Raw genomic sequence first — 91199 nt, forward strand, 5'->3', positions numbered from 1 at the left:
GCTGCGCGACCGCACCTGCCGCCACCCCGGCTGCACCACCCCCGCCGGCTGGGCCGACCTGGACCACGTCATCGCCCACGCCGCCGGCGGGGCCACCGCGTGCGAGAACCTGTGCTGCCTGTGCCGGCGGCACCACCGGCTCAAGACCTTCGCCCCCGGCTGGACCCACACTCTCGACGCAGACGGGGTGCTGACCGTCACCACCCCCACCGGGGTCACCCGCACCACCCGACCACCGGGCTACCGCGTCCTCACCACACCACCGCAACCACCACCGCAACCCGCAGACCCGGCGGAGCCCGACGACGACCCGCCACCGTTCTGACGGCGCGGCCGGTCAGCCGGTGATGGCCTCCGTGAGCCACGAGGCCGCGGCCGCGCCGACGAGGTCGGGGTTCTTCTTCAGCGCGTGGTCACCCGGCACGGCGTACACCGACGCGTGCGCGCGGCCGGCGAGGACGGCGGCCACGTCGGCGGGGGCGCCGAACGCGTCCGTCTCGCCCTGGACGACGACCACGGGCACGGTGACCCCGGTGAGCTCGCCCGCACGGCTCTTCTCGGGCCGGCCGGGCGGGTGCAGCGGGAACGCCAGCGCCAGCACGCCGTCGGCACCGACCTGCCCGGAGGTGCGGCAGGCGACCCGCGCCCCGGCGCTGCGCCCGCCGACGACCAGCGCCCCCGTCAGGTGGCCGGTGCCCGACAGGTGCGCCACGACCGCCCGCCAGCCCTCGTCCAGCCGCGGCGGCGCCGGGGCGATCCGCTTCCCCGCCACCCGCCACGGCTGCTCCACCCGCAGCACGCGCCAGCCGCCCTCGGCGGCGTCCCGGGCCACCGCCAGCAGATCGGCGGACTCCACCCCGCCGCCGGCCCCGTGCCCGAGCAGCAGCGTCCCGCGGGAGCCGCCGTCGGTGAGGTGGGCCCGGGCCGGGCCGTGCGGCGTCTCGACGTCGAGCGCGGTCACCGGGGCGGGAGGGCCAGCAGGCCGTCGACCGCGCCGGCGAGGTCGGCCCCGGCCACGTCGGGCTCGACGTACACCGCGGGGAACACCCGCTCGCTCCGCGGGAACCACGCGCCGGTGAGGCCCGCCCGCCGCGCACCCAGCACGTCCCAGCCGTGCGCCGCGACCAGCGCCATCCGCTCCGGCGCCACGTCGCACCGACCGGCCGCCCACAGGTACACCTCGCGCGCGGGCTTCCAGGCGCGGATCGTCTCGCTGGTCATCGTGCGCTCCACCAGCGGTGTGATCCCGCCCCGCTCCAGGCCCGCCTCGGCCACGCCGGGCGAGCCGTGGGACAGGGTGACGACCCGGATGCCGGCCTCGGTCAGCCGGCGCAGCGCGGGCTCCACGTCGGGGTGCGGCGCCAGCTCGCCGAAGGCATCCGCCACGCTCGCGCGCTGACCGGCCGAGAGCCCGGTCTCCTGCGCGAGCGCGTCGTCGAAGGCGTCGCGGAACCGGCACCACGAGCCGACGGCGGCCGCCGCGAAGCCGGTGAGCAGCGTCCGGGCGAAGACGGTGCCCAGCAGCGGGGCCGGCTCGCCGAGCTCGACCAGGGTGGCGCGGACCGGCGCGAGGTCCAGCAGGGTCTCGTTGACGTCGAACGCCACGACCTCGGGCCGGTGCCGGGTCACGACGTCGGGTCCCAGTTCTCGTCGAGGTGCTTGCCCGCGCCCGGCGGCCGGCGGAGCTTGCCGGTGGCCTTCTTGTAGACGAACCACCCGACGGCCAGCACGACGGCGACGACGAGGGCGTAGTCGAGGTACTGCAGGTTGTCCTGGACGAAGTCGCCGGCCACCACGCCCAGGGTGATGAGGACGGCGTTCCAGATGAGGCTTCCGGCGGCGGTGAACAGCAGGAACTGCCAGAAAGGCATCCGCACCACCCCGGCGGGCACCGAGATGAAGCTGCGCACGATCGGCACCATCCGGCCGAAGAACACCGCCGCGCGCCCGTGCCGCTCGAACCAGGCGAAGGTCTTGTCGACGTCCTCGGTCTCCACCAGCGGCAGGTGGTCGAGGAAGGCGTGCGAGCGGCGCGGGCCCAGCGCCATCCCGACGTAGTAGAAGAAGATCGCCCCCAGCAGCGAGCCGAGCGTGGCGAAGACGATGACCGGGACGATCGACATCCGGCCGTCGTTGATCAGCACGCCGGCGAGCCCGAGGACCGCCTCGCTGGGGATGGGCGGGACGACCGTCTCGAGCAGGATCGCCAGCCCCACGCCCACGGGGCCGAGCGTCTCGACCAGGTCGAGCAGGAAACCGGTGATGCCGCCCTCGTCGGAGGAAGCAGCGGCGAGCAGCGACATGGCCTCCACGGTAGAGGCGCCCCCGCCGGCCGCCGCGCCCCCGGCCCGGGGCGCAGCTAGGTTCGCCACCATGCGGCAGCGCTTCACCGCCCGGTTCCTCGTCGTCGGCGACCGCGCGGGGACGGTGGTCCGCGACGGCGTCCTCGACGTCGTCGACGGCGCGATCGCGTGGGTGGGCCCGGCCGCGGAGGCGCCGCCGCAGGGCGACGCGGAGGTCGTCGCGCTGCCCGGCGTCCTCACCCCGGGCCTGGTCAACGCCCACTCGCACGCGCCGATGGTGCTGTTCCGCGGCCAGGGGGAGGGGCTGCCGCTGGACCGCTGGCTGCAGGAGGTCATGTGGCCGCGCGAGGCCCGCCTCACGCCCGAGGACGTCGAGGTCGCCATGACCGCGGCGTCGGCGGAGATGCTCGGCAACGGCATCACCACCAGCGTCGAGATGTACTTCCACCCCGAGCGGATCGCCGCCGCCGTCACCACCACCGGCGCCCGTGCGCTGATCGCCACCCCGCTGCTGCCCCTGCCCGGCATGCCGCCGGTGGCCGAGCAGCTCGACGCCGCCGTCGCCCTCGCGGGGACCGCGCCCGACGACGGCAGCGTCGAGTACGGCATCGGGCCGCACGCGGCCTACACCGTGCCGCTCCCGGTGCTCGCCGACGCCGCCCGCGCCGCGCGCGAGCACGACCTGCTGCTCCACCTGCACGTCGCCGAGACCGCGACCGAGGGCGACGACCTGCTGGCGGCGCACGGCCTCTCGGTGCCGGCGCTGCTCGCCTCCCACGACGTCCTCGGCGGCCGCGTGCTGGCCGCGCACTGCGTGCACCTCGACGAGGCCGACCAGGAGCTGTGGCAGGAGTACGACGTCGCCGTCGCGCTCTGCCCGGCGAGCAACGCGAAGCTGGCCAGCGGGGTCGCGCCGCTGCGCCCGATGCTCGACCGGGGCATCCGGGTCGGGCTGGGCACGGACGGGCCGGCGTCCAACGACTCGCTGGACCTGCTCGCCGACCTGCGCCTGGCCGCGGGCCTGGCGCGGCTGCGGGAGCGGTCGGCGACCGCGCTGACCGCCGCGGAGGCGTTCTGGCTGGCCACCGGCGGCGCTGCCGACGCACTGGGACGCCCGGACCTGGGCCGGCTCGAGGCCGGGCGGCGTGCCGACCTGGTGCACGTGGACACCCGCGACCTGGTCTTCGAGCCGGTGGGTGACGCCGCCGACGTGCTGGCACACCTGGTCTGGTCCGGTGCCGGGCGGCACGTGCGCGACGTCTGGGTGGGCGGCCGCCCCGTCGTCCGGGACGGCGCCTCCACGACCGTCGACGCCGCGGCCCTGCGCACCGACGTCGCCGAGCGGGCCGCCCGGCTCGCCGCCGGCTGAGCTCAGCCGGCCGCGGCCTGCAGCTCGTCGCCGGTCCAGGTGTAGAGCCGGTCGCCGAGCACGACGGTCACCCAGCCCTCGCAGAGCCGGGCGCTGTCGCCGAGGTCCGGCCAGTTCCCCCCGCCGTCGAACGGCATGCCGACCTGGGGCAGGGGCGTGCAGTCCGCCGGCGGGTGCGCTCCCTCGTCGAGCGCCATCTCGGCCCGCACGCTGCCCGAGTCGTCACCGGAGGCCTCGCCGGGCCGGACGACGGTCACGTCGTGCCCCACCGCGCGCGTCCACGGCGGGACGTCGCCGCGCGGGGCGTCGTCGGCGTCCGAGTGGTCGGAGGTCCGCGTGTGCCCCTGCAGCTCCGCCAGCACCGCCCCCGGCCCGTCCACGCCCGCGGGCATCGCCACCGCGACCCCGGCGGCGGCGACCGCGCCGACCACCACCAGCCCGGCGAGCGTCCCCAGCAGCACCTTCGTCGTCGTCATGGGGGAAGCGTCGGGCACGGCGGCGTCGGCGCGCGTCGGCCGCCGGGCTGATCCGCTGGTCATCCCGCGGCATGATCGTGTTCAACCGGACGGTTGACCACCAGCATCCGCGGGGCTACCGTCCTTCCTCAACCGAAAGGTTGAAGAAGGAGTGATGAGGTGGCGGATCCGCTCTCCCGGGTGTTCTCGGCATTGGCCGACCCCACCCGGCGGGACATCGTGGCGCGGCTCGCGGTCGCCGACGCCACGGTCAACGAGCTCGCCGCACCGTACGACGTGACCGTCCAGGCCGTCTCCAAGCACCTCAAGGTGCTGGAGGACGCCGGCCTGGTGAGTCGGAGCCGGGAGGCCCAGCGCCGCCCGGTGCACCTCGAGGCAGAGGTCTTCGACCTCATGACGACGTGGATCGAGCGCTACCGGCGCCAGGCCGAGGAGCGCTACCGCCGGCTGGACGACGTCCTGCGTGCGATGCCGGACGCCGATCCCCCACCCCAGGAAGGAAGACCGTCATGACCAGCACCGCGCACCACGAGACCACCATCACCGCCGACCCCGACGTCCCGCTCATCCGCATCACCCGGGAGTTCGACGCACCGCGCGAGAAGGTGTTCCGGGCCCACGTCGACCCGGACCTGGTCGCCCGGTGGCTCGGGCCGCGGGGGCTCGAGATGCGGATCGACCACTACGACTGCCGGACCGGCGGCTCCTACCGCTACCTCCACATCCAGGGTGGCGAGGAGTACGCCTTCCACGGCAGCTTCCACGAGGTGCGGCCCGAGGAGCTCATCGTGCAGACCTTCACGTTCGAGGGCTGGCCCGATGGCGTCGCACTGGAGAAGCTCCGCCTGGAGGACCTCGGTGGCGACAGGACCCGGCTCGTCGCCACCTCGTTGTGCGACTCCTTCGCCGACCGCGACGCCATGCTCGCCAGCGGCATGGAGGTCGGTGTGGTGGAGGGCTACGCGAAGCTCGACGAGCTGCTCGCCGCCGGGTGAGCCCTCAGGCCCGGAGGCTGATCGTCTCGCCGCGGTAGGCCGGGCGGACCGTGCCGGGCAGTTCCCGGCGGGCCACCTCGACGACGAAGTCGCCCAGCGGGGAGGCGAACAGCGAGTAGTCGTCGTAGTGCACCGGCACGGTGACCGGTGGCTTCAGCAGCTCGACCAGGTCCGCACCCTGCCGCCCGTCCATCGTGACGGTGAGCCCCAGCACCTTGGTGCCGCCCAGGTGGGGGATGACGACGTCGAGCGGGCCGCAGCGCTCCAGCACCTCGCCGAGGAACGGCCGGTAGAGGGTGTCGCCGCTGATGTAGCCGCGCCAGGTCACCGCGCCGTCGCGCACCAGCTCCAGCACGCTGCCCATCACCTGCGGCAGCACCCGGGCCAGCGGGCCGGGGCCGTGCACCCCCGGCACCGAGGTCACCCGCAGCTCGACGTCGTCGCGGGAGAAGGTGTGCGTCTGCCACGGGCGCAGGTCCGCGGTGCCGGTGAAGCCGCGGTCGGCCAGGCACCCCGCGGCCTCCGGCGTGGTGACGACGGGCGTCTCCTTCGGCAGCGACCGCGTGGCGATCCGGTCCCAGTGGTCGCCGTGCATGTGGGAGAGCAGGATGCCGTCGAGCTCGGGCAGCTGGGTGGGCAGCAGCGCCGGGTCGGTGAGCCGCTTGCTGCGCAGCCCGTAGCCCAGGTGCGCGCGCTGGCCGCGGTGCAGGAAGTTCGGGTCGGTGAGCAGGGTGAACCCGCCGATGCGCAGCAGCATCGTCGCGTTGCCGCCGAAGGTCATGGTCACGTCGTCCGCCGCCGGATCCATGCGCAGGCGCTTACCCCGGGCTTCCCGGCTCACCCGTGGGCGCGGGCGCTGGTAGACAACAGGCGTGCCAGGAACCCGCACGATCGACGAGGCCTTCCTCGCGCTCCCGCTCGCCGCGCTGACCGACGCCGCGCTGACCCGCGCGCTCGACCTGGGCTGCTCGCACGCCGACCTGCGGGTCGAGCGCATCCGCACCCAGACGATCAGCCTGCGCGACGCCCGGCCCGAGGCGTTCACCGACGGCGAGGACCTCGGCCTGGCCGTCCGCGTGGTGTTCGAGGGCACCTGGGGGTTCGCCGCGGGCGTCGTCCTCACGGCGGCCGAGGCCGTCCGGCTCGCCGAGGAGGCCGTGGCCGTGGCCCGCGTGGCGGCCGCGCTCAACTCCGACCGCGTGGAGCTGGCGCCCGAGCCGGTGTACCCCCACGCCGAGTACGTCTCCGCCTACGACGTCGACCCGTTCACCGTGCCCGACGCCGAGAAGACGGCGCTGCTCACCGAGCTGTCCGAGCAGTTGCTGGCCGGCGACGGCGTCGAGCACGTGCAGGCCGGCTGCATGCTGGTCAAGGAGCAGAAGTACTACGCCGACACCGCCGGCACCCGGACCCGGCAGCAGCGGGTGCGCGTCAACCCCGAGCTGACCGCGCTCGCCGTCGACCGGGTCACCGGCTCCTTCGAGAGCATGCGCACCCTGGCGCCGCCGGCCGGCCGCGGCTGGGAGTACCTCACCGGCACCGGCTGGGACTGGCGCGCCGAGCTCGCGGAGATCCCCGAGCTGCTGCGCGAGAAGACCAGGGCGCCCTCGGTGCAGGCCGGCCGCTACGACCTCGTCGTCGACCCCTCGAACCTGTGGCTGACCATCCACGAGTCGATCGGCCACGCCACCGAGCTGGACCGGGCGCTGGGCTACGAGGCGGCCTACGCCGGGACGTCGTTCGCCACGCCCGATGGGCTGGGCTCGCTGCGGTACGGCTCGCCCATCATGGACGTCACCGGCGACCGCACCGCCCTGCACGGGCTCGCCACGGTCGGCTGGGACGACGAGGGCGTCGCCGGCCAGCAGTGGGACATCGTGCGGGACGGCGTCCTGGTCGGCTACCAGGTGGACCGCAACACGGCGCGGCTGGGGGGCATGGCGCGCTCGAACGGCTGCGCCTACGCCGACTCGCCGGGACACGTGCCGGTGCAGCGGATGGCCAACGTCTCGCTGCAGCCCGCCCCGGACGGGCCGTCGACCGAGGAGATCATCGGCGGGGTCGAGCGCGGCATCTACGTCGTCGGCGACAAGAGCTGGTCGATCGACATGCAGCGCTACAACTTCCAGTTCACCGGCCAGCGGTTCTACCGGATCGAGGGCGGCCGGCTCGCCGGGCAGGTCCGTGACGTCGCCTACCAGGCGACGACGACGGACTTCTGGGGCTCGATGCGCGCGGTCGGCGGCCCGCAGACCTACGTGCTGGGCGGCGCCTTCAACTGCGGCAAGGCCCAGCCCGGCCAGACGGCGGCGGTCAGCCACGGCTGCCCCACCGCCCTGTTCGAGGGCGTGACCATCCTCAACACCGTCGAGGAGGCCGGGCGATGAGCCGGTTCCACCGCCCGCAGGACGTCGTCGAGCAGGCGCTGGCCGCCTCCACCGCCGACGGGCAGGTCGCCATCGTGGTCGAGGGGGCCGAGGCGAACCTGCGGTGGGCCGCCAACAGCCTGACCACCAACGGGTCGATGCGGTCGCGCTCGGTCGTGGTGATCTCCTTCGTCGACGGCGGCGCCGGGATGGCGGCGGGCACGGTGAGCCGCTCGGGCGCCCCGGACGTCGCCGCGCTGGTGGCCGCGAGCGAGCAGGCCGCGCGGGACGCCGGCCCGGCCGAGGACGCGGTACCGCTGGTCACCGACACCCCGCCCGGCGCGGGCGACTGGGACGCCGACCCCGCCGGGACCTCCATCGGGGTGTTCGCCGACTTCGCGCCGGCGCTGGGCCAGGCCTTCGGAGAGGCCCGCGACCGGGGCGAGCTGCTGTTCGGCTTCGCCGAGCACTCGATGCGCACGACCTACCTGGGCAGCTCCACCGGCCTGCGGCTGCGGCACGACCAGCCCTCCGGCCGGGTGGAGCTCAACGGCAAGACCCCCGACTTCGGCCGCTCGGTGTGGGCGGGCACGGGTACCCGCGACTTCCGCGACGTCTCGGTCGCCGACCTGGCCGCCGACGTCCGGCAGAAGCTGGCCTGGTCGCAGCGGCAGGTGGAGCTGCCCGCCGGGCGCTACGAGACGCTCCTGCCGCCGTCGGCGGTCGCCGACCTGATGATCTACCTCTACTGGACGATGGAGGCGCGCGACGCCGACGAGGGCCGCAACGTCTTCGCCCGCCCCGGCGGGGGCAACCGCACGGGGGAGCGGCTGGCCACCCTGCCGCTGACCCTGCGCAGCGACCCGCACGCGCCCGGGCTGGAGGCCTCGCCGTTCCAGGTGGTGGGCGCCTCCTCGGGTGCCGCGTCGGTCTTCGACAACGGCATGGCGACGCCGGCGGTGGACTGGATCTCCGGCGGCGTCCTCGCCAACCTGGTCCGGCCGCGGGCGTGGGCGCTGAAGAGCACGGCCCCGGCCACCGCGGCCGTGGACAACCTGCTGCTCGAGCTGCCCGGCGCCACGACGACGCAGGCCGAGATGGTGGCCGCGACCGACCGCGGTCTGCTGCTCACCACGCTCTGGTACATCCGCGAGGTCGACCCGCAGACGCTGCTGCTGACCGGGCTGACCCGGGACGGGGTGTTCCTCGTGGAGGGCGGGGAGGTGACCGGGGCGGTGAACAACTTCCGCTTCAACGAGTCGCCCGTCGACCTGCTCGGCCGGGCGGTGCAGGCCGGGGTCACCGAACGCACGCTCCCGCGGGAGTGGAACGACTGGTTCACGCGGACGGCGATGCCGGCCCTGCGGGTGCCGGACTTCAACATGAGCAGCGTCAGCCCGGCGAGCTGAGGCCTCCCCGGCGGGTCGGGGTCGTTCCGTCACACTTCCGCCAAGTCGATCTCCGGCACCCTGGCGGAAAGTGACGGCGACGACCTGTATCCGTCAAACTACGCTCGGTGGTGGTACGAGAGCTGGCGGACGGCTTTACCCACACCGGGCGGATGCCGAAACATCTCCTGGCTCGATCAACCGGGTACCGCACGCGAGCCCCGCTTCCCACGGGGCTGTCGAGGGGAGGACTCCGTGAGCAGGAGTCGCAAGCCGTCCGTCTTCCAGGTGGGCAAGGTCCGCGACGACGGGCACACCGTCGTCATCTCCGGCTGGGGCCTGGGCCTCTGCGCCGCCGGCTGCACCTGCCACCGCCACCCCTCCGCCGGTCACCTCGCCATCGCCGAGGACCAGGCCGGCGGCTCCATCGGCCTGGTCAGCTTCCGCGAGGACGGCTGCGACTGCTGCGAGCCGTGGACCTCCGAGGAGCTCACCGGCATCCTGCGCGACTTCCAGGCGCTCGCCGCCCTCGAGGTGCAGGAGCCCCTCGCCGGCTGATTTCGGGCGAGCCCGTCCACGGGGTGGGCCGTTCCAGCACCTCGCCTGCGGGGTAGGGCCCGGCCCATGTTGGGACGTGCTGCCCTGCGGGGTGCTGTTGCCGGGGTCGCCGGGGTCGCGGTGATGACCCTCGGGGAGAAGCTCGAGCAGTAGAAACACCCCGTCCTCCCCGCCCCTCGCAAGCTCGCGGCGGTGCCCTGGACGGGGCCGGCCGGCGGCTGCCCGGATCCGCCCGCCCGCCGGTGCGCAACCACCTCATGCACTGGGGCACCGGCGCCGCCGTCGGCGCCCTGCGCGGCATCTGGGCCGCCAGCGGGCTGCGCGGTGTCCGTGCGTCGGCCTGGCACGCCTCGATCCGGTTGGTCACCGACCAGACGCTCGAGAACGCCACCGGCGTCGGGTCACCGCCCTGGACCTGGTGCCGCCGCGACCAGGTCGTCGACGTCACCCACAAGGTCGTCTACGCCCTCGTCACCGGCGCCGTCGCCGATCTGCTCGTCCCTCTCGCGCCGGACCGCCGGCCCGACGGCACCGCGACCGGTCCGCGCCGGCGCTGATCCCCGGGACGGCGGCGCGCTCCTGGGACCCGTGTGACGGACGGGGTCAACCGGGGGCGTCCCACCCGCGTGCCCCCGCTACCTGACGGCAGCGCATCCCTACGTTCCGTGCTGACGCGCATGGTCGTGGCCCCTTCCCCGGGCCCGGGCGCAGGTGATCGGAGGCCAGGGTGCACGCGCAGCGCACGACTCCCCGACGCCGCACGCGCGCCGTCCTGACGGTCGGTGTCGCGGTGGTGGCGGCGGCGACGGCGGTCCTGCCGCCGACCGCGGCCTCCGCCGCCCCCGGGACGGTGGCAGAGGCGGCCGAGCTCATGGCGGAGGCCGCGCAGCAGCTGACCGCCGTCGAGGCGCAGGTGCACGAGGCCGAGGAGATCGTCGCGGGCCACCAGCAGGCCGCCGCGGCCGCCGCCGAGCAGGCCCGGGCCGCCCGCGAGGCGCTCGCCGTCCACGAGCCGCAGATCCGGGCGATCGTGCAGAGCAGCTTCACCGGTCAGGCGCAGTCGCGGGTCGCCGCCTTCCTCACCAGCGACTCGGCGGGCGAGCTCGTCCAGCAGATGACGACGCTGGACATGATCGCCACGCACACCAACTCGGTCATCACGCAGGTCGCCGCGGCCCGTGCCGCCGCCGACCAGGCGCAGGCCGCCGCCGACCAGGCCGCCGCCACCGCGCAGGCCGGCCTCACCGAGCTGCAGGCCCAGCAGGCAGAGGTCGAGCGGCGCGCCGCCGAGTACCAGTCCGACTACGCCCGGCTCTCCGCGGCCGAGCAGGACCGGGTCTCCACCATGGTCGCCGGCCCCCGGATGGCGGCGCCGTCGGTCGCTGAGCTGCCCGTCGCGCCGGGCAGCGCGGCGGCGACGGCGATCCAGGTGGCGCTGGCCCAGGTCGGCGCCCCCTACCGGCGCGGCGCCACCGGCCCGGACGCCTTCGACTGCTCGGGGCTGACCTCCTACGCCTACGCCGCCGCCGGCATCACCCTGCCGCGCACCAGCGGCGGCCAGTCGAAGATCGGCCCGGCGCTCTCCCGCGGGGAGCTCCAGCCCGGCGACCTGGTCTTCTACTACTCGCCGATCAGCCACGTCGCGCTCTACATCGGCAACGGGATGATCGTGCACGCCCGCACCTACGGGACCCCGCTGGCGGTGACCTCGGTCGACCAGGGCGGCTTCCGGTTCGGCGTCCGCCCCACCGGCTGAGCCCGCCGACCGACCCCGTTCCGCTCCCACCCCGCGGGCGACGTAGCTTTCCGGTGGTGAGCGGACGGCGCGAGAGGGGCACGTGGTGAGCGGCGAGGTACCGGAGACCGTCCAGGCGATCTACGACGAGGTGCTGCGCCGGAACCCCGGCGAGACGGAGTTCCACCAGGCCGTCCGCGAGGTGCTGGAGTCGCTGGCCGTCGTCCTGGGCCGGCACCGCGAGTACACCGAGATGAAGACGGTGGAGCGCATCTGCGAGCCGGAGCGGCAGATCATCTTCCGCGTGCCGTGGCAGGACGACCGCGGTGAGGTCTGGATCAACCGGGGCTTCCGGGTCGAGTTCAACTCAGCGCTGGGCCCCTACAAGGGCGGCCTGCGCTTCCACCCCTCGGTGAACCTGGGCATCGTCAAGTTCCTCGGCTTCGAGCAGATCTTCAAGAACGCCCTCACCGGCATGCCCATCGGCGGCGGCAAGGGCGGCTCGGACTTCGACCCCAAGGGGCGGTCGGACGCCGAGGTCATGCGGTTCTGCCAGTCGTTCATGACCGAGCTCTACCGGCACCTGGGGGAGTACACCGACGTGCCCGCCGGGGACATCGGCGTCGGGGCGCGCGAGATCGGCTACCTGTTCGGCCAGTACAAGCGCATCACGAACCGCTACGAGTCCGGCGTCCTCACCGGCAAGGGCCTGGGCTGGGGCGGCGCGCTGGTCCGCACCGAGGCCACCGGGTACGGCGCCGCCTTCTTCGCCGACGCCATGATGCAGGCGCGTGGGGAGTCCTTCGACGGCCGCCGGGTCGTGGTCAGCGGGTCGGGCAACGTCGCCGTCTACGGCATCGAGAAGGTGCACCAGCTCGGCGGCACCGTCGTCGCCTGCTCGGACTCCGGCGGCTACGTCGTCGATGAGGCGGGCATCGACCTGGACCTGCTCAAGCAGGTCAAGGAGGTCGAGCGGGGCCGGATCTCCGACTACGCCGAGCGCCGCGGCTCTGCGAGCTTCGTGGCCGGCGGGAGCATCTGGGACGTCCCCTGCGAGGTGGCGATCCCCAGCGCGACCCAGAACGAGCTCGACGGCGACGCCGCGGCGACCCTGGCCCGCAACGGCTGCCGCTACGTCGTGGAGGGCGCGAACATGCCTGCGACGCCGTCGGCGGTGAAGGCCTTCCGCGACGCCGGCATCGCCTTCGCCCCGGGCAAGGCGGCCAACGCCGGCGGGGTGGCGACCTCCGCGCTGGAGATGCAGCAGAACGCGTCCCGCGACCGGTGGAGCTTCGAGCACAGCGAGGCCCGGCTCGAGGAGATCATGCGCGACATCCACGCCCGCTGCCACGAGACCGCCGAGGAGTACGGCTCACCGGGTGACCTGGTGCTGGGTGCGAACGTCGCGGGCTTCCTGCAGGTGGCCGAGGCCGTGCACGCCCACGGCCTCATCTAGAGCTCAGCGCGGAGCATCTCGGCTGCGAGCGTCAGAGAGCGCATCTTGCCCGCCGCGGAGCCGCGGGGCAGGTACTTCAGCCCGCAGTCGCTGGTGAGCACGAGCCGGTCGACGTCGACGTCGTCCAGCGCCCGGCGGACGCGGTCGGCGACGACCTCCGGCCGCTCCACCTCCGGGGTGGAGAGGTCGAGCACGCCGAGCGCGACGCCCTTGCCCCGCAGCGGCCGCAGCGTGGCCGGGTCGAGGTGGGACTGCGCCGTCTCCACCGCGACCGTGTCCACGGGGGTGTCGGCGAGCTCCGGGAGGAACGAGTAGCCCTCGGGCCGCTCGGAGACCATCGCCGCGTAACCGAAGCACAGGTGCAGGTGCACCGGGCCGGGAGCGCCCTCGACGGCGCGGGTCACCGCCTCCGCGCCGTACTCCCGGGCCACCTCGGGGCGGGCCTGCAGCCAGGGCTCGTCGATCTGCACGATGTCGGCGCCGGCGGCGAACAGGTCGGCGATCTCGGCCCGGACGACGTCGGCGTAGGCCAGGGCCAGCGAGCGGCCGTCGCCGTAGTGCTCGTCCTGGGCCTGCTGCGCCATCGTGAACGGCCCCGGCACGGTGATCTTGACGGTGCGGTCGGTGTGCGCCCGGAGGAAGCGGGCGTCGTCGGCCTGCACCGGGGCCGGCCGGCGGATGTCGCCGACCACCCGCGGCACCGGGATCGGCTTGCCGGAGCGGTTGAGGATGGTCCCGGGGTGGTCCACGTCGACCCCGCCGAGCGCCGTCGCGAAGTGGTTGGAGTAGGACTCCCGCCGGATCTCGCCGTCGGTGACGATGTCGAGCCCCGCCTCCTCCTGCGACCGGATCGCCAGCAGGGTCGCGTCGTCCTGCGCGCCGGCGAGCAGCTCCGGCGGGATCCGCCACAGCTCCGCGGCGCGCACCCGGGGCGGGAACTGGTGGGCGAGACGGTCGCGGTCGATGAGCCAGTCCGGCTGGGGCAGGCTGCCGACGATCGACGTGGGCAGCGGCGGCAGGGGTGCGGGCATGCCCGAAGTCTGCCGAGCATCCGGCTCGTGCGCTGCGCGCGGGGCTGTGCTGTGCTGGAGGCGTGGCGGACAACTACATCGCGGAGCTGCCCTTCGGCGCCCCGCAGATCGACGACGAGGCCTTCGTGGCGCCGACCGCCGTGGTGGTGGGCGCGGTCACCATGGGCCCCCGGGCCAGCATCTGGTACGGCGCCGTGGCCCGGGCCGACCAGGAGACGATCGAGATCGGGGCGGGGTCCAACGTCCAGGACGGGTGCACCCTGCACTCGGACCCCGGGTTCCCGCTGGTGGTGGGCCGCGACGTGACGGTCGGGCACCGCGTCGTCCTGCACGGCGCCCGGATCGACGACGAGGTGCTCGTCGGCATGGGCAGCGTCGTGATGAACGGGGCGCACATCGGCACCGGCTCGATCGTGGCCGCCGGAGCCGTGGTCACCCAGGGCAAGCAGTTCCCCCCGCGGTCGGTGATCGCCGGCGTCCCCGCCAAGGTGGTGCGGGAGGCGACCGACGACGACCTGCTGCACATCCGCGGCAACGCGGCCGCCTACTCCGAGCGGCTCCCCGAGGCGCGCAAGGTCCGGCCGGTCGTGCGCCGGCCCCTGCCGCCGGCCGGCATGGTGCCCGGGGACGCGCTCTCCTAGCCGGCGAGCCACTCCCGCAGCCCGGCGAGCAGCCGGTCGACGTCGTCGGCGTCGCTGTAGGGGGCCAGGCCCACCCGGAGCCCGCCGGTGTCGCCGAGGCCGAGCCACCGGCTGGCCTCGATGGCGTAGAACGAGCCCGCCGGCGCGTTGACGCCCCGCTCGGCGAGGAAGCGGTGCGCGTCGGCGGCGTCGCGCCCCTCGAAGGTGAGCAGCAGCGTCGGCGTGCGGTGCGCCGCCCGCGACCACAGCCGCACCCCGGGCAGCCCGGCGAGCCCCGCCTCCAGCCGCTCGCGCAACGCGTCCTCGTGGGCCTCGAGCGCGGTCATCGCCGTGACCAGCCGCTCCCGGCGGCTGCCGCCGTCGCCCAGCGCGGCGAGGAAGTCCACCGCGGCCGTGGTCCCGGCCAGCAGCTCGTAGGGCAGGGTGCCGAGCTCGTAGCGCTCGGGCACGGCGTCCGAGCTCGGCAGCAGCTTCACCGGGTGCAGCGTCCCCAGCAGCGCGGGGTCGGCCGCCATGACGCCGCAGTGCGGGCCGAGGAACTTGTACGGGGAGCAGAAGTAGACGTCGGCGCCGAGCGCGGGAATGTCGACCGGCGCGTGCGCGGTCAGGTGCACGCCGTCCACGGCGAGCAGCGCGCCCGCCGCGTGCACCCGCCCGGCGATCTCCTCGACGGGCGGCCGGGTGCCGATCAGGTTCGAGGCGCCGGTGACCGCCACCAGGCGCGTGCGGTCGGAGAGCACGGCGGCGACGTCGTCGGCGGTCAGCTCGCCCGTCGCGGGGTCGAACGCCACCCACCGCACGGTCGCGCCGGCGGCCTCCGCGGCCACCACCCACGGCCGGATGTTGGCGTCGTGGTCCAGCCGCGTCACCACCACCTCGTCACCCGGGCCCCAGCCGGCGGCGAGCGTGCGGGCCAGGTCGAAGGTGAGCGCGGTGGCGCTCCGCCCGAACACGACCCCGGCGGGGTCCACGCCGAGCAGGTCGGCCACCGCCGACCGGGCACCCAGCACCGTCTCGTCGGCCAGCCGCTCGGCGGCGGTGACCGAGCCGCGGTTGCTGATCGGCGCCGTCAGCGTCGCGGCGACCGCCCGGCCCACCGCCTCGGGCACCTGGGTGCCGCCCGGGCCGTCGAAGTGCGCGGTGCCGCTCGCCAGGGAGGGGAAGCAGGAACGGAGCGCGGCGACGTCGAAACCCATGGTCGCCGACGCTAGCCGCCGGCCGTCACGCCCCTCCCGCCAGGGCGGCGACCGCCGCCCGCGCCTCCTCGACGGGCAGGGCCAGCGTCGCGTCGCCCACCGGCAGCTCCACCCGCACGGCACCGGGGTCGCCGGTGACCGCCGCCTGCGGCCAGGTCCACAGCCCCTCGTCGACGGCGAGCCGGCGCGCGGCCGCGGTGAACGCCTCCGGGGTGGTGCGCAGCAGCAGGTGCAGCATCGGGGTCTGCGGCGGGTCCGGGACGACGGTGACGCCCGGCAGGTCGCGCATCGCCCCGGCGATCTCCCGGGCGCGGGCCAGGTAGGCGGGCATCAGGGGCAGCCGCCGGCGGAGGCAGGCCAGCGCCGAGGCCGCCCCCGGCCAGAGGCCGAACAGCGTGCCGCCCAGGCGGCGGCGCCACTCGCGCACCTCCGCGACGACGTCGTCCGGGCCGGCCAGGCAGCAACCGGCGAGCGCCCCGATGCCCTTGTAGAAGCTGACGTAGGCGGTGTCGAACAGCCCGGCGATCTCGGCCGGCGGGCGGTCGTAGCCGGCCGCGGCCTCCCACAGCCTGGCGCCGTCCAGGTGCGCGGCCGCCCCGCGCTCGCGGGCCCAGGCCACCTGCCCCACCAGGTCGTCCCACCCCGGCAGCGGGCCGCCGAGGTCGCGCTGCGGCAGCTCGACCAGCAGCGCGGCGGGGTGCTCGGCGACGGCGTCGAGGTCGGCGCGCAGGAGCATGCGGTACCGGTTGCCGGCCGGGCGCAGCACCATGCCGTGCAGCCGCTCGAACGCCTGGTCCTCGTGCCGCAGCAGGTGGCTCTCCGGATGGCAGACCACGGTGCGCCGGCCGCTCCGGTCCGCGTGCACCCGCAGCGCCGCCTGCTGGGCCATGACGCCGCTGGGCAGGTGCACCGCTGCGGGCAGCCCCAGCAGCTCCGCGACCTCCGCCTCCAGGTCGGCCACCACCCCGCCCGCGCCGTACCGGTCCGGCGCGGTGCCGACCGGGACGGAGGCCAGCAGGTCGGCCGGCCGCCACGCGCCGTGCCCCGTCAGCGAGCGGCTGCAGCCCTCGCGCAGCGCCAGGAGGTCGTCGTCCACCCGGCCAGTCTCGCCCGCGGCCCGTTCAGCTCTGCCCGCGACCCTCGGTGAGCGACCGCACCGCGGCGGCGATCCGCTTGGCCCGGCCGGCCGGGGTGGCGGCGGTGTGCACCCGGAAGAGGATCGCGAAGCGGTCCTGCCCGCCCAAGGCGTCGAAGGCGGCCCGCGCGCCCGGCTCGGCGTCCAGCGCCGCCGCGAGGTCGTCGGGCACGGTGGCGGTGGCCGGGCCGGGGTAGGCGCGGGCCCAGCGGCCGTCGGCCTGCGCCGCCGCCACCGCCGCGAGCCCGGCCGGGCGCATCCGCCCCTCGGCGGTCAGCCGCTCCACGGTGGCGACGTTCTTCTGCGACCAGACGCTGCGGGGGCGGCGCGGCGTGAGCCGCAGCAGGTGGTACGAGTCGTCCAGCCGCAGGCCGCGCCCGTCGATCCAGCCGAAGCACAGCGCCGCCTCGACCACCTCCGGGCCGGTCACCGACGGGATGCCGGAGCCCTTGCGGGCGATCTGCACGTACAGCCCCGGGGCGGTGGCGTGCTCGGCCTCCAGCCAGGCCTCCAGGGCGGCCTGGTCGGCGAAGGGCAGCATCGGCAGGTCCGTCGGCGCGGGCACGGGCACATCCTGGCCCGGGGGTGCGACGGAACGGGTGCGCGTCAGCCCGCGAGCAGCTCGCGCAGCAGCGCGTCGACCTCCGCCGTCTCGACGAGGAAGCCGTCGTGGCCGTAGGGCGAGCGGATCAGCCGCAGCGGCACCCCGAGGGCGTCGGCCACCCGCTGCTGCTGCTCCACCGGGTACAGCCGGTCGCTGTCGACGCCCGCGACCAGCGCGCGGGCGGTCACCCCGGCCAGCGCCGCCTCGACCCCGCCGCGGCCCCGGCCGACGTCCCAGGTGTTCATCGCCTGGGTGAGCAGCACGTAGCTGCCGGCGTCGAAGCGCGCGGCGAGCTTGGCCCCGTGGTGCTGCAGGTAGGAGGCGACGGCGAAGCGGCCGTCCTCCTGCAGCCGGGTGCCGAAGCGCGACTCGAGCTCGCCCGCGCTGCGGTAGGTGAGGTGGGCGATCCGGCGGGCGACGTCCAGCCCGGCGACCGGCGGGTCGTCCAGCGGGTAGCCGCCGTCCCGCCAGCGGGGGTCGGCCCGCACGGCGGCCTGCTGCGTGGTCTGCGTGCCGATCTGGTCGGCGGAGGCGACGGCGGCCGAGGCGAGGAAGAACAGCGCCCCCACCCGGCCGGGGAACCGCACCGCCCACTCCAGCGCGCGCATGCCGCCCATCGAGCCCCCGGCCACGGCGGCGAACCGCTGGACGCCCAGGGCGTCCGCGAGCGCCGCCTCGACGCGCACCTGGTCGCCGACGGTCACTTCGGGGAAGCGCCCACCCCACGGCCGGCCGTCCGGTGCCGCCGACGACGGCCCGGTCGTCCCCTGGCAGCCGCCGAGGACGTTGGCGCAGACCACGAAGAACCGGTCGGTGTCCAGCGCGGCCCCGGGGCCGACGACGCCGCCCCACCAGCCGGGCGTCGGGTGACCGGGGCCGGCCGGGCCGACGACGTGGCTGTCACCGGTGAGCGCGTGCTCGACCAGCACGGCGTTCCCGCCGTCCGGGGCGAGCGTGCCCCACGTCTCGTAGGCGACCCGGATCCCGGGCAGGCTCCCGCCGCGCTCGAGCTCGAAGGGGGCGGGCAGGTCGAGGAACCGCCGGTCGCCCGCCGGATCCCCCTCGACCCACCCGCCCACGTCAGGCGGACTTGGCGGCGCGGAACCCGGCCTCCAGGTCGGCGAGGATGTCCTCGATCCCCTCCAGGCCGACGGCGAGGCGCACCAGGCCCGGCGTGACGCCGGTGGTCAGCTGCTCCTCGGGCGTCAGCTGCGAGTGCGTCGTCGAGGCCGGGTGGATCACCAGGCTGCGCACGTCGCCGATGTTGGCGACGTGGCTGTGCAGCTCCAGGGCCTCCACGAACCGCTTGCCGGCCTCCACGCCGCCGTGCAGCTCGAAGGTGAGCACCGCGCCGGCGCCCTTCGGGGCGTACTTCTGCTGCGCCGCGTGCCACGGCGAGGACGGCAGGCCCGGGTAGTTGACCCGCTCGACGGCGTCGTGCGCCTCGAGGAACTCCGCCACCCGCTGGGCGTTCTGCACGTGCCGCTCCATGCGCAGCGACAGCGTCTCGATGCCCTGCACGACCAGGAACGCGTTGAAGGGCGAGACCGCCGGCCCCAGGTCGCGCAGCAGCTGCACCCGCGCCTTGAGGGCGAACGCCGGCGCGCCCAGGTCGGCGTAGACGACGCCGTGGTAGGTCGGGTCGGCCGTGGTGAACATCGGGTGCCGGCCGCCGGTCCAGTCGAACGAGCCGCCGTCGACGATCAGCCCGGCGATCACCGTGCCGTGCCCGCCCAGGTACTTGGTCGCCGAGTGGACGACGACGTCGGCGCCGTGCTCCAGCGGCCGCACCAGGTACGGGGTGGCGATGGTGTTGTCGACGATCAGCGGGACGCCGTTGCGGTGGGCGACCTCGGCGACGGTCTCGATGTCGAGGACGTCGCCCTTGGGGTTGCCGATCGACTCGGCGAAGAAGGCCCGGGTGTTCTCCTGCACCAGCGACTGCCAGTTCTCCGGGTCGTCGGGGTCCTCGACGAAGGAGACGGTGATGCCCATCTTCGGCAGCGAGTGGTGCAGCAGGTTGTACGTGCCGCCGTACAGCGAGGCGGAGGCGACGACGTGGTCGCCGGCCTCGGCGAGGTTGAGGATCGCGAGGGTCTCCGCGGCCTGCCCGGAGGCGACCGCGAGCGCGGCGACGCCGCCCTCCAGCGACGCGACGCGCTGCTCCAGCGCGTCCTGCGTCGGGTTCATGATCCGCGTGTAGATGTTGCCCATCTCCGCGAGCGCGAACAGGTCCGCGGCGTGCTGGGTGTCGCGGAACTGGTAGGCGGTGGTCGCGTAGATCGGCAGCGCGCGGGCGCCGGTGGCCGGGTCGGGGCTGGTGCCGGCGTGGATCTGCCGGGTCTCGAAGCTCCAGCTCTGCGGGTCGGTCATGCGCCGTCTCCTTCGCTCGCGGGAGATCCCGCGGCGCACGGGAGCTCCGTCCTTGCCGGGGGCGGGTCGCCGTCCGGCCGGCTCTTCCCCTGGAGCACCTCGGACGGAGTCGAGGTTGCCGGGCAGCCAGCCAGGTGCTTCGCGCTGCCTCTCATGAGCCAGCCGCGATCGTAGGACGCCCGCCCGGCCGCCGTACACCCGCCCCGGGCAGCCGGGCGGTGTCCCACGTGAAACATGCGCCCCATGGCAGCCGGCCTACGAGCCGGGTGCGGTCTCCTCGCCCGTCCCGCCGGTCGGGGCGGGGGCGGTGGTCTCCGGCGCGGTGGTCGTGGTGCCGGTCCCGTCCTCGTCCGGGGTCGAGGGCGCGGTGGTGGTCGGCGAGGTCGGCCGGGAGGTCGACCCGGGCGGCTGCGTCGTCGGCGCCGGCTCCTCGGTCGGCTCCTCCTCGCCCGTGCCCGTCGGCTCCGCCGGCTCCGTCTGCGTCGGCTCCGTGGGCTCGGTGACGGCGGTCTCCTCGGCCGGCGGGGCGGCGCCGGTCGCGGGCGGCTTGACGTTCAGCCACAGCGCGAACACCGCGACGAAGAGCACGGCCAGCACGACGGTGGAGGTGCGGGCGCGGCCGAGCCGCCGGGGGATCGCCGCCCACCGGCCGTGCCGCGGCGCCGGCGACGCGCCGTCGGCCGGCGATCCGGGCGCGGCGGGGGGCGCGGTGCTGACGGTGGGCTCCTCGGAGGCGCGGGTGGTCGCGTCGGGGCGCTGGTCGGGCGCGGTCACCGGACCCCCTCCTGGACGGCGGTCGCGCCGTCCTGCGCCATGACCGCGGTCGTCGGTGCGGGCACCTGCATGCCCTGGCTGCGGAACGCCTGGACGATGCGGGCGCGCAGGTCGCGGCCCACCTCGAACTGCCTGCCCGGCAGCGTGCGGGCGACCACCCGCACGTTCACCTCGTCCAGGCCGAGCGTCTCCACGCCCATCACCGTGGGCGGGTCGAGCAGCAGCGGCCGCATGGCCGGGTCGCGGAACGCGTCCCGGCCCACCCCGCGCAGGATCTCGTTGGCCCGGGTCACGTCCACGCTGGTCGGCACGGGGACGTCGACGACGGCGCGCGCCCAGTCGCGGGAGAGGTTGACGACCTTGACGATCTGCCCGTTGGGCACGGTCACGACCTCGCCGTCGGGCGAGCGCACCCGGGTCACCCGCAGCGTGACGTCCTCGACCGTGCCGCTGGCCGGGTCGCCGCCGCCGACGACCTGGATCGAGACGACGTCACCGAACCCGTACTGGCGCTCGGTGATGATGAAGAAGCCGGCCAGCACGTCACCGACGATGCGCTGGGCGCCGAAGCCCAGGCCCACGCCGAGCACCGTCGCCGGCGCAACGAGGCCGGTCACCGGGATGCCGAGCCGGTCGAGGATGAAGAAGACCGAGATCGAGTAGATCAGCACGACCAGGGACCAGGTGAGCACCTGGGTCAGCGAGTGGCGGTGCTTGGCCGCCTCCGACCGGACCAGCGCGTCGCCCCCGGTGGAGTTCCGGTCGATGCGGGTGGTGATCTTGTCACCGACCCAGCCGACGAACCGGGCCAGCAGGACCGAGCCCAGGATGATCAGCACGACCTCGAGACCCCGCCCGGACAGCCAGTCCAGCACGTCTCTCAGCGCGTCCACGGGTCTGCACTCCGATCGTCGGGGGAAGCGACCCTCCCACCTTGCGCACCGCGGGGCGGCGATGCCAACCGGTCCCGGAGGGTACCGCCGCCGGGAGCGGCTACCACGCCGCTGACCTGCGGCGGAGCGTCGCGGAGAGATCGATCACGGGCCGGCTCACCGGGGCTCGACGAAGAGCGACTGGCTGGACCGGCCGACCGGCCCGTCGGCGTCGAAGAGGACGGCGAAGCACTGCGCGGCCCCCGCGCCGCCGTGCACGGTGGTGGCGTCCATCCCCAGCCACTCGCCGCGCGGCGGCCGCTGCAGGGCGACGGTGAGGTCGACGTTGGCGAAGGTCGCCGTCCGCCAGTCGAGCGTGGCCGAGATGCCGCTGGCGGCGTCGGTCATGACCAGCAGGTGCTCCAGCGGCGTCATCGGCTCCCCGGCGACGAGGGCGCACTCCGGCCGGGTCCACGCCGTCGCCGGACCCGGACCGTTGAACGTGCCCGCGGCGAACCGCCAGTCCAGCGCCCGGTGGTAGGCCACCTCGCTGGTGAAGAACGCCGCGCGCTCGGGGCGGCCCGCCCCCGGGCCGGCCGGTTCCGGGTGCGGCAGGGGGGTCGCGGGCGGGGCGTCGTCGCGGGTGCGCATCCGCCAGGCCGAGAGCCGCATCAGCGGCGGGCCACCGGCGTCCAGGACCGCCTCGACCAGCTCGATCCGCCGGCCGGGACGGACCACCGCGGTGCGCACCCGCACCGGGCCGACCGGTACCGGCGCGAGGATGTCGTAGGCCATCCGGACGGTCTGCCCGCCCTCGATCGCCCCGGCCCGCTCGACGGCGCGCAGCAGCAGCGCGGCGGGTGGCCCGGCGTGCTGGAACCCGTTGTCCCACGGGCCGATGGTCAGGGCGGTGGCGGTGAAGCCGTCGCCGTCGGGCAGGTAGAGGGCCTCGGGAACGTCCACGGGAGGAGTCTGCCGCCCCGGGTCGCGGGCGGATCGGCCCGGTAGGTGTCTCGACGGCCGATGCCCGCTACCGTGCGCGCGTGCCCCGCACCGTCCGCCCCGGCCTCGGCTACGCCTTCACACTGGGCGCGGCGGCCCTCTTCGCCGTCAACGGCACGGTCTCCACGCTCGCCCTCCAGGCCGGCATCCCGCCGACCCGGCTGACCGCGCTGCGCTGCACCGGCGCCGCGCTGGTGCTGCTCGCGGTGCTCGCGCTCGCCGCCCCGGGCCGGCTGCGGGTGCGGCCCCGCGAGCTCCCGCTGCTGGCCGTCTTCGGCGTCGTGGGCGTCGCGCTCACCCAGTTCCTCTACTACGTCGCCATCGGGCGGCTGCCGGTCGGCATCGCGCTGGTCTTCGAGATGACCGCGCCGGTCTTCATCGCGCTCTACGTCTGGCTGGTGCGCCGCGAGCGGGTGCGCAGCCGGCTTTGGGCGGCGCTGCTGCTGTCGCTCTCCGGCCTGGTGCTGGTCGCGCAGGTGTGGGAGGGCGGCGGCTCGCTGGACCCGCTCGGGGTGGCGGCGGCGCTGGCCGCGGCGCTGTGCCTGGCCACGTACTACCTGGTGGGTGAGCGGGGCACGGTGAGCCGCGACCCGGTCACGCTGACCTGCTGGAGCTTCGTGGCCGCGGCGCTGTTCTGGGCGCTGGCCGCGCCGTGGTGGGCGTTCGACGCCGGGGTGCTGGGGGAGCCGGTGCCGGTCTCGCTGGGCGGCCTGCAGCTCCCGCTGTGGCTGCTGGTCGGGTGGATCGTCGTGCTCGGCGCGGCGGTCCCGTTCTGGCTGTCGGTCGCGGCGCTGCCGCACCTGGCCCCGACCACCGCCGGCCTGGTGGCGACGGTCGAGCCGGTGTTCGCCTCCGTCGTCGCCTGGCTGTGGGTGGAGCAGGTGCTCACCGGCTGGCAGGTGGCGGGAGGCCTCGTCGTCCTGACCGGGATCGCGCTGGCCCAGACCGCGCGCACCGGGCGGACGCCGTCGGCGCCCCCCGTGCCGGAGACGCCGGCCCCGCTGTCGACCTGACGCGGGGACCGGGGCCTCAGCGCAGCCGGCGCACCGGGACGACCATCGGCGTCCCCGTCACCGGGTCGGCCATCACCCGTGCCTCGAGGTCAAAGACGCCGGCGAGGAGCTCCTCGGTGAGCACCTCGGCGGGCGTGCCCGAGGCCACCAGCGCGCCGCCCTTCATCGCCACCAGCCGCTGGGCGTACCGGGCGGCCAGGTTCAGGTCGTGCAGCACCACGACGACGGTGCGGCCGCGCTCGGCGTGCAGCCGGGCCACCAGGTCCAGCACGTCGATCTGGTGCGAGAGGTCCAGGTAGGTCGTCGGCTCGTCGAGCAGCAGCAGGTCGGTGCCCTGGGCCAGCGCCATCGAGATCCAGGCCCGCTGCCGCTGGCCGCCGGAGAGCGCGTCCACGGGCCGGCCCGCGAGGTCGGACATGTCCGTCCAGGCCAGCGCCTCGGCCACCACGGCCTCGTCGTCGCGCGACCACTGCCGCAGCCAGCTCTGGTGCGGGTGCCGGCCCCGGGCCACGAGGTCGCCGACGGTGAGCCCCTCGGGCGCGACCGGCGTCTGCGGCAGCAGGCCCAGCACCTTGGCCACCTCCCGCGTGGGCGTGCGCGCGATGGCCCGCCCGTCGAGCAGCACCTGGCCGCTCGTCGGCCGCAGCAGCCGGCCCAGCGCCCGCAGCAGCGTCGACTTCCCGCAGCCGTTCGGCCCGACGATGGCGGTGAACGAGCCCTCGGTCAGCTCGAGGTCGAGGTCGTCGACGACGACCTGCTCGTCGTAGGCCAGCCGGACGTGCTCGGCGGCCAGCCGCACCCGCGGCGGCTCACCGGGGAGGGCGGCGCGGTGCAGCAGTTCGGTGCCGGTGTCGAGGGTCACAGCGTCGCTCGCCGCCTTCCACGGACCAGGAGCCAGAGCAGGTAGGGGGCGCCGATGGCGGCGGTCAGGATGCCCACGGGCAGCGCCTGGGGGAGCACGGTGCGGGTGACCAGGTCGGCGGCCACCACGAGCAGCGCGCCGAGCACGCCCGACGCCACCAGCGGCGGCCGCGAGCCGCCGGTGAGCCGCACGGCGATCTGCGGGACCACGAGGGCGACGAAGGTGATCGGCCCGGCGGCCGAGACGGCGAACGCCACGAGGAAGACGGCGAGCAGCACGACGGCGGCCTGCGCCGCGGACACCCGCACGCCCAGGCCCCGGGCGGTGTCGTCGCCGAACTGGAGGACGCCGAGCACTCGCCCGGCCGCCAGCGCGAGCGGCAGCAGCACCGCGACGGCGACGCCGAGCGGCAGGACGTCGTCCCAGGTGCGGGCGTTCAGCGAGCCGGTGATCCACACGTAGGCCGACGCGGCGTCGTAGATCTCGGCGTTGGTGAGCAGCCAGTCGGTGAGCGCGGTGCCCGCCGACCACAGCGCGATGCCGATGAGCACCAGTCGGTACCCGTCGACCCCCGCCCGCCAGGTCAGCGCGAACAGCAGCGCACCGGTGACGAGCGCGCCCAGCAGGGCGGCCAGCGGCACGCCCAGCCCGCCCAGGACCGCCCCGGCGGAGGAGCCGCCGCTCAGCACGATCGCGGCCACCGCCCCCACGGAGGCGCCCATGGTGATGCCGAGGGTGTCGGGGGAGGCCAGCGGGTTGCGGGCGAAGGTCTGGAAGAGCGCGCCGGCGACGCCGAGGGCCAGCCCGACGAGGGCGCCGACCACCACCCGCGGGGCCCGGAGCCCCAGGACGATGAACTGCTGCGGCCCCTCGCCCAGGCCGACGAGGGTGCGCAGCACGTCGCCGACGCCGATCGGGAAGTCGCCGCGGCCCATGCTGAGCGCGGCGGCCAGCACCAGCACGGCGAACCCGGCCACCGGCACGACGACCTGCTGCCAGCGCAGCAGCCCCGAGACGGGGCCCGCGCGCAGCACGCGCCCGGGCCGCAGCCGGGGCGGCGCCGGGGCCTCGACGCTCACAGCCGCACCGTCCGGCTGCGGCGCACGAGCGCGATGAAGAACGGGGCGCCGACCAGGGCGAGCACGATGCCGACCTGCAGCTCGCCGGGGCGGGCCAGGACGCGGCCGAGCACGTCGGCGACCAGCAGCAGCGCGGCGCCGGCGAGCGCGGAGCAGGGCAGCAGCCAGCGGTGGTCGGGGCCGGTGAGCGCGCGGACGGCGTGCGGCACGACCAGCCCCACGAACGCGATCGGCCCGCAGGCGGCGGTGGCGGCCCCGCAGAGCAGGGTGATCGCGGCCAGGCCGACCGAGCGGGCCAGCCAGATGCGCTGGCCCAGCCCGCGGGCGACGTCCTCGCCGAGGCCGAGCAGGTTCAGCGCGGGGGCGTTGACCAGGGCCAGCACGAGGCCGACGGCGAGGAAGGGGGCGACCTGGGTGGCGACGGAGGCGTCCCGCCCGGCCAGCGAGCCGACCACCCAGAAGCGGAAGCTGTCCAGCGTCTGCTGGTCGCTGACCAGGACGGCGCGCACCAGGGCGTACATGAGCGCGGACAGCGCCGCGCCGGCGAGGGCGAGGGTGACCGGTGTCGCCCCGCCCCGCCCGGCGGAGCCGATGGCGTACACGAGCACGGTGCCGAGCAGCGCCCCCGCGAAGGCGAACCAGACGTAACCGGCGGGGGTGCCGACGCCCAGCAGCGTGATCGCCAGGACGACGGCGAGGCTCGCGCCCGCGGTGACGCCGAGGAGCCCGGGGTCGCCCAGCGGGTTGCGGGTGTGGCCCTGCATGAGCGCCCCGGCCAGGCCGAGCGCCGCGCCGACCATGAGCCCCAGCACCGTGCGCGGGACGCGCAGCTGCCGGACGATCACCGCTTCCTCGCCGGAGAGGGAGGGGTCGAGCAGCGAGCGCCAGACCTCGGGGAGGCCGATGGACCGCGTGCCGATCGCGATGCTGGCCAGCGCCGCGGCGACGACGAGCACCAGGAGCAGCAGCAGCGTGCCCAGCCGTCGGGCGCGCAGCGCCGTCGCCGGAGGTCGCGCCGAGCCCCGCGCCGGGACGTCGACCGTGGTGGCCACGAGCAGCTCCCGGGACGGACGGCTTGGTCAGATAAGGCTTACCTTAGCCTCGCTCCGCCGGTCCCGTCAGGGCTGCCGGGCCGACCAGCCCCGCCGGGAGGTCAGCGCTTCTGCCGGCGACTGCCCCCGTGCCAGTCCTCCTGCTGCCCGACCTCGCCCGGCTGCACCCCGAACGCGGGCAGCTGCGGGCGCTCGCGCAGGCTGCGCTTCAGCTCGGCGAACCCCGGGAACGAGGCCAGCCCGACGACGTGGTCCCACAGCGCGACGGCCTCGTCCTCGGCGGGCAGCCGGCTGATGACCGGCCCGAAGAACGCGACGCCCTCCGGTGGCCGGAAGTGCAGGATCGGCGTCCCGACGTCCTTGCCGGCCAGGCCGAGGGCCTCGTCGGTCTCGGCCTGGATCTGCGCGTCGCGGCCGCCGTCCTCCAGCGCGTCGGCGAGGTCGGCGGGGAGCCCGGCGTCGGCGAGCACGGGTGCGACGAACTCCGTCGTCCCCCGCTCCGCCCGGTCGCCCTCGGGGCCGCGCTCGAAGACGCGCCGGCCGCACGCCTCGTAGAACCGGGCGACGCCCTCGTTGCCGTGGTCGTCGCGCACGTGGGCGGCGACGCGGAGCAGCCGCAGCCCGGCGGTGTGCCCGGCCTCGTACTCGGGCGGGAAGTGGGTGGCGTAGTCCACGTGCGCGTTGAGCAGCCGCAGCGAGATGAACCGCCACTCGACGTCGTACTCCCGCTGCGCGCTCACCTGCCGGACCCACTTGCTGGTCATCCAGGCGAAGGGGCAGACCGGGTCGAACCAGAAGCGCAGATCGGCCATGGGGCGAACCTAGGTGCTCCCGCCCGCCCGCGCCGGGTCAGCCGGGGAGGACCGACTCGATCGCCGCGCGCACCTCGGGGGAGTCGGGCTCGGTGCGCGGGCGGAAGCGGGCGACGACGCGGCCGGTCCCGTCGAGCACCCACTTCTCGAAGTTCCACTGGACGTCGCCCGCGGTGCCGTCGAGGTCGGGCACCGCGGTCAGCCGCTGGAAGAGGGGGTGCGCGCCCGGACCGTTGACCTCGGTCTTCTCCGTCAGCGGGAAGGTGACGCCGTAGGTGGCCGAGCAGAACTGCTCGATCTCCTCGGCGGTGCCGGGCTCCTGGCCCATGAACTGGTTGCAGGGCACCCCGACGACGCTGAACCCGCGCGGCCCGTACTCCTCGTGCAGCGCCTCGAGCGCGGTGTACTGCGGGGTGAGCCCGCACCGGCTGGCCACGTTCACCACCAGCGCCGGCGACCCGCCGGTGAGCTCCCGCAGCGTGGTGGTACTGCCCTGCAGCGTGGTCAGGGGCGTGTCGAGGAGGTCGTCCATGCCGCGCGGCAGCGCCTCCGGCCGGGCGTTCATTCCTGGCCCGGGGCGCTCACCCCAGGCCGCTGACGTCGTCGGGCACGTCGACGGCGTACCGGCGCAGCGCCGCCAGCGGCACCACCTCGAGGGCGCGGGCGTTGGTCGAGGCCAGCACCACGCCCGCGGCCGCCCCCGCCTGGTAGGCCTGCAGCCACCGGGTGGCGACGACGCACCAGCGGTCGCCCGGCCGCAGCCCCGGGAAGCCGTACTCCGGGCGCGGGGTGGACAGGTCGTTGCCCAGCTCCCGCTGCAGCGCCAGGAACTCGGTGGAGACGACGGCGCAGACGGTGTGCGAGCCGACGTCCTCCGGCCCCGAGGTGCAGTGCCCGTCGCGGTAGAAGCCGGTCAGCGGGTCGGTCGAGCACGGTTCGAGCGGTCCACCGAGCACATTCAGCTCGTCCGCGGGGTCGGGCTGCACGGGCACTCCTCGAGGGGGCGTGGTCGGCGGGCGCCCAGGATGGCATGGTGCGGGCGTGACCGAGACCACCGAGATCCTCTGGCGTCCCTCCGCCGCCTCGATCGCCGGCACCCGCATGGCCGCCTTCGCCGCCGACGTGGCCGCGCGCCGGGGCGTGACCTTCGGCGACCCCGTCGACTACGACGCCCTCTGGCGCTGGTCGGTGGAGCACCTCGACCAGTTCTGGGGCGACCTCGCGCGCTGGACCGGTGTCCTCGACGTCCCCGACGAGCAGGTGCTCCCCTCTCGCGGGATGCCCGGCGCGGTCTGGTTCCCCGGCACGACGGTGAACTACGCCGAGCAGGTGTTCCGCCAGGCCGCCGACGACCGGCCCGCGCTGATCGCCGTCGCGGAGGACACCGAGCCCGTCGAAGTGCCGTGGGCCGAGCTCCGCGCCCGGGTGGGTGCCTTCGCCGCGACCCTGCGCCGGCTCGGCGTGCGCCCCGGCGACCGGGTGGCCGGCTACCTGCCCAACGTGCCCGAGACCGTCGTCGCCTTCCTGGGCGCCGCCGCGGTCGGGGCGGTGTGGTCCTCCTGCGCGCCGGACTTCGGCACCCGCGCCGTCCTCGACCGGTTCGCGCAGATCGAGCCGACCGTGCTGGTCGCCGTCGACGGGTACCGGTTCAACGGGCGGGAGCACGACCGGCGGGAGGTCGTCGCGCAGCTGCGGGAGGCGCTGCCCTCGGTGCGGACGACGGTCGCCGTCCCGCGGCTGTTCCCCGACGAGGTGCCCGACGGCGCCCTGGCCTGGGTCGACGCCGTGGCCGAGGGTCAGGACCCGGTGTTCGAGCCGACGCCGTTCGACCACCCGCTGTGGATCGTCTACTCGTCGGGCACCACCGGCCTGCCCAAGGGGATCGTGCACGGGCACGGCGGGGTGGTGCTGGAGCAGCTGAAGTCCGGCCGGCTGCACCAGGACCTCGCCCCCGGCGACCGCTTCTACTGGTACACCTCGACGGCCTGGATGATGTGGAACGTCGTGGTGTCGTCGCTGCTCTCCGGGGCGACGGCGATCCTGCACGACGGCGCCCCGGCGTACCCGACCGTGGATGCGCAGTTCGCGCTCGCCGCCCGGCTCGGGACGACCGTGCTGGGCACCAGCCCCGGCTACCTGGCCGCCTGCCAGAAGGCCGGCGTCCGCCCCCGCGACGACCACGACCTCTCGGCGCTGCGCGTGCTGGCCAGCACCGGGTCGCCGCTGCCTGCGTCCTCGTACCACTGGGTCTACGACGCCGTGGGCAGCGACCTGCAGCTGACGTCGGCCTCCGGCGGCACCGACGTCGCCACCGGCTTCATCGGGTCCAGCCCGCTGCTGCCGGTGACGGCGGGGGAGCTGCAGCGGCCCAACCTGGGCGTCGCCGTGGCGTCGTGGGACGAGCAGGGCCGGCCCGTGGTGGGGGAGCTGGGTGAGCTCGTGGTCACCGAGCCGATGCCCTCGATGCCGCTCTACTTCTGGAACGACCCGGACGGCGCCCGCTACCGGGCCGCCTACTTCGAGCCGTGGCCCGGCGTCTGGCGGCACGGCGACTGGCTGGAGATCACCGAGCGCGGCACCTGCGTCATCACCGGCCGGTCGGACTCCACGCTCAACCGCGGCGGCGTGCGGATGGGCACCGCCGACATCTACGCCGCCGTCGAGGCCTTCCCGGAGGTGCTCGACTGCGTCGTCCTCGGCGTGGAACTGCCCGAGGGCGGCTACTGGATGCCGCTGTTCGTGCAGCTCGCGCCCGGGACCGAGCTGACCGAGGACCTGGTCGGGCGGCTGCGGTCGGCGATCCGCGAGCAGGCCTCCCCGCGGCACGTGCCGGACGAGGTGATCGCCGTCCCCGGGGTGCCGCACACCCGCACCGGGAAGCGGCTGGAGGTGCCGCTCAAGCGGCTGTTCCAGGGCGTGGACCCGGCGAAGGCGGTCAACACCGGCACCGTGGACGACGCCTCGCTGGTCGAGTACTACATCGAGCTCGCCCGCCAGCGCTCGGGCGGTTAGTGCACTTTCCGCCCCGACGGTTTGTGCACTTTCCGCCCCGACGGTTCGTGCACCAACCGCCCGGTGACAGTGATCACCTCGGCGGATGAGCCGGCTGCGCGGGGGGAAGGTCCTGCCGCCAGGGTGCAGTGATCACCGCCCTCGACGAGGAGGACGAGCCATGCCGACCGCCGACGAGATCCTCGAGCCGCAGCCGCCCGCGCTGCTGCCACCGTGGCACACCCCGGAGCGGGAGGCGCTGCAGGAGCAGGCGCGCCGGTTCGCGATGGAGGAGGTGCTGCCGGTCGCGGACGAGCTCGACCCGCAGAAGGGCCTCATCCCGGCGTCGCTGCTGGCCAGGCTCGCCGAGCTGGGCTACTTCGGCATCACCGTGCCCGCCGAGCAGGGCGGGATGGGCCTCGGCGTCTTCGAGTACTGCATGGTCAGCGAGGAGCTCGCCCGCGCCTGGATGTCGACGGCCAGCATCCTGGCCCGCTCGCAGGGCCTCGGGACGGCGGTGCCCGACGCGGACCGCCGGCACGAGTTGATGGCCCGCAGCGCCCGCGGCGAGTGGATCGGTGCGATCGCGCTCTCCGAGCCCGACGCCGGCTCCGACCTGGCCGGCGTCTCCACCCGCGCGGTCCTCGACGGCGACGAGTGGGTCGTCACCGGCCGCAAGCGGTGGTGCGGCAACGCCGAGGCCGCGGACTTCATCCAGGTGCTGGTGCGCGAGCGCGATCCCGAGCCGGGGGAGTCGCGCTCGGCCGGGCTGCTCAACCTGCTGCTGGAGAAGGAGCGCGGCGCGTTCCCCGAGGGGCTGACCGGCTCCCCCATCGACAAGATCGGCTACCACGGCTTCCTGACCTGGGACCTCACCTTCGACGGCGTCCGCATCCCCAAGGACAACGTCATCGACCAGGCCAAGGCCGCCCGCGAGGACAGCGACGCCGAGGGCGAGGAGGCGAAGCAGGCGGGCTTCGCCGAGGCGCAGAAGTTCCTCAACACCGCGCGGGTGCACACCGCGGCGCGGGCGGTCGGGCTGGCGCGGGCCGCGCTGGAGGACTCGATCCGCTACCTGCAGGAGCGCGAGCAGTTCGGCCACCCGATCGGCGACTTCCAGGCGCTGCGGTTCGCCGTCGCCGAGATGGCCTCGCAGATCGAGCAGTCCCGGGCCTTCTACCGGCAGGTCGCCCACCTGCTCGACCTCGGGCTGCCGGTCGCCAAGGAGGCGTCGATGGTGAAGCTCGAGGCCACCGAGATGTCGGTGCGGGTGACCAACCAGGCCATGCAGCTGCACGGCGGCAACGGCTACACCACCGAGCGGCAGGTGGAGCGGCACTGGCGGGACGCCCGGCTGACCACGATCTTCGAGGGCACCAGCGAGATCCAGAAGCGGATCATCAGCGACCGCCTGCTGCCCCGCTCACCCCTCGGCTGAGGACTGTGCACCTGCCGGGGTCACGCGGGCGCGCGTGACCCCGGCAAGTGCACAGCGGCGGTGGATCAGCCCAGCGCGATCGGCATGAGCATGCTGACGTCGCCCGCACGGTCGGGCGAGCGCAGCACCAGCGGCGAGATCGGCCCGTCGAGGTGGAGCACCAGCTGCCCGGCGCCCTCCGCGTCGAGCGCCTCCAGCAGGAACGCGCGGTCCACGCCCACCTCGACGTCGCCGAGGGTGAGCACGGCCGCGGTCTGCTCGGCGCCGTCCTCCGGGCGGCGCACCGTGCGGCTGGGCGCGGCGGCGACCTCCGCGCGGAACCGGTCGACGTCGAGCTCCACCCGCCGGGCGGCACCCTCCGGCAGCACCCGCCGGTAGTCGGGGAAACCGGCGTCCACCCGCCGGGCCGTGTGCGCCCGGCCGCCCGCCTCCACCACGACGTCGTCCCCGTCCACCCGCACGGTGGCCGGGCCGTCCGCAGCCGTCCCGAGGAGCTCGTCCACGAGACCGATCGGCAGGATGGCGCTGACCGGCCCGCCGGCGAGCGTCCCCGGCACCTGGCGGACGGCGAGCCGGTAGCGGTCGCTGGCCACCAGGCGGACGGCGTCGGCGTCGGCGTCGAGCAGCACGCCGGTGAGCATCGGCAGCCCCGGGTCCGTGCCGACGGCGAAGCGGACGCCGCGCAGCGCGTCGAGCAGGGCGGTGGTCGTGGTGGTGATCGTGGTCATCGGGCTCTCCTCGGCCAGCAGGGATCGGGCTGCGGAGAGCTCGCGACGGGCGTCGGCCAGGCCGGCCTCCAGGCGCCGCAGGTGCGCCTCGAGGACGGCGTCGACCGCGGCCGGGTCGTCCCGGTGGGCCACGACCCGGCGGATCTCGGCCAACGGCATGCCGACCCGCCGGAGCCGGGCCACCAGCCGGGCGGCGACGACCTGCTCGTCGCTGTACCAGCGGTAACCGGTCCACGGGTCCACGTGCGCGGGCACGAGCACCCCGGCGCCGTCGTAGAACCGCAGCGCGCTCACCGTCAGGCCCGAGTCGCGGGCCAGCCGGCCGATCCCCCGCATGCGTCCCTCCACGGGGAGCACCGTCGGGCCTCGACCGGGTCGAGGGTCAAGCATCAGGCGTCGTCCGGGTGCTCGGCCGGCTCCCGCGGGCGCACGGCGTCCAGCGAGCGGCGGACGTTGCCGAAGATGTTCCCGGCCTCGAACAGGTCGTCGTCGGTGGTAGCCCGCGCCCGGCGCAGCTCGGTGGCGAACGCGGCGACGGCGCCGTCGGCACGGCGGACCGCCTCGGGATCGGCGGCCGCCCCCTCGACGGAGCGGAGCACCTCGGCCAGCGCGGCCAGCGCCTGCGCCGCGGAGGGGCGCAGCGCCGGCCCGAGCGCGACCCGCTCGTGCTCCGCGACCTCGGTCTCGGCGATCACGAGGGTGAGGTCCTCGACCAGCAGGGTGAGCCGCTCCAGCGCCCGGGCCTGCTCGTACAGCCGGTCGGCGGCGGGCCGGTAGCGGGCGGCCCGGCGGTTGCCGCGTCGGGCCTCGTCGGTCTCCTGCACGGCCTCTCGCATCTGGGCGAGCAGCGGGTCGATGGTGCGCATGCGACCGCGCCACTCGTCCTGCGTCGGCGGGTGCTCCTGGCGCAGCCCGTCGGCCAGGTCGTCGAGCTGGCCGGCGAGCGTCTCGCGCAGCGCCCCCAGCGCGTCGTCGGCGGGGGCGAGCGGCAGCGGCGGGAACGCCGCGGCGACCAGGATGCCGACGAGCGCGCCGGCGAAGGTCAGGCCGGCGAAGCCGAGGACGTACCCGGTCGGGTTGCCCTGGCCGAGGATGAGCGTGAACAGGGCCGCCGTCGGCAGCCAGCTGCTGCCGCTGCCCAGCCGCCGCCAGCCGGCCAGCAGCACGCCGGTGGCCACCACCAGCGCCAGGGCCAGCAGCTGGGGGTCGACGAGCGCGTCGCCGGCGAGCGCGACCGCGGCGCCCAGGGCGATCGAGGCCACGGTCTGGAGCGACTGGCGCACCGAGCTGGCCAGCGTGGAGGCGGTCGTGGCGACGACGGCGCCGAGCGGTGCGTAGTAGGGGTAGTCGGCGACCGGCCCGGGGACCAGCTGCGCCAGCACCCAGGCCACCGTCGCCGCGACCGCCGCCCGGACGGCGAGCCCGATCCGCGGGTGGCGGGCCCAGGTGCGGCGCACCGCCCCGGGCCGGCGGGCCCGGCGGGCAACCGAGGGGACCGTGCCGTGCTGCATCGTCCTCATCCCGTCCCCGGAGCTGACCCGACCTGGCATTGCACCACGGTCAGCCGGCGACGGGCACGTCGTCCTCGGCGTGCGCGATGTGCGCGAGCTGCTTCCAGATGAGCACCAGGATGACCGCCGACCCCGCGAACGCGAACCAGAACGGCCCGGTGATGCCCCAGACCCGGGCGATCAGCCCGCCAGCGGCCTGGCCGGCGACGATCCCGCCGAAGACCCCGAGGTAGTAGAGGCTGCCCACCCGGCCCTGCAGGTGCGCGGGGACGGCGCGCATGCGCACGGTGCGCGACGTCGTCCCCCACACGAACGCGTGCGCCCCGAACACGAACAGGATCGCCGCCGCCACCCAGGGCGCCGTGGTCAGCGCCAGCCCGAGGTGGGTGAAGGTCTCGATGACCAGGCCGATGCGCATGAGCAGGGCCAGGCTCGCGCGCCGGGCCAGCCAGTCGTAGGACACGGTGCCGAGCAGCCCGCCGACCGCCGTCACCGTCGTCAGCAGGCCGAACCCGATCGCGCCGAGGTCGAGCCGGTCGGTCGCGTACAGGACCAGCACCGACCAGGCGGCGCCGTAGGTGACGTTGAAGGTGACGATGGTGATCGTCAGCGTGCGGACCGGGCCGTTGCCCCAGGTCCAGCGCAGCCCCTCGACGATCTCCCGGCCGACGTGCCGCTCGCCGGGGGTGCGGGGGAGCGGCGGCAGCGCCATGCGCACCAGCAGCAGCGCGCCGAGCGCCACGCACAGCCCCTGCACGAGGAACGGCCAGGCCGAGCCGGCCGCGAACAGCACCGCGCCCAGGGCCGGACCGGCCATCTGGTTCATGGTCAGCGCGCCGGCCATCAGCCGGGCGTTGCCGGTGCCGAGGTCGGCGCGGCCGACGACCATCGGCAGCAGCGTCCCGGAGGTGGTGTCGGCGAAGACCTCGGCGGTGCCCAGCAGGAACATCGCGGCCAGGACCACGACCACGGTCACCTGCCCGGTGACGAGCGCGAGGGTCAGGACGCCGAGGACGACGGCGCGCGCGACGTCGACGGCGATGACCAGCAGCCGGCGGTCCACCCGGTCGGCCAGCACCCCGGCGTAGAGGCCGAACAGCAGCCAGGGCAGCCGCTGCAGCAGCGCGGCGAGCGCGACGACGAACGGGTCGCTGGTCTGCGCGGCCACCAGCAGCGGCCCGGCGGCCAGGGCGATGCCGTCGCCGAGGTTGGTGGCCCAGGAGGAGCCGACCAGCCAGCGGAACGGCGTTCCCATGCGGGCCGGGAGCACTGCTTCGACGACCCGGCCCACGAGGGAGAGAGCTTAGGGCCGCCGCCGGGAACGTCAGCGCGGCGCCGTCTGCTCCGCGTTGAACTCCAGGACGGCGTCGACCCAGAAGCGCAGGTCCTCGTCCCGGACCAGCGCGTCCCCGTCGACGGCGATCCAGCCCTCGCCCATCGACCGGCCCGCGCCCATCTCCGCCCGGCGCGCCCCGGGGGCCTCGAGGTACCCGGCGTCGCGGTCGCGGGAGACGCGCACCAGCAGGGCGCCGCCCCCGGCCGACACGCAGGCCACCATCTTCTCGTCGACCATGAACGCGAGCCCGCCGAACATCTTCACCTCGCGGACGGCCCTCCCGTCGGGGAGCGCGTCGCGGACGCGGTCGGCGAGCGCGGCGTCGTAGGCCATGCGCGGTCCTCTCGTGGGGGGCCCCGGCAGCGTAGGGCCCGCGGTCACCCCACGGGCGGTCTGCGCTCCTCCCGGCCGCGGGACGGCCGCCGAGCGCGGACCAGCAGCCACAGCGCGAGCAGCACCTCGCCCGGGAACGTGACCAGCGCGACGGTCGGCCAGGAGCCGCCCGAGAGCACCGCACCGGCGCTGTCGTGGGCGTAGCCCAGACCGGCCACGACGAGCAGGACGCCCAGCACCCGCGGGGTCCAGGCCGAGCGGGTGGCCAGCACCCCGACGAGCACCAGGTGGACGCCGAACAGCAGGAGGCCGGCGTTCCAGACCGCCTCGAACCGGTCGATCGCCGCCGCGCCGAGCACCGGGTCGGTCGCGAGCAGGTCGGCCGCGGCTGCCAGGTGGCCGATCGCGACGAGGAACACGGCCGCGTAGACGAGCCGGAACGCCGCGGCGAGCAGCGACAGCCCGGCATCCACCGGTGCGAACACCCGGTGCAGCGCCCAGGCCACGGCGACGTCGAGCGCGACCACGGCGGTCAGGCAGACGATGCCGGCGCGGAACAGCCCCTCGGCGGCGAGCACGTCGGTGGCTGTGCGTGCCGGGTCGCCGGGCGTCACCAGCCCCTGCACGCCCAGGCCGTAGCCCATCCCGGCGAGCACCGCCATGAGCAGGAGCGACGTGCCGGCGACCAGCCCGGCGCGGCGGTCCGGTCCCGGCGGCGCCGCCACCGGGACGGCGGTCGCGGTCACCGGCCGGCCTCCGTCACGCGGAGGAAGTCGCCGACGCCGAAGAGGCGGTGCATCCGCCGCTCGAACGGTGGGAAGAACCGGTCCGCCTCGGCCGCCGGGACCAGGCGCGGTCGCTCCACCGGTACCGACCGGCCCTCGTGCTCGACGGTGGCGCCCCCGCCCGTCAGGACGTTGCGCACCCAGTCGGCGCCCGGGCCGTAGGGAAGGGCGAAGACGAAGCCGTCGCCGGTGGGCACCGCGACCGCCGGCGTCCGGTACGCGGTACCGCTGGCGCGGCCGCGGTGGTGCACGACCGCCGCGTACGCCCCCGGCTGCCCCGCCGTGGCGAGCTGGCGGGGGTTGGTCACGTCGCGGTTGAAGCGGCGGACGGCGCGCTGCACCGGGGGCCACTTCGCGCGGAAGGACTGGACGAACAGCGCGGCCAGCAGCACGACCAGCGCTGCAGTGGCCCGGACGGCTCCCATGGCGTCTCCCTTACGTCGTAAGCCTCCTTACGGCGTAAGGTAGCGGGCGCGCGGGGGCGTGTCCAGCCGGTCGGGAGCTCAGTCCCGGGAGACGCGCCGGTCGAGGCCGTCGAGCAGGAGGTCGAGGGCGAACTCGAACTCGGCCTGGTCGTCGCACCAGCCGAGCATGCCGTCGTCCTGGTGCGCGGTGTCGGCGAGCATGCCGGCGAGGTGCGGGTAGACGTCGGCCAGCTGCTCGAGCATCGCCATCGCGTCCGCACCCCCGGTCTCGGGATCGGCGGGGGCGAACAGCTCGCGGGTGAAGCCGAGCGCCCGGGAGCCGAGCGCGTGCATGGCGTGGTGCGCGAGGTCGTAGGAGAAGCCCCCCGCCCGCAGGATGCCGAGGAGCCCGTCGAAGTAGCCGATGATCTCGGCGTTCATGGCGGTCCGCGTCTCGATGACCGTCGGCGCCCACGGGTGGCGCAGCAGGACCTGGCGGGCGGTGAGGATGCGGGCCCGCAACGCCGCGCGCCAGTCCTCCTCCGGGTCCGGGCCGACGCCGGCCACTGCGGCCACGATCTCGCCGACCACCACCTCCACGACGCCGTCGAGGACGGCCTCCTTGTTCGCGACGTGGTGGTAGAGCGACATCGCCTCGACGTCCAGGTCCTGCGCCAGCCGCCGCATGGTGAGCGCGGGCAGCCCGTCGCGGTCGGCGAGCTCCACCGCGGCCTGCAGCACGCGGCGGCGGGTCAGCGCGGAGCGGGCGGCGACGTCGGTACGGGGAGCCATGGACCACCTGTCCGCGGGAGGGGCGACCCGTACAGCGTAAGGAGGTCGCTCACCAGGCCGGTGGCGTGAGGTCATAGCGCCGCACCACGTCGGCCTGCCAGTCGGGCTCGCCGAACTCCAGGCCGTACGAGGCGGCGAGCGCGACGAACTCCTGCGGATCCGTGACCCCGGCGGCGGCGAGGTCGGCGACGTCCCGGAAGAACAGCTCGAACCCAGCGGGGCTGATGATCTCGATCATCCGGGCCGGGGCGTCGCCCGCATTCCACATGGCGTGCATCTCGCCCCGCGGCTTGGTGATGTAGCCGCCCGGGCCCAGCACGGCCTCCCGGTCACCGGACCGGAAACCGATCTCGCCCTCGACGACGATCGAGTACTCGTCCTCGCGCGTGTGCAGGTGCGCCGACACGTAGGTACCGACCGCGAACGGGTGCTCGACCACGGCCAGCGAGCCACCGGTGTCCGCGCCCCACAGCTTGAAGGCCACGCCGAGGCCGTCCCCGAGGTCGGCCGCGCGCCCCTCACCCGGGCGCACCACGGTGAGCGGCGGTGCCTCGTCGTCCATGGCCCCTCCCGGGTCTCGGCGTCGATGCTGGCCCGGCCGCAGCAGCGTGTCGAGGGGTCCGCCGCGCGCCGGTCAGGGCAGGCGGAGGACGCGGGCCTCCCAGGGGCGCAGCTCGGCGGGGTCGTCGTCGGGCATGTTGCCCAGCACCAGCTCCGCGGCCGGGGCCTCGGGCAGCAGCTCGGCGAGCCGGTACGGCGTCCGCGAGAGGTTGCAGACGACGAGCAGCTCGCTGCCCGCCAGCGAGCGGGTGAACGCGTACACCTCGTCGTGGTCGGGCAGCAGCATGGTGAAGTCGCCCAGCGCCACGACGTCGTCGGCGTGCCGCAGGGCGATCAGCCGCCGGTAGTGGGCCAGCACCGAGTGCTCGTCGTCCCGCTGGGCGGCCGCGTTCCACTCGACGTGGTCGGGGTTGACCGCGAGCCACGGCATCCCGGTGGTGAACCCGGCGTTCGCCGAGGCGTCCCACTGCACCGGCGTGCGGGCGTTGTCGCGGCTCATCGCGCGCAGCGCGGTCAGCACCTCCGCCGGGTCGTGGCCGGCCGAGACGGCGTGCACGTGGTGGTTGAGCGACTCGACGTCGGCGAACTCCTCGAGCGAGGTGAACGGGTAGTTCGCCATCCCGAGCTCCTCGCCCTGGTAGACGTACGGGGTCCCCCGGTGCAGGTGCAGCAGCGTGGCCAGGCAGGTCGCCGAGTCGCGCCGGTACCGGGGCGAGTCGTCGCCGAAGCGGGAGACGGCGCGCGGCTGGTCGTGGTTGTCCCAGTAGAGGGAGTTCCAGCCGACGTCGGCCAGCCCCGCCTGCCAGCGCCCGAACGACGCCTTGAGGTCGCGCAGCCGCAGCGGGTGGACGTCCCACTTCGAGGTGCCGTGGTCGAGGCCCACGTGCTCGAACTGGAACACCATGTCCACCTCGGCGCGGGCCGGGTCGGTGAACAGCCGCGCCTGCTCCACCGTGACCCCCGGCATCTCACCCACGAGCAGCAGCTGCTCGGGGTGGCCGGCGAAGACCTCGCGGTGCATCTCCTGCAGGAACTCGTGGATCCGCGGGCCGCAGAGGTAGGACGCCGACCCGTCGCCCAGCGACGAGCCGGGCAGCGGCGGGCCGTCGTGCAGGTGCCCGTCCGGGCCGACGTCCTTGCTGATCATGTTGATGACGTCCATGCGGAAGCCGTCGACCCCGCGGTCGAGCCACCAGCGCATCATCTCGTGGATCGCGTGCCGGACCTCCGGGTTCTCCCAGTTCAGGTCGGGCTGCCGGCGGTCGAACAGGTGCAGGTAGTACTCGCCGCTGGCCTCGTCGAGCTCCCAGACCGGCCCGGAGAAGAACGACTGCCAGTTCGTCGGCTCCGCGCCGGGGGCGCCGGGTGCCATGCCCTCGCGCGGCGGGCGCCACCAGTACCAGTCGCGCTTGGGGTTGTCCGTCGAGGAGCGCGATTCCAGGAACCACGGGTGCTGGTCGCTGGTGTGGTTGACCACCAGGTCCATGACCAGCTTCATGCCGCGGGCGTGCAGCGCGGCGATCAGCTCGTCGAGCTGCTCCAGCGAGCCGAACAGCGGGTCGATGTCCTGGTAGTCGCTGATGTCGTAGCCGTTGTCGGCCTGTGGCGAGGGGTAGACCGGCGAGAGCCAGAGGACGTCGACGCCGAGGTCGGCCAGGTGGTCCAGGTGCAGCAGCACGCCGCCGAGGTCGCCGATCCCGTCGCCGTCGGAGTCCATGAAGGAGCGGGGGTAGACCTGGTAGACGACGGCACGGGTCCACCACGGCGGCTGCTCGGCAGGCATGCGCCCAGCCCAGCACGCCGGGCGGCGCCCCGCACGGTCAGGGCGGCGGCGCCCCGTGGTGCACCGCCTCCACGTTGTTGCCGTCGGGGTCGCGCAGGAAGACCCCGTAGTAGCCCGGGTGGTACTCGGGCCACACCCGCGGCTCGTGCAGGACCTCCGCGCCGGCCTCGCGTGCGGCGGCGAAGACCGCGTCGACGGCCTCGCGGGAGGGCGCGGCCAGGGCCAGGTGCACCGGGCGGTGGCCGGTGTCCTCGGCGGGGCTGGTCCACAGCTGCGGCTGCCCGTCGGGTCCGCACAGCCCGATCACCGGCCCGGCCGGGGTGTCGATGCGCATCGCCTCGCGAACCCCGCAGGCCGCGAAGACGCGCTGGTAGAACGCCGCCGCCGCCTCGGCGTCGGCGCACTGCAGACCCAGGTGGTCGATCATGGCGCGGACCGTAGCGGCGGGGACCGACGACGCGGGCCGCCGCCGTTCCGCCGTCGGGGAAACGGCGTGCGTCCTGTCGTACCCGTGGCCCACGCTGGGCGCGCTGACCACCGACGGAGGAGTGCGATGACGCTGCCACGCGCCCTGGCGCCGTTGCGGCACCGCTCCTACCGGCTGCTCGCGGCGGCGATGGCGCTCTCGCTGCTCACCCAGGGGCTGTGGGCGATCGCGATGGTGTGGCAGGTCGTCGCGCTCGGCGGCGGCCCCGGCGCGCTGTCGCTCGTCGCCGCGCTGAGCTCCGGCGGCATGCTGGTCATGACGCTGCTCGGCGGGGCGCTGGCCGACCGGGTGTCCCAGCGCCACCTGCTGCTGCTCGTGGCGCTGCTGCAGGGCGGCGCCACCGCCGTGGCCGCCGCCCTCTCGCTCACCGGAGTCCTGGAGCTGTGGCAGCTGGCGGCGGTCGCCCTGGTCGACGGCGCGGCGCTCGGGCTGTTCTACCCGGCGTACTCCGCCCTGGTCCCGGCGCTCGTCCCCGAGGGCGACCTGCTGGCGGTGAACGGGCTGGAGGGAGCGGTGCGCCCGGTGCTCGGCCAGGCGGCGGGGCCGGCGGTCGCCGGGTTCCTCGTCGCCGCCTGGTCCCCGGGCGCGGCGATGGCCGGCACCGCCCTGGCGGCCTTCCTCGCGGCCGCCTTCCTGCTCGCGCTGCCGCTGACGCCGGTGCGCCGGGAGCACGTCGACGGCGTGCCGCCGGGTCTGCTGGCCGACGTGCGCGAGGGCGTCCGCTACGTCGTCGCGACGCCGTGGCTGCTGGCCACGCTGCTGTTCGCGGCCTTCATGCTGCTCGCCTTCATCGGGCCGTTCGAGGTGCTCGTCCCCTTCGCCATCGAGGACGCCGGCGGCGGCGCGAGCCAGCACGCGTGGGTGCTGGCCGCGTTCGGGCTGGGCGGGGCGCTCGGTTCGCTGCTCGTCGCGTCGTGGCGGTTGCCGCGCCGCTACCTCACGGTGATGAACCTGCTGTGGGGCGTGGGCTGCGTGCCGATGGTCGTCTTCGGGTTCACCACCGACCTCGTGATCATGCTCGTGGCCGCCGCGGCCGCGGGCGCGACCTTCCAGGCGGGCATGGTCATCTGGGGCACGCTGCTGCAGCGCCGGGTGCCGCCGGCCCTGCTCGGCCGGGTGTCGAGCCTCGACTTCTTCGTCTCGCTGAGCCTCATGCCGCTGTCGATGGCGCTCGCCGGGCCGCTCAGCGAGCTGGTCGGGCGATCGGGGGCCTTCCTGATCGCGGGGCTGGTGCCGCCGGTGCTCGCCGTCGTGGCCATCGTGGCCGCGCGGCTGCCCGCCGACGAGATCGCCCACCCGCTCGACGTCGGCCGGCCCGAGCCGGAGCCGCCGAGCGCTGCTTGGATGGGGGACGACGGCGCCGGGACCGCCCCGGCGCGGGAGGGAGAACCGTGGCTGAGCTGACCCGACCCGAGGTCGAGCCGCCGACCGGGCCGGCCCCCGACGACCTGGTGATCGAGGACCTCGTCGTCGGCGACGGCGAGGAGGCCAAGGCCGGTGACCTGGTCAGCACCCACTACGTGGGCGTCACCCACGAGGGCGGCGAGCAGTTCGACGCCTCCTGGGACCGCGGCGACCCGCTGGAGTTCCGGGTCGGCGTCGGCATGGTCATCCAGGGCTGGGACGAGGGCATCGTCGGGATGAAGGTCGGCGGCCGCCGCCGGCTGACCATCCCGGCGCACAAGGCCTACGGCGACCGCGGCGCCGGTGGCGTGATCAAGCCGGGTGCGACGCTCGTCTTCGTCGTCGACCTCGTCGGCGTCCGCTCCTTCACCGGGGGCTGATCGCACCGGAGCCGCCCGGCGCATGCACCGGGCGGCCCCGGGGAACCGGTGGTTCCATGACGCAACCGGCTCCCGCCCCGGAGCACGCGCTGCTGGCCGAGGCCGCGGGGAAGGGCGCCGAGTCCACCGGCACCGTCGTCGTCGCCGGGCTGGCGAACCTCGGCATCGCGATCGCCAAGCTGGTCGGCGGCCTGCTCAGCCACTCCTCGGCGATGCTGTCCGAGGCGGCGCACTCGCTGGCCGACACGGTCACCGAGGTGCTCCTGTTCATCGCGCTCAAGCGCGGCGATCGGGCACCCGACGCGCGGCACCCCGTCGGCTACGGCCGGGAGACCTACTTCTGGGCGCTGCTCGCCTGCCTGGCCACCTTCACCCTCGGCGCCGGCTTCTCCTTCTGGCAGGGCGTCGAGACCATCGCCGGCGGCGAGGAGCAGGGCGATCCGCTGGTCGCCTACGTCGTCCTCGGGCTCGCCTTCGTGCTGGAGGGCGCCTCCCTGCTCAAGGCCGTGGGGCAGGTGCGCGCCTCGGCGCGGCGGTGGGGGACGACGTGGCGCCGGTACCTCTCCCAGACCAGCGACACCACGGTGAAGGCCGTGACCTTCGAGGACGCGGCCGCCCTGGTCGGCCTGGTGCTCGCCGCGCTGGGCCTCTTCCTCGAGCAGCTCACCGGGAACCCCGTGTGGGACGGCGTCGCGGCGGTCACCATCGGCGTGCTGCTGCTGCTCGTCGCGGGCTCCCTGGCGCGGGCCAACGTCTCGCTTCTGATCGGGCAGTCGGTGCCCCCGCGGATCGCGGACGGATTGCGCGCCGAGATCGCCGCGCTGCCGCAGGTGGTCGACGTCCCGTTCCTGCTCACCTCCGTGATCGGCCCGGGGCAGCTCATCGTCTCGGCGAAGGTGGACTTCGCCGACGACGCCTCGGTGGCCGACATCGAGCGGGCCTCCGACGAGGCCGAGCGGCGGCTGGTCGCCCGCCACCCCGGGGTCCGGTACGTCTTCCTCGACCCGACGCCCGGGGACGGCCGGGCCCGCGCGGAGGCGCACCCCCCGGACGCGTGACCCCGCGGAATGCCCGCCGCCGCGGCGGGGTTGGGGCGGGCATGCAGGTCGAGGTGTGGTCCGACGTCGTCTGTCCGTGGTGCTACATCGGCAAGCGCCGGCTGGAGGCCGCGCTCGAGCGGTTCCCGCACCGGGACCAGGTCGAGGTGGTCTGGCGGTCCTTCCAGCTCGACCCCACCGCCCCCGAGGGCGAGACCCACCCGACGCTGCCGGCGCTCGCCCGCAAGTACGGCACGAGCGTCGAGCAGATGCGCGCGAACATGGCGCAGGTGGAGGAGGTCGCGGCCGGCGAGGGGCTGGAGTACCACCTGGCCGACGCGGTGAGCGGCAACACCCTGCTCGCCCACGAGCTGCTGCACCTGGCAGCCGAGCACGGGAAGCGCAACGAGCTCAAGGAGCTCCTGCTGCACGCCTACTTCGAGGAGGGGCGTCCCGTCTTCGACGTCGACTCACTCGTCCCCCTGGGCGTCCAGGTCGGCCTCGACGAGGCGGAGATCCGGTCGGCGCTGACCGACCGGCGCTACCTCGCCGCGGTGCGCCAGGACAGCGCCACCGCGCAGTCGCTCGGTGCCACCGGTGTGCCGTTCTTCGTCGTCGACCGGAAGTACGGCGCCGCGGGCGCCCAGCCGGCCGAGCTGCTGCTGCAGGTGCTCGAGCGCGCCTGGGCCGACGCCAACCCGCTGGTCACCGTGCCCCCGGCCGACGGCTGCACCGACGACAGCTGCGCCGTCTGAACTCCCCGCACCGCTGCGCGGGTGTGCAGCCCCCGGCCCCTCGCAGGGGCCCGAGGGGCCGACGACTGCACGGTGATCATGGGGTCGGCGGGCCATCCAGGAGCTCCGCCACCGCGCGCAGCGCCCGCTCGGCCCCGGCGTCCAGCTCCCGCACCACCTCGGCGGCCGGGCGCTCCGCGGTGACCAGGCCGACCGACTCGCCCGCGTAGACCGGGGCGGTCGCCGGGTCCCCGCTCCGGCGACCGTCCACGACCCGCTGCCGCGCCCCGGCGTCGTGGACCAGCTCCGCCTCGCGGCCGTGCCAGGCGCGGGAGAAGTCGTTGACCAGCGCGCGGCCGGGCCACCGCTCCGGCCACGGGATGCCCTCGGCGACGTCGAACGCCCGGGTCAGCACGGTCTCCTCGCCGGCCGCCGCGCGCACCCGCTCCCGGGCGGCGGGGGAGTTGAGGCCCTCCGGGCAGGCCAGCAGGGGGGTGCCGACCCAGACGCCCGCCGCGCCCGCGGCCAGGGCGGCGGCCATCCCCGCGCCGGTGGCGATGCCGCCGGCGGCCAGCACCGGCCGGTCGGTCAGCGCGAGCACCTCCTGCAGCAGGGGCAGGGTCGCGCGCTGCCCGGTGTGCCCGCCGGCCTCGCTGCCCTGGGCCACCACGAGGTCGACCCCCGCGGCCAGCGCGCGGTGCAGGTCCGCGACGGTGTTGACCTGCGTCGCGACGGTGATACCGGCGTCGTGCAGGTGCGGGACCCAGGGCGCCGGGTCCCCGAACGAGATCGAGACCAGGTCGGGGGTCGCCCGGAGCGTGGCGTCGAGGAGGTCGGGCCGGTCCGGCAGGGCCCACGCCATCAGCCCGACGCCGAACGGGAGCCCGTCCGAGCGGGGGACGGCGCACTGCTCGACCACGAAGGACGCCGGCGTCGCCGCACCGACGCCGATCATGCCGAGCCCGCCGCCGAGCGACACCGCCCGGGCGAGCGCACCCCCGGCCACGCCGGCCATCGGTGCCCCGACGACCGGCGTGGCGAGGGCGAAACGGCGGGTGAGCGCGGTCGAGATCACGACCGCATCCTGCCCTCTACTGCGTGGCCGGGCCGCCCTGCGAGGTGCCCTGGAGCCGGCCGAGGAACTCGTGGCAGCGCTTGGCGCGCTGGGAGTCCTGCTCCATGACCTCGCGGAAGAACGCCGCGACGTCGTCCAGGCCCGCGTTCTCGGCGTCCCGGACGTACTGGCCGTAGTCGTGCCCGGCCTTGAGCGAGTGGTACTGGACGGAGACGAGGTCGTAGAAGACGTCCTCGAAGCCGGTCTCACCGGTGGCCATCGGTCCTCCTCGGTTCAGGTGGGTGGGACGGGGCCGCCTTACCCCGGCGGGACCGGTCCGTCACACGGTCAGCCCGGCGGGTCGCCGTCGAAGGCGCCACCGGTGACGTCGCTGCCGCCCGCCTCGTCCTGCAGGTTCGCGCTGGTGGGCAGCTCCTCCTCGCCGGTCGACGACGGGTCGTCCCCGGCGGAGGCGAGGTCCTCGCCCTCGCCGTAGGCGCCCGGGTCGGCCTGCAGCGTGCGGGGGTCGTTGAGCGGGTCGGGCGTGTCCGGATCGGTGACGGTCATGGACCGCTCCATTCCCGGGGCGCCGCGGGCCAACCCCTGGACCAACGCGTAACCAATGTGTTACGCATGACGCGTGGAGGCGTTGCAGGCGCTGGCGGACCCGATCCGGCGGGAGCTGGTCGGGTTGCTCGCGGCCGGGGAGCGGACGGCGGGCGAGCTCGCGGCACCGTTCCCGGTCAGCCGTCCGGCGATCAGCCGGCACCTCCGGGTGCTGCGGGAGGCCGGGCTGGTGCGCGTGCGCGCCGACGGGCGCGAGCGCCGCTACTCGCTCGACCCGCGGCCGCTGCGGGAGATCGACGACTGGCTGGAGCCCTACCGCGACCTGTGGGCGCAGCGGCTGGACGCCCTCGACACCGAGATCGCCCGCGGCCGGCGGGCGCGCAGACAGAGAGGACCGGGATGAACCCGCGCACCGAGGACGCAGACCTGGGAGCCCGGCGGGGCACCGTCACCACCGAGGCCGACGGCCGGCGCCGGCTGGAGTTCCGCCGCAGCTGGCCCGACCCGATCGACGACGTCTGGGCCGCGCTCACCGAGCCCGACCGCCTGGCGAGCTGGATCGGCACCTACGACGGCGAGCGGCGCCCCGGCGGGTCGGGCACCTTCACGATGACCCACGAGGACGAGCCGGTGGGGGAGCCGATGACCGTCGTCGAGTGCGACCCGCCGCGGCGGCTGGTCGTGCAGTGGGTGCAGGAGCAGGAGGGCTCCGGCGTCTGGCGGATCGACCTGGACCTGTTCGCGGAGGGGGACCGCACGGTCCTGCGCTTCGTCCAGTACTTCGCCGCCGGCACCGAGGTCACCGACTTCGCAATGGGCTGGCACTGGTACCTCGACAAGCTCGACGCCGAGGTCAGCGGCCGGCCGGTGCCCGGCGAGTGGGACGACTTCTACGGGCAGGTCGGCCCGGTCTACGGGCGCAGCTGAGCGGGCTCACGCGGGGTCCCTCGTCTGCACCGGGTCGGGGCCGGTCCACGGTCCGAGCCGGCCGAGCAGGCGGTCGCGCGAGGCGAGCCGCGGCCCGGCCTGCACCGGGTAGGCGTCGTAGGCGTCGGTGAGCTCCCGGGCGGCGTGCACGGCGAAGTTCGGGTCGTCCTGCGCCTCCCGGGCGACCGCCACCAGGTCGGCCGCCCCGCCGGCCACGATCGCCTCGGCCTGGCGGGCGTCGACCACCAGCCCCACGGCCATGGTGGCGATGTCGGCCTGCTCGCGGACCGCCGCGGCGTAGGGCACCTGGTAGCCGTAGCCGATCGGGTGCTCCCACGCGCCGCCCAGGCCCCCGCCGGAGACGTCGACGACGTCGACCCCGCGGGCGCGCAGCTCGCGGGCGAAGGCGACGGTGTCCTCGACGGTGAGCCCCTCCCCGGAGCCGTCGACGGCGGAGACGCGCACCAGCAGCGGCTTGCCCGCCGGCCAGGCGGCACGGACGGCGTCGACCACCTCGAGCGGGAACCGCATCCGCCCCTCCCGCGAGCCGCCGTACGCGTCCTCGCGCACGTTGCTCAACGGGGAGAGGAACTGGTGCAGCAGGTAGCCGTGCGCGGCGTGCACCTCCACGACGTCGAACCCGGCGGCGTCGGCCCGGCGGGCGGCGGCGGCGAACGCCTCGCGCACCTCAGCCAGCCCCTCGGCGGTCAGCGCGTGCGGCACCGGCCACCCCGGCCCGGCGGGGACGGCGGAGGCCGAGACCGTGGGCCACGGCGCCTCGCCGGGGCGGGCGTCCTCCGCGGTCACCGGCCCGGAGCCCTCCCACGGGCGCCGGCTGCTCGCCTTGGCGCCGGCGTGGGCGAGCTGGATGCCGGCCGCGGCGCCCTCGGCGTGCAGGAAGTCCACGACCCGCGCCAGCCCCGGCACCTGGTCGTCGGACCACAGGCCGACGTCGCCGTGGCTGATCCGCCCCTCCGGCGTCACCCCCGTCGCCTCCACGATCACGAGCCCGAAGCCGCCGAGGGCGAACCGGCCCAGGTGCACGAGGTGGTAGTCGCCGACGTAGCCGTCGGTGACCGAGTACTGGCACATCGGGGCCACGGCGAGGCGGTTGCGCAGCGTCGCATCACGGAGACGGAACGGCGAGAGGAGGGTGGAGGAAGTCACGAAGTGTGGCGAACGCCGCCTTGTACCAGACTGTTCCGGGCTGAGCGGTAGACGTCCTATACGTAACATTTGTCTCGGTTACAGGTGCGTTCCCGCGCTTGTAGCCTGACCCGATCCGAACGGCCGTCCCGGCGGCCGCGGATCGCAGGGCACCACCGTCGGAGCGGGGATCCGCACCGGCGACGCAGAGGATGGAGACGCCGTGACCACCGTGGCCACCCCAGGTCTGGAGAACGCCCCCACGACGCACGCCCGGCTGCTGGCCTGGGTGCGGGAGATGGCCGAGCTCACGACCCCCGACGAGGTGGTCTGGGTAGACGGCACCGACGAGGAGTGGGAGCGGCTCACCCGGAAGCTCGTCGACGCGGGCACCTTCACGCCGCTGGAGAAGAAGCCCAACTCCTTCTGGTGCGCCTCCGACCCCAGCGACGTCGCGCGCGTCGAGGACCGCACCTTCATCTGCTCGGTCGACGAGGCCGACGCGGGTCCCACCAACAACTGGATGGACCCGGGCGAGATGAAGTCGGTCATGACCGAGCTGTACCGGGGCTCCATGCGCGGCCGGACGATGTACGTCATCCCCTTCTGCATGGGCCCGGTCGAGGCCGAGAACCCGATGTTCGGCGTCGAGCTCACCGACTCCGAGTACGTCGTCGTCTCCATGCGCGTGATGGCCCGCATCGGCAGCCGCATCCTCGAGGCCATGGGCTCCGACCGGCCCTTCGTGCCGGCGATGCACTCCCTCGGCGCCCCGTTGGAGCCCGGTCAGGCCGACGTGCCGTGGCCCTGCAGCGACACCAAGTACATCGTGCACTTCCCCGAGGAGCGGGCCATCTGGTCCTACGGCTCCGGCTACGGCGGCAACGCGCTGCTGGGGAAGAAGTGCTACTCGCTGCGCATCGCCTCGGTCATGGCGCGCGACGAGGGCTGGCTGGCCGAGCACATGCTGATCCTCAAGCTCACCAACCCGCAGCAGAAGACCTACTACATCGCCGCCGCCTTCCCGAGCGCCTGCGGGAAGACCAACCTGGCGATGCTCGAGCCGACCATCCCCGGCTGGAAGGTCGAGACCCTGGGCGACGACATCGCCTGGATGCGCTTCGGCGAGGACGGCCGCCTCTACGCGCTCAACCCCGAGTACGGCCTGTTCGGCGTCGCGCCGGGCACCGGGTGGGACACGAACCCGAACGCCATGCGCACCATCGACAAGGGCAACTCGGTGTTCACCAACGTCGCGCTCACCGACGACGGCGACGTCTGGTGGGAGGGCATGACCGACGAGCCGCCGGCGCACCTCACCGACTGGAAGGGCCGGGACTGGACGCCGGACAGCGACGAGCTGTCCAGCCACCCGAACAGCCGCTTCTGCACGCCGATCACCCAGTGCCCGATCCTGGCGCCGGAGTACGACGACCCGAAGGGCGTGCCGATCTCGGCGATCCTCTTCGGCGGCCGGCGCAAGACCACGATCCCGCTGGTCACCGAGGCCCGGGACTGGAACCACGGCGTGTTCATGGGCGCGACGCTCTCCTCGGAGACCACCGCCGCCGCCACCGGCGCGGTCGGCGTCGTCCGCCGCGACCCGTTCGCGATGCTGCCGTTCATCGGCTACAACGCCGGTGACTACTTCGGCCACTGGGTCGAGACCGGCAAGATGCACGACGCCAGCAAGCTGCCGAAGATCTTCTACGTCAACTGGTTCCGCCGGGACGCCGACGGTGGCTTCCTCTGGCCGGGCTTCGGCGAGAACAGCCGCGTGCTCAAGTGGGTCATCGAGCGCCTCGAGGGCACCGCGGCCGCCGTCGAGACGCCGGTGGGCCACGTGCCCACGGCGGACTCGCTCGACGTCTCCGGCCTGGACATGACCACCGAGCAGGTCGAGCAGGCCCTCGCCGTCAAGCCCGAGGAGTGGCGCGAGGAGATCCCGCAGATCACCGAGTGGTTCGAGAAGTTCGGCGAGAAGCTGCCCAGCACCATGTGGGACGAGCTGGAGATCCTCAAGAGCCGCCTGGCCTGAAGAAACACCCCCTGCCCCCCACCACTCGCACGCTCGCGGCGGGGCCTTGCAGGGGGCCCGTTCCAGCACGTCGCAAGGGCCCGGACCGCAGCCGCGGTCCGGGCCCTCCGTCGTCCGCCCCCGGGCGGCGCCACGGGTCGCCGTCGCGGCGCGCGCGGCCACGGTCGGTTAGCGTGGCTGGGCCCCTTCCCGTTCCCGGAGGCAACCCCGCTCGTGCCCAATCCCTACCTGCAGGTGCTGCGCACACCGCACGCCCTGCCGATGGTGCTCGCTGCCTTCATCGGACGGTTGCCCCTCTCGATGGTCGGCCTGGGCTCGGTCCTGCTGGTCGCGGACGAGACCGGCTCCTACGGCCTCGGTGGTGCCGTGGCGGCGACCGGCGCGGTGACGACGGCGGCGGCGGGGCCGTTGCTGGGGCGGTGGGCCGACACCCACGGCCAGCGGCGGGTGCTGCTCCCGGTGCTGGCCGTGTTCGTGCTCTCCGGGGTGGTCTTCCTCTTCTCCGTGCGGGAGGGCTGGTCGCTGCTGCTGACCTTCCTCTCCGCGGGGCTGGCCGGGGCGTGCATCCCGCCGGTCTCCTCGATGATCCGCGTCCGGTGGACCCACCTGCTGCGCGGCAGCCACCGGTTGCACACGGCGCTGTCGATGGAGTCCGTCGTCGACGAGTTCGTCTTCATCGTCGGCCCGGTGCTGGTGACCTTCCTCTCGACCACCGGGCACGCGACCTCCGGCGTGGTGACGGCGTTCACCCTCGCCGCCGTCGGCAGCCTGCTGTTCGCCGCGCAGCGCCGCACCGAGCCCGAGCCGCACGGGCACGCCAGCCGGCAGGGGCCGTCCGCGATCCGCACCCGGGGTCTGCGGGTGCTCTTCGTCGTCGGGGCGGCCGTGGGCGCCATCCTCGGCACGCTCGAGATCGCCCTCGTGGCCTTCGCCGACGAGCAGGACGCGATGGCGCTGTCCGGGGTGCTCATCGCCAGCCTGGCGGTCGGTTCGATGGCCAGCGGCATCGGCTGGGGCGCCATCCACTGGCAGCTGCCGCTGCGGCTGCGGCTGGTCGGCGCGCTCGTGCTGCTCACCGTGCTCGTCGTCCCGCTGCTGTTCATCGACGGCGTCTGGCTGATGGTGCCCTTCGTGGTCGTCGCCGGGATCGCCGTCTCGCCCTCGCTGATCAGCTCGTTCACCCTGGCCGAGCTCCTCGTGCCCCGGTCGGCGGTGACCGAGGCGTTCACCTGGATCGGCACCGCGCTGGGCCTGGGCGTGGCCGTGGGCGCCTCGGTCGCCGGCAAGATCGTCGACGTCGCCGGCGCCAACCGGGCGTTCGTCGTCGCGATCGTGGCCGCGGGGGTGGCCGCGGTCGTCGTCGGTGCCTACCAGCGCCTTCTCCACGTGCCGGCCGAGCACGCCGCCGAGCCGGCGCTGGCCCGCTGAGCGGCGACGCCGTGCAGGAGTACGCGCTCCCCGGGGCGCACGTGCGCGAGCGGTCGGTCACCGTGCCGCTGCACCGGGGGGCCCCCGACGACGGCGGGACCGTCGACGTCTTCGTCCGCGAGCTGGTCCACCCCGACCGGCGTGCCGACGACCTCCCGCTGCTGCTCTTCCTCCAGGGCGGCCCCGGCGGCAGGTCGCCGCGCCCCACCCGCGGCGGCTGGATCGAGCGGGCGCTGCGCGAGTACCGCGTCGTCCTGCTCGACCAGCGCGGCACCGGCCGCAGCTCCCGCGTGACCGGCGCCGGGATCAGCCGGTTCCCCGACGCCGGCTCGGCCGCCCGGCACCTGCTCGCCTTCCGCGCCGACTCCATCGTGGCCGACGCCGAGCACGTCCGGCGCACCCTCTACGACGGGCGCCGCTGGACCACCCTCGGGCAGAGCTACGGCGGTTTCATCACCCTCACCTACCTCTCGCGGGCGCCGGAGGGGCTGACCCGCTGCCTGGTCACCGGGGGGCTGGCGGGCCTGCGCGCCGACGCCCGCGAGGTCTACCGCCGCACCTACCCGCGGGTGGCGGCGAAGACCCGGCGGTTCTACGCGCGCTACCCCGGGGACGTCGAGCGGGTCGCCGCCGTCGCCGACCGGCTGGCCGCCGCCCCGGCGACGCTGCCCGACGGCGACCGGCTCACCGTCCGCCGTCTGCAGACCGTGGGCCAGGCGCTGGGGGCCCGGGACGGCGCCGAGGAGCTGCACTGGCTCTTCGAGGAGGCGCTCGACGACGACGGCGGGCTCTCGGACACCTTTCTCGACCAGGTCGCCCGGCGCACCGCCTACTGGGACAACCCGCTCTACGCGGCGCTGCACGAGAGCATCTACGCGCAGGGCCCCGGCCCGGTCGGCTGGGCGGCGGAGGCGGAGCGGGGGCCGGAGTTCGACGGTGACCGCCGCCCGCTGCCGTTCACCGGCGAGATGGTCTACCCCTGGATGTTCGACGAGATCACCTCGCTGCGGCCGTTCGGCCCGGCCGCGCACGCGCTCGCCGAGGTCGAGGAGTTCCCCGCGCTGTACGACCCCGCCCGGCTGGCAGCCAACGAGGTGCCGGTCGACGCCGCGGTCTACTTCGACGACATGTACGTCGACGCCGGGCTCTCGCTGCAGACGGCCGAGGAGGTCGGGAACGTGCGCACCTGGGTGACCAACGAGCACGAGCACGACGGCCTCCGGGTGGGCGACGTGCTCGACCGGCTGCTCGCGCTGCGGTCCCGGTGACCCGCGCCCGGGCCGCTGCCGGTGGTGGGCGGCAGCTCGGGGTGGCCCCCGAGCGGCTGGGCAGGTGGCTGGACGGCGTCGCGACGCGGCACGGCGCGTTCACGGCGGTCGAGCCGGTCGACGACGGGCTGCGGATCACCTGCGCGGACACGACCACCGTCGTGCTGCGCGCCCCGTTCGGCTGGACGCCGGAGAACCCGCTGCTGGCCAGCTTCACCGCCGCCGCGGGGCGCCCGCGCCGGGCCGCCGTGCTGCTGGTGCGCCGCGGCCGGTGGGCGGTCGGCGTCTTCGACGGCGGGGCGCTGGTGGCCTCCAAGGTCGACGCCCGCCAGGTGCAGGGCCGGACGGCGGCCGGTGGCTGGTCGCAGCAGCGGTTCGCGCGACGGCGGGCCAACCAGACCGACGCCGTCGTCGGGCACGCGGTGGAGACCGCCGCCCGGGTGCTGCTGCCGCACGTCGAGGGGCTGGCCGCGCTGTTCACCGGGGGCGACCGGGGGCTGGCCGACGACGTGCTCGCCGACCCCCGGCTGCGACCGCTGGCCGCCCTGCGCCGCGACCCCGCCCTGGACGTGGGCGAGCCGACGAAGGCGGTGCTGCTGGAGACCCCGAAGCAGTTCCGCGCCGTCCAGGTGCTCATCCGCGAGCCCGAGTAGCCCTGTCGTGCCGAGTGGTGGGCCCCGGAGGGGTCCGCGCAGGCACGACGCAACGGCTCAGCGGCGACCGGGGACGGCACCTGGCCGCGGTGTCGTCCGGAGGACGACGGAGTCATCGCGGTGTCGCCCGGAGGGCGACGGTGTCACGGCGTGATGACGAGGCGGATCGGGTTGCCCTCCTTGTTCGCCAGCCGGGCCACGCCGTCGGCGGCCTCGGTGAGGGGCAGGGTGCCGGAGATGGAGCGGGAGAGGTCCAGGCGGTGGTGCCGCACCAGGTCCACCAGCTCGACCACGTGGGCCGGCTCGGAGCCGTAGTGGCCAAGGATCCGCTGCCCGAAGTAGCTGAACTGGGTGCCGTTGCGGATCTCCAGCGGCTGGTCGGTGAGGCCGACGAGCACCAGGGCGCCGTCCCGCTCCAGGCAGCGGACAGCCTGCTCGCGCACCGGTGCGACGCCGGCGAAGTCGAAGGCGAACGCCAGCCCCGCCCCACCGGTCAGCTCGCGGACGCGGGTCGCGATGTCCTCGGCGGGGTCCAGCGCGAGGTCCGCGCCGAAGTCCAGCGCCCGCTGACGGGCGGCCGGCACCGGGTCGACGGCGACGATCGGGGCGGCCCCGGCCAGCCGCAGCAGCTGCACCGCGTGCGCGCCCAGCCCGCCGATGCCCCAGACGCCGACCGGCTGTGCGGCCCGCACCTGCGCCGTCCGCACGATCGAGGCCCACGGCGTCGACACCGCGTCGGGCACGATGCACGCCTGCTCGAACGGCAGGTCGTCCGGGATCGGCACGACCGTCCCCGCCGTGGCGAGGGCGTACTGCGCCCAGCCGCCGTCGTAGTCGACGCCGCGGGTGTGGATCCAGCCGTCCTTCTCCTCCCCGGCCTGCAGCAGCACCCGCTGCCCCTCGGCGAGGCCGGTCACCCCGTCCCCGAGCACGGCCACGGTGCCTGCGACCTCGTGGCCGAGCGTCACCTCGTCGCCGGCGAGGAACAGCGGCGAGAGCTGCCCCTCGATCAGGTGGACGTCGGAGAGGCAGATCCCCGCCGCGGCGACCTGGATCAGCACCTCCCCGGGGCCGGGCACCGGCACGGGCACCTCCTTCACCGCGAACTCACGGGTGCGCACGTCCAGCCGGCCGGCCAGCATCGAGTCAGGCATGCCCCCATCCAACGCCGTGGCCCGCGCGCCGACGACCCGGGGCCTGGAGCGCCGGGTGGCGGGCGGGGACCGGGAGGCGGACGGGACGGTTCCGGTTGCGCGTCCCGCCGCGAGGTTCGTTGTGGAACGCGGGCGACCCTGCTGAGCTGGGCATTCGGCGGGAGGAGGGTCATGGAGTCGCGCACGGGGACGGGTCGCACCCTGCTCAGGCTCGCGTGCGCCGTCCTGGTCGCCGGGGCCCTGGTGGCCGGGCTCCTGCTGCCCTGGGTGGGCGGGCCGGCCCTGGCCGCACGCAGCTCCTCGGCGCTGCTCGGCGAGCCGCCGGAGGAGTTCTCCGTCGAGGTGCCGGCCCGCAACACCGTGGTGCTCGCCGCCGACGGCGAGGTCATCACCTCCTTCTACCGGGAGAACCGCGAGCCGGTGGAGTTCGACCAGATCGCGGAGGTCATGCGGCAGGCGCTGGTCGCCGTCGAGGACGCGCGGTTCTACGAGCACGGCGGGCTGGACGTGCAGGGCACCACGCGCGCCCTGGTCACCAACATCGCCGCCGGCGAGGTCGAGGAGGGTGGCTCGACGCTCACCCAGCAGCTGGTCAAGCAGACCCTGCTGCAGTCGGCGCGGACCCAGGAGGAGCGCGACGCGGCGACCGAGAAGACCTTCGGCCGCAAGCTGCGCGAGGCCCGGCTGGCGCTGGCGATGGAGTCGACCTACAGCAAGGACGAGCTGCTCACCCGCTACCTCAACATCGTCTACTTCGGGCAGAACGCCTACGGCGTGCAGCCGGCGGCCCAGGCGTTCTTCGGCGTCGACGCCGCGGAGCTGAGCCTGCCCCAGGCCGCGCTGCTGGCCGGGCTGGTGCAGAGCCCCCAGGACCACGATCCCTTCACCGACCCCGAGGGCGCCACGGTCCGGCGCAACCAGGTGCTGGCCCGCATGGCCGAGCAGGGGTACGTCACCCCCGAGCAGCAGGCCGAGGCCGCGGCCGCCCCGCTGGGCCTCGCCCCGGCCCCGGCACCGCGCCGCGGGTGCGTCGAGGCCGCCGTGGGCGCCTACGTCTGCGACTTCGTGCAGCGGTACCTGATCGAGGAGCTCGGCCTCACCCAGGACGACCTCGACCGCAACGGCTACGTCGTCCAGACCACGCTCGACGCCGACCTGCAGCGCGCCGGCGACGCGGCCGTGCTGGCGAACCAGCCGCTGGAGAGCTCGCTGGCCGCCACCTTCACGGCGGTGGAGCCGGGCACCGGCCACCTGCTGGCCATGAGCGTCAACCGCCTCTTCGGCCACGACGAGAGCGACGAGCGGCAGGAGTCGGTCAACCTGAACGCGCTGCCCAGCCGGGGCGCCGGGTCGACCTACAAGGTGTTCGTGGCCGCGGCGGCGCTGGCGCGCGGCTACTCCACCGAGTACACGCTCACCGCGCCCAGCCCGTACGTCTCCCGGGTGTACCGGGAGGGCCGCGGCTTCTACGACGTCCGCAACTCCGGCAGCTACCGGGCCTCGCTGGACCTGACGACGGCGCTCTACCAGTCGTCGAACACCTACTTCCTCGCCCTGGAGGACGCGCTGGGCAGCGTCGAGGAGCCGGTGCGGATGGCCGAGCGGATGGGGCTCTACGCCTACGGTCCCGACGGCCTGGCGCAGCGCACGATCGACGAGAACAACGGCTCCTTCGCCTTCGGCCCCGAGGCCACCAGCCCGCTGGGCCTGGCCAGCGCGTACTCCACGCTGGCGGCCTCGGGCACCCGGTGCGAGGTCGTCCCGGTGACCGCGCTGCTGGATCGGGAGGGGGAGCCGGTGCTGGGCCCCGACGGCGAGCCGCTGGTGGGCGGCGACCGCTGCACGCCGGAGGCGATCCCGCCCGGCGTGGCCGACACGCTCAACCAGATGCTCCGCAAGGACGTCGAGCCGGGCTACGGCGGCCAGACCGGCCGGCGGGCGTACGTGCCCGGTCACCAGATCGCCGGGAAGACGGGCACCACCCAGGAGAACGTCTCGGTGGCGTTCGTCGGCTACACGCCGGAGATCGCCGCCAGCGTGATGGTGTTCAACCCCAAGGAGAACGAGGACGTCGGCGGTTTCGGCGGGGGCAAGGGCGCCACCATCTGGCACGACGCGATGGCGCCGGTCCTCACCGCCCGGGGCAGCAGCGACTTCCCGCCCGCCGACCCCGAGGTGGTCCGGGGGAACACCGTCCGGGTGCCGTCCTGCGACGAGCCGTTCGCGTGCCAGGCCGTGCTCGAGGACGCCGGCTTCGTCCCCCGCGTGCTTCGGGTGGACAGCGACCTCGCCCCCGGCGCGCTCGTCGGCACCAGCCCGCCGGCCGGTGGCCGCGCCGTGCCGGGCCAGGTCATCGCGATCCTGGTCAGCAACGGGTCCCGCTACGTCCCGCCGCCCCCGCCTCCTCCGCCGGCGCCCGAACCACCGCCTCCACCGGTGCCCGACCCGGCGCCCGCGCCCCCGCCGGCACCGCCGGGCCCGGGCACCGGCACCGAGGAGCCGCAGCCGCCGGCCGGCCCCGTGTCAGCCGAGACGTGGCGGGACCGGTTCCCCTTCCCGCCGCGGCGCTGACCGGGCGCCGGCGAGCTCGTCCAGCGTCTGGGTGGTGAGCCAGCCCAGCAGCACGACCAGGTGGAGCAGGAACAGCCACAGCGCGAGCGCGACCACGCCGCCCACGACGTCCAGCTCGCCGAACGGCGCGCCGAGGTCGAGCGGCAGCGCCAGGAACAGCACGAAGCCCTGGAGGAAGCCGGACAGGCAGGCGGCGGTGAACAGGGCGCCGACCAGCAGCGAGCGCCACCGCACCCGGCCCCCGCCGACGACGCGGAACCCCCAGGCCAGCGGCAGCGTCAGCGCCGCCAGCACCGCGTAGTAGCCGAGCGCCACCTGGCCGAGCGTGGCCAGGGCGCCGCCGCGGTCGGCGAGGTCGGCCATCTGCGCCGCGGCGAGCAGCAGCGGGTAGAGCAGCACCGGGGCGAGGAGCAGGAGCGGCAGCGCGGCGAGCCGCCCCCGCCAGGCGGTGTGGCCCTCGTGACGCGACGAGAAGCGCAGCAGGGCGCGGCGGAGGCCCTCGCCGTAGAGGGACATCGGGAGCAGGGCCAGCAGCGCTCCCAGCGGGTCGAGGCCGGCGCCGGCCTCGACCAGCCGGTCGACCGCCGCCGGCGCACCCAGCTCGCCGGGCAGCAGGTCGCCGACCCGCTCGCCGAGCTCGCGCACCCGCTCCGACGAGGTGATCCAGGCGGTGAGCCCGAACGAGAGCACGAGCAGCGGCACGACGGCGATGCCCGCGTAGAAGGTGAGCCCGGCGGCGATCAGCATGAGGTCGCGCCCCCGCAGCCGCTCCCGCACCCCTGCGGGGAGACCCCGCAGCACCGCGGCCACCCGGGACCACCGGCTCACGGGCTGCCGGTCACGGGACGGGCTCACGGCGATCCATCCTCCGGTAGTGGTCCGGTGCGGCCGCGACGAAACGGGTCCGGCCGGGTGCCGGCTCCCGGGGCGGGCGGGAACACCCAGGTCGCTGGGGCGCGTGTGACTCTGCGCGCAGGAAGAACTACACGAATGTGGTTCCGAGCATTGTCACGACCGGGTCACGGCCCCTACGGTGAGTACGTCCGTCGGGGCTTTCCGTCACTGCCGAGTGACCTCCGCCGGACGCCGTCGAGCGAGCCGGGCACCCGCGCAGGTGCGGTGCCGGACCGGGACAACTGCGGCGCTGGTACGGGACGGACCCCTCCGTCCCGGGGCGCGAGCGGGGACCTGCCGGGGCCCGGAGGCGGCCGTGGACGAGATCGGAGAGCCGCCGCACCATGGCGACCCCCCTGCGCACCCCCGCCCGCCGCCGCACCGCCGGTCGGGTGGCGCTGTCCCTCGCCGGCGCCGTCGGCATCCTGCTGACGACGGTCCCCGCGTCCGCGAACCCCGCCTCGCCCACCACGTCCGGTGACGCCGCCCGGCTGCTCGCCGAGCGCGGCCACCAGCTCGAGGTCGTGACCGAGCAGTTCAACGAGGCCCGCGATGCGCTGACGGCCCAGCAGGCCGCCGCCGAGGCCGCCGCCGCGCAGCTGCAGCAGGCCACCGCCGACCTCGCCCGCGCGCAGCAGCAGGTGCGCGGCATCGCCCGCAGCGCCTGGACCGGCGAGGGCCTGGGCTCCTTCCAGGCCCTGCTCACCAGCGAGTCGGCCGACGAGTTCGTCAGCCGCGTCAGCACGCTGGAGACCATCTCGGGCCACCAGGGGGTGGTGCTGGCGCAGGCCGCGGAGGCCGGCGTGGCCGCCGCTCGGGCCCAGGCGACCGCACAGGAGGCCGCCGCGCAGGCGCGGGCCACCTACGACTCCATCGCCGTGCAGCAGGCCGAGCTGCAGGGGCAGGTCGACGAGTTCCGCGCCCAGTTCGACCGGCTCAGCGCCGCCGAGCGCCAGGCCGTCGCCGAGGCCCACCACGCCGAGGAGCGCGCGGCCGAGCCGCAGCGCGCCAGCCGCGACGAGCGCGAGGCGCCGACGCCTGCGCCTGCCGCGCCGGTGGTGGCCGACAGCGCGGCCGCGCAGAAGGCCGTGGACGCCGCCATGGCGCAGCGCGGCAAGCCCTACGTGTGGGCGGCCACGGGGCCCAACGCCTTCGACTGCTCCGGGCTGACCTCCTACGCCTTCCGCGCGGCGGGGATCTCCCTGCCCCGGGCCAGCCGCAACCAGGCGGGCGTCGGCCGGGCGATCTCCCGCGCCGAGCTGCGCCCCGGCGACCTGGTGTTCTTCTACAGCCCGATCAGCCACGTGGGCATCTACATCGGCAACGGCCAGATGGTGCACGCGCCGACGTCGGGCGACGTCGTCAAGGTGGCGAGCGTCGACTCCATGGGTGGCTACGCCGGGGCGCGGCGCGTCGCGGGATGAACCGCTAGCCCGCGTCCGGCCCGCCGACCCGCTGGAGCAGGCCCCAGACGAACACCGCCCGCACCCCGCCGGGGAGGTGCACCTCCGAGCGGGTGGGCACGCCGGTCGCGGCGCCGCGGGCGCCCGGCAGCCCGGCGACGTCGTCCAGCACGTGCTGCCACACCAGCAGCCGGTGCGGACCGGCCGCCGGCACCGGTGAGCCCGGCGCCCGGGCGAGGTGCTCGTGCAGCACCGCGCCCCCGGGGCCGCTGACGACCTCCCACCACTGGTGCGGCCACAGCGGCAGCGGCCAGCGCCGGACCTGGACGTCCAGGTCTCCGAAGCGCCGGTCCTCCAGCTCCTCCGGGGGGCCGAGCACCGCGGTGCGCAGGGCCAGCCCGCGCGGGGCCCGCCGCGAGTGCTGGAGCGCCTGCCAGCGGGTGTGCGCGGCGTGCGCCTCGCCCCGGGTGGCGCCCAGCCGGGGCAGCGCCTCCGCCGCCAGGTCGGGCCGGACGTCGGCCATCCGGCGCAGCAGCACGAGGCAGAACTCCCGCCGGGCCAGTCCGCGCACGGGGGCGACCCTGCCACCGCGCCCGCTGCCGCGAACATCACACCCCCGGGCGGGGACGCCACCGGCGGCCCGCTCGTTTACCCCGCGGACCCAGCCCCCGGACACGAGGACGCCCGTTGAGCCCGCGCACCGTCACCACCGCCTTCCGCCTCGTCGCCATCGCCGAGGCGATCACCTGGGTCGGCCTGCTGGCCGGGATGTTCGTGAAGTGGGTGCTGCAGACCTCCGAGGTCGGCGTCCAGGTCTTCGGGCCCATCCACGGGGGCGTCTTCGTCGTCTACGTCCTGGTCGCGCTCGTCGCGGCGCGGGTGCTGCGCTGGTCGCCGTCCACCACGCTGCTGGCGCTGGCCGCCTCGGTGCCGCCGCTGGCCACCGTCTGGTTCGAGCGGTGGGCGACCCGCACCGGCGCGCTGCCCGCGCGCGAGGCGCTGACCGCCTGATCAGCCGGGCGGGCCGGTCGCTACGGTCCGGTCATGCCCGAGCCCGTGCTGCCCTCGACCGCCCGCCTCCTGCTGGCCCGCACCGCGCGGGTGCAGCGCGACGGGCGCGCGCCGGGCCTGGTCGCCGGCGTCGTCCGGGACGGCGGGCTGGCGTGGTCGGCCGGTCGCGGGGAGGTGCCGGGGCCGCACACCGACGTCCAGTACCGGCTCGGGTCGATCAGCAAGACGGTGACGGCGGTCGTCGTCATGCGGCTGCGCGACGAGGGGCGGCTCGGGCTCGACGACCCGCTGGAGCGCCACCTGCCAGGCACGCCGTTCGGCGACCGCACCGTCGGGCAGCTCCTCTCCCACCTCGCCGGCGCCTCGGCGGAGAGCCCCGGGGGCTGGTGGGAGCGCACGCCGGGCGGCTCGCTGGACGACCTGGGCGTGGGCGGGACCGACGTCGTCCTCGGCGCCGCGCGGCGGTTCCACTACTCCAACCTCGGCTTCGGCCTGCTCGGCGAGCTCGTCGCCCGCCTGCGGGGCCGGTCCTGGGACGACGTCGTCGCCGCCGAGGTGCTGGCACCGCTCGGCATGGGCCGCACCACGCCGCGGCCGGTCGCCCCGGCCGCCGAGGGCTGGGCGGTGCACCCGTGGGCCGACGTCGTCCTGCCCGAGCCCGAGCACCACGCCGGCGTGATGGCCGCCGCGGGCCAGCTGTGGGCGTCGCTGGCCGACCTCGCCCGGTTCGCCGCGTTCCTGCTCGGGGACACCGCCGAGGTGCTCGACCCGGCGACGCTGGAGGAGATGACGGTGCCGGCCGGGGTCGACCCGTCCGCGCCGGGCTGGTCGGCCTACGGGCTGGGCCTGCAGGTGCTGCGGGTGGACGGGCGGACGCTGGTCGGGCACGGCGGGTCGATGCCGGGCTTCCTCGCCGGCGTCTTCGTCGACCGGGAGGAGCAGGCCGGCGCGGTGTCGCTGGCCAACACCACCAGCGGCCTGGACCCGCTGGTGTTCGGGCTGCTGGCCGATCTCCGCACCGCCGAGCCCCGGGTCGTGGAGCCGTGGGTGCCCGCCCCCTCGCCGGTGCCGCTGGAGAGCCTCGGTGTCTGGTTCTGGGGCCCCGCGCCCTACGCGCTGCGCTCGATCAGCGGCGGGCTGCTGCACCTGGGGCCGCTGCCGGGGCGCCCGGGGCGGGCCAGCCGCTTCAGCCGGGCCGACGACGGCACCTGGCGCGGGCTGGACGGCTACTTCGCGGGGGAGGCGCTGCGCATCGCCGACGACCACCTCGACCTGGACACCTTCGTGTTCACCCGCACGCCCTACGACCCGGCCGCGCCGGTGCCCGGCGGCGTGGACGAGCGCGGCTGGCGCTGCCCCGTCCGCCGGGGCCACGATCGAGGAACCTGATCATCCGGTGTCCTCCCTCACCGTGGGCGCTGAGGGAGGACGCGCCACGACCAGGGAACCCGATCATCGCCGGGCTGCGTCAGGGGCGGTCGAAGGCGTCGATCGTGTTCTTGACGACCAGGCCGTAGACCAGGTGCGGCACCAGGTCGCTCAGCCAGTCGGTCGTCGACCACGTCCGCGGGTCGGTGACGCCCAGGACGGCCATCGGCCCGTTGGCCGCCAGCATCGCGCCCAGGCCGGTGAGCAGGGTGCCGACCGGCTTCGCGGAGAGCAGCCCCGAGGCCCGGGCCAGCCCGCCGACCACGCCGACGCCGACGCCGGCCACCAACCCCGTCATCGGACCGAGCCCCTGCACGCGGTTCTGCCGGGTCTGCTCGTCCCCGGGGATGGGCAGGTGCGCCGCCTCGGCGAGCTTCTCGACGGTGTCCTCGGGCGTCGAGCTGCTGCCGCGGCCGCGCACCACCATGTCCAGGTAGGTGACGGCGTTCAGCGCGGTGGTGCCGGCCGCGCCGGCGGCCGCGCCCCTGAGCGCCCAGCCCAGCGTGCTGATGCCGCGCCTGCCCTTGCCCGTGCGCCCGAGAGGAGTCCGCTTCGCCATGGCGGTCCCGGTACCCGGGCGCCGGCGCGGCACACCGCCGCCCGGCTGGCGGCCGGCGAGCGCGACGCCCACGCTGGACGGGTGGACGACGTCGCCGCGCGGCTGGAGCGGGCCATCGGGGAGCTGCTCGCGCGCCGCCGCCCGGAGGCGTCGATCTGCCCGTCGGAGGCCGCCCGCGCGGTCGACCCCGACCGCTGGCGGGACCTGATGCCCGAGGCCCGCAGCGCGGCCGGCCGGTTGGCCGACGCCGGCGCCGTCGAGGTCACGCAGGACGGCTCCGTGGTGGACGTCCGCAGCGCCCGGGGGCCGGTCCGGATCCGCAGACCCCGCTAGGGGTTCCCGGCGGCGCGGTGCAGCAGCGGGCCGACCCGCCGCTCGACGAACCGGCGCATGGCCAGGGCGGTGTCCACCCGCTGGACGCCGGGGATGGCCAGCACCGCCTCGGTGGTCCGCCACAGGTGGTCGGCGTCGGTGGCCGCCACGTGCACGAGCAGGTCGGTGGCGCCCGACAGCCCGGTCACCTCGAGCACCTCGGGGAGCCCGGCCAGCGCGTCGCTGACCTCGGCCAGCCCGCGCTGCGCCACCTGCACCGACATGTAGGCGGTCAGCCGGTAGCCCAGGGCCTCCGGCCGGATCCGCTGGTCGAGCGGGCCCAGGACGCCGTTGCTCTCGAGCCGGGCCAGCCGGCTCTGGACCGTGTTGCGGGCAAGCCCCAGCCGCTGCGACAGCGCCATCACGCTGGCCCGCGGGTCCTCGGTGAGGGCCAGCAGCAGTCGTGCGTCCGTGGCGTCGATCTCCGGCACGCTGCGCAGTCTGGCAGCTCCGGGTGGCCCGTGGACACCTTTCTGCGCAATCGCTCCACCCGGGCCTGCGCAGATCGTCGCGTCGAGGGCTGGTCAGCGGCGGGGCGGCCGTGCCAGGATGTGTGAGGGCCGCCACACCCGGCGGCCCGGAACGTCCAGCACCACCGCGCCGCCGGTGACCCCGGCGGCGGTGGCCGACGGCGAGGAGCGCGACCGGTGACAGCGTTGCCCGAAACGACGGAGATGGTCGACCCCGTCCCGGGGGCCGACGCCCCCCACCTGCCGCAGCGGTCCGAGCTGGTCCAGCTGCTCACGCCCGAGGGTGAGCGGGTCGAGCACCCCGACTACGCGCTGGAGATCTCCGACGAGGAGCTGCGCAACCTCTACCGCGACCTGGTGCTGGTCCGGCGGTGGGACGTCGAGGCGACCGCCCTGCAGCGGCAGGGCGAGCTGGGCATCTGGGCCTCCCTGCTGGGCCAGGAGGCGGCCCAGATCGGCGCCGGCCGCGCGATGGCCGCCGACGACATGGCGTTCCCGACCTACCGCGAGCACGGCGTCGCCTGGACCCGCGGCGTCGACCCGCTGCACGTCATCAGCCTGTTCCGCGGCGTGGACAACGGCGGCTGGGACCCGGTCGCCACCGGCTTCAACCTCTACACCGTCGTCATCGGCGCCCAGTGCCTGCACGCCACCGGGTACGCCATGGGCCTGCAGCGCGACGGCGCGGAGAACGCGACGCTCGCCTTCCTCGGCGACGGCGCCACCAGCCAGGGCGAGGTCAACGAGGCGATGATCTGGGCGGCCAGCTTCTCGGCGCCCGTCGTCTTCTTCTGCCAGAACAACCAGTACGCGATCAGCGTGCCGCTGGAGCGGCAGTCGCGCGTCCCCCTGTACCAGCGGGCGGCCGGCTTCGGCTTCCCCGGCGTGCGGGTCGACGGCAACGACGTCCTCGCCGTCCTGGCGGTCACCCGTCAGGCGCTGCAGGCCGCGCGCGAGGGCCAGGGCCCGACCTTCATCGAGGCGTTCACCTACCGCATGGGCGCGCACACCACCTCCGACGACCCGACCCGCTACCGGCTGGCCAGCGAGCTCGAGGAGTGGAAGCTGCGCGACCCGATCGCCCGGCTGAAGGCGCACCTCTCCCGCCAGGACAAGGCGGACGCCGCGTTCTTCGAGTCGGTCGAGCGCGAGGCGGACCAGCTCGCCGAGCGGATCCGCGGCGGCACCGTCGACATGCCCGACCCGGACCCGGCCGCGATGTTCGACACCGTCTACGCGGAGCAGACCCCGTGGCTGGCCGCCCAGCGCGACGAGTTCGTCGCCTACCGCGCGAGCTTCGAGGAGGCCGGCGAGTGAGCACCGAGACCCTGACCATCGGCAAGGCCCTCAACCTGGGCCTGCGCAAGGCCATGGAGGACGACGCCAAGGTCGTGCTCATGGGCGAGGACATCGGCAAGCTCGGCGGCGTCTTCCGCATCACCGACGGCCTGCAGAAGGACTTCGGGGAGGCCCGCGTCGTCGACACGCCGCTGGCCGAGGCCGGCATCCTGGGCACCGCCGTCGGGCTGGCGATGCGCGGCTACCGGCCGGTCTGCGAGATCCAGTTCGACGGGTTCGTCTTCCCCGCCTACAACCAGATCGTCACCCAGGTCGCCAAGATGCACGCCCGCTCCAAGGGCCGGCTGCCGATGCCGATCGTCATCCGCATCCCCTTCGGCGGCGGCATCGGCGCGGTCGAGCACCACAGCGAGAGCCCCGAGGCCTACTTCGCCCACACCGCCGGTCTCAAGGTGGTCGCCGTCAGCAACCCGGTCGACGCCTACTGGGGCATCCAGCAGGCGATCGCCCACCCCGACCCGATCGTCTTCCTCGAGCCCAAGCGCCGGTACTGGGAGAAGGCCGAGGTCGACACCGACGCCACCCCCGACCCGCTGTTCGCCTCGCGGGTCGTCCGCGGGGGGGACGACGTCACGGTGCTCGCCTACGGCCCCATGGTGAAGACCGCCCTGCAGGCCGCCGAGGCGGTTGCCGAGGAGGGCCGCTCGCTGGAGGTGGTCGACCTGCGCACCGTCTCGCCGCTGGACCTCGAGCCGGTGTTCGAGTCGGTGCGCCGCACCGGCCGCTGCGTCGTCGTGCACGAGGCGCCGGTGACCCTCGGGCTGGGCGCGGAGATCGCCGCCCGGGTGACCGAGTCCTGCTTCCACTCCCTGGAGGCGCCGGTGCTGCGGGTCGGGGGCTTCGACACGCCCTACCCGCCGTCGAAGCTCGAGGAGGAGTACCTCCCCGACCTCGACCGGGTGCTGGACGCCGTCGACCGCGCGATGGAGTTCTGAGCCGTGACCCAGAAGCAGTTCAAGCTGCCCGACGTCGGTGAGGGGCTCACCGAGGGCGAGATCCTCCAGTGGATGGTGGCCGTCGGCGACACGGTGGCGGTCAACCAGCCGCTGTGCGAGGTGGAGACGGCCAAGGCCGCCGTCGAGCTGCCCTCGCCGTGGGCCGGCACCGTCGTAGAGCTGCTCCACGAGGCGGGCACGATGGTCGACGTCGGCGCGCCGATCATCACGATCGACGTCGGTGGGGCGGCCGGGGAGGCCGCCGCGGCGGTGCCCGCCGGCAGCGGAGCGGCGACCGCCGACGAGCCGGCCGCCGGGCTGATCGGCGGGGCCGCCCCCGGTGGCCGCACCGCGGTCCTGGTCGGCTACGGGCCGCGGACCACCGAGGCCCGCCGCCGGCCGCGCCGCTCGGGTGCCGCGGCCGCGGCACGCGCCACGGCCCTGCCCGGTGCCGACTACGGCTCCGGAGGCACCGACCGGCCCCCGCTGCCCTCGGACGACGGCCCGCCGCTGCTGGCGACCGCCCCCGACATGCGCAGCAAGCCGGTGCGTCACGGCGGGCTGGAGGTCGGCCGGCAGGCCGAGGCCGCCGCGCGGCGCGAGGATGCCGCCCCGTCGCGGGGTTCGGCGCCCGGCCGGCGCGGCCCCCGCCCGCTGGCCAAGCCGCCGGTGCGCAAGTACGCCAAGGACCTCGGCGTCGACCTCACCGCGCTCACCGGCAGCGGCGACGGCGGCGTGATCACCCGGGCCGACGTCGACGCCGCCGTCGCCGAGCGCTCGAACGGTTCCGCCGCGCCGGCCGCCCGCCCGGCGACCACCGGCGAGCAGCGCATCCCGGTGAAGGGCGTCCGCAAGGCCACCGCGGCCGCGATGGTGGCCAGCGCGTTCACCGCGCCGCACGTCACCGAGTTCCTGACCGTCGACGTCACCCGCACGATGAAGCTGCGCAACCGGCTGGCCGCCCGGCCCGAGCTCGCCGGGGTGAAGGTCAGCCCGCTGCTGTTCGTGGCCCGGGCCGTGCTGCTCGCGGCGCAGCGGCACCCGGTGGTGAACAGCTCCTGGGACGAGGCGGCGCAGGAGATCGTCGTCCACGGGCAGGTGAACCTGGGCATCGCGGCCGCGACGCCGCGCGGGCTGATCGTGCCCAACGTCAAGGACGCCGGCCGGCTCTCGCTGGCCGAGCTGGCGGGTGCCCTCGCCGAGCTGACCGAGACCGCGCGCGCCGGCCGCACCGCGCCGGAGGACATGACCGGCGGCACGCTGACGATCACCAACGTGGGCGTCTTCGGGGTCGACACCGGCACGCCGATCCTCAACCCGGGGGAGTCCGCGATCCTGGCCTTCGGCGCCGTGCGGGAGATGCCGTGGGTGCACAAGGGCAAGGTCCGCCCGCGGCAGGTGACCCAGCTGGCGCTCTCCTTCGACCACCGGATCATCGACGGCGAGCTCGGCTCGCGGTTCCTGGCCGACGTGGGCGCGCTGCTGCACGATCCGGGGGTGGCGCTGGCGTTCTGACCGGCGCCCGCGGGAGGGTGGGCTCGTGGACCGACGTCGGACGGCTCTCGTCCTGCTGCTGCTCTTCGCGCTCTGCAGCGGTGTGGCCATCGTGGTGAGCGGGAGCCGGCCGGGGTCGGAACAGGGCCTGGCGCCGGCGCTCGTCCAGTTCGCGGGGTACGCCCTCGCGCTCGGCGCCGCCGTGCTGCTCCTGGCCTCGCCGGGGGACGGCCCGGTCGGTGCTCCGCGGCGGGTCGGCGGGGTGGTCCTCGCCGCCCTCCTGGTCCTGGTGCTGCTGGACCTGGTGGCGGCCGGCGGGCCGAACATCGGTGCCGGGCTGGTGCACCTGGTCGGGCTGGTGGTGATCATGGTCGCCACCGTCCGGCTGGCGCTGGGCATCGCAGGCGAGCGGGCCGCGTGACCGACCTCGACCGGCTGCTGGAGTTCGCGGCGCGCTCGCGGCTGCCCGACGGGTTCGGCTACCTCGGCTCGGACGGGAGCGTGCTGCCGCGGCCGCAGGAGACGTGGGTCGTCGCCCGGATGACCCACGTCTTCGGGCTGGCCGCCCTGCTCGGCCGGCCCGGCGCCGACGAGCTGGCCCGGCACGGCGTGGCCGCGCTGCGCGGCGGGCCGCTGCACGACGCCCGGCACGGTGGCTGGCGGGCGGCCGGCGACGACGGGACGAAGGCGGCCTACGTGCACGCGTTCGTCGTCCTCGCCGGCGCCACGGCCGCCACCGCCGGCGTCGACGGCGGGCGGGCCCTGCTCGCGGAGGCCGTCGGGGTCTGGCAGCAGCGATTCTGGGACGCCGACGCCGGGCTGGCCGTCGACGAGTGGGACACCGGCTGGACGACGCTCTCGGCCTACCGGGGCGCCAACGCCAACATGCACGGGGTGGAGGCGGTGCTGGCCGCCGCCGACGCGGTGGACGACGCGGCGTTGGCCGGGCGGCTGCGGGCGCAGGCGCTGCGCTGCACCGAGCGCATCGTGCACGGCTTCGCCCGCGCGCGGGGCTGGCGGCTGCCCGAGCACTTCACCGCGTCGTGGGAGCCGCTGCCCGACCACAACCGCGATCGCCCGGCCGACCCGTTCCAGCCCTACGGCGTGACGGTGGGGCACCAGTTCGAGTGGGCCCGGCTGGCGCTGCACCTCCGGGCGGCCCTGCCCGACCCGCCGGCGTGGCTCCTGCAGGACGCCGTCGCGCTGTTCGAGGCCGCGGCGACCCGCGGCTGGGCCGCCGACGGGGCCGACGGCTTCCCCTACACCCTCGGCTGGGACGACCGGCCGGTCGTCGGCGCCCGCATGCACTGGGTCCTCTGCGAGGCGGTCGGGGCCGCCGCCGTGCTCGCCCGGGTCACCGGGGAGGCGCGCTACCGGTTGCTCGCCGACCGCTGGCGGGCACACGGCGAGGAGCGCTTCGCGGACCCCGCCACGGGCAGCTGGCACCACGAGCTGGCGCCATCGGGGGAGGTGGCGGACGGCACCTGGAGCGGGCAGCCCGACGCCTACCACCTGGCGCAGATGCTGCTGCTGGCCGACCTGCCGGTGCGGGGCAGCATCGCGGCCGCGCTGCGCTGACCGGCGGGTCCACGTGTCGGCCGCGGACCGGGCGGGTAGGTGGGCCACGACCGAGCCAGCGATACGAGGAGCTGAGAACGTGGCCAGCGTGCAGGAGTCCGTCGACGTCGACGTCCCGATCCGCGTCGCCTACGACCAGTGGACGCAGTTCGAGACGTTCCCCCAGTTCATGGGCGGGGTCGAGAAGATCACGCAGATCGACGCGACCCGGACCCACTGGGTCACCAACATCGACGGCGTCAAGCGTGAGTTCGACGCGGAGATCACCGAGCAGCACCCCGAGGAGCGGGTGGCCTGGACCAGCACCAGCGGTGAGGCCAAGCACGCCGGCGTGGTGACCTTCCACCGCCTGGACGACGCGAAGACCCGCGTGATGATCCAGATCGACTGGGAGCCCGAGGGCCTGGTCGAGAAGGCCGGCGCGGCGCTCGGCTTCGACGACCGTCAGGTCAAGGCGGACGCGAAGAAGTTCAAGGAGTTCATCGAGAGCCGCGGCACCGAGACCGGTGCTTGGCGCGGTGACGTGCAGCGTCCCAGCTGACGAAGGACCCCTCGCCGCCCACCGCTCGTACCTCGCGCGAGGGGCCCTGCGAGAGGGCCGTTCCATCGCCGTCCGGCGGCGCCCACCCCACGGGGGCGGGCGCCGTCGGTGCGTCCAGGGATGGTCGGTACGTGACGACTCTCACCCGGTGGGGTGACGAACCTTCGGCGACGACTCATGACTGCCGACATTTCGTCGGATTAGAGTGGTGCACGCCTGCGTTACTACGGCTGCAGGCGAGACACTCCGACGAAAGAGGCAGTGAACCATGAGCAGCGTGACGACCAGCTGGCGGCGGCGTCGGCAGGTGGCGCGTACCCGGCGGGCCCTGGACAAGGCGCTGGCCCGCAGCAGCAGCCCCGCGATGCGGGACGAGCTGCTGACGATGGCCAACGGCAGCCACTTCCTCGGCCGCTGAGCCCCGGCCGCGCCCCGCGCGGCCCGTAGAACCGACCCCGGTCTCCCCTCTGGGACCGGGGTCGCGTGCGTCCGGGGGCGTCTGACCTGCGGTCCGTCTCACCCGAACCGGTCGGTGCCCCTCAAGCAGGGCCGAGGAGCGCCGATGACCGGTGCGTGGAGATCGACATGGTGCGGGAGACATCCGGCGCCACCACGGGCGGCCTCATCCGGTACGTCCGCGGCCGTGCCGGTGACCCGGCCGTCGCGGAGATGCTGCACCGGGCCGGGGTGGACGCCACGGTCGAGGAGCTCGAGGACCAGTCGCGCTGGTGGAGCTACGACACCCGCATCGCGCTGTTCGCGGCAGCGACGGAGGTGCTCGACGACCGGCGCACCATGTTCCAGGTCGGCCGCGCCGTGCTGGAGACGGGTCTGGCGCACTCCCTGATCATCCTGCTGCGCTCCCTCGGCACACCGCGCCAGGTGTTCAGCCAACTGCCGCGCGCCGTGCAGAAGTTCAGCAGCACCTCCACCATGGAGATCCTCGAGGCCGGCCCGACGTGGGCCACGATCCGGTACCGGCTGCACGACGGCTACGAGCACTCCCGGCTGGACTGCGACTACACGCAGGGCCTGCTGAGCATCGTCCCGCAGATCTTCACGTTGCCGCCGGCCGAGATCGTCCACGAGGAGTGCCAGTCCGACGGGCACGCGGCCTGCATCTACCGGCTCACCTGGCAGCGGCGGTCCCGGTTGCCGTGGCGTCGGAGGCCGGGGCCTCCGGTCGACCCGGAGCTGGTGGCGCTGCGCGGCCAGCTCCGGGTGCTGCAGTCGGCGGCCAGCGAGCTCGTGACCAGCGAGGACGTCGACACGGTCCTGGCGCGCATCGTCGCCCTGGCGGCCGAGGCGGTCCTGGCGCCGGCCTACGTGCTCGCCGTACGGGTCCACGGTCGCGGCGCGCCCCTGGTGCACGGTGCCGGCCTCCCGCCGGAGCGGCTGGAGGAGCTGGCCGCCCAGCTGCTCGAGGACGGCGACCTGGGGCAGGATGCGGTCGTGGTGGACATCGCCTCCGCGCGGCGCTCCCACGGCCGGCTCGCCGCTCTCTACCGCCCCGGCGATGCGTCGATGGGTGACGAGGCGGCCATGCTGGCCGCCTACGCCGGGCATGCCGCGGCCGCGATCGACCTGGTCACCGCACTGGAGGACGCCCGTACCGAGGCCGACCGGGCCGGGGCGCTGCTGGCGCTCTCCCACGAGCTGGCCGCCGCGGCCGCTCCCGCCGAGGTGGCCGAGGTGGTGACGGCAGCGCTCCCGCGCGTCGTCGGCTGCACCCGGGCCAGCCTGCTGCTGTGGGATGCCGGCGCCGGGGAGCTGCGGACGGCAGGGATCGCCGGCATGTCCGACGAGCAGGCGACGGTGATGCGCTCGGCCACGCTCCGTCCCGAGGAGACCCCGGAGCTGCTGGGGCTGCTGACGGACCGGGATCCGCTCGTCGTCGACGAAGCGACGAGCAGCCCGCACCTCCGCGCCCTCCTGCGGGCCGTCGGCAGCGCGCACGTGGTCGCCGTCCCGCTGCTCGCCGGCCCGACGTTCCTCGGGGTGGCGACGGCCGGTTGGCAGGCCGGGGCGGCGCCCGCGGAGCTCGAGGGCGACGTGCTCGCGCGGCTGCGCGGCGTCGGTGACCAGGCGGCCACGGCGCTGCAGAAGGCCCGGCTGCTCGACACGGTCCGGCATCAGGCCACGCACGACGCGCTGACCGGCCTGCCCAACCGGGTGCTCTTCATGGAGCGGCTGGAGACGGCGCTCGCCGGTGCGGGACCCGGCGGCGGCCCGGGCGTGCTGTTCTGCGACCTGGACGGGTTCAAGGCCGTCAACGACTCGCTGGGGCACGCAGCCGGCGACGAGCTGCTGCGCCAGGTCTCGGCGCGGCTGCGCGCCGCGGTCCGCCCCGGGGACACGGTGGGCCGGCTCAGCGGGGACGAGTTCGCCGTCGTCCTCCCCGACCTCGCCGGCCCCGGCGACGCGCGGGCGCTCGCCGACCGGATCAGGGCCTGCTTCGACGAACCGTTCCGTCTCGAGGGCACCCCGGTGCGGGTGGGCACCAGCGTCGGCGTCGCCGTGCCCGGCCCCGGCGGCGGGCGGGACGCGGACGCCCTGCTCCGCGAGGCGGACGCGGCGATGTACCGCGAGAAGCAGCGGCGAGCCGGACCGGCGCCCGCAGCGCGCTGACCTCTCCCTCAGTCCCGCAGCCGGGCCCGCAGCTCCGCCTGCTCGTCGGCGCCGAAGCCGTGCGCCGCGAGCCAGCCGGTCGGGCCGTCGAACCGCTCGTCGAGCAGCGCCAGCAGCCGGTCCATCGTCTCGGCGCGGGGGGTGTGGCTGGCGACGTCGCGGGTGACCATGTCCTCGGCGTAGGTGGGGGAGGCGGCCAGCTTCGCGACCAGCGCGTCGATGATCTCGGCGGTCAGCGCGTAGTCGGCGACGATTTCCTCGTGCGGCACGCCGGCGACCGCGAGCGCCAGGGCGCAGACCACGCCGGTGCGGTCCTTGCCGGCGGCGCAGTGCACCACGGACGCCCCGCCGGGCGCGCGGGTGAGCGCCCGCAGCGCCCCGACGACGTTCTCCGAGCGCTGGCCGAGGTAGCCGAGGTAGGAGCGCACCGCCGGCGGCTCTCCCTCGTCGTGCGCCGCGACCTGGCGCGGCAGCAGCGACTCGGTCCAGCCGGTCCCCAGCTCCAGCTGCGGGTCCTCGTCCTCCACCGCGAAGACGTCGGTGTGGTGCCCGCGTTCGGGCAGCAGCGTGAAGTGCCGGTGCGTGACCGCGGGGACGGCGCGCAGCGGCCCGCGCCCCTCGAGCAGGATCTCCGCGGTGGTGCGCAGGTCGACCACCTGGCGCAGCCCGAGCTCAGCCACCAGGCGCCGGACGTCGGCGTCGGTGAGCGTCTGCAGGTTGTCGCTGCGCAGGATCCGGCCGTTCGCCGTCCGCCCGCCGTCGGTGGTGGGCAGCCCGCCGAGGTCGCGCATGTTCGTGGTGCCGTCGAGGCGGATCCAGCGGTGGGCGTGCGGAGAGGTCACGGCTGCGACGGTACGACGTGGCCCCGCCCGGGCGGGACGCCGGTGCAGAGTGGTCCCGCCCGGTCCGCTCAGCTGCCGGCGGGTTCGCCGGGGATGGTGAACAGCGGGGCCCAGGCCTCGTCCGGGCCGATGGGGAAGAGGGTGCCCGGGGCCGCCCCCCTGTTGGCCCAGCGGGCCTCGTAGGGCAGCCCGTCCAGCAGCACCCGCGCACCCCGCTGGTACAGCGTGTCGGGGTTCCAGACCTCGGACACGTCGGTGACGGTCGGCACCGGCTCGGGCGCGGACTCCTGGGTCTGCACGGCGCCGAGCAGCGCCCACGGCGAGGGGACGCCCGCGGAAGCGGGCAGCGAGGGGTCGATGCCCACGGCGTACCACCGGGCCTCGTACACGTTGCCGCGCCACACGACCTTGTACCCCACGGGGTACTGCGCTTCGGCCCGCCAGATCGGGTAGGGGCTCGTGGCCGGGTCGTCGACGACCGGCTGCCTGGCCCGAGTCCTCCACGGTGTCGCTGATCCGCACCGCGGGCCCGTCACCCCGCAGGTCGGCGAACGCATCCACGAAGGCGAGGGGTGCCTGCTCGACCCCGCTGCAGGTGTTCGAGTGGACGGCGACGTCGGCGAAGCTCGCGCCGCACCCGGTGTCCCGGTTCAGCGACCACAGCGAGACCCGCCCCAGCCCCGTGGCCTGCGCGAACGACCTCAGGGCCGCGGCGTCCTCGAGGGTGAAGACCTCACCTTCGACGTCGTTCTGGCCGATCATCGGGGTCGCGCCGATGCGGCTCCAGAGCTGCCGGTCGCCGAGGGGTGTGCCGATCTCCTCGTAGAGGGAGCGGACCTGGCCGGCGGTGGCCCGGAGTGCCTGCTCGGTCGCCTCGATCATGGACTGCTGCGCCGGCTTGGCCGCGCCGTAGTCCATGGTCATCACGTTCACCCCGGCCAGCTCCACCCCGCCGGCCAGCGTGGCACGCACGAGGTCGACGCCCTCGGCGGTCATCCCGGTGGGGGCCACCGGCACGGTGAGCCACACCTCCAGGGGGTTCCCCTCGGCCGCCCGCTCCCGCTGCAGGTCGGCCAGGGCCGCGGCCCTCCGGCCGGCGGCGGCGAGGTCGGCCACGGCGGTGCCCTCCACGTCGAGGTCGACGGCGGCCAGGTCGTAGCGCTCCACGACGTCGCGGTAGGCGTCGGTGAGGTCCGCGGTGTCCGTGCAGGTGACGGCGAGTTCGTCGTTGACCAGCCCCCCGAAGCTCACCATGACGTCGCCGCCCGCGGACCGCAGCTGGTCGATCCGGCGGTCGAGCTCCAGGTCGGTGCCGGCCTGGTCGAGGGAGTAGTAGCCGCCCCAGCTGGGGGCGCACCCGTCGTCCGGGTCTGCCACGACGAAGGCCAGGGCGACCGTGCGCGCCGGGTTGGCCGAGGGGTCCTGGAACTGGAAGGTGGGGGTCAGGGTCACGTCGACGTAGGGGACGCTCCAGGACTGGGGCGTCGTCCCCTTCCGGTCCGAGGCCTCCGTCACCGAGGCGAACGTCCCGCCGGCGATCGCGGCGACGACGAGCAACAGCAGCCCGACGCGCGTCCAGGAGAGCCGGCGCACGACCGTCCCCTCGTCCCCGGGTGCGGCGCTCGGTGCGCCCATGGAGGCCCTCGCTCTCGTCGGTGCAGTTCCGGCCGGGACTGCGGGTGGTGGCTCGACCTCGGGACAGCCTGCCCCGGGAAGCGCCCGGACGGTCACGGTGCGGTGGGTTGCTCACCACGAGGGGTGAGCGGGGGCAGCGGCGGGTGTGGTCGCGGCCGCAGGATGCGGGACGACGTGGGGACGCCGGCCGGATGCCTGGCACCCGTCGGGCCCGACGAGCACGAAGGCGGAACAGATGCGACGCACCCTTGCCGACACGCGCCGGCCGGACGTACGGCGGCAGTGGGGCAGCGACCGGCGACGTGCGCCGCTACCGCTGGTGCCCGCCAAGGTGTCCGAACGGCGCATGGCGATCGGCCGGCTCGCCATCGTCCTCACGGTGTCCGCGTGGGCCGTGTACGTGGCCTTCACCATCGAGCAGCAGTTCATCGAGGGCAAGGCCGACAGCGCGCGCCTGGTGATCGAGGCGATCGTCTACCTGCTGCTGATCACCGGCCTGGCGACCTCGGCCATGGCCTACCTGATCACCCGCATCGGCTTCTTCTACCGGAGCCGGGCGCACACGCGGGCACCGCGGGCCGTCCTCGATGCCTTCTTCGACCAGCCTGCCGCCCCGGTGACGGTCCTCGTGCCCTCCTACCAGGAGGACGAGCGGGTCATCCGGACCACGCTGCTGTCGGCGGCGCTCCAGGAGTACCCGGCGCTGGACGTGGTCCTGCTCATCGACGACCCGCAGAACCCGACGACGAGCCGGGCCCGGGCGCTGCTGGAGGACGCACGCGCACTCCCCGGCGCCATCATGGCCGAGCTCGCGGTGCCTGCCGGCCGCTTCCGGGAGGCCAGCGAGGCCTTCGAGCGCGCGGTGGCGGGCGGCGCCGGCCGGGCGACGACGGCCGACGACGTCCGGGAGCTGGCCGGGCACTACCGCTTCGCGGTGGAGTGGCTGCACGACCTGGGCGCCCGGCACGAGGTCATCGACCACACCGACGTCTTCTTCGTCGACCACGTGCTCGGCGCGCTGGCCGCGGATCTCGACACGGTCGGCGAGGCGCTCGCCGGTGCGGCGGAGGCGGGCGCGGTGCTCCCGGGCGAGCGCCTGCTGCAGCTGCACCGCCGGCTCACCGCCACCTTCGGCGCACGCGTCAGCAGCTTCGAGCGGAAGCGGTACCGATCGCTCTCGCACGAGCCGAACAAGGCGATGAACCTCAACAGCTACATCGGCCTGATGGGCGGGAGCTACCGGGAGGTCCGGACGCCGGTGGGGACGGCACTGGTCCGGTCGGCGGCGCACCTCGCCGATCTCACGGTCCACGACCCGGAGTACGTGCTGACACTGGACGCCGACAGCATGCTGCTCCCGGAGTACGCCGCCCGGATCGTGCACCTGATGAGCCAGAGCGCCCACAGCCGGGTGGCGGTCGCGCAGACCCCGTACAGCTCCTTCCCAGGGGCGGCGACGCGGCTGGAGCGCATCTCGGGCGCGTCGACGGACCTGCAGCACATCGTCCACCAGGGGATGACCCAGTACGACGCGACGTTCTGGGTCGGGGCGAACGCGGTGCTGCGCAAGCGGGCTCTCGACGACATCGTCGAGGTCGACTACGACGGCGACTTCGAGATCCGGCGCTACATCCAGGACCGCACGGTCATCGAGGACACCGAGTCGACCATCGACCTGGGCGTGCACGGCTGGTCGCTGCTCAACTACCCGGAGCGGCTGGCCTACTCCGCGACGCCGCCGGACTTCGGCTCCCTCTGCATCCAGCGCCAGCGGTGGGCCAACGGTGGACTGCTCATCCTCTCCAAGCTGCGCGAGCAGGTGCGGGCGCGCCGGACCCGCGGGGAACGCAACCGCTTCGGGGAGCTCTTCCTGCGGGTGAACTACATGGCGTCCATCTTCTGGAGCTCCGTGTGCCTCGTCGTCATGCTCTTCTACCCGTTCAACGCCGAGCTGCTCAACCCGCTGCTCCTGCTCGTCTCGGTGCCGTACTTCCTGATGATGGCCGGGGACCTGCGCGCCACCGGGTACCGGCGGACCGACGTCCTGCGGATCTACGGGTTCAACCTGATCCTGCTGCCGGTCAACCTGTCGGGCTCCTTCGCCTCGATCCTGCAGCTGATCACCGGGGAGAAGAGCGCCTTCAAGCGGACACCGAAGGTTCGGAACCGGACGACGGCAGGAGCTGTCTTCCTGCTGGCGCCGCTGGCGCTGATCGGGTTCTCCGCCTACACCGTCGTCGTGGACATCCAGGCGCAGCACTGGGGCCATCTCGTCTTCGCCGCGCTCAACACCGCGCTGGCCATGTACGCCATGGTCGCGTTCGTGGGTCTTGGCAACACGGCGGTGGACCTGTGGGTGCACCTGCGGGACTGGCTCTACCGACCGGTGGAGCCGCGGCGGCAGCCGCGCGCCGACGGGGGGTCGCGGCCGTCCGGGGCGCACCGGGCCGTGCAGCCACGGCCAGCCGGGCCGGCACCGGCTGCCGACTGGGCCTCCGTCCTGCACTACGGCCTCCCCGAAGCGCAGGGCGCCGTGGCCGTGGGGCCGGCGGGCGCGACGGAGCCGGACGGCGTCCTCGTGCCCGCTCCGCGGCCGGCCCCGTCGGACGAGCCGGACGACAGCGCCGTGGTCGCGGCGTTCCGCGACTTCATCTTCTTCACGGTCTTCCAGCCGATCGTCGACCTCGCCACGGGCGAGGCGGTGGGCTACGAGGCGCTGTGCCGGTTCGCCGACGGCCGGGCGCCCCAGGACCGGCTCGATGCGGCCAACGACCGGGGCATCGGCGCAGACCTCGACGGCGCTCTCCTGAGGGCCTCGCTGGCCGCGGCCGTCTCACTTCCGGAGGGTGTCTGGGTGTCGGTCAACGTCTCACCCGCCCTGTGGGGGTCACCCCGTGAGCTCTTCTCCATCGTGAGCCGCTCGGCGTGCCCGGTGGTCCTGGAGTCCGGCACGTCGACGGGCGAGAGCGACGTCTCCCCGGGGGATCTGCCGGTCGGGGTGCGGGTGGCGCTCGAGCACCCGCTCGTCGGCTACGACAGCTTCCGCTGGGTCGACGAGCGCCGGCCGGCGTTCCTCAAGCTGGGGCGGGAGACCACGGCCGGCATCGAGCACGATGCCGCACGGCGGGCGCTCCTCGGGGCGCTCGTCCCCTTCGCGGAGGAGCGGGGCTGCCGCGTGGTGGCCTCCGGGGTGGAGACCGCCGCCGAGCGGGACGCTCTCCGGGAGAGCGGGGTGCAGCTCGGGCAGGGCTTCTTCCTCGGCCTGCCGGCACCGGCCCGCGTGCTGGACCGACCGGCCCCCGGCCTGGTGGAGGCCGCTCCCACGCGGTGACGCCCCGCCCTGACGCGGCGCGGGGCCCGGGGCCCCCGGGGCTTTCCGGGCGGCGGCCATGATCAGGTGGCCCGGCGTCAGGTGGTGGTCGCACCGCCTCGATGAGGGGTGGATGCGGTGGCGGTCACCAGGTCGACGTCGCGGGTGTTCTGGCGGGCGAGAGCCGGAGTTGTCGGCGTGGTGCAGCCGGCGTCCAGCAGCCGGTCGCACACCGCGACCAGCCGTCGCCGCAGCTCCGCGCCCCGTGCGGTGAACTCCCGCTGCGCGGCGACGTAGGCGGCCTTGCCCTCCGGCGTCTCGATCCGGACCGGCTCGTACCCGTGGTCGCGCAGGTCGTACGGCGACGCCCGCATGTCCAGCTCCCGGATCTCCACGGCGAGCTCGAAGCAGTCGGCGACCAGTTCGCCCGGGGTGGCCGGGCTGAGCTTGTAGGCCCACTTGTAGAGGTCCATGCCCGCGTGCAGGCAGCCCGGCTGCTCGAGCTGCGGCTGGCTCTCGCGGGTGGGCTGCAGCCGGTTCCGCGGCGCGGCCTCGGGGGTGAAGAACCGGAAGGCGTCGTAGTGGCTGCACCGCACGGGGTGCGCGTCGACGACGGCGTCGGTGCCCGCCTGGCCCAGCCGCAGGGGGACCGGGTGCCGGGTGCTGGTGTCGCGGTAGACCATCGCCCACTCGTGCAGGCCGAAGCACCCGGTGAACGCCGGGCGGGATGCCGTCGCCTCGAGCAGGCGGTGGACGAAGCGCACGGTGCCGCCGCGGTCGGCCAGGAAGGCCCCGGTGTCGAGCCGGACCGTCGCGCCGTCGCGCACGTACCAGCGCCGGCCCTCGTGGGGCGCCGGGGCGGCGAGGGCGAGCCCCGCACCGGGGTGCCAGCGGCGCAGCCGACCGGGGGTCTCGGAGTAGTAGGTGAAGAGGAAGTCCAGCACCGGGTGCGTCTCCCCGCGGAGGCGGCGCTCGCGGTGGGGGGCCGTCCAGCGGTCCACCCGCGCCTCGTGCGCGGCCGCCCGCGCCTGCCACTGCCCGGCCGCCAGGACCGGTGGCGCGGTGAGGGACGGCTGCACCCGCCCAGGGTAGGAGGCCCGTCGGGTCCGCCTCAGTCCGCCTCGTTGCCGGGGCGGGTGACGGAGTCGTCCCGCTGGGCCTCCTCGTCCGTGGTCAGCGTGACGTCGTCGGCGTCGGTCGGGGCGGCGGCGTCGCCGGTGGTGTCGGGGGACTCGCGGTACCCCGTCGGCTGGGACTCGCTCATCGGCCGTCGTCCCCCGATCGCTCGGTGGGGCCCGCGACCTCGCCGGAGGCGCCGGCGCGGGTGGCGCGGGCGATGTCGCCGTCCGCCCGGGCGGGCAGGTCATCGCCCTGGGCGGCGTCCCGCTCGACGCCTTCGTCGGCGGTGAGCGGCACGTCGTCGAAGGAGGAGGCCAGGTCGCTGTTGGCCCCCGTGCCCGACGCGGTCGGTACGTCCTGCTGGATGCGGTCGCTGCCCTGCGGATCGCTCATGCCGGCCTCCTGTCCGTCGGCTGTCCTCTCGCCCATGCCCGTCGACGTCGGCCCCAAACGACCGAGGGCCGCCTCCCGGTGCGGGAGGCGGCCTCGGCTGCCGCGGCGACGTCCCGGGCGGGCCCCGAGGGAGGCACCACCGACGTCCCGCCCACCGACATGCGCATGGTGGCGGTCATCCGGCGCGGAGAACCGCCACCATGCGCATCCGGGCGGGGCGCGGACCGCTCAGAACGCGGACTCGTCGACCTCCATGAGGGCGTTGTCGGTGGCCTCGACGATCGCCCGCTCGCCGGCGAGCTTCGGCAGCACCTGCGTGCAGAAGAAGCGGGTGGCGGCGAGCTTGCCCTCGTAGAAGTGGCGGTCCTTCTCGCCGACCTCGCCCGAGAGCGCGGCCAGGGCGACCTCGGACTGGCGGACCAGCAGCCAGGCGGTGATCAGGTCACCGGCGGCGAGCAGGAAGCGGGAGGTGTTCTGGCCGACCTTGTACAGGCTGGTCATGTCCTCCTGGGCCGCGGTGAGCTGGCCGAACATCGCCGTCAGCATGCCCTGCACGTCGGCGAGCGCGGTCGCCAGCAGCGCCCGCTCCTCCTTGAGCCGCCCGTTGCCCGCCTCGGCCTCGATCGTGGCCTGGATCTGCGACGCGAGCCAGGTCAGCGCGACGCCGCCGTCCTTGACGATCTTCCGGAAGAAGAAGTCCTGGCCCTGGATCGCCGTGGTGCCCTCGTAGAGGGTGTCGATCTTGGAGTCCCGGATGTACTGCTCGATCGGGTAGTCCTGCAGATAGCCCGAGCCGCCGAGGGTCTGCAGGGATTCCTGGGTCAGCAGCTGGGTGGCCCGCTCGGAGCCGAAGCCCTTCACGACCGGTAGCAGCAGGTCGTTGACCCGCTCGGCCAGCCGGGCCTCCTCGCTGTCGGCGGTGCCGGCGGCCTGCGCCTCGGTGACCTGGTCGCGGAAGCTCGCGGTGTACAGGTACAGGGCGCGCATGCCCTCGGCGTAGGACTTCTGCAGCATCAGCGAGCGGCGGACGTCGGGGTGGTGGGTGATGGTCACGCGCGGCGCGTCCTTGGACGTCGCGGTGAGGTCGGCGCCCTGGACCCGGTTCTTCGCGTAGTCCAGCGCCACCTGGTAGCCGGCCGAGAGGGTGGCGATCGCCTTGGTGCCGACGAACATGCGGGCGTACTCGATGATCTTGAACATCTGGGCGATGCCGTCGTGGATCTCGCCGACCAGCCAGCCCTGGGCCGGCACGGGCCCGTCGCCGAAGGTGACCTCGCAGGTCGTGGAGACCTTGAGGCCCATCTTCTTCTCGACGTTGGTGACGTAGGCGCCGTTGCGCTCGCCCAGCTCGCCGGTCTCCAGGTCGACGTGGAACTTGGGGACGACGAACAGCGACAGCCCCTTGGTGCCGGCCTTCGCGCCCTCGGGGCGGGCCAGGACCAGGTGGATGATGTTGTCGCTCAGGTCGTGCTCGGCGGAGGTGATGAAGCGCTTCACGCCGGTGATGTGCCAGGAGCCGTCCGCCTGCTGCACGGCCTTCGTCCGGCCGGCGCCCACGTCGGAGCCGGCGTCGGGCTCGGTGAGCACCATCGTGGCGCCCCAGCCCTTCTCGATCATCAGCCGGGCGAGCTTCTTCTGGTCCTCGGTGCCGAGGTCGAACAGCGTCTGGGCGAAGCCGGGGCCCGAGCCGTACATGAAGACGGCGGGGTTGGCGCCGAGCACCATCTCGTAGGCGGCCCAGGTCAGCGCCGCCGGGGCGCCGAAGCCGCCGAGCTCCTCGGAGAGGTCCAGCCGCCACCACTCGCCGTCGGTCAGCGCTGCGACCGACTTCTTGAACGACTCGGGCAGGGTCACCGAGTTGGTCGCCGGGTCGAACACCGGCGGGTTGCGGTCCGCGTCGGCGAAGGAGGCGGCAATCGGCCCCTCCGACAGCTTCCGGATCTCGGCCAGCACACCGCGCGCCGTCTCGGCGTCCATCTGGGCGAACGGCCCGGTGCCGAGGCGGTCCTTGGTGTCGAGGAACTCGAACAGGTTGAACTCGAGGTCCCGCAGGTTGGCGGTGTAGTGCGTCATGGCGCTCTGGCTCCCGTGCTCCGTGCCGCCGTGCGGCCTGTTGCTACTCGCGAGTAACAGAAACTATTACTCGCGGGTAGCAACGGCAAGCACCCTGCACGTGAACACCCGGGAGACGAAGGCCTGACCCGGACGGGTCAGCGCTTGCGGCGCCGCGCGCGCATCACCGCCCCGGCCAGCCACACCAGCAGCCCGCCCAGCGCCGCCGCCACCAGCAGCGCGACGACCAGCGGACCCTCGACGTCGGTGAAGACGAGGCTGATCTGCACCGACTGGCCGTTGAAGACCACGAAGAGCACCAGCACGACGGTGACGAAGATCAGCAGCGCCAGTGCCAGCGAGCGGCCGATGGCGCGGCCCGTGTGCCGCTCCCGGGTCGGAGCCGGCTCTGCCGGGCGTTCCGCGGCGCGGTCGGGGCCGGCGGTGGGGTCACCCGAGGCCTGCGAGCCCAGGCCCACGCTCAGCGGGTCGCGCTGCGCGCCGGCCGGCTCCCGTCCCGGCGCGGTCACCGGGCGTCCGGTTCGGTGTCGGCGGGCGGGTAGGCCGGGCCGGCGATGCCGTCGGCCGGGCCCTCCGTGGCGCCCAGGGAGTCGCGGTCCTCGCCGGGCGCCTTCTGCGCGCCGAGCGGCTGGGCCTCGCGGTCGGATCCAGCGTTGTTCTCGTCCGGCATGGTCATGCGCAGTGATCTTCCCGCCGGCGCGGGCGGGGAAACGGGTGCCAGCCGGCCCCGGCCCCCGCCCCGGCGCGACATCGGCGATCCTCGCCGTCAGTCGGCCAGCGCCGGACCGGCCTCGTGGGCCGGGTGCCCGGCCGTGCGCTCCCGCTGCTTCATCCGGGCCTCGAACACGTGCCGGTCGCCGCCGGCGAGCTCGTCGCGAGCCCGGGCGTCGTAGTCGCGGAAGGTGCCCCAGTAGTTCTCGTCGAAGTCCTCGACCATCTGGAACGTCCACCGGTCGGCGATGACGTTGCGCCCCACCAGGTCCCGCTCGAGGTCGGCCGCGAGCGGGGCGGCGCCGGCGGCGCGGAACAGCTCGACGGACTCCTGCAGGAGCCGGTCGGCCTTGCCGGTCAGCTGGTGGAAGGCGTACAGGAAGCCCCGGGCCTGGTCGACGGTCTCCAGGGCCTCGGACAGCTTGCCGAGCGCCTCCACCGTCTGGTCGTCGAGGTCGGGGCGGGTGCGGTCGTCGGTCACCGGCCCATCCTGCGGTCAGGCGCGGGCGACCGCGATCTCGATGAGCCGCTCGGCCAGCTGCCTCCCGTGGGCGGCGGGGCCGTCGGGGCCCAGCAGCCCGCCCGAGAGGTACATACCGTCGATGATCAGGTGGATCTGCGCGGCCAGGTCCTCGCCGTTCCCGGGCACGATCTCGTCGGCCAGCCGCTCCAGGCGGGCGTGCAGCTCGAACTTGTAGTCGGCCGCGGCGCTGCGGGCGGGGTGCTGCGGGTCGTCGTACTCGCTGCTCACGTTGGTGAACGGGCAGCCGCGGAAGCCGGTGCGGGTGACGTCGCGCTCGACGGCGTCGACGACGGAGAGCAACGCCGCCCGCGGGTCGCCCTCGAGCCGCTCGAGCTCGGCGTCGATGAACGCCAGCACGGTGGCCGCCTTGCGGCTGAGGTAGGCCCCGACCAGGTCGTCCTTGCTCTTGAACAGCCGGTAGACCGTCATCTTGCCCAGGCCGGTCTCGCGGACCAGCTCGTCCATGCCCACGCTGCGAGAACTGCGGCCGGCGAAGAGCCGCTCTGCGGTGTCCAGCACGATCGCCTGCCGCTCGGCGCGGCTGCGGCGAACCGGTGCCGTGGCGTCGTCGGCGCTGGACAGGGGCATGGCGGCGGTCACGCCAGTGATCGTGCCCCAGGTCGTGACGGAGCAGTTCGCGGCACGCCGACCCTGGTCGCTGTGGGTGACGAGGGGCCCGGGGGTTCCGCGGGGCGCCGGGGAAAGGAGGTGAAGATGTGGCGACGCTGCGTGACGGCGGCGCCCCAGGGGTCAGGCCCGGCGGGTGCGGCGGGGGTTGGCGAGCAGCCGCGCGACGGCCCGCGCCGCCTCGGGGGAGGAGTCGCCGTGCGCGCCGTCCGTCGGCTCGTGGGTGTTCGGGGTGTGCTGCAGTCCGTCAGCCATGCGCCGGGGCGTGCCCGGGCCCGCGCGGGCGGAAACCGACGGGCTCTGAGACGTCGGTCACCGCGGCCGCGTGCCGCTCAGGTGTCGGGGGTGTCCGCGCCACCGCCGGCCGCGTCGGTGCCGCCCTCGGCCGGCTCCTCCGGGTGCGGCGTGCGGCCACTGCCCGGCTGCTCGCCGGCGGGGTCGCCCTCGGCGCGCTCGGCGCTGCGGGGGGTGCGGTGGGCTTCGCTCATCGCGGGGTCCTCCTCCTCGGTGCGGTCGGGGAGCCTGTGCCCGGTCCGGCGACGGGGAAACCGGCGGTCAGCGCACCGGCGTGGCCGCGGGCACCCGCGGGAGCAGGCCGCGCACGGTTTCCTCGTCGGGCAGCGCGCCGCGCGCCCCGGCGCCGGCGGTGGAGGCCGCCGCTGCCGCGACCGCCTGCCGCACGGCGTCGGACAGGTCCGCGCCGGTGGCCAGCGCCTGCGCCAGCGCACCGCAGAAGCAGTCCCCGGCCCCGGTGGTGTCGACGGCGGTCACCGGCGGCGGCGCCTGCAGCAGGGCCGGCCCGTCCGCGGGCACGACCAGGGCGCCGCGCGGGCCCAGCGTGACCACGACGGCGCCCGACGTCACCCGGCGGGCCAGCCGCACGAGCTCGGCGGGCGTCCGGTCCCCGGGCTCGGCCCCCGCCAGGAGCACCAGCTCGTGCTCGTTGGGGACCAGCACGTCCACCCGCTCCAGCAGGGCGGCCGGCAGCGCGGCGGGTGGCGCCGGGGTGAGGACGACGGTGCCAGTCGCGGCCCGCGCCGCCGCCTCGACCGCCGGCAGCGGCACCTCCAGCTGCAGCAGCACCACCCGCGCCGAGCGCACCGACGGGACGTCGACGTCCTCGGGCGCGAGCTCGGCGTTGGCGCCGGGCACCACGACGATCAGGTTCTCGCCGGTGCCCGCCTCCACGGGGATGGTCGCGGTGCCGGTGGGCGCGCCCGCGGTGCGCAGCACGCGGCTGACGTTGACCCGCGAGGAGGCCAGCGCGGCGAGCTGCCGGTCGCCGGCGGGGTCGTCCCCGACGCGGCCGACCATGTGCACGCCGCCGCCCAGGACGCCGGCCGCGGCTGCCTGGTTGGCGCCCTTCCCGCCCGGTGCCAGCCTGGAGCCGCGGGCCACGACGGTCTCGCCCCGGCCGGGCAGCCGGTCGACGGACACGAGGACGTCCTCGTTCAGGCTGCCGACGACGGTGACGGACACGGGGACCTCCGGGGACGGGACAGGGGTACCAGCAGTACCAGACGCCCCGTTTCCCACGACCGGCGCGGCGGTACCGGGGAGGCGACCGACCGAGCGGAGGAAGCATGGCGAGCGAGGACCCCGACACGATCCGGCGGGAGTTCGGCGAGGCGGTGAACATGACCGCGGGCGAGCTGGAGAAGTGGCTGGAGACCGACGAGTCGCGCTCCGTCGGGCAGAAGGACGGCGACGGCGAGTCCACCGGTCACGCGTCGGGGCGGCGGATCGTCGAGCTGCTGCGCACGAAGAAGGCCGACCTGGACGACGACGACCTCGCCCACATGCGCAAGGTGCACGGCTACGTGGCCCGCCACCTCGCCCAGCGCCCGTCCGAGGAGGACGTCGAGACCTCCCGCTGGCGCTACAGCCTGATGAACTGGGGGCACGATCCGCTGAAGAAGGGCTAGGCCCCCGTGCGAGACACCGTCCTGCCGCGCAACGACCCCGCCCAGTACGACGACCTCGCCGACCAGTGGTGGCAGCCCGCAGGCGGTTTCGCCGCCCTGCACTGGCTGGCCGCCTCCCGCGCCGAGCACATCCCGCCCGCGGACGGGGACGCGCTGCTGGTCGACCTCGCCTGCGGTGGGGGGCTGATGGCCCCGCACGCGGCTCGGCTCGGGTACCGGCACGTCGGGGTCGACCTGGGTCTGGCGGGGCTGCGGACGGCGCGGGCGCACGGCGTGCTCCCGGTGCGCGGCTCGGTGCTCGCCGTCCCCCTGGCCGACGGCTGCGCCGACGTCGTCGTCGCCGGCGAGATCCTCGAGCACGTCGAGGACGACGTCTCGGTGCTCGCCGAGTGCGCCCGCCTGCTGCGGCCCGGCGGCGTCCTGGTCGTCGACGCCCTGGCCGCCACCCGCATCGGCCGCTTCCTCATGGTCACCGTGGCCGAGCGGCTGCCCGGCGGCCCGCCGCCGGGGATCCACGACCCGGCGCTCTTCGTCGACCGCGCGCGGTTGCTCGCCGCCGCCGACCGGCTGGGCCTCGAGCTCCGCCTGGTCGGGCTGCGCCCCTCCCTGCGCGACGCGATCGCGTGGCGGCTGGGCCGCCGCGGCTCGGTGCGGATGAAGCCGATCCGGTCGACGGCGGTCGTCTTCGCCGGTTACGGGCGCAAGCGGTGACCGCGCGACGGGACGGGGGCGCACGTACCGTCGGCGGCATGATCCCGAGCAGGGCGGCCGTGGGGCCGCGGTCGTGACCGCCGCCGTCCTCACCGGGGCCGGCGCCGCGCTCCCCACCACGCTCGAGCAGGAAGCCGCCTGGGACGGGTTCTTCGCGGACCACTACGCGGGGGTGCGCGCCGCCCGCCGGATCTTCCTGGGTGCGGGCGTCGACCGCCGGCACGCGGTGGCCAACCCGATGGACGAGGACCTCAGCGGCTGGGGCACCGGCGCGCGGATGGCCCGGTACATCCAGGAGGCGCTGCCGCTGGGCAAGCAGGCCGTCGCCGGTGCCCTGGACTCCGCGGGCCTCGCCCCCGGCGACGTGGGGCTGTTCGCCGTCGCCACCTGCACCGGGTACGCGACCCCCGGGCTCGACATCCGGCTGGCCAGCGACCTGGGCATGCCCCCGGGGCTGCAGCGGCTGCTGGTCGGGCACATGGGGTGCTACGCCGCGATCCCCGGGCTCGCGGCCGTCGGCGACTTCGTGACCGCCCGGTCCCGGCCGGCGGTGCTGCTCTGCTGCGAGCTGACCAGCCTGCACGTGCAGCCGGCCCAGGCCGACCTCGAGCAGGTGGTCGCGCACGCGCTGTTCTCCGACGCCGCCGCGGCCGTGGTGGTCGAGCCCGGTGCCGGCCGCGGGCGCCGGCTGGCCGGGGTGGTGGCCCGCACCGACGCCTCGACCGCCGACCACATGACGTGGGACGTCACCGACCTCGGCTTCCGCATGGGGCTCTCCCCGCGGGTCCCCGACGTCCTGTCGCGGCACGTCGGGGACGTCGTCGACGAGCTGCTCTCCGGGGCCGGCCTGCGCCCCGAGGACGTGGCGGGCTGGGCCGTGCACCCCGGCGGCCCGCGCATCATCGACGTCGTCCGCGACGAGCTGGGGCTGCGCGAGGAGCAGGTCGGGGCGTCGCGCCGGGTGCTGGCCGAGCACGGCAACTGCTCGTCGGCGACGGTGCTGCTGGTGCTGCAGGAGCTCGCCGACGTCGACGGCCCGGTGGTGGCCATGGCGTTCGGCCCGGGGCTGACCCTGTACGCGGCGCTGCTGCTCCCGGCCTGACCGCTGGGCAGCGGGCCCGGTGCGCCCTAGGCTGCTCTCCCGGGGGATCGTGGGAGGAGGCCGCCCGTGGGAGCGCCGCCACCGACCGTTCGGGTGTTCCTCGTCGACGACCACGAGGTGGTGCGCCGCGGCGTGGCCGACGTCCTCGAGGAGGACCCGGCCGTCTCCGTGGTGGGGGAGGCCGGCTCCTGCGCCGAGGCCCTGGCCCGCGCGCCCGCCGTCCGCCCGGACGTCGCCGTCCTGGACATGCGGCTGCCCGACGGCGACGGCGCCTCGCTCTGCCGCGACCTGACCGCCCGCCTGCCGGGTGTGCGCTGCCTGGTGCTGACCAGCTACGCCGACCGGGCGGCCCGCGACGAGGCCGTCCGGGCCGGGGCGGTGGGGTTCGTGCTCAAGCAGGTGCGCGGCTCGGCACTGGTGCAGGCGGTGCGCACGGTGGCGGCCGGCGGCACCCTCCTCGAGACCGGCCCGCCGCCGCGCCCCCGGTCCGGGGGTGACCGGCTGGCGGTCCTGACCGACCAGGAGCGCACCGTCCTCGCGCTCATCGGGGAAGGGCTGACCAACCGCCAGATCGGGGAGCGGATGGGGCTGGCCGAGAAGACGGTGAAGAACTACACCAGCCACCTGCTGGCCAAGCTGGGGCTGGAACGGCGCACCCAGGCGGCGATCCTCGCCACCGAGCTCCGCGACGGGCGCCGCTGACGCCGGTCAGCCCGGCAGCGGCACGGTCCACCGGATCTCGGTCCCCGACGCCCCGGTGGAGATGTCCAGCCGCCCGCCGCGGCGCTCGGCGCGGTCGGCGAGGTTGGCCAGCCCGCTGCGCACGGTGACCGCCGGCAGCCCCCTGCCGTCGTCGGTGACGACGACGCCCACCTCGTCGCCCAGGGCCACGCTCACCGTCACCCTGGCGGCCCCCGCGTGCCGCACCACGTTGGTGACCAGCTCGCGGACCACGGCGACCACGTCCCCGGCCAGGTCCGGCGGCAGGTCCTCGACCTCGCTGCGGACCCGCAGATCGGGCCGCACCGCCTGCCCGTCGGTCACCGACCGCACCACCTCGGCGAGCCGTCGCCGGACGGCGTCGGAGGAGGAGTCCTGTGCGCCGTGCAGCTCGAAGATCGCGGTGCGGATGCGGGCGATCGTCCCGTCGAGCTCGTCGACGTGCCCGGCGATCCGGGCCGCGACGTCGGGCGCGGTGCCCCCGAGCGAGCGGCCCAGCCGGTCCAAGGCCAGGGCGGTGGCGAAGATCCGCTGCACCACGTGGTCGTGCAGGTCGCGGGCGATGCGGTCGCGGTCGGCCTGCACCTGCAACCGCCGCTCGCGCTGCTGGCTGCGGACCAGTCGCATGGCGACCGTCGCGTGGGTGACGAAGGCGGCGGCCGGTTCCAGCACCGCCGGGTCGAACGGGGGACGGGCGCGCACACGCAGCGCCACCAGGGTGGTGGGCGGGGAGGGGCCGCCGAGCGGCAGGTACAGGGCCGGGCCGTACCGGTCGGTGAACTCGCCGATCACCGGTGCGTGCGTCGTCCCGGGTGGCGTGCTGGCGACGTCGTCGACCAGCACGGGCGTGCCGGAGCGGTGCGCCTCCCCCAGGCGGGTGCCGGCGAGCGGGATGCGCACGCCCTCGGAGTCGGCGCCGTCGGGCCCGACGGCGGCGGTGATGGTCAGCGTGCCCTCGTCGCCCGGCACCGGGACGAGGATGCCGACGGCGTCCGCCCCGGCGAGCTCCGCGACGCGGTCGGCGGCGGCGCACAGCACCTCACCGGTCGGGCGGCCCGACAGCAGGGCGGTGGCCAGGTCGGTGCCCGCCTGCGACCAGGCCCGGCGCTGCTCCGCGTGCTCGAGCAGGCGGGCGTTCTCGATGGCCAGCCCCGCCACCGCGGCCATGGCGCGGGTGATCTCCAGGTCGGCGGGGGTGAATTCGCCGCCGGTGCGCTTCTCGGTCAGGTACAGGTTGCCGAACGCGGAGTCCCGGGCGCGCACCGGGACGCCGAGGAAGGACCGCATCGGCGGGTGCCCCGGGGGCACGCCGACCGACGCCGGGTGGGCGCGCAGGTCGTCCAGCCGCAGCGGCGTCGGGTCCTGCACGAGCAAGCCCAGGATGCCGGCGCCCGCGGGCGGCTGGCCGATGCGCCGGTGGTCGTCGGCGTCCATGCCCACCGTGACGAACCGGTCCAGCGCGCTCCCGTCCGGGGTGAGCACGCCGAGGGCGCCGTACCGGGCGTCGACGTGCCGGACGGCGACCGCCACGATCTCGTGGAGGGTCGCCTCGAGCTGCCCGCCCGAGGCCGCGGCGAGGACGGCGGCGGTCAGGGCCGCGGCGTCGCTCACCGGGGGGACCGGCGGTCGGGCGGGGGCACGGCCTGACCGTAGGAGCGCCGCCCGCTCGTGGGAAGCGCTGCGGTCATCGTGGGGCACGAACTGCACGTCCCCCAGGGACCAAGGGCCCGGTTCCGTCCGGCCCCGGGCCGCTACCGGGAGCACAGAGGCCCCGGTCGCAGCGACCGGGGCCTCGGGGTGGAGCGGGTGACGAGAATCGAACTCGCACTGTCAGCTTGGGAAGCTGATGTTCTACCATTGAACTACACCCGCGAACGGCGCCGAGACTACCTGGTGGCCCCGCCGCCGCGACAGCCGCCCTCCCTCAGCGCCGCATCTCGGCCAGGAAGCCGGTGGCCTCCGACCGCAGCTTCTCCGCCATCCGCGAGAGCCCGGTGACGTCGTCGTGGCCGGTGTTCAGCGACGCCGAGCCGTCCACCGCGGCGGCGATGCCGTCGACGAGGCCGTTCATGTCGTCGACGGTGGAGCTCACGCTGGTCATGACGGCCGCGACGTCCTCCGACGCCTGCCGGATCTGCTCCACCTGCGCGGTGACCCGCTCGGTCGCCCGGCCGGTCTGGTCGGCGAGGTCCTTGACCTCCGAGGCGACGACGGCGAACCCCTTGCCCGCCTCGCCCGCGCGGGCGGCCTCGATGGTGGCGTTGAGCGCCAGGAGGCGGGTCTGGGCGGCGACCGAGTCGATCAGCGCGATGATCTCCTTGATCTCGGCCGACGAGCGGGTGAGCGAGCCGATGGTGTCCTGGGCGGTGCCCACCTCGGCGCTGGCCGCCGACGCGGCCGCGGTGAGCCCGGACGCCGAGGCGCTGAGTTCGGTCGCCGCCGTCGCCACCTGCTCGGACATCGAGAGGACCACGGACTCGAAGTCGTCGGCCATCCGCAGCCGGCTGCTCTGCGCGTCGGTGACCCGCCCGGCGGTCTCCTGCATCGCGGCGCGGGCGTCGTTGATGTCGACGGCGGTGCGGCGGAAGGAGCCCAGCAACCCCGTCGTCAGCAGCCGCCGGTGGAACCGGCCGTCGGCCGCCGAGCTCAGCGCCGCCGACGACTCGCGCACGAAGGCGTCGGAGACGTCGAGCGCCCGGTTGAGCGCGTGGTGGAGGGCGACCAGCTCGGGGACGTCCTCCGCGGCCGGGTCGATGCGGCTGCGGGCCTCGAGGTCGCCGCGGGCGGCCGCCTCGCAGGCCGCCGTCAGCTGCCGGACGAAGGCCCGGTGGAGGGCGAGCTCCGCGGCGTCGGACCGCCGTCCGCCCTCGCCGCGGGCGGTGCGGATGCCCATGTCAGCTCTCCTCGCGATTGATGACCGACCAGATGAACTCCTCGTAGCCCTGCCCCTGCTCGGCGAGGATCTCGCCGAGCAGGGCCGAGGACGCCGCGACGGCGCTGCGCGCGTTCGGGTGCCGGCGCTCCTCGGCGAGCAGCCGCTGGTAGAGGGGCAGCACCCGCTGGACGGCGCCCCGGGCGGGCCGGCGACGGTTGGAGTGGTAGCCGACCACGGCGCCGCTCGCGTCGTAGGACGGCGTGACGTGCGCCAGCACCCAGTAGTGGCCGCCGTCCGCCGCGAGGTTGTTGATGTAGGCGAACACCTCCTGGCGGGCGCCGAGCCCGTCCCAGAGCAGCTTGAACACCGCGCGGGGCATCTCGGGGTGCCGGATGAGGTTGTGCGGCTGGCCCAGCACCTCGTCGAGCGCGTAGTCGCTCACCCGCAGGAAGACGTCGTTGGCGTAGGTGATGACCCCGCGCAGGTCCGTCTTGGAGACGATCAGTTCGTCGGCGGCGAAGGGCCGCTCGCGCCCGGTGGGGCGGACGGCGTCACGGCTGCCGCGCGGGGCCGGTGCCGCCGGTCGGGTGTCGAGCACGTAGGTGGTCTCCCTGGGATTCGTCCGATCTCGTGCTCTACATCGGCAGGCCGGGGGAGATGTGTACGGGCCTTAGGTCCCGTCCTGGCGGGTCATCCGGGACTGCACCGCGCCCCGTCCGCACGGGGAAGTCGGACGGGGCGCGGTGGCCAAGGTGCGCCGATGCGGCGCGGCGGGCGTCAGAGGGCGACGCCGGTGCAGGAGGAGGTGCAGCTCACCGACCAGATACCGCCCAGCGCCGAGAAGCGGTCGGAGCGGACGAGCCGCTCACCGTGCGGACCGGTGCGCACGCCGGGAGCGGCGTCCGGTGCGGTGCCGGTCCCGGGCGTACCGCCGCCCGGGCCCGCCGGGGCAGGGGTGCCCGGTGCCGGCGCGGTGCCGCCGGGAGTCGTCCCGCCGGGCGAGCTCCCCGAGGGGGCGCTGTCCACGACCTCGGCGTAGGTGAGCGCGCCGGGCAGCGTCGTCCACCGGCCGTCCCGGGCGTGCACGGTCACGTCGTAGGTCCCCGCCACGCGCGCCGGGACGCGGACGCGCAGGCTCGTGGCGCTGCTGTGCACCACGGTGGCGGTGGCCGACGAACCGATGCGGACCGTCGGCGCGCTCGGCAGCGAGAGGCCGGTGATCGTCACCAGCGTCCCGCCCGCGGAGTCGACCAGGTTGGGGCTGAGCGAGGTGATGCGGAAGGCACCCAGCTCCGGGTAGGTCGTCGTCCGCGACGGCGTGGGGGCCGAGCCGCCGGGGGACGGCGCGGGCGTCGGGGT

97 protein-coding genes, 1 tRNA gene and 1 riboswitch are annotated in these 91199 nt (G+C 75.1%); of the genes, 42 read left to right on the forward strand and 56 right to left on the reverse strand.

The genetic code is table 11. From position 1 onward, the window contains the following. Nucleotides 1-325 (forward strand): HNH endonuclease signature motif containing protein (locus E9529_RS01475; protein WP_236829336.1); only part of this gene is annotated, 325 nt, incomplete at its 5' end. A 12-nt stretch (nucleotides 326-337) separates the two neighbouring features. Here E9529_RS01475 and E9529_RS01480 read toward each other — a convergent pair. The 3 genes from E9529_RS01480 to E9529_RS01490 are packed head-to-tail and all read right to left on the reverse strand — an operon-like array spanning nucleotide 338 to nucleotide 2303. Beyond that, nucleotides 338-961, reverse strand: a complete 624-nt coding sequence (locus E9529_RS01480; protein WP_236829337.1) for an alpha/beta family hydrolase — start codon at nucleotides 959-961, stop codon at nucleotides 338-340. Then, nucleotides 958-1629: an HAD-IA family hydrolase gene (locus E9529_RS01485; RefSeq protein ID WP_236829338.1), complete on the reverse strand. Its 672-nt coding sequence runs from the start codon at nucleotides 1627-1629 to the stop codon at nucleotides 958-960. The genes E9529_RS01480 and E9529_RS01485 overlap by 4 nt, the downstream gene beginning before the upstream one ends. Next, nucleotides 1626-2303 (reverse strand): DedA family protein, encoded by a 678-nt coding sequence (locus tag E9529_RS01490; protein WP_236829339.1) that lies wholly within the window; start codon nucleotides 2301-2303, stop codon nucleotides 1626-1628. The genes E9529_RS01485 and E9529_RS01490 overlap by 4 nt, the downstream gene beginning before the upstream one ends. Before the next feature lie 70 nt (nucleotides 2304-2373). Between E9529_RS01490 and E9529_RS01495 the strand changes: the two genes are divergently transcribed. After that, complete coding sequence (locus tag E9529_RS01495) at nucleotides 2374-3672, forward strand: amidohydrolase family protein (protein WP_236829340.1); 1299 nt, start codon at nucleotides 2374-2376, stop codon at nucleotides 3670-3672. A gap of 2 nt (nucleotides 3673-3674) precedes the next feature. Here the strand turns inward: E9529_RS01495 and E9529_RS01500 are convergent, their stop codons facing one another. Beyond that, nucleotides 3675-4148, reverse strand: coding sequence for a hypothetical protein (locus tag E9529_RS01500; RefSeq protein WP_236829341.1), 474 nt, complete (start codon nucleotides 4146-4148; stop codon nucleotides 3675-3677). Between the two features lie 159 nt (nucleotides 4149-4307). Between E9529_RS01500 and E9529_RS01505 the strand changes: the two genes are divergently transcribed. Next, nucleotides 4308-4661 carry a helix-turn-helix transcriptional regulator gene (locus tag E9529_RS01505; protein WP_236829342.1) on the forward strand — a complete coding sequence of 118 codons (354 nt, stop codon included), beginning with the start codon at nucleotides 4308-4310 and terminating at the stop codon, nucleotides 4659-4661. After that, a complete protein-coding gene (locus E9529_RS01510) occupies nucleotides 4658-5143 on the forward strand; it encodes an SRPBCC family protein (protein WP_236829343.1) in 486 nt (161 codons plus the stop codon). Before E9529_RS01505 ends, E9529_RS01510 begins: the two co-directional genes overlap by 4 nt. A gap of 4 nt (nucleotides 5144-5147) precedes the next feature. On the opposite strand, the gene E9529_RS01515 is transcribed toward E9529_RS01510, so the two are convergent. Then, entirely contained in the window at nucleotides 5148-5951 is an 804-nt protein-coding gene (locus E9529_RS01515) for an MBL fold metallo-hydrolase (protein WP_236829344.1), read from the reverse strand. 64 nt (nucleotides 5952-6015) lie between these two features. On the opposite strand from E9529_RS01515, the gene E9529_RS01520 reads away from it, so the two are divergent. The 6 genes from E9529_RS01520 (at nucleotide 6016) to gdhA (ending at nucleotide 12646) form a co-directional block, all read left to right on the forward strand. Then, entirely contained in the window at nucleotides 6016-7530 is a 1515-nt protein-coding gene (locus E9529_RS01520) for a TldD/PmbA family protein (protein ID WP_236829345.1), read from the forward strand. Beyond that, on the forward strand, nucleotides 7527-8918 hold the full coding sequence (locus tag E9529_RS01525; protein ID WP_236829346.1) for a metallopeptidase TldD-related protein: 1392 nt from the start codon (nucleotides 7527-7529) through the stop codon (nucleotides 8916-8918). The genes E9529_RS01520 and E9529_RS01525 overlap by 4 nt, the downstream gene beginning before the upstream one ends. 234 nt (nucleotides 8919-9152) lie before the next feature. Further along, entirely contained in the window at nucleotides 9153-9455 is a 303-nt protein-coding gene (locus E9529_RS01530; RefSeq protein ID WP_236829347.1) for a hypothetical protein, read from the forward strand. A gap of 242 nt (nucleotides 9456-9697) precedes the next feature. Then, the gene (locus E9529_RS01535; RefSeq protein WP_236829348.1) at nucleotides 9698-10012 is read left to right on the forward strand and encodes a hypothetical protein; all 315 of its coding nucleotides are present in this window, start codon (nucleotides 9698-9700) and stop codon (nucleotides 10010-10012) included. A gap of 170 nt (nucleotides 10013-10182) precedes the next feature. Then, on the forward strand, nucleotides 10183-11211 hold the full coding sequence (locus tag E9529_RS01540) for a C40 family peptidase (protein WP_236829349.1): 1029 nt from the start codon (nucleotides 10183-10185) through the stop codon (nucleotides 11209-11211). Nucleotides 11212-11296: 85 nt separating this feature from the next. Continuing rightward, nucleotides 11297-12646, forward strand: a complete 1350-nt coding sequence (gene gdhA, locus E9529_RS01545; protein ID WP_236829350.1) for an NADP-specific glutamate dehydrogenase — start codon at nucleotides 11297-11299, stop codon at nucleotides 12644-12646. On the opposite strand, the gene E9529_RS01550 is transcribed toward gdhA, so the two are convergent. Continuing rightward, complete coding sequence (locus E9529_RS01550; protein ID WP_236829351.1) at nucleotides 12643-13677, reverse strand: uroporphyrinogen decarboxylase family protein; 1035 nt, start codon at nucleotides 13675-13677, stop codon at nucleotides 12643-12645. The genes gdhA and E9529_RS01550 overlap by 4 nt on opposite strands. A gap of 62 nt (nucleotides 13678-13739) precedes the next feature. Between E9529_RS01550 and E9529_RS01555 the strand changes: the two genes are divergently transcribed. Continuing rightward, complete coding sequence (locus E9529_RS01555) at nucleotides 13740-14318, forward strand: gamma carbonic anhydrase family protein (RefSeq protein ID WP_236829352.1); 579 nt, start codon at nucleotides 13740-13742, stop codon at nucleotides 14316-14318. On the opposite strand, the gene E9529_RS01560 is transcribed toward E9529_RS01555, so the two are convergent. The 8 genes from E9529_RS01560 to E9529_RS01595 all read right to left on the reverse strand — a co-directional run bounded on the left by E9529_RS01560 (nucleotide 14315) and on the right by E9529_RS01595 (nucleotide 22235). Beyond that, nucleotides 14315-15514 carry a cysteine desulfurase-like protein gene (locus E9529_RS01560; RefSeq protein WP_236829353.1) on the reverse strand — a complete coding sequence of 400 codons (1200 nt, stop codon included), beginning with the start codon at nucleotides 15512-15514 and terminating at the stop codon, nucleotides 14315-14317. The two genes, E9529_RS01555 and E9529_RS01560, sit on opposite strands and share 4 nt — an antisense overlap. Before the next feature lie 25 nt (nucleotides 15515-15539). Then, a complete protein-coding gene (locus E9529_RS01565) occupies nucleotides 15540-16610 on the reverse strand; it encodes a low specificity L-threonine aldolase (RefSeq protein WP_236829354.1) in 1071 nt (356 codons plus the stop codon). Nucleotides 16611-16635: 25 nt separating this feature from the next. Next, nucleotides 16636-17214: a YdeI family protein gene (locus tag E9529_RS01570; RefSeq protein WP_236829355.1), complete on the reverse strand. Its 579-nt coding sequence runs from the start codon at nucleotides 17212-17214 to the stop codon at nucleotides 16636-16638. 41 nt (nucleotides 17215-17255) lie between these two features. Continuing rightward, nucleotides 17256-18332 carry a homoserine O-acetyltransferase gene (locus tag E9529_RS01575; RefSeq protein ID WP_236829356.1) on the reverse strand — a complete coding sequence of 359 codons (1077 nt, stop codon included), beginning with the start codon at nucleotides 18330-18332 and terminating at the stop codon, nucleotides 17256-17258. 1 nt (nucleotide 18333) lies between these two features. Further along, complete coding sequence (locus tag E9529_RS01580) at nucleotides 18334-19626, reverse strand: bifunctional o-acetylhomoserine/o-acetylserine sulfhydrylase (RefSeq protein WP_236829357.1); 1293 nt, start codon at nucleotides 19624-19626, stop codon at nucleotides 18334-18336. A 43-nt stretch (nucleotides 19627-19669) separates the two neighbouring features. Further along, a riboswitch (SAM riboswitch) is annotated at nucleotides 19670-19785 on the reverse strand. Nucleotides 19786-19881: 96 nt separating this feature from the next. Continuing rightward, nucleotides 19882-20400, reverse strand: coding sequence for a hypothetical protein (locus tag E9529_RS01585; RefSeq protein ID WP_236829358.1), 519 nt, complete (start codon nucleotides 20398-20400; stop codon nucleotides 19882-19884). Beyond that, nucleotides 20397-21293, reverse strand: coding sequence for a mechanosensitive ion channel family protein (locus E9529_RS01590; RefSeq protein WP_236829359.1), 897 nt, complete (start codon nucleotides 21291-21293; stop codon nucleotides 20397-20399). The genes E9529_RS01585 and E9529_RS01590 overlap by 4 nt, the downstream gene beginning before the upstream one ends. A 156-nt stretch (nucleotides 21294-21449) precedes the next feature. After that, nucleotides 21450-22235, reverse strand: a complete 786-nt coding sequence (locus tag E9529_RS01595) for a thioesterase family protein (RefSeq protein ID WP_236829360.1) — start codon at nucleotides 22233-22235, stop codon at nucleotides 21450-21452. A gap of 80 nt (nucleotides 22236-22315) precedes the next feature. On the opposite strand from E9529_RS01595, the gene E9529_RS22515 reads away from it, so the two are divergent. Next, nucleotides 22316-23287, forward strand: a complete 972-nt coding sequence (locus E9529_RS22515; RefSeq protein WP_236829361.1) for a DMT family transporter — start codon at nucleotides 22316-22318, stop codon at nucleotides 23285-23287. Nucleotides 23288-23303: 16 nt separating this feature from the next. On the opposite strand, the gene E9529_RS01605 is transcribed toward E9529_RS22515, so the two are convergent. The 6 genes from E9529_RS01605 to E9529_RS01630 form a co-directional block, all read right to left on the reverse strand. Then, complete coding sequence (locus tag E9529_RS01605) at nucleotides 23304-24149, reverse strand: ABC transporter ATP-binding protein (RefSeq protein WP_308195243.1); 846 nt, start codon at nucleotides 24147-24149, stop codon at nucleotides 23304-23306. After that, the gene (locus E9529_RS01610) at nucleotides 24146-25228 is read right to left on the reverse strand and encodes an iron chelate uptake ABC transporter family permease subunit (protein ID WP_236829362.1); all 1083 of its coding nucleotides are present in this window, start codon (nucleotides 25226-25228) and stop codon (nucleotides 24146-24148) included. Before E9529_RS01610 ends, E9529_RS01605 begins: the two co-directional genes overlap by 4 nt. Then, nucleotides 25225-26280: an iron ABC transporter permease gene (locus tag E9529_RS01615; RefSeq protein ID WP_236829363.1), complete on the reverse strand. Its 1056-nt coding sequence runs from the start codon at nucleotides 26278-26280 to the stop codon at nucleotides 25225-25227. The genes E9529_RS01610 and E9529_RS01615 overlap by 4 nt, the downstream gene beginning before the upstream one ends. Before the next feature lie 101 nt (nucleotides 26281-26381). Next, nucleotides 26382-27092 (reverse strand): hypothetical protein, encoded by a 711-nt coding sequence (locus E9529_RS01620; RefSeq protein WP_236829364.1) that lies wholly within the window; start codon nucleotides 27090-27092, stop codon nucleotides 26382-26384. Nucleotides 27093-27129: 37 nt separating this feature from the next. Next, nucleotides 27130-27657 (reverse strand): glutathione peroxidase, encoded by a 528-nt coding sequence (locus E9529_RS01625; RefSeq protein ID WP_236829365.1) that lies wholly within the window; start codon nucleotides 27655-27657, stop codon nucleotides 27130-27132. Between the two features lie 16 nt (nucleotides 27658-27673). After that, nucleotides 27674-28078 (reverse strand): DUF2237 family protein, encoded by a 405-nt coding sequence (locus tag E9529_RS01630; RefSeq protein ID WP_236829366.1) that lies wholly within the window; start codon nucleotides 28076-28078, stop codon nucleotides 27674-27676. Nucleotides 28079-28133: 55 nt separating this feature from the next. On the opposite strand from E9529_RS01630, the gene E9529_RS01635 reads away from it, so the two are divergent. Both E9529_RS01635 and E9529_RS01640 read left to right on the forward strand, forming a co-directional pair. Beyond that, nucleotides 28134-30104, forward strand: a complete 1971-nt coding sequence (locus E9529_RS01635) for an acetoacetate--CoA ligase (RefSeq protein ID WP_236829367.1) — start codon at nucleotides 28134-28136, stop codon at nucleotides 30102-30104. Nucleotides 30105-30264: 160 nt separating this feature from the next. Then, nucleotides 30265-31521: an acyl-CoA dehydrogenase family protein gene (locus E9529_RS01640; RefSeq protein WP_236829368.1), complete on the forward strand. Its 1257-nt coding sequence runs from the start codon at nucleotides 30265-30267 to the stop codon at nucleotides 31519-31521. A 65-nt stretch (nucleotides 31522-31586) separates the two neighbouring features. Here E9529_RS01640 and E9529_RS01645 read toward each other — a convergent pair whose 3' ends face one another. The 10 genes from E9529_RS01645 to E9529_RS01695 all read right to left on the reverse strand — a co-directional run bounded on the left by E9529_RS01645 (nucleotide 31587) and on the right by E9529_RS01695 (nucleotide 40181). Beyond that, complete coding sequence (locus E9529_RS01645) at nucleotides 31587-32597, reverse strand: MerR family transcriptional regulator (protein WP_236829369.1); 1011 nt, start codon at nucleotides 32595-32597, stop codon at nucleotides 31587-31589. 41 nt (nucleotides 32598-32638) lie between these two features. Further along, complete coding sequence (locus tag E9529_RS01650) at nucleotides 32639-33760, reverse strand: hypothetical protein (protein WP_236829370.1); 1122 nt, start codon at nucleotides 33758-33760, stop codon at nucleotides 32639-32641. A 49-nt stretch (nucleotides 33761-33809) separates the two neighbouring features. After that, complete coding sequence (locus E9529_RS01655) at nucleotides 33810-35015, reverse strand: MFS transporter (protein WP_236829371.1); 1206 nt, start codon at nucleotides 35013-35015, stop codon at nucleotides 33810-33812. Between the two features lie 69 nt (nucleotides 35016-35084). After that, complete coding sequence (locus E9529_RS01660) at nucleotides 35085-35429, reverse strand: TfoX/Sxy family protein (RefSeq protein ID WP_236829372.1); 345 nt, start codon at nucleotides 35427-35429, stop codon at nucleotides 35085-35087. A 44-nt stretch (nucleotides 35430-35473) separates the two neighbouring features. Next, complete coding sequence (locus tag E9529_RS01665) at nucleotides 35474-36175, reverse strand: DUF4386 domain-containing protein (RefSeq protein ID WP_236829373.1); 702 nt, start codon at nucleotides 36173-36175, stop codon at nucleotides 35474-35476. Then, nucleotides 36172-36639, reverse strand: coding sequence for a hypothetical protein (locus E9529_RS01670; protein ID WP_236829374.1), 468 nt, complete (start codon nucleotides 36637-36639; stop codon nucleotides 36172-36174). Before E9529_RS01670 ends, E9529_RS01665 begins: the two co-directional genes overlap by 4 nt. A gap of 78 nt (nucleotides 36640-36717) precedes the next feature. Next, nucleotides 36718-37410, reverse strand: coding sequence for a TetR/AcrR family transcriptional regulator C-terminal domain-containing protein (locus tag E9529_RS22345; RefSeq protein ID WP_304505553.1), 693 nt, complete (start codon nucleotides 37408-37410; stop codon nucleotides 36718-36720). A gap of 49 nt (nucleotides 37411-37459) precedes the next feature. Next, nucleotides 37460-37972 carry a cupin domain-containing protein gene (locus tag E9529_RS01685; RefSeq protein WP_236829375.1) on the reverse strand — a complete coding sequence of 171 codons (513 nt, stop codon included), beginning with the start codon at nucleotides 37970-37972 and terminating at the stop codon, nucleotides 37460-37462. Between the two features lie 72 nt (nucleotides 37973-38044). Continuing rightward, nucleotides 38045-39754 carry an alpha-glucosidase gene (locus E9529_RS01690; protein WP_236829376.1) on the reverse strand — a complete coding sequence of 570 codons (1710 nt, stop codon included), beginning with the start codon at nucleotides 39752-39754 and terminating at the stop codon, nucleotides 38045-38047. A gap of 37 nt (nucleotides 39755-39791) precedes the next feature. Next, a complete protein-coding gene (locus tag E9529_RS01695; RefSeq protein ID WP_236829377.1) occupies nucleotides 39792-40181 on the reverse strand; it encodes a VOC family protein in 390 nt (129 codons plus the stop codon). A gap of 126 nt (nucleotides 40182-40307) precedes the next feature. On the opposite strand from E9529_RS01695, the gene E9529_RS01700 reads away from it, so the two are divergent. From E9529_RS01700 to E9529_RS01715, 4 genes are read left to right on the forward strand one after another with little or no spacing between them, the layout of a single operon-like run. After that, a complete protein-coding gene (locus E9529_RS01700; RefSeq protein WP_236829378.1) occupies nucleotides 40308-41645 on the forward strand; it encodes an MFS transporter in 1338 nt (445 codons plus the stop codon). After that, nucleotides 41633-42025 (forward strand): FKBP-type peptidyl-prolyl cis-trans isomerase, encoded by a 393-nt coding sequence (locus E9529_RS01705; protein WP_308195244.1) that lies wholly within the window; start codon nucleotides 41633-41635, stop codon nucleotides 42023-42025. Before E9529_RS01700 ends, E9529_RS01705 begins: the two co-directional genes overlap by 13 nt. A 56-nt stretch (nucleotides 42026-42081) precedes the next feature. Continuing rightward, a complete protein-coding gene (locus tag E9529_RS01710) occupies nucleotides 42082-43083 on the forward strand; it encodes a cation diffusion facilitator family transporter (protein WP_236829379.1) in 1002 nt (333 codons plus the stop codon). A gap of 41 nt (nucleotides 43084-43124) precedes the next feature. Beyond that, nucleotides 43125-43817, forward strand: coding sequence for a DsbA family oxidoreductase (locus E9529_RS01715; protein ID WP_236829380.1), 693 nt, complete (start codon nucleotides 43125-43127; stop codon nucleotides 43815-43817). 76 nt (nucleotides 43818-43893) lie between these two features. Here the strand turns inward: E9529_RS01715 and E9529_RS01720 are convergent, their stop codons facing one another. From E9529_RS01720 to E9529_RS01730, 3 genes are all read right to left on the reverse strand, one after another. Next, nucleotides 43894-44871, reverse strand: coding sequence for a nitronate monooxygenase family protein (locus E9529_RS01720; RefSeq protein WP_236829381.1), 978 nt, complete (start codon nucleotides 44869-44871; stop codon nucleotides 43894-43896). Nucleotides 44872-44887: 16 nt separating this feature from the next. Further along, entirely contained in the window at nucleotides 44888-45130 is a 243-nt protein-coding gene (locus tag E9529_RS01725) for an acyl carrier protein (protein ID WP_236829382.1), read from the reverse strand. Between the two features lie 68 nt (nucleotides 45131-45198). Continuing rightward, entirely contained in the window at nucleotides 45199-45417 is a 219-nt protein-coding gene (locus E9529_RS01730) for a hypothetical protein (RefSeq protein WP_236829383.1), read from the reverse strand. Between the two features lie 73 nt (nucleotides 45418-45490). On the opposite strand from E9529_RS01730, the gene E9529_RS01735 reads away from it, so the two are divergent. Together E9529_RS01735 and E9529_RS01740 are read left to right on the forward strand one after the other, a co-directional pair. Further along, nucleotides 45491-45820 carry a helix-turn-helix transcriptional regulator gene (locus tag E9529_RS01735; protein ID WP_236829384.1) on the forward strand — a complete coding sequence of 110 codons (330 nt, stop codon included), beginning with the start codon at nucleotides 45491-45493 and terminating at the stop codon, nucleotides 45818-45820. Continuing rightward, nucleotides 45817-46344 (forward strand): SRPBCC family protein, encoded by a 528-nt coding sequence (locus E9529_RS01740; protein WP_236829385.1) that lies wholly within the window; start codon nucleotides 45817-45819, stop codon nucleotides 46342-46344. The genes E9529_RS01735 and E9529_RS01740 overlap by 4 nt, the downstream gene beginning before the upstream one ends. 6 nt (nucleotides 46345-46350) lie before the next feature. Here E9529_RS01740 and E9529_RS01745 read toward each other — a convergent pair whose 3' ends face one another. After that, entirely contained in the window at nucleotides 46351-47511 is a 1161-nt protein-coding gene (locus E9529_RS01745) for an NADH:flavin oxidoreductase/NADH oxidase (RefSeq protein ID WP_236829386.1), read from the reverse strand. A gap of 202 nt (nucleotides 47512-47713) precedes the next feature. On the opposite strand from E9529_RS01745, the gene E9529_RS01750 reads away from it, so the two are divergent. The 4 genes from E9529_RS01750 to E9529_RS01765 all read left to right on the forward strand — a co-directional run bounded on the left by E9529_RS01750 (nucleotide 47714) and on the right by E9529_RS01765 (nucleotide 52877). Beyond that, entirely contained in the window at nucleotides 47714-49528 is a 1815-nt protein-coding gene (locus E9529_RS01750) for a phosphoenolpyruvate carboxykinase (GTP) (RefSeq protein ID WP_236829387.1), read from the forward strand. A gap of 213 nt (nucleotides 49529-49741) precedes the next feature. Continuing rightward, nucleotides 49742-50956 carry an MFS transporter gene (locus E9529_RS01755; RefSeq protein WP_236829388.1) on the forward strand — a complete coding sequence of 405 codons (1215 nt, stop codon included), beginning with the start codon at nucleotides 49742-49744 and terminating at the stop codon, nucleotides 50954-50956. 11 nt (nucleotides 50957-50967) lie between these two features. Beyond that, nucleotides 50968-52224 (forward strand): alpha/beta fold hydrolase, encoded by a 1257-nt coding sequence (locus E9529_RS01760; protein ID WP_236829389.1) that lies wholly within the window; start codon nucleotides 50968-50970, stop codon nucleotides 52222-52224. Further along, nucleotides 52221-52877, forward strand: coding sequence for an acVLRF1 family peptidyl-tRNA hydrolase (locus E9529_RS01765; protein ID WP_236829390.1), 657 nt, complete (start codon nucleotides 52221-52223; stop codon nucleotides 52875-52877). The genes E9529_RS01760 and E9529_RS01765 overlap by 4 nt, the downstream gene beginning before the upstream one ends. Before the next feature lie 143 nt (nucleotides 52878-53020). On the opposite strand, the gene E9529_RS01770 is transcribed toward E9529_RS01765, so the two are convergent. Continuing rightward, nucleotides 53021-54031, reverse strand: a complete 1011-nt coding sequence (locus E9529_RS01770; RefSeq protein WP_236829391.1) for a zinc-binding dehydrogenase — start codon at nucleotides 54029-54031, stop codon at nucleotides 53021-53023. A 171-nt stretch (nucleotides 54032-54202) separates the two neighbouring features. Between E9529_RS01770 and E9529_RS01775 the strand changes: the two genes are divergently transcribed. Then, a complete protein-coding gene (locus E9529_RS01775; protein WP_304505555.1) occupies nucleotides 54203-56602 on the forward strand; it encodes a transglycosylase domain-containing protein in 2400 nt (799 codons plus the stop codon). Here the strand turns inward: E9529_RS01775 and E9529_RS01780 are convergent. Continuing rightward, a complete protein-coding gene (locus E9529_RS01780) occupies nucleotides 56555-57457 on the reverse strand; it encodes a YhjD/YihY/BrkB family envelope integrity protein (RefSeq protein WP_236829392.1) in 903 nt (300 codons plus the stop codon). The genes E9529_RS01775 and E9529_RS01780 overlap by 48 nt on opposite strands. A gap of 383 nt (nucleotides 57458-57840) precedes the next feature. Between E9529_RS01780 and E9529_RS01785 the strand changes: the two genes are divergently transcribed. Then, the gene (locus E9529_RS01785) at nucleotides 57841-58920 is read left to right on the forward strand and encodes an NlpC/P60 family protein (RefSeq protein ID WP_236829393.1); all 1080 of its coding nucleotides are present in this window, start codon (nucleotides 57841-57843) and stop codon (nucleotides 58918-58920) included. A gap of 4 nt (nucleotides 58921-58924) precedes the next feature. Here E9529_RS01785 and E9529_RS01790 read toward each other — a convergent pair whose 3' ends face one another. After that, nucleotides 58925-59470: a hypothetical protein gene (locus E9529_RS01790; RefSeq protein ID WP_236829394.1), complete on the reverse strand. Its 546-nt coding sequence runs from the start codon at nucleotides 59468-59470 to the stop codon at nucleotides 58925-58927. A gap of 116 nt (nucleotides 59471-59586) precedes the next feature. Between E9529_RS01790 and E9529_RS01795 the strand changes: the two genes are divergently transcribed. Next, the gene (locus tag E9529_RS01795) at nucleotides 59587-59910 is read left to right on the forward strand and encodes a DUF3817 domain-containing protein (protein WP_236829395.1); all 324 of its coding nucleotides are present in this window, start codon (nucleotides 59587-59589) and stop codon (nucleotides 59908-59910) included. 33 nt (nucleotides 59911-59943) lie between these two features. Further along, nucleotides 59944-61299 carry a serine hydrolase gene (locus E9529_RS01800; protein ID WP_236829396.1) on the forward strand — a complete coding sequence of 452 codons (1356 nt, stop codon included), beginning with the start codon at nucleotides 59944-59946 and terminating at the stop codon, nucleotides 61297-61299. Nucleotides 61300-61378: 79 nt separating this feature from the next. Here E9529_RS01800 and E9529_RS01805 read toward each other — a convergent pair whose 3' ends face one another. After that, complete coding sequence (locus E9529_RS01805; RefSeq protein WP_236829397.1) at nucleotides 61379-61897, reverse strand: hypothetical protein; 519 nt, start codon at nucleotides 61895-61897, stop codon at nucleotides 61379-61381. Nucleotides 61898-61978: 81 nt separating this feature from the next. Here E9529_RS01805 and E9529_RS01810 point away from each other — a divergent pair, with 81 nt between their 5' ends. Further along, nucleotides 61979-62230: a DUF3253 domain-containing protein gene (locus E9529_RS01810; RefSeq protein ID WP_236829398.1), complete on the forward strand. Its 252-nt coding sequence runs from the start codon at nucleotides 61979-61981 to the stop codon at nucleotides 62228-62230. On the opposite strand, the gene E9529_RS01815 is transcribed toward E9529_RS01810, so the two are convergent. Further along, nucleotides 62227-62700, reverse strand: a complete 474-nt coding sequence (locus tag E9529_RS01815; RefSeq protein ID WP_236829399.1) for an Lrp/AsnC family transcriptional regulator — start codon at nucleotides 62698-62700, stop codon at nucleotides 62227-62229. The two genes, E9529_RS01810 and E9529_RS01815, sit on opposite strands and share 4 nt — an antisense overlap. 216 nt (nucleotides 62701-62916) lie before the next feature. Between E9529_RS01815 and pdhA the strand changes: the two genes are divergently transcribed. From pdhA to E9529_RS01855, 8 genes are all read left to right on the forward strand, one after another. After that, complete coding sequence (pdhA, locus tag E9529_RS01820) at nucleotides 62917-64056, forward strand: pyruvate dehydrogenase (acetyl-transferring) E1 component subunit alpha (protein WP_236829400.1); 1140 nt, start codon at nucleotides 62917-62919, stop codon at nucleotides 64054-64056. Beyond that, entirely contained in the window at nucleotides 64053-65033 is a 981-nt protein-coding gene (locus tag E9529_RS01825) for an alpha-ketoacid dehydrogenase subunit beta (RefSeq protein ID WP_236829401.1), read from the forward strand. The genes pdhA and E9529_RS01825 overlap by 4 nt, the downstream gene beginning before the upstream one ends. A gap of 3 nt (nucleotides 65034-65036) precedes the next feature. Then, complete coding sequence (locus E9529_RS01830) at nucleotides 65037-66548, forward strand: dihydrolipoamide acetyltransferase family protein (RefSeq protein ID WP_236829402.1); 1512 nt, start codon at nucleotides 65037-65039, stop codon at nucleotides 66546-66548. Between the two features lie 25 nt (nucleotides 66549-66573). Continuing rightward, entirely contained in the window at nucleotides 66574-66948 is a 375-nt protein-coding gene (locus E9529_RS01835) for a hypothetical protein (RefSeq protein WP_236829403.1), read from the forward strand. After that, entirely contained in the window at nucleotides 66945-68105 is a 1161-nt protein-coding gene (locus E9529_RS01840; RefSeq protein WP_236829404.1) for an AGE family epimerase/isomerase, read from the forward strand. Before E9529_RS01835 ends, E9529_RS01840 begins: the two co-directional genes overlap by 4 nt. A gap of 79 nt (nucleotides 68106-68184) precedes the next feature. Beyond that, on the forward strand, nucleotides 68185-68646 hold the full coding sequence (locus tag E9529_RS01845; protein WP_236829405.1) for an SRPBCC family protein: 462 nt from the start codon (nucleotides 68185-68187) through the stop codon (nucleotides 68644-68646). 268 nt (nucleotides 68647-68914) lie between these two features. Next, entirely contained in the window at nucleotides 68915-69064 is a 150-nt protein-coding gene (locus E9529_RS01850; protein WP_170852253.1) for a hypothetical protein, read from the forward strand. Nucleotides 69065-69219: 155 nt separating this feature from the next. Beyond that, a complete protein-coding gene (locus E9529_RS01855) occupies nucleotides 69220-71274 on the forward strand; it encodes a GGDEF domain-containing protein (protein ID WP_236829406.1) in 2055 nt (684 codons plus the stop codon). An 8-nt stretch (nucleotides 71275-71282) separates the two neighbouring features. Here E9529_RS01855 and E9529_RS01860 read toward each other — a convergent pair whose 3' ends face one another. After that, complete coding sequence (locus tag E9529_RS01860) at nucleotides 71283-73751, reverse strand: tyrosine-protein phosphatase (protein ID WP_236829407.1); 2469 nt, start codon at nucleotides 73749-73751, stop codon at nucleotides 71283-71285. A gap of 346 nt (nucleotides 73752-74097) precedes the next feature. Between E9529_RS01860 and E9529_RS01865 the strand changes: the two genes are divergently transcribed. Continuing rightward, nucleotides 74098-77082 carry a glycosyltransferase family 2 protein gene (locus E9529_RS01865; RefSeq protein ID WP_236829408.1) on the forward strand — a complete coding sequence of 995 codons (2985 nt, stop codon included), beginning with the start codon at nucleotides 74098-74100 and terminating at the stop codon, nucleotides 77080-77082. 77 nt (nucleotides 77083-77159) lie between these two features. On the opposite strand, the gene E9529_RS01870 is transcribed toward E9529_RS01865, so the two are convergent. The 11 genes from E9529_RS01870 to E9529_RS01915 form a co-directional block, all read right to left on the reverse strand. Beyond that, nucleotides 77160-78140 (reverse strand): 3-methyladenine DNA glycosylase, encoded by a 981-nt coding sequence (locus E9529_RS01870; protein ID WP_236829409.1) that lies wholly within the window; start codon nucleotides 78138-78140, stop codon nucleotides 77160-77162. 32 nt (nucleotides 78141-78172) lie between these two features. Next, entirely contained in the window at nucleotides 78173-78325 is a 153-nt protein-coding gene (locus tag E9529_RS01875; protein WP_236829410.1) for a hypothetical protein, read from the reverse strand. Beyond that, nucleotides 78322-78573, reverse strand: coding sequence for a hypothetical protein (locus E9529_RS01880; RefSeq protein ID WP_236829411.1), 252 nt, complete (start codon nucleotides 78571-78573; stop codon nucleotides 78322-78324). Before E9529_RS01880 ends, E9529_RS01875 begins: the two co-directional genes overlap by 4 nt. Nucleotides 78574-78801: 228 nt before the next feature. Then, complete coding sequence (locus tag E9529_RS01885; protein ID WP_236829412.1) at nucleotides 78802-80646, reverse strand: acyl-CoA dehydrogenase; 1845 nt, start codon at nucleotides 80644-80646, stop codon at nucleotides 78802-78804. A 137-nt stretch (nucleotides 80647-80783) separates the two neighbouring features. Further along, nucleotides 80784-81155: a lipopolysaccharide assembly protein LapA domain-containing protein gene (locus E9529_RS01890; RefSeq protein ID WP_236829413.1), complete on the reverse strand. Its 372-nt coding sequence runs from the start codon at nucleotides 81153-81155 to the stop codon at nucleotides 80784-80786. Continuing rightward, complete coding sequence (locus E9529_RS01895) at nucleotides 81152-81322, reverse strand: hypothetical protein (protein WP_236827957.1); 171 nt, start codon at nucleotides 81320-81322, stop codon at nucleotides 81152-81154. Before E9529_RS01895 ends, E9529_RS01890 begins: the two co-directional genes overlap by 4 nt. A 90-nt stretch (nucleotides 81323-81412) precedes the next feature. Next, entirely contained in the window at nucleotides 81413-81838 is a 426-nt protein-coding gene (locus E9529_RS01900) for a hypothetical protein (RefSeq protein ID WP_236829414.1), read from the reverse strand. A 15-nt stretch (nucleotides 81839-81853) separates the two neighbouring features. Further along, a complete protein-coding gene (locus E9529_RS01905) occupies nucleotides 81854-82480 on the reverse strand; it encodes a TetR/AcrR family transcriptional regulator (RefSeq protein ID WP_236829415.1) in 627 nt (208 codons plus the stop codon). A gap of 150 nt (nucleotides 82481-82630) precedes the next feature. Beyond that, nucleotides 82631-82762 (reverse strand): hypothetical protein, encoded by a 132-nt coding sequence (locus E9529_RS21745; RefSeq protein ID WP_255707901.1) that lies wholly within the window; start codon nucleotides 82760-82762, stop codon nucleotides 82631-82633. A gap of 77 nt (nucleotides 82763-82839) precedes the next feature. Further along, on the reverse strand, nucleotides 82840-82995 hold the full coding sequence (locus tag E9529_RS01910) for a hypothetical protein (protein ID WP_236829416.1): 156 nt from the start codon (nucleotides 82993-82995) through the stop codon (nucleotides 82840-82842). A 67-nt stretch (nucleotides 82996-83062) separates the two neighbouring features. After that, nucleotides 83063-83986 (reverse strand): ribokinase, encoded by a 924-nt coding sequence (locus tag E9529_RS01915; protein WP_236829417.1) that lies wholly within the window; start codon nucleotides 83984-83986, stop codon nucleotides 83063-83065. Between the two features lie 104 nt (nucleotides 83987-84090). On the opposite strand from E9529_RS01915, the gene E9529_RS01920 reads away from it, so the two are divergent. From E9529_RS01920 to E9529_RS01935, 4 genes are all read left to right on the forward strand, one after another. Continuing rightward, complete coding sequence (locus E9529_RS01920) at nucleotides 84091-84432, forward strand: DUF3140 domain-containing protein (RefSeq protein ID WP_236829418.1); 342 nt, start codon at nucleotides 84091-84093, stop codon at nucleotides 84430-84432. 6 nt (nucleotides 84433-84438) lie between these two features. Continuing rightward, complete coding sequence (locus tag E9529_RS01925; protein ID WP_236829419.1) at nucleotides 84439-85143, forward strand: methyltransferase domain-containing protein; 705 nt, start codon at nucleotides 84439-84441, stop codon at nucleotides 85141-85143. Nucleotides 85144-85216: 73 nt separating this feature from the next. Further along, nucleotides 85217-86245: a type III polyketide synthase gene (locus tag E9529_RS01930; protein WP_236829420.1), complete on the forward strand. Its 1029-nt coding sequence runs from the start codon at nucleotides 85217-85219 to the stop codon at nucleotides 86243-86245. Between the two features lie 66 nt (nucleotides 86246-86311). Continuing rightward, a complete protein-coding gene (locus E9529_RS01935; RefSeq protein WP_236829421.1) occupies nucleotides 86312-86947 on the forward strand; it encodes a response regulator transcription factor in 636 nt (211 codons plus the stop codon). A 6-nt stretch (nucleotides 86948-86953) separates the two neighbouring features. On the opposite strand, the gene E9529_RS01940 is transcribed toward E9529_RS01935, so the two are convergent. The 5 genes from E9529_RS01940 to E9529_RS01960 all read right to left on the reverse strand — a co-directional run. Beyond that, entirely contained in the window at nucleotides 86954-88576 is a 1623-nt protein-coding gene (locus E9529_RS01940) for a GAF domain-containing sensor histidine kinase (protein ID WP_236829422.1), read from the reverse strand. Nucleotides 88577-88763: 187 nt separating this feature from the next. Then, nucleotides 88764-88837 (reverse strand) — tRNA-Gly (locus E9529_RS01945). Between the two features lie 52 nt (nucleotides 88838-88889). Further along, nucleotides 88890-89858: a methyl-accepting chemotaxis protein gene (locus tag E9529_RS01950; protein ID WP_236829423.1), complete on the reverse strand. Its 969-nt coding sequence runs from the start codon at nucleotides 89856-89858 to the stop codon at nucleotides 88890-88892. Nucleotide 89859: 1 nt separating this feature from the next. Next, the gene (locus E9529_RS01955) at nucleotides 89860-90438 is read right to left on the reverse strand and encodes a PAS domain-containing protein (RefSeq protein ID WP_236829424.1); all 579 of its coding nucleotides are present in this window, start codon (nucleotides 90436-90438) and stop codon (nucleotides 89860-89862) included. A 179-nt stretch (nucleotides 90439-90617) separates the two neighbouring features. Further along, a partial coding sequence (locus E9529_RS01960; RefSeq protein ID WP_236829425.1) for an IPT/TIG domain-containing protein occupies nucleotides 90618-91199 on the reverse strand: 582 nt, incomplete at its 5' end.

The sequence above is a fragment of the Blastococcus sp. KM273128 genome, from assembly GCF_021698975.1.
Lineage (GTDB): Bacteria > Actinomycetota > Actinomycetes > Mycobacteriales > Geodermatophilaceae > Blastococcus.

Excerpts from the sequence above, each read along its gene's own strand:
- E9529_RS01710 (WP_236829379.1), top strand. The coding sequence starts at position 42,082 with ATGACGCAACCGGCTCCCGCCCCGGAGCACGCGCTGCTGGCCGAGGCC.
- E9529_RS01865 (WP_236829408.1), top strand. The coding sequence starts at position 74,098 with ATGGCGATCGGCCGGCTCGCCATCGTCCTCACGGTGTCCGCGTGGGCC.
- E9529_RS01625 (WP_236829365.1), bottom strand. The coding sequence starts at position 27,657 with ATGAACGCCCGGCCGGAGGCGCTGCCGCGCGGCATGGACGACCTCCTC.
- E9529_RS01805 (WP_236829397.1), bottom strand. The coding sequence starts at position 61,897 with ATGGCGAAGCGGACTCCTCTCGGGCGCACGGGCAAGGGCAGGCGCGGC.
- E9529_RS01740 (WP_236829385.1), top strand. The coding sequence starts at position 45,817 with ATGAACCCGCGCACCGAGGACGCAGACCTGGGAGCCCGGCGGGGCACC.
- E9529_RS01660 (WP_236829372.1), bottom strand. The coding sequence starts at position 35,429 with ATGGCCTACGACGCCGCGCTCGCCGACCGCGTCCGCGACGCGCTCCCC.
- E9529_RS01725 (WP_236829382.1), bottom strand. The coding sequence starts at position 45,130 with ATGGCCACCGGTGAGACCGGCTTCGAGGACGTCTTCTACGACCTCGTC.
- E9529_RS01770 (WP_236829391.1), bottom strand. The coding sequence starts at position 54,031 with ATGCCTGACTCGATGCTGGCCGGCCGGCTGGACGTGCGCACCCGTGAG.
- E9529_RS01620 (WP_236829364.1), bottom strand. The coding sequence starts at position 27,092 with ATGGCCGATCTGCGCTTCTGGTTCGACCCGGTCTGCCCCTTCGCCTGG.
- E9529_RS01515 (WP_236829344.1), bottom strand. The coding sequence starts at position 5,951 with ATGGATCCGGCGGCGGACGACGTGACCATGACCTTCGGCGGCAACGCG.
- E9529_RS01775 (WP_304505555.1), top strand. The coding sequence starts at position 54,203 with ATGGAGTCGCGCACGGGGACGGGTCGCACCCTGCTCAGGCTCGCGTGC.
- E9529_RS22345 (WP_304505553.1), bottom strand. The coding sequence starts at position 37,410 with ATGGCTCCCCGTACCGACGTCGCCGCCCGCTCCGCGCTGACCCGCCGC.
- E9529_RS01650 (WP_236829370.1), bottom strand. The coding sequence starts at position 33,760 with ATGCAGCACGGCACGGTCCCCTCGGTTGCCCGCCGGGCCCGCCGGCCC.
- E9529_RS01495 (WP_236829340.1), top strand. The coding sequence starts at position 2,374 with ATGCGGCAGCGCTTCACCGCCCGGTTCCTCGTCGTCGGCGACCGCGCG.
- E9529_RS01715 (WP_236829380.1), top strand. The coding sequence starts at position 43,125 with ATGCAGGTCGAGGTGTGGTCCGACGTCGTCTGTCCGTGGTGCTACATC.
- E9529_RS01490 (WP_236829339.1), bottom strand. The coding sequence starts at position 2,303 with ATGTCGCTGCTCGCCGCTGCTTCCTCCGACGAGGGCGGCATCACCGGT.
- E9529_RS01895 (WP_236827957.1), bottom strand. The coding sequence starts at position 81,322 with ATGACCATGCCGGACGAGAACAACGCTGGATCCGACCGCGAGGCCCAG.
- E9529_RS01875 (WP_236829410.1), bottom strand. The coding sequence starts at position 78,325 with ATGAGCGAGTCCCAGCCGACGGGGTACCGCGAGTCCCCCGACACCACC.
- E9529_RS01560 (WP_236829353.1), bottom strand. The coding sequence starts at position 15,514 with ATGGGTTTCGACGTCGCCGCGCTCCGTTCCTGCTTCCCCTCCCTGGCG.
- E9529_RS01690 (WP_236829376.1), bottom strand. The coding sequence starts at position 39,754 with ATGCCTGCCGAGCAGCCGCCGTGGTGGACCCGTGCCGTCGTCTACCAG.
- E9529_RS01800 (WP_236829396.1), top strand. The coding sequence starts at position 59,944 with ATGCCCGAGCCCGTGCTGCCCTCGACCGCCCGCCTCCTGCTGGCCCGC.
- E9529_RS01525 (WP_236829346.1), top strand. The coding sequence starts at position 7,527 with ATGAGCCGGTTCCACCGCCCGCAGGACGTCGTCGAGCAGGCGCTGGCC.
- E9529_RS01510 (WP_236829343.1), top strand. The coding sequence starts at position 4,658 with ATGACCAGCACCGCGCACCACGAGACCACCATCACCGCCGACCCCGAC.
- E9529_RS01885 (WP_236829412.1), bottom strand. The coding sequence starts at position 80,646 with ATGACGCACTACACCGCCAACCTGCGGGACCTCGAGTTCAACCTGTTC.
- E9529_RS01500 (WP_236829341.1), bottom strand. The coding sequence starts at position 4,148 with ATGACGACGACGAAGGTGCTGCTGGGGACGCTCGCCGGGCTGGTGGTG.
- E9529_RS01640 (WP_236829368.1), top strand. The coding sequence starts at position 30,265 with ATGCCGACCGCCGACGAGATCCTCGAGCCGCAGCCGCCCGCGCTGCTG.
- E9529_RS01910 (WP_236829416.1), bottom strand. The coding sequence starts at position 82,995 with ATGAGCGAAGCCCACCGCACCCCCCGCAGCGCCGAGCGCGCCGAGGGC.
- E9529_RS01785 (WP_236829393.1), top strand. The coding sequence starts at position 57,841 with ATGGCGACCCCCCTGCGCACCCCCGCCCGCCGCCGCACCGCCGGTCGG.
- E9529_RS01880 (WP_236829411.1), bottom strand. The coding sequence starts at position 78,573 with ATGAGCGATCCGCAGGGCAGCGACCGCATCCAGCAGGACGTACCGACC.
- E9529_RS21745 (WP_255707901.1), bottom strand. The coding sequence starts at position 82,762 with ATGGCTGACGGACTGCAGCACACCCCGAACACCCACGAGCCGACGGAC.
- E9529_RS01695 (WP_236829377.1), bottom strand. The coding sequence starts at position 40,181 with ATGATCGACCACCTGGGTCTGCAGTGCGCCGACGCCGAGGCGGCGGCG.
- E9529_RS01670 (WP_236829374.1), bottom strand. The coding sequence starts at position 36,639 with ATGGGAGCCGTCCGGGCCACTGCAGCGCTGGTCGTGCTGCTGGCCGCG.
- E9529_RS01730 (WP_236829383.1), bottom strand. The coding sequence starts at position 45,417 with ATGACCGTCACCGATCCGGACACGCCCGACCCGCTCAACGACCCCCGC.
- E9529_RS01850 (WP_170852253.1), top strand. The coding sequence starts at position 68,915 with ATGAGCAGCGTGACGACCAGCTGGCGGCGGCGTCGGCAGGTGGCGCGT.
- E9529_RS01685 (WP_236829375.1), bottom strand. The coding sequence starts at position 37,972 with ATGGACGACGAGGCACCGCCGCTCACCGTGGTGCGCCCGGGTGAGGGG.
- E9529_RS01580 (WP_236829357.1), bottom strand. The coding sequence starts at position 19,626 with ATGACCGACCCGCAGAGCTGGAGCTTCGAGACCCGGCAGATCCACGCC.
- E9529_RS01950 (WP_236829423.1), bottom strand. The coding sequence starts at position 89,858 with ATGGGCATCCGCACCGCCCGCGGCGAGGGCGGACGGCGGTCCGACGCC.
- E9529_RS01655 (WP_236829371.1), bottom strand. The coding sequence starts at position 35,015 with ATGGGAACGCCGTTCCGCTGGCTGGTCGGCTCCTCCTGGGCCACCAAC.
- E9529_RS01550 (WP_236829351.1), bottom strand. The coding sequence starts at position 13,677 with ATGCCCGCACCCCTGCCGCCGCTGCCCACGTCGATCGTCGGCAGCCTG.
- E9529_RS01860 (WP_236829407.1), bottom strand. The coding sequence starts at position 73,751 with ATGGGCGCACCGAGCGCCGCACCCGGGGACGAGGGGACGGTCGTGCGC.
- E9529_RS01920 (WP_236829418.1), top strand. The coding sequence starts at position 84,091 with ATGGCGAGCGAGGACCCCGACACGATCCGGCGGGAGTTCGGCGAGGCG.
- E9529_RS01700 (WP_236829378.1), top strand. The coding sequence starts at position 40,308 with ATGACGCTGCCACGCGCCCTGGCGCCGTTGCGGCACCGCTCCTACCGG.